This is a genomic window from Paenibacillus sp. MER 180, from assembly GCF_023713665.1.
Classification (GTDB): domain Bacteria; phylum Bacillota; class Bacilli; order Paenibacillales; family Paenibacillaceae; genus Paenibacillus_B; species Paenibacillus_B suaedae.
Window position 1 is genome coordinate 230,687 of the sequence record NZ_JAMAVT010000009.1, and the last position, 80,742, is coordinate 311,428.

Annotated in this window: 98 protein-coding genes and 1 pseudogene (1 of these 99 running past the window's edge); 16 read left to right on the forward strand and 83 right to left on the reverse strand. The window is 46.4% G+C overall.

Going from position 1 to position 80,742, the window contains the following annotated elements; genetic code table 11:
* From rplS to M3661_RS16625, 13 genes are all read right to left on the reverse strand, one after another.
* Positions 1 to 9, reverse strand: the start of a protein-coding gene (gene rplS / locus M3661_RS16565; protein ID WP_005551919.1) for a 50S ribosomal protein L19. The gene continues 333 nt to the left of window position 1, outside the view; 9 of the gene's 342 nt are visible here — the first part of the coding sequence; the start codon lies at positions 7 to 9; its stop codon lies off the left edge, out of view.
* Positions 10 to 149: 140 nt separating this feature from the next.
* Positions 150 to 1,991: a hypothetical protein gene (locus tag M3661_RS16570; RefSeq protein WP_251486763.1), complete on the reverse strand. Its 1,842-nt coding sequence runs from the start codon at positions 1,989 to 1,991 to the stop codon at positions 150 to 152.
* A gap of 173 nt (positions 1,992 to 2,164) precedes the next feature.
* Complete coding sequence (gene thpR / locus M3661_RS16575; RefSeq protein WP_251486766.1) at positions 2,165 to 2,746, reverse strand: RNA 2',3'-cyclic phosphodiesterase; 582 nt, start codon at positions 2,744 to 2,746, stop codon at positions 2,165 to 2,167.
* A gap of 239 nt (positions 2,747 to 2,985) precedes the next feature.
* Positions 2,986 to 3,786, reverse strand: coding sequence for a tRNA (guanosine(37)-N1)-methyltransferase TrmD (gene trmD, locus M3661_RS16580; RefSeq protein ID WP_251486769.1), 801 nt, complete (start codon positions 3,784 to 3,786; stop codon positions 2,986 to 2,988).
* Between the two features lies 1 nt (position 3,787).
* A complete protein-coding gene (gene rimM, locus M3661_RS16585) occupies positions 3,788 to 4,306 on the reverse strand; it encodes a ribosome maturation factor RimM (RefSeq protein WP_251486772.1) in 519 nt (172 codons plus the stop codon).
* Positions 4,307 to 4,460: 154 nt separating this feature from the next.
* The gene (locus M3661_RS16590) at positions 4,461 to 4,691 is read right to left on the reverse strand and encodes a KH domain-containing protein (protein ID WP_005551913.1); all 231 of its coding nucleotides are present in this window, start codon (positions 4,689 to 4,691) and stop codon (positions 4,461 to 4,463) included.
* A 23-nt stretch (positions 4,692 to 4,714) separates the two neighbouring features.
* A complete protein-coding gene (gene rpsP, locus M3661_RS16595; RefSeq protein ID WP_021256578.1) occupies positions 4,715 to 4,987 on the reverse strand; it encodes a 30S ribosomal protein S16 in 273 nt (90 codons plus the stop codon).
* Positions 4,988 to 5,056: 69 nt separating this feature from the next.
* Entirely contained in the window at positions 5,057 to 6,439 is a 1,383-nt protein-coding gene (ffh, locus tag M3661_RS16600; protein WP_021256579.1) for a signal recognition particle protein, read from the reverse strand.
* A gap of 19 nt (positions 6,440 to 6,458) precedes the next feature.
* Positions 6,459 to 6,818, reverse strand: coding sequence for a putative DNA-binding protein (locus M3661_RS16605; RefSeq protein WP_021256580.1), 360 nt, complete (start codon positions 6,816 to 6,818; stop codon positions 6,459 to 6,461).
* A gap of 152 nt (positions 6,819 to 6,970) precedes the next feature.
* Positions 6,971 to 7,606 (reverse strand): PAQR family membrane homeostasis protein TrhA, encoded by a 636-nt coding sequence (trhA, locus tag M3661_RS16610; protein WP_251486775.1) that lies wholly within the window; start codon positions 7,604 to 7,606, stop codon positions 6,971 to 6,973.
* Between the two features lie 561 nt (positions 7,607 to 8,167).
* Positions 8,168 to 9,124: a GNAT family N-acetyltransferase gene (locus tag M3661_RS16615; protein ID WP_094183116.1), complete on the reverse strand. Its 957-nt coding sequence runs from the start codon at positions 9,122 to 9,124 to the stop codon at positions 8,168 to 8,170.
* 111 nt (positions 9,125 to 9,235) lie between these two features.
* The gene (locus tag M3661_RS16620) at positions 9,236 to 10,603 is read right to left on the reverse strand and encodes a (Fe-S)-binding protein (protein ID WP_065290324.1); all 1,368 of its coding nucleotides are present in this window, start codon (positions 10,601 to 10,603) and stop codon (positions 9,236 to 9,238) included.
* Positions 10,600 to 12,015 carry an FAD-binding oxidoreductase gene (locus tag M3661_RS16625; protein ID WP_044353481.1) on the reverse strand — a complete coding sequence of 472 codons (1,416 nt, stop codon included), beginning with the start codon at positions 12,013 to 12,015 and terminating at the stop codon, positions 10,600 to 10,602. The genes M3661_RS16620 and M3661_RS16625 overlap by 4 nt, the downstream gene beginning before the upstream one ends.
* 215 nt (positions 12,016 to 12,230) lie before the next feature.
* Here M3661_RS16625 and M3661_RS16630 point away from each other — a divergent pair, with 215 nt between their 5' ends.
* Positions 12,231 to 12,917: a FadR/GntR family transcriptional regulator gene (locus M3661_RS16630; protein WP_251486778.1), complete on the forward strand. Its 687-nt coding sequence runs from the start codon at positions 12,231 to 12,233 to the stop codon at positions 12,915 to 12,917.
* Positions 12,918 to 13,322: 405 nt separating this feature from the next.
* Entirely contained in the window at positions 13,323 to 14,492 is a 1,170-nt protein-coding gene (locus M3661_RS16635) for an MFS transporter (protein WP_251486781.1), read from the forward strand.
* Between the two features lie 75 nt (positions 14,493 to 14,567).
* On the opposite strand, the gene M3661_RS16640 is transcribed toward M3661_RS16635, so the two are convergent.
* The 4 genes from M3661_RS16640 to M3661_RS16655 all read right to left on the reverse strand — a co-directional run bounded on the left by M3661_RS16640 (position 14,568) and on the right by M3661_RS16655 (position 18,271).
* Positions 14,568 to 15,104: an RNA 2'-phosphotransferase gene (locus M3661_RS16640; RefSeq protein ID WP_251486783.1), complete on the reverse strand. Its 537-nt coding sequence runs from the start codon at positions 15,102 to 15,104 to the stop codon at positions 14,568 to 14,570.
* An 82-nt stretch (positions 15,105 to 15,186) separates the two neighbouring features.
* On the reverse strand, positions 15,187 to 16,191 hold the full coding sequence (locus tag M3661_RS16645) for a FecCD family ABC transporter permease (protein ID WP_251486786.1): 1,005 nt from the start codon (positions 16,189 to 16,191) through the stop codon (positions 15,187 to 15,189).
* Complete coding sequence (locus M3661_RS16650; protein ID WP_251486789.1) at positions 16,184 to 17,197, reverse strand: FecCD family ABC transporter permease; 1,014 nt, start codon at positions 17,195 to 17,197, stop codon at positions 16,184 to 16,186. Before M3661_RS16650 ends, M3661_RS16645 begins: the two co-directional genes overlap by 8 nt.
* A gap of 93 nt (positions 17,198 to 17,290) precedes the next feature.
* Complete coding sequence (locus M3661_RS16655) at positions 17,291 to 18,271, reverse strand: ABC transporter substrate-binding protein (RefSeq protein WP_251486791.1); 981 nt, start codon at positions 18,269 to 18,271, stop codon at positions 17,291 to 17,293.
* 286 nt (positions 18,272 to 18,557) lie between these two features.
* Here M3661_RS16655 and M3661_RS16660 point away from each other — a divergent pair, with 286 nt between their 5' ends.
* Both M3661_RS16660 and M3661_RS16665 read left to right on the forward strand, forming a co-directional pair.
* A complete protein-coding gene (locus M3661_RS16660) occupies positions 18,558 to 18,893 on the forward strand; it encodes an ArsR/SmtB family transcription factor (protein WP_021256592.1) in 336 nt (111 codons plus the stop codon).
* A 156-nt stretch (positions 18,894 to 19,049) separates the two neighbouring features.
* On the forward strand, positions 19,050 to 20,819 hold the full coding sequence (locus M3661_RS16665; protein WP_251486793.1) for a SulP family inorganic anion transporter: 1,770 nt from the start codon (positions 19,050 to 19,052) through the stop codon (positions 20,817 to 20,819).
* Positions 20,820 to 20,958: 139 nt separating this feature from the next.
* Here the strand turns inward: M3661_RS16665 and ftsY are convergent, their stop codons facing one another.
* From ftsY to M3661_RS16725, 12 genes are all read right to left on the reverse strand, one after another.
* Entirely contained in the window at positions 20,959 to 21,975 is a 1,017-nt protein-coding gene (gene ftsY, locus M3661_RS16670) for a signal recognition particle-docking protein FtsY (protein ID WP_065290316.1), read from the reverse strand.
* Between the two features lie 15 nt (positions 21,976 to 21,990).
* Positions 21,991 to 25,563: a chromosome segregation protein SMC gene (smc, locus tag M3661_RS16675; RefSeq protein WP_251486795.1), complete on the reverse strand. Its 3,573-nt coding sequence runs from the start codon at positions 25,561 to 25,563 to the stop codon at positions 21,991 to 21,993.
* Between the two features lie 210 nt (positions 25,564 to 25,773).
* Positions 25,774 to 26,472 carry a ribonuclease III gene (gene rnc / locus M3661_RS16680; RefSeq protein WP_021256596.1) on the reverse strand — a complete coding sequence of 233 codons (699 nt, stop codon included), beginning with the start codon at positions 26,470 to 26,472 and terminating at the stop codon, positions 25,774 to 25,776.
* 12 nt (positions 26,473 to 26,484) lie between these two features.
* Positions 26,485 to 27,723, reverse strand: coding sequence for a beta-ketoacyl-ACP synthase II (gene fabF / locus M3661_RS16685; protein ID WP_251486797.1), 1,239 nt, complete (start codon positions 27,721 to 27,723; stop codon positions 26,485 to 26,487).
* A 122-nt stretch (positions 27,724 to 27,845) separates the two neighbouring features.
* Positions 27,846 to 28,082: an acyl carrier protein gene (gene acpP, locus M3661_RS16690; protein WP_005551886.1), complete on the reverse strand. Its 237-nt coding sequence runs from the start codon at positions 28,080 to 28,082 to the stop codon at positions 27,846 to 27,848.
* A 203-nt stretch (positions 28,083 to 28,285) separates the two neighbouring features.
* A complete protein-coding gene (fabG, locus tag M3661_RS16695) occupies positions 28,286 to 29,032 on the reverse strand; it encodes a 3-oxoacyl-[acyl-carrier-protein] reductase (RefSeq protein WP_142543597.1) in 747 nt (248 codons plus the stop codon).
* Between the two features lie 122 nt (positions 29,033 to 29,154).
* Positions 29,155 to 30,084, reverse strand: a complete 930-nt coding sequence (gene fabD, locus M3661_RS16700; RefSeq protein ID WP_251486799.1) for an ACP S-malonyltransferase — start codon at positions 30,082 to 30,084, stop codon at positions 29,155 to 29,157.
* A gap of 80 nt (positions 30,085 to 30,164) precedes the next feature.
* Positions 30,165 to 31,151, reverse strand: coding sequence for a beta-ketoacyl-ACP synthase III (locus M3661_RS16705; RefSeq protein ID WP_021256600.1), 987 nt, complete (start codon positions 31,149 to 31,151; stop codon positions 30,165 to 30,167).
* A gap of 10 nt (positions 31,152 to 31,161) precedes the next feature.
* Positions 31,162 to 32,160, reverse strand: a complete 999-nt coding sequence (gene plsX / locus M3661_RS16710) for a phosphate acyltransferase PlsX (RefSeq protein ID WP_251486801.1) — start codon at positions 32,158 to 32,160, stop codon at positions 31,162 to 31,164.
* Positions 32,144 to 32,764: a transcription factor FapR gene (fapR, locus tag M3661_RS16715; RefSeq protein WP_028531217.1), complete on the reverse strand. Its 621-nt coding sequence runs from the start codon at positions 32,762 to 32,764 to the stop codon at positions 32,144 to 32,146. Before fapR ends, plsX begins: the two co-directional genes overlap by 17 nt.
* Before the next feature lie 268 nt (positions 32,765 to 33,032).
* Positions 33,033 to 33,206: a 50S ribosomal protein L32 gene (rpmF, locus tag M3661_RS16720; RefSeq protein ID WP_019424932.1), complete on the reverse strand. Its 174-nt coding sequence runs from the start codon at positions 33,204 to 33,206 to the stop codon at positions 33,033 to 33,035.
* A 48-nt stretch (positions 33,207 to 33,254) separates the two neighbouring features.
* A complete protein-coding gene (locus M3661_RS16725) occupies positions 33,255 to 33,770 on the reverse strand; it encodes a YceD family protein (protein WP_065290311.1) in 516 nt (171 codons plus the stop codon).
* A gap of 257 nt (positions 33,771 to 34,027) precedes the next feature.
* On the opposite strand from M3661_RS16725, the gene M3661_RS16730 reads away from it, so the two are divergent.
* Positions 34,028 to 35,296 carry a nucleotidyltransferase gene (locus tag M3661_RS16730; RefSeq protein WP_251486803.1) on the forward strand — a complete coding sequence of 423 codons (1,269 nt, stop codon included), beginning with the start codon at positions 34,028 to 34,030 and terminating at the stop codon, positions 35,294 to 35,296.
* 220 nt (positions 35,297 to 35,516) lie between these two features.
* On the opposite strand, the gene M3661_RS16735 is transcribed toward M3661_RS16730, so the two are convergent.
* Positions 35,517 to 36,671 carry a YlbL family protein gene (locus M3661_RS16735; RefSeq protein WP_251486805.1) on the reverse strand — a complete coding sequence of 385 codons (1,155 nt, stop codon included), beginning with the start codon at positions 36,669 to 36,671 and terminating at the stop codon, positions 35,517 to 35,519.
* Positions 36,672 to 36,717: 46 nt separating this feature from the next.
* On the opposite strand from M3661_RS16735, the gene M3661_RS16740 reads away from it, so the two are divergent.
* Positions 36,718 to 37,986 carry a nucleoside recognition domain-containing protein gene (locus M3661_RS16740; protein WP_065290308.1) on the forward strand — a complete coding sequence of 423 codons (1,269 nt, stop codon included), beginning with the start codon at positions 36,718 to 36,720 and terminating at the stop codon, positions 37,984 to 37,986.
* A 53-nt stretch (positions 37,987 to 38,039) separates the two neighbouring features.
* On the opposite strand, the gene coaD is transcribed toward M3661_RS16740, so the two are convergent.
* The 7 genes from coaD to M3661_RS16770 all read right to left on the reverse strand — a co-directional run bounded on the left by coaD (position 38,040) and on the right by M3661_RS16770 (position 42,133).
* The gene (gene coaD / locus M3661_RS16745) at positions 38,040 to 38,555 is read right to left on the reverse strand and encodes a pantetheine-phosphate adenylyltransferase (RefSeq protein WP_065290307.1); all 516 of its coding nucleotides are present in this window, start codon (positions 38,553 to 38,555) and stop codon (positions 38,040 to 38,042) included.
* Positions 38,556 to 38,628: 73 nt separating this feature from the next.
* Complete coding sequence (gene rsmD / locus M3661_RS16750) at positions 38,629 to 39,219, reverse strand: 16S rRNA (guanine(966)-N(2))-methyltransferase RsmD (RefSeq protein ID WP_251486807.1); 591 nt, start codon at positions 39,217 to 39,219, stop codon at positions 38,629 to 38,631.
* A 238-nt stretch (positions 39,220 to 39,457) separates the two neighbouring features.
* Positions 39,458 to 40,042, reverse strand: coding sequence for an NAD(P)H-dependent oxidoreductase (locus M3661_RS16755; RefSeq protein WP_251486809.1), 585 nt, complete (start codon positions 40,040 to 40,042; stop codon positions 39,458 to 39,460).
* Positions 40,043 to 40,539: 497 nt separating this feature from the next.
* On the reverse strand, positions 40,540 to 40,674 hold the full coding sequence (locus M3661_RS30290) for a hypothetical protein (RefSeq protein WP_260612203.1): 135 nt from the start codon (positions 40,672 to 40,674) through the stop codon (positions 40,540 to 40,542).
* Complete coding sequence (locus tag M3661_RS16760) at positions 40,658 to 41,188, reverse strand: accessory gene regulator ArgB-like protein (protein WP_251486812.1); 531 nt, start codon at positions 41,186 to 41,188, stop codon at positions 40,658 to 40,660. The genes M3661_RS30290 and M3661_RS16760 overlap by 17 nt, the downstream gene beginning before the upstream one ends.
* Entirely contained in the window at positions 41,133 to 41,849 is a 717-nt protein-coding gene (locus M3661_RS16765; RefSeq protein WP_065290304.1) for a hypothetical protein, read from the reverse strand. The genes M3661_RS16760 and M3661_RS16765 overlap by 56 nt, the downstream gene beginning before the upstream one ends.
* 116 nt (positions 41,850 to 41,965) lie before the next feature.
* Complete coding sequence (locus tag M3661_RS16770) at positions 41,966 to 42,133, reverse strand: hypothetical protein (protein WP_175400464.1); 168 nt, start codon at positions 42,131 to 42,133, stop codon at positions 41,966 to 41,968.
* A 197-nt stretch (positions 42,134 to 42,330) separates the two neighbouring features.
* Here M3661_RS16770 and M3661_RS16775 point away from each other — a divergent pair, with 197 nt between their 5' ends.
* A complete protein-coding gene (locus tag M3661_RS16775; protein ID WP_251486817.1) occupies positions 42,331 to 42,669 on the forward strand; it encodes a tyrosine-type recombinase/integrase in 339 nt (112 codons plus the stop codon).
* Between the two features lie 290 nt (positions 42,670 to 42,959).
* Here M3661_RS16775 and M3661_RS16780 read toward each other — a convergent pair whose 3' ends face one another.
* The 14 genes from M3661_RS16780 to M3661_RS16845 all read right to left on the reverse strand — a co-directional run bounded on the left by M3661_RS16780 (position 42,960) and on the right by M3661_RS16845 (position 53,193).
* Positions 42,960 to 43,244 (reverse strand): DUF4183 domain-containing protein, encoded by a 285-nt coding sequence (locus tag M3661_RS16780; RefSeq protein ID WP_065290302.1) that lies wholly within the window; start codon positions 43,242 to 43,244, stop codon positions 42,960 to 42,962.
* A 166-nt stretch (positions 43,245 to 43,410) separates the two neighbouring features.
* Positions 43,411 to 43,695 carry a DUF4183 domain-containing protein gene (locus M3661_RS16785; protein WP_044357822.1) on the reverse strand — a complete coding sequence of 95 codons (285 nt, stop codon included), beginning with the start codon at positions 43,693 to 43,695 and terminating at the stop codon, positions 43,411 to 43,413.
* Between the two features lie 359 nt (positions 43,696 to 44,054).
* Positions 44,055 to 44,495: a DUF4183 domain-containing protein gene (locus tag M3661_RS16790; RefSeq protein WP_065290301.1), complete on the reverse strand. Its 441-nt coding sequence runs from the start codon at positions 44,493 to 44,495 to the stop codon at positions 44,055 to 44,057.
* A gap of 416 nt (positions 44,496 to 44,911) precedes the next feature.
* Positions 44,912 to 45,382, reverse strand: a complete 471-nt coding sequence (locus tag M3661_RS16795) for a phage holin family protein (RefSeq protein ID WP_065290300.1) — start codon at positions 45,380 to 45,382, stop codon at positions 44,912 to 44,914.
* Positions 45,383 to 45,673: 291 nt separating this feature from the next.
* A complete protein-coding gene (locus M3661_RS16800; protein WP_251486977.1) occupies positions 45,674 to 46,603 on the reverse strand; it encodes an endonuclease/exonuclease/phosphatase family protein in 930 nt (309 codons plus the stop codon).
* A 214-nt stretch (positions 46,604 to 46,817) separates the two neighbouring features.
* On the reverse strand, positions 46,818 to 47,060 hold the full coding sequence (locus M3661_RS16805) for a hypothetical protein (protein ID WP_021256618.1): 243 nt from the start codon (positions 47,058 to 47,060) through the stop codon (positions 46,818 to 46,820).
* Positions 47,061 to 47,154: 94 nt separating this feature from the next.
* Entirely contained in the window at positions 47,155 to 48,405 is a 1,251-nt protein-coding gene (locus tag M3661_RS16810) for a cation:proton antiporter (RefSeq protein ID WP_021256619.1), read from the reverse strand.
* A gap of 19 nt (positions 48,406 to 48,424) precedes the next feature.
* Positions 48,425 to 48,910, reverse strand: a complete 486-nt coding sequence (locus M3661_RS16815) for a cation:proton antiporter regulatory subunit (protein WP_065290344.1) — start codon at positions 48,908 to 48,910, stop codon at positions 48,425 to 48,427.
* Between the two features lie 204 nt (positions 48,911 to 49,114).
* Positions 49,115 to 49,474 carry a hypothetical protein gene (locus M3661_RS16820; RefSeq protein WP_065290297.1) on the reverse strand — a complete coding sequence of 120 codons (360 nt, stop codon included), beginning with the start codon at positions 49,472 to 49,474 and terminating at the stop codon, positions 49,115 to 49,117.
* Positions 49,475 to 49,606: 132 nt separating this feature from the next.
* Positions 49,607 to 49,855 carry a DUF3951 domain-containing protein gene (locus tag M3661_RS16825; protein WP_065290296.1) on the reverse strand — a complete coding sequence of 83 codons (249 nt, stop codon included), beginning with the start codon at positions 49,853 to 49,855 and terminating at the stop codon, positions 49,607 to 49,609.
* Positions 49,856 to 49,945: 90 nt separating this feature from the next.
* Positions 49,946 to 50,725, reverse strand: coding sequence for an SDR family oxidoreductase (locus tag M3661_RS16830; protein WP_065290295.1), 780 nt, complete (start codon positions 50,723 to 50,725; stop codon positions 49,946 to 49,948).
* Between the two features lie 418 nt (positions 50,726 to 51,143).
* Positions 51,144 to 51,461 (reverse strand): hypothetical protein, encoded by a 318-nt coding sequence (locus tag M3661_RS16835; protein ID WP_251486820.1) that lies wholly within the window; start codon positions 51,459 to 51,461, stop codon positions 51,144 to 51,146.
* 133 nt (positions 51,462 to 51,594) lie between these two features.
* Complete coding sequence (locus M3661_RS16840) at positions 51,595 to 52,386, reverse strand: hypothetical protein (RefSeq protein WP_021256625.1); 792 nt, start codon at positions 52,384 to 52,386, stop codon at positions 51,595 to 51,597.
* A gap of 165 nt (positions 52,387 to 52,551) precedes the next feature.
* Entirely contained in the window at positions 52,552 to 53,193 is a 642-nt protein-coding gene (locus tag M3661_RS16845; RefSeq protein ID WP_021256626.1) for a YitT family protein, read from the reverse strand.
* 650 nt (positions 53,194 to 53,843) lie between these two features.
* Here M3661_RS16845 and hmpA point away from each other — a divergent pair.
* Positions 53,844 to 55,058 (forward strand): NO-inducible flavohemoprotein, encoded by a 1,215-nt coding sequence (gene hmpA / locus M3661_RS16850; RefSeq protein ID WP_251486823.1) that lies wholly within the window; start codon positions 53,844 to 53,846, stop codon positions 55,056 to 55,058.
* 105 nt (positions 55,059 to 55,163) lie between these two features.
* On the opposite strand, the pseudogene M3661_RS16855 reads toward hmpA, so the two are convergent.
* From M3661_RS16855 to M3661_RS16865, 3 genes and pseudogenes are all read right to left on the reverse strand, one after another.
* Positions 55,164 to 55,556, reverse strand: a pseudogene (locus M3661_RS16855) (manganese catalase family protein); the annotation flags it as partial.
* Positions 55,557 to 55,635: 79 nt separating this feature from the next.
* Positions 55,636 to 55,902: a hypothetical protein gene (locus M3661_RS16860; RefSeq protein ID WP_251486826.1), complete on the reverse strand. Its 267-nt coding sequence runs from the start codon at positions 55,900 to 55,902 to the stop codon at positions 55,636 to 55,638.
* 112 nt (positions 55,903 to 56,014) lie between these two features.
* The gene (locus M3661_RS16865; RefSeq protein ID WP_251486828.1) at positions 56,015 to 56,344 is read right to left on the reverse strand and encodes a hypothetical protein; all 330 of its coding nucleotides are present in this window, start codon (positions 56,342 to 56,344) and stop codon (positions 56,015 to 56,017) included.
* A 172-nt stretch (positions 56,345 to 56,516) separates the two neighbouring features.
* Between M3661_RS16865 and M3661_RS16870 the strand changes: the two genes are divergently transcribed.
* The gene (locus M3661_RS16870; protein ID WP_251486830.1) at positions 56,517 to 56,807 is read left to right on the forward strand and encodes a helix-turn-helix domain-containing protein; all 291 of its coding nucleotides are present in this window, start codon (positions 56,517 to 56,519) and stop codon (positions 56,805 to 56,807) included.
* A 52-nt stretch (positions 56,808 to 56,859) separates the two neighbouring features.
* Here the strand turns inward: M3661_RS16870 and M3661_RS16875 are convergent, their stop codons facing one another.
* Positions 56,860 to 57,078, reverse strand: a complete 219-nt coding sequence (locus M3661_RS16875) for a hypothetical protein (RefSeq protein ID WP_251486834.1) — start codon at positions 57,076 to 57,078, stop codon at positions 56,860 to 56,862.
* 98 nt (positions 57,079 to 57,176) lie between these two features.
* Positions 57,177 to 57,377, reverse strand: a complete 201-nt coding sequence (locus M3661_RS16880) for a hypothetical protein (protein WP_251486851.1) — start codon at positions 57,375 to 57,377, stop codon at positions 57,177 to 57,179.
* A gap of 151 nt (positions 57,378 to 57,528) precedes the next feature.
* Here M3661_RS16880 and M3661_RS16885 point away from each other — a divergent pair, with 151 nt between their 5' ends.
* Entirely contained in the window at positions 57,529 to 58,047 is a 519-nt protein-coding gene (locus M3661_RS16885; RefSeq protein ID WP_251486858.1) for a zinc ribbon domain-containing protein, read from the forward strand.
* Positions 58,048 to 58,067: 20 nt separating this feature from the next.
* On the forward strand, positions 58,068 to 58,271 hold the full coding sequence (locus tag M3661_RS16890; RefSeq protein WP_251486861.1) for a hypothetical protein: 204 nt from the start codon (positions 58,068 to 58,070) through the stop codon (positions 58,269 to 58,271).
* Positions 58,272 to 58,300: 29 nt separating this feature from the next.
* Here the strand turns inward: M3661_RS16890 and M3661_RS16895 are convergent, their stop codons facing one another.
* The gene (locus M3661_RS16895; RefSeq protein WP_251486864.1) at positions 58,301 to 58,630 is read right to left on the reverse strand and encodes a YolD-like family protein; all 330 of its coding nucleotides are present in this window, start codon (positions 58,628 to 58,630) and stop codon (positions 58,301 to 58,303) included.
* 90 nt (positions 58,631 to 58,720) lie between these two features.
* Positions 58,721 to 58,921 (reverse strand): transcriptional regulator, encoded by a 201-nt coding sequence (locus M3661_RS16900; RefSeq protein WP_251486867.1) that lies wholly within the window; start codon positions 58,919 to 58,921, stop codon positions 58,721 to 58,723.
* 120 nt (positions 58,922 to 59,041) lie between these two features.
* On the opposite strand from M3661_RS16900, the gene M3661_RS16905 reads away from it, so the two are divergent.
* The 5 genes from M3661_RS16905 (at position 59,042) to M3661_RS16925 (ending at position 61,558) form a co-directional block, all read left to right on the forward strand.
* Entirely contained in the window at positions 59,042 to 59,230 is a 189-nt protein-coding gene (locus M3661_RS16905) for a hypothetical protein (protein WP_251486870.1), read from the forward strand.
* 231 nt (positions 59,231 to 59,461) lie between these two features.
* Positions 59,462 to 59,656 carry a hypothetical protein gene (locus tag M3661_RS16910; protein WP_251486873.1) on the forward strand — a complete coding sequence of 65 codons (195 nt, stop codon included), beginning with the start codon at positions 59,462 to 59,464 and terminating at the stop codon, positions 59,654 to 59,656.
* Between the two features lie 55 nt (positions 59,657 to 59,711).
* Entirely contained in the window at positions 59,712 to 59,954 is a 243-nt protein-coding gene (locus M3661_RS16915) for a hypothetical protein (protein ID WP_251486876.1), read from the forward strand.
* A gap of 376 nt (positions 59,955 to 60,330) precedes the next feature.
* On the forward strand, positions 60,331 to 60,660 hold the full coding sequence (locus M3661_RS16920; RefSeq protein ID WP_251486878.1) for a hypothetical protein: 330 nt from the start codon (positions 60,331 to 60,333) through the stop codon (positions 60,658 to 60,660).
* Between the two features lies 1 nt (position 60,661).
* Positions 60,662 to 61,558 (forward strand): ComEC/Rec2 family competence protein, encoded by an 897-nt coding sequence (locus tag M3661_RS16925; RefSeq protein ID WP_251486880.1) that lies wholly within the window; start codon positions 60,662 to 60,664, stop codon positions 61,556 to 61,558.
* A gap of 85 nt (positions 61,559 to 61,643) precedes the next feature.
* Here M3661_RS16925 and M3661_RS30295 read toward each other — a convergent pair whose 3' ends face one another.
* The 25 genes from M3661_RS30295 to M3661_RS17050 form a co-directional block, all read right to left on the reverse strand.
* Entirely contained in the window at positions 61,644 to 62,366 is a 723-nt protein-coding gene (locus M3661_RS30295; RefSeq protein WP_285853056.1) for a peptidoglycan DD-metalloendopeptidase family protein, read from the reverse strand.
* The gene (locus tag M3661_RS16935; protein ID WP_251486882.1) at positions 62,359 to 62,616 is read right to left on the reverse strand and encodes a hypothetical protein; all 258 of its coding nucleotides are present in this window, start codon (positions 62,614 to 62,616) and stop codon (positions 62,359 to 62,361) included. Before M3661_RS16935 ends, M3661_RS30295 begins: the two co-directional genes overlap by 8 nt.
* Positions 62,606 to 62,809 carry a BhlA/UviB family holin-like peptide gene (locus M3661_RS16940; RefSeq protein ID WP_251486885.1) on the reverse strand — a complete coding sequence of 68 codons (204 nt, stop codon included), beginning with the start codon at positions 62,807 to 62,809 and terminating at the stop codon, positions 62,606 to 62,608. The genes M3661_RS16935 and M3661_RS16940 overlap by 11 nt, the downstream gene beginning before the upstream one ends.
* Positions 62,810 to 62,882: 73 nt before the next feature.
* Entirely contained in the window at positions 62,883 to 62,984 is a 102-nt protein-coding gene (locus tag M3661_RS16945; protein ID WP_251486888.1) for a CD1375 family protein, read from the reverse strand.
* Between the two features lies 1 nt (position 62,985).
* Positions 62,986 to 63,285 carry a hypothetical protein gene (locus M3661_RS16950; RefSeq protein ID WP_251486890.1) on the reverse strand — a complete coding sequence of 100 codons (300 nt, stop codon included), beginning with the start codon at positions 63,283 to 63,285 and terminating at the stop codon, positions 62,986 to 62,988.
* A gap of 12 nt (positions 63,286 to 63,297) precedes the next feature.
* Positions 63,298 to 64,683: a hypothetical protein gene (locus M3661_RS16955; protein ID WP_251486893.1), complete on the reverse strand. Its 1,386-nt coding sequence runs from the start codon at positions 64,681 to 64,683 to the stop codon at positions 63,298 to 63,300.
* A 4-nt stretch (positions 64,684 to 64,687) separates the two neighbouring features.
* The gene (locus tag M3661_RS16960) at positions 64,688 to 65,773 is read right to left on the reverse strand and encodes a siphovirus ReqiPepy6 Gp37-like family protein (RefSeq protein WP_251486896.1); all 1,086 of its coding nucleotides are present in this window, start codon (positions 65,771 to 65,773) and stop codon (positions 64,688 to 64,690) included.
* A gap of 2 nt (positions 65,774 to 65,775) precedes the next feature.
* Positions 65,776 to 66,633 (reverse strand): distal tail protein Dit, encoded by an 858-nt coding sequence (locus tag M3661_RS16965; RefSeq protein ID WP_251486899.1) that lies wholly within the window; start codon positions 66,631 to 66,633, stop codon positions 65,776 to 65,778.
* Between the two features lie 10 nt (positions 66,634 to 66,643).
* The gene (locus M3661_RS16970) at positions 66,644 to 71,071 is read right to left on the reverse strand and encodes a phage tail tape measure protein (RefSeq protein WP_251486902.1); all 4,428 of its coding nucleotides are present in this window, start codon (positions 71,069 to 71,071) and stop codon (positions 66,644 to 66,646) included.
* 246 nt (positions 71,072 to 71,317) lie between these two features.
* The gene (locus M3661_RS16975) at positions 71,318 to 71,623 is read right to left on the reverse strand and encodes a hypothetical protein (protein WP_251486903.1); all 306 of its coding nucleotides are present in this window, start codon (positions 71,621 to 71,623) and stop codon (positions 71,318 to 71,320) included.
* Positions 71,624 to 71,678: 55 nt separating this feature from the next.
* Positions 71,679 to 72,272: a major tail protein gene (locus tag M3661_RS16980; protein WP_251486905.1), complete on the reverse strand. Its 594-nt coding sequence runs from the start codon at positions 72,270 to 72,272 to the stop codon at positions 71,679 to 71,681.
* A gap of 4 nt (positions 72,273 to 72,276) precedes the next feature.
* Entirely contained in the window at positions 72,277 to 72,648 is a 372-nt protein-coding gene (gene gp17 / locus M3661_RS16985) for a tail completion protein gp17 (RefSeq protein ID WP_251486907.1), read from the reverse strand.
* Entirely contained in the window at positions 72,645 to 73,040 is a 396-nt protein-coding gene (locus M3661_RS16990; RefSeq protein ID WP_251486910.1) for an HK97-gp10 family putative phage morphogenesis protein, read from the reverse strand. Before M3661_RS16990 ends, gp17 begins: the two co-directional genes overlap by 4 nt.
* The gene (locus M3661_RS16995; RefSeq protein ID WP_285853076.1) at positions 73,033 to 73,365 is read right to left on the reverse strand and encodes a phage head closure protein; all 333 of its coding nucleotides are present in this window, start codon (positions 73,363 to 73,365) and stop codon (positions 73,033 to 73,035) included. Before M3661_RS16995 ends, M3661_RS16990 begins: the two co-directional genes overlap by 8 nt.
* Positions 73,366 to 73,378: 13 nt before the next feature.
* The gene (locus tag M3661_RS17000) at positions 73,379 to 73,639 is read right to left on the reverse strand and encodes a hypothetical protein (RefSeq protein ID WP_397376527.1); all 261 of its coding nucleotides are present in this window, start codon (positions 73,637 to 73,639) and stop codon (positions 73,379 to 73,381) included.
* Between the two features lie 53 nt (positions 73,640 to 73,692).
* The gene (locus M3661_RS17005) at positions 73,693 to 73,881 is read right to left on the reverse strand and encodes a termination factor Rho (protein ID WP_251486918.1); all 189 of its coding nucleotides are present in this window, start codon (positions 73,879 to 73,881) and stop codon (positions 73,693 to 73,695) included.
* A 33-nt stretch (positions 73,882 to 73,914) separates the two neighbouring features.
* Positions 73,915 to 75,063, reverse strand: coding sequence for a phage major capsid family protein (locus M3661_RS17010; RefSeq protein ID WP_251486921.1), 1,149 nt, complete (start codon positions 75,061 to 75,063; stop codon positions 73,915 to 73,917).
* Between the two features lie 24 nt (positions 75,064 to 75,087).
* A complete protein-coding gene (locus M3661_RS17015; protein WP_251486924.1) occupies positions 75,088 to 75,852 on the reverse strand; it encodes a head maturation protease, ClpP-related in 765 nt (254 codons plus the stop codon).
* Positions 75,845 to 76,993 carry a phage portal protein gene (locus M3661_RS17020; RefSeq protein WP_251486926.1) on the reverse strand — a complete coding sequence of 383 codons (1,149 nt, stop codon included), beginning with the start codon at positions 76,991 to 76,993 and terminating at the stop codon, positions 75,845 to 75,847. Before M3661_RS17020 ends, M3661_RS17015 begins: the two co-directional genes overlap by 8 nt.
* A gap of 18 nt (positions 76,994 to 77,011) precedes the next feature.
* Positions 77,012 to 78,688, reverse strand: a complete 1,677-nt coding sequence (locus M3661_RS17025; RefSeq protein ID WP_251486930.1) for a terminase TerL endonuclease subunit — start codon at positions 78,686 to 78,688, stop codon at positions 77,012 to 77,014.
* Positions 78,685 to 79,014 carry a P27 family phage terminase small subunit gene (locus M3661_RS17030; RefSeq protein WP_251486933.1) on the reverse strand — a complete coding sequence of 110 codons (330 nt, stop codon included), beginning with the start codon at positions 79,012 to 79,014 and terminating at the stop codon, positions 78,685 to 78,687. The genes M3661_RS17025 and M3661_RS17030 overlap by 4 nt, the downstream gene beginning before the upstream one ends.
* A gap of 154 nt (positions 79,015 to 79,168) precedes the next feature.
* A complete protein-coding gene (locus M3661_RS17035; RefSeq protein WP_251486935.1) occupies positions 79,169 to 79,363 on the reverse strand; it encodes a hypothetical protein in 195 nt (64 codons plus the stop codon).
* Between the two features lie 13 nt (positions 79,364 to 79,376).
* A complete protein-coding gene (locus M3661_RS17040; RefSeq protein ID WP_251486938.1) occupies positions 79,377 to 79,712 on the reverse strand; it encodes an HNH endonuclease in 336 nt (111 codons plus the stop codon).
* Positions 79,709 to 79,921, reverse strand: a complete 213-nt coding sequence (locus M3661_RS17045) for a hypothetical protein (RefSeq protein ID WP_251486940.1) — start codon at positions 79,919 to 79,921, stop codon at positions 79,709 to 79,711. The genes M3661_RS17040 and M3661_RS17045 overlap by 4 nt, the downstream gene beginning before the upstream one ends.
* A gap of 410 nt (positions 79,922 to 80,331) precedes the next feature.
* On the reverse strand, positions 80,332 to 80,505 hold the full coding sequence (locus M3661_RS17050; RefSeq protein WP_251486943.1) for a hypothetical protein: 174 nt from the start codon (positions 80,503 to 80,505) through the stop codon (positions 80,332 to 80,334).
* Positions 80,506 to 80,742 lie beyond the last annotated feature (237 nt).

Sequence of the window (80,742 nt, forward strand, 5' to 3'; positions counted from 1 at the left end):
GATATTCATCTAGGACTCCCTCCTTCCACACAGGTGTTCTTGCATCTCAGCATGCCTAGTGCATTCGCCTCATCGTATGCAGAGGACCACCGTATTCCAAACAACGAAATTAATTGTAGCATATGAACGAATAGAACACAAGCGCCTTTTCAAGGCACGGCTTCTTTCCAATAATCATAGGCATGCACCGCATAACCGGTATAAGAATGGTGATCTGCAAGCATCTCTGGAAGCTTGTCCAACTGCTTCAGCATTTCTTCAGCACCCTTCTCATAAAAAGAAACATGCGCGCCTTCAAAACTCTCCTTCATTTCCACTGCAACTACGAGACGTTTACCTAACCGATCCGCCATCTGCATCTCCTGCTTCACCACAGCAACAATTCCATTGCTGCCCCCAGCCATATTACGGAACGCCATCAATGTCACATGATCCATACGCCCTATCATCCATTCACTAACCGACAGTTCCGACTTCCCCGGAATAAAGGTTCGATCCAACCACACTGCGAGATCGACACTAGTCTCAAGCTGAGAATCAGCCTTGGTCGATTCGACAAAAAACGCCATATTGTCTACCCACTGTACAATGACCTCGTCCTTATCACTGCGCCATTGCGGAAGTACATAAGGCTCTACATCCAAATGAATGCCATAGAAGCGCTCTTCAGGCGCGGCAGCGCGATTGTAGCGTTTGACATAATCAACGAGCTTCGATATCCGCTGCCGATTCTCTGTTAACGCCCATCCAGGGTGTCCACCCATAGCATGCATCTCGATTCCAGCTTCATGCGCCTTCTTCACAAATTCACGGTACGCTTCAAACGGTTGCTGAAGATCCAAGCGAACATACAAAAAGTTGATTCCCTTTTCCTTCGCAAATGCAATGATGTCATCAGGCTGATTTATCGCTAACTCTGCTTGCCATACATAGGTTCCAATGATGGTTCCTGTACGATCAATTGGTGGCGGCATCGGGACTGTAATCTCCCCTGGATCAGGATTCGGATCTGGTTTTGGATCTGGTTTTGGATCTGGTTTTGGATCTGGTTTTGGATCTGGTTTTGGATCTGGGTCAGGCTTTGGCCCTGGGGGATCCCCTGGTTGACCATCTCTCTCCAGCATATGATTCCAGTAACGATAATCATGGATGGCAACTCCTGTGAAGGAGGAATGATGCCGCAGCCGCTCCTGAACCTGATTCAACACCGACTCCATTTCCTGCACACCCGCATCATAGAAGGTAGTGTGAGCTTCCTTCATTGGCTTCGTGTTGACCCCAATCCATATCGGTGTCCCGACACGGTCAGCGATCTCTATTTCATTCTGGACAAGCTCCAAAATTCCGTTCCCGCCTTCTATCTGCTGACGGTACGCCATTAACGTTACATGATCGAAACGGCGAATGATCCATTCCGACAACGATGTCTCTTGTGCATCTGGAACCGTGATCGAGTCAAACCATACCGGCATGTCGACGCTGAGCTCTAAATCGCTGCGGCTCTTGACAGCATTTAGCCAATCGCTCATATTCGCCGTCCAAGAGCGAATGATCGATGGCTGATCATCTTCCCAATCTGGAAGCACGTAGGGCTCAACATCCAAATGCAGCCCCTTGAAACGCTCGTCCGCAGCAGAATGCTGATTATAAGCGCTAACCCACTCTGTCAGCTTCAACATCTTGTCCCGATATTCACGCAAAGCCCATAAGGGATGCCCTGCCAAGCCATGCACTTCAACTCCTGCTTGACCTGCCTGCTTCAGAAAGCGCCGATATGATGCTTCTGGAATCGTCATATCCACATGCAGATACATCACATTAATGCGATTCTTTTTGGCAAAAGCAATCAGTTGTTCCGATTCTGTCTCTATTCTCTCCGCCTGCCATATCCACGTCGCCTTTCGCGTATCCTCTGGCTTTGAAAAACCGACCAAAAGCATGGTCGTAATCAGAAGCAGCAGCGTTCCGATACGCGAAGCATATCTCTCCACGATATCCCTCCATTCACAATTTATATTGCTTTTTCAACCATTTTCGACATGCTCAAAATGGTGACTCCATTATAAATGTGTAAGATTGGAAAATATACGTGAGGATAGACCTGTTTTTCAAGACGTCGTATTAACGAGGCCTGACCCAATGATTGCAGCACATGTACATTAGACTATCCTTGACCCAGAGTAAAAGTATGCAAACGCTCATACATAGGACTTTGATTCATATGTGTCTGGAACAGCACGATCTCTTCACCCGTCCATTGATTCGGAGGAAGTGGTTCGCTGTTCATGGTGAAGGGATGACCTTCCCCTCCGCGATACTTGCGGGCCAGCGTAATATGCGGGCGATAAGGGCGTTCCTCCGGTTCGAATCCTAAAGGCGAAGTAGCGGCTGTAACGCTATGGTGCAATTGTCGCAGTTTGTCGATTGCCCCTCCTAGACCAGCCCATAGAACACGGGGCGCTTCTTTTGTCCCAAAGCTTCCCACGCCATCGAATTGTAGATCAATTGGAGCGGCCCCTCTGGACACCTCTTTCAATACATGTACAATCCGCTCAATAACATGCTCATCTACCGCCCCAAGGAATTGGAGCGTAATATGAAGATCCTGCGGGTGTGCCCATTTCGCAAATTGCCAGCGCTGCTTCCCTGCTGTGCACCACTCTTCCAATACTTGAACAGCAGATTTCGGCAGCGGCATCGCAATAAACAACCGCAATCCATTCTTACGAATCTCACTTTTACTCATAACTTTGCCTCACTTCATTGGAATTCATGATGTCCCATGTTACATGCGACCTATGAACAATATTGTCCCCATTATTTATTTTTTTCGTAAACAACAGTTATGCAAATTGGGCTTATACGCGTAACGAATGAATCCAATAAAAAAAGACTGAGATTTTATGTCCATCGTACATAGAATCTCAGTCATTTATGGTGGAGCAGTCTATTCACCAATCCACTCATTGAACCGGTTAGCTCTCATTAAGCGTTGCTTCGCTCGGCATCACTTTTCAAGCGTTGTACTATTTTCAGGTCGTCCTTACTCAGCTCCACATGCTCCAGCAAATCAGGACGCCGTTCCAGCGTCCGCTTCAGAGCCTGTTCGCGTCTCCATATCTCTATATTGGCATGATGGCCACTGATGAGTACATCAGGAACCTTCCAATCGCGGAACTGTGCTGGACGGGTATAATGCGGATATTCAAGCAGTCCTGTACTGAACGAATCCGTTACCGCAGACATCTTATTGCCCAGCACGCCAGGAAGCAGACGAACAACAGAATCAACCACGGTCATTGCGGGCAATTCACCGCCTGTCAATACATAGTCCCCTATAGATAGTTCATCCGTCACCAAGTGCTCGCGAATGCGCTCATCATATCCTTCATAATGGCCGCACACGAATATTAAATGGGACTCCTGTGAAAGCTCCTCTGCTTTCTTCTGCGTGAAACGCTCTCCTTGCGGGCACATTAAAATAACGCGTGGTTTCGCAGCTTTATCGTGACTACCCATCGGTTCTGCTATTCTTGAAGCCCGCTCTTCGGCTGCCTTCACCATTAAGTCTTCGACCGCCGCAAAGATCGGCTGCGGTTTTAGCACCATACCACCGCCACCGCCATACGGATAATCGTCAACAGTTTGATGCTTATTATCAGAATAATCGCGGAAGTTGACCGTGTTAATAACAACATGTCCATTCTCACGCGCTTTCCCTAATATACTGGATCCGAATACCCCTTCGCACATCTCTGGGAAAAGGGTCAACACATCGATACGCATATTAAATAAGTCCTTCCATAATATGAACCGTTACAACCTTCTCCTGCACATCAACCGTAAGCACAACTTCATCAATGACCGGAATCAAGATTGATTTTCCTTTCGCAGGCTTCACAACCCAGACATCATTCGCGCCTGGAGACAATATCTCGTCAATGATTCCAAGCTCTTCGCCTTCGTCTGTCACGACTTTACAACCAATAATCTCATGGTAGTAATATTCGTCTTCATCGAGCTCATCCAGCTGCTCTTCGCTTACTTTCAGCATCCAACCTTTATATTTCTCAACCTCATTGATATTGTCGAATTGCACAAATTTAATGATGTACATATTTTTATGTAAACGCGACCGCTCAACGGTAACGGATACACTGTTATTGGAGTTCGGTTGCTGCAGAACTAACTCGCTCTTTTGAGCGAAGCGTTCCTCCGGGAAATCTGTTGTCGGGATAATTTTCACTTCACCCCGAATGCCGTGCGTATTGACCAATTTGCCGACATTAAACATTCTTTGAGCCATGACTTATCCTCCTGCCGTTGGTAATCACCATTCATTCAATCTATCGTAAATATTCGGAGGCCCAACCTGCGAATATCTTCTTTCTAGTGTAACACATTCAGCCTCATGCATACGAAAAAGGGCTAGGATTTCATCCTAACCCTCTTGCGTGCAATTATGAAATAATGTCCACGGCAACTCGTTTTGGAACTTTAACAGCTGCCGACGTGACGACCGTGCGAAGCGCCTTAGCGATACGACCTTGCTTCCCGATAACCATTCCGACATCGTCAGGATGAACGTGAAGCTCATACACGATGACATGGTCCTTCTCCACGACGTCCACACGGACCTCCTCCGGATGATCGACCAAAGCGCGTGCAATTACTGACACTAACTCTTCCATTCGCGACCCTCCGAACGGTTAGATTATTTCTGGTGTTTCAGTTCATGGAACTTTTTCATTACGCCAGCTTGGCTGAGCAAGTTGCGAACCGTGTCAGATGCTTGAGCACCAGTTTGCAACCATTTCAAAGCTTTTTCCTCGTCGATGTTAACGACTGCTGGTTGTGCTACCGGATTGTAATGACCGATTTCCTCGATAAAACGACCGTCACGCGGGGAACGGGAATCGGATACAACTACACGATAGAATGGTGCTTTATGAGCACCCATGCGTTTCAAACGGATACGTACTGCCACGAAATTCACCTCCTTAACGGAATTCGAATAATCAATCGAGCGAGTATAAAAACTGCGCTCGTCTATGCATTAACGGAAAGGAAATCTCATTCCTTTACCAGCCTTGCCTGCTTTACTCTTCAAGTTCTTCATCATCTTAGGGCCTTTCGGACCCATCATGTCGGAGAACTGTTTCATCATCCGGCGCATCTCATCAAATTGCTTGATAAGACGGTTCACATCAGCCAACTGAGTTCCGCTGCCCGCTGCAATCCGCTTACGACGGCTGTGATTAATTAGATCTGGATCTTGGCGTTCTTCGTTCGTCATCGAACGGACAATCGCTTCGATTCGACCCATTTGACGCTCATCCACCTTCAGGTTCGCATTTTGCTTCACCTTATTCATCCCTGGAATCATATCCAGAATCTGATCGATAGGACCGAGCTTCTTTACTTGTTGCATCTGCTCAAGGAAATCATCGAATGTGAAAGCTGCGTTGCGCATCTTCATTTCCATTTCCTTGGCTTTCTCTGTGTCGATGTTCATTTGCGCCTTCTCGATCAAGGAGAGCATGTCCCCCATGCCGAGAATCCGTGATGCCATCCGCTCTGGATGGAACGGTTCAAGCGCGTCCATCTTCTCACCGAGTGTAGCGAATTTGATTGGGCAACCCGTAACTGCCTTAACAGACAAGGCTGCACCACCACGTGTATCGCCATCGAGCTTGGTCAGCACAACACCAGTAAGCTCAAGCTGTTGGTTGAAGCTCTCTGCAACGTTGACCGCATCTTGACCAGTCATCGCGTCAACGACGAGCAGCACTTCATCTGGCTTCGCTGTAGCATGAACTTGCTTCAGCTCTTCCATCAATGCTTCATCGATATGCAGGCGACCTGCAGTATCGATAATGACATAATCAAGGTTATTCTCCTTCGCATGCTCCAAACCGCGACGAGCGATTTCTACCGGACTCACTTGGTCACCAAGTGCAAATACCGGAACCTTAATCTGCTCGCCAACCACTTGAAGCTGCTTAATCGCAGCTGGTCGATAAATATCGGCAGCGACAAGAAGCGGCTTATGATTCTGCTTCTGCAGCATCTTCGCAAGCTTGCCTGAAGTAGTCGTCTTACCAGCACCTTGGAGACCGACCATCATAATGACAGTTGGCGGCTTGTTGGCCTTGGCCAGCTTCGCAGCTGTACCACCCATCAATTCCGTCAATTCCTTATTGACGATGTCGATAATGACCATGCCCGGTGTGAAGCTATTCATCACTTCCTGACCAACGGCCTTCTCTTTCACCTTGCCAATGAATTCCTTAACGACCTTGAAGTTAACATCCGCTTCGAGCAGCGCCAGGCGTACCTCGCGCATCGCTTCGTTGACGTCATCTTCACCAACCTTGCCTTTGCCGCGCAGCTTGCTGAATACATTCTGTAATCGGTTCGTTAATCCTTCAAATGCCATATTATCTCACCCCGTTCCCTTAATCCAACGCCTGCAGTTCACGGACAATCGTCTGCAGTTCCGCGCGCTGCGGGTCGGGTATGCTATCCATATCGTCCATTGCACGTTGCAGCGCCATTACGATCTCTGTCCGACGTTCGAACTTCGACAGCAAGCCGAGCTTGCTCTCATAAGATTCGAGCGTCTGCTCCGCCCGCTTAATATGTTCATACACCGCTTGGCGGCTGATACCGAATTCGGCTGCAATCTCGCCTAGTGAAAAATCATCTTGAAAGTAACATTTCAGGAACGTCTGCTGCTTCTCTGTGAGCAGTGGTTCATAGAAGTCGAACAGCATATTAATTCGGTTCGTCTTAGCCAGTACCTGTTCCTCGTTCATACGGGCCACTCCTTTCGTAAAGGAAAAACACTTTACAGCCCATCGACGTTTCTTATCATACCTAAATCACAACTCCATGTCAAGGGTTGAACCTTAACATGGTGTAATTATTTTTTGAGACCCAGATCTCAGTGTTTCTTCCTGCCTTCTAACTAGATTACATAGCGGTAGATACATACAAAGTGCAGGACAGAGCCGGCTAATACGAACAGATGCCAAATTGCATGATGATAAGGAAGCCGGTGCCACACAAAGAATGGGATGCCTGTCGTATAGCATACTCCCCCAATCACCAGCAGCATAACACCTTCAAAAGGGATCGCCTGCACCAAGCTGTCCCATACCGTTATCATCAGCCACCCCATAATTGCATAGGCAATCGTAGAGAACCACATATGACGTCCTGTATAGAATGCTTTGTATATAATTCCTGCAATCGCAGTCCCCCATATTAATCCTAGCAGCTGTTGGCTGAACTCATCATGCAGCACGACGAGCAGGAAGGGAGTGTACGTTCCCGCAATAAATAAGTAGATTGCCATATGATCAAGGATTGTAAATCTGTACTTCGATCTGCCCTCCGGCAAGCCGTGCATAATCGTCGAGGTAGTAAACATCATAATCAACGTAATCCCATATATTGAAGCTCCGATGATATGCGCCGACGTCCCGCGCTGCCACGCGGCACTGATAAGCACGCTTAATGCCCACACACTGAACAATAATCCAACTGCGTGGGTAATTACGCTTGCCCACTCCTCACTGGATATATTACGGCTCCACTTCATAGTCATCCCTCCCCGCGGCATTCCTAGCTGCCTGCTGTGCATACGCCCATATTTCACGGCGGATCACATTATATGCACATCAGATAGTGTCGGTGAGAAGGAAGGACTTAAGCGAGTTTACCTATTTTATTTGCGCTGACTCTTCATAAATCGAATGCTTTTTCTTGTATCATTTAAATACTGAACGGCGGCATCATATTGATTGGACGCCACATAAATGAACAATACGTCAATAATGTGCAGCTGCACAAGCCGCGAAGAAGAAGCTGCCCTGCCTGCTTGGAATTGGCTAGAAATAAAGAGTGAGAAAGGGAGAAGAGCCCGCAAGGATTACGTAATATGTCACATTTATCATCCCATTATAGACAAAAACCCCAGCACGTATGGTTCTGCCGGGGTTCCTTATCGTTGTTCCAAAGACTTACTCAACCTCGTTCTGAGCAAAGTTGATCTAGTGGAGGCTCAAGGATCAAAGATTCTTATCCATATCTTTCAATCCGTCTTCCACGCGTTTCATTGTTCACCGCACTATCGTTCGGTTCGTCGTTTTGAACTCACAATTTACAGGGCCTTGCTCATAAGGTCATAGCTCTTCCACGTATGGAATCCAAGCTTCGCATAGAAGTCGACCAGTTCCGTCCAGTCAATGACTAGCTGGCGCATGCCGCGCTGCTGCAATTCAGCGATTCCCGCCTTGACCAGACCAAGACCGTATCCCTTGCCGCGATACTGATCATCAACACCAAGCGGCCCAATACCGCCAAGCGGCTCTTCGAACAATGGCGCCCAATACGTATTCTGCGCAATCAGCGGAGAATGCTCGTCATTGACCCGGCAGAAGCCGATCATTTCACTGCCTTGGAACAATCCTATGAATTCTCTTCCCTGTCCTCCGCGTTCCCAATAGCATTGTGCCTCATACAGCCATCTGCCCGGAAAGCAGCGACGGAAAAATGTCAACATTTCTTCCTCGTCCTCAGGCGTGAGCAACTTCACGATCGCTCCATCTGCAAATTCTGGAGTCACTATCAGATCGGTCTCATCTGAGGACAGCATGTCGCTAACCTCATAGAGCTGCTTGAATCCTCTCTTCTCTAGCCATTGACGGTGCATTGACAACGCTTTTGGGAGGCCCGGAACATAATGCCACGGATCACGTCCGATGAATACTTGAGACGCGCCAGCTTCACGCAATGCCTCTTCAGCCCGTCCGAGCAATTCAGAACCTATCCCCTTCCCCCTTGCTTCGGAACGAACGACAAGTGCCTGAATCCAGCCTCCTCCTTCTCCTAGCTTCATCTCGCGCTCTGTTTCCTGCCATTTCTTCGCGATGATAAATCCTAGAAGTCTGCCATCTGAATCTTGGGCGATCCAGGAGCCAGGCAAGTAAACGTTTACATCTCGAAAACTATTTTGCACGAACAGCTGTTGTCTCATTGGGAACAGGTCGCCCAGTTCACGGTTCCACAACTCGCACATCGGCTCCGCCCATGCTTCATTAAGTGGAATGACGTTCACATTTAACCCCTCCTACGATGAAGTCAATCGTCCCCGCCAATTGACTACATGGATGTCTGTTAGTATGTTATTAAAATATAATTACAAGATTATTATAGGTAATCTGAAATATTACTTCAACATCTTTTCCGCAAAATAGTCTACGACGTGCATGACCTTCACTTGCTCAGCTACGCCATCCCGTTCTACGCCTACCTTCATTTGCATTAAGCAGCCCGGGTTGCTTGTCAGGATAATCGAAGCCTGTGTCTCGCGAACAGCATCCATCTTCCGATCAACAATCGAGTTAGCCATGTCTGGCTGTACAATGTTGTAAATACCAGCGGATCCACAGCATACATCCGCGCCTTCCAGCTCTTTGTATCGGATGCCAGGAATGCGGCGAATAAGCTGTCTTGGCCCATTGGAAGCCCGCATAACGTTCCGCAAATGGCAGGAATCCTGATAGGTTACCGTTTCAGATGGTTCGGATGATTCAGCAGTCCCACAGTTGCCTTGCGGCATTACCGGAAGATTGCTCCAACGCTGTGAACGCATAAGCAAGTCACTGATATCCTTCACTTGCTTTGCGAATTTCTTAGCCGGCTCCACCCATTCCGACTCTTCTTTCAGCAAATGATCATACTCTACAAGCAACGCTCCACATCCGCCTGCATTAGAGGCAATATAATCAACACCCGCATCACGGAACGCCTCAATATTTTGCTTCGCCAAATCCCTAGCTGTAGCCGTATCACTTCCGCCATGAGCGAACAAAGCTCCACAGCAGCCTTGGGATTCCGGAATGATGACATCATAGCCGGATTCGGTTAGCAATCGGATTGTATTCACATTCGTTTCAGTGAACAAGACGTCCATAATACACCCACGGAATAACCCTACTGTGCCGAGCTTTTCGCCTTTGGCCAGGAAGTGACGGCCACCAGCCCGCTTCACTACACCTTGGCTGTCCGCTTCAGGCAGGATGCGCTCCATCATTTGCATTTGTGGAGGAAGCCAGCGTAGCAAGTTCTTCTTCCGTGCAAAACCCTGCAATCCCGAACGCTGATACGTTTGCAGAAGCTTACTCATCCGCAACAGACGATTGTGCTTCATAAATACAGGGCGCGCGATGCGATTCAATCCCTTAACCGCAACCGGCGGCTTATTGTGCGCATGCATGGCTTCTTTCGTCTGCTCAAGCAGCTGACCGTATTTCACATCCGACGGACATACAGGCTCGCAGGCTCTACAGCCCAAGCACAAGTTCATCTGTTTCTGGAAAGATTCATCCGGTTCCATAATGCCATCTGCTACTGCCTTCATGAGTGCAATTCGTCCACGAGGGGAAGCAGCTTCCAATCCAGTCTCTTGATAAGTCGGGCAAGTCGGCTGACAAAATCCACAGCGCATACAGTTCATCAACTGCTCATAATCGAGCGTCTTCACGAGTTCTTTCTGCAGCGGATTGTTTGTCTTCTCTAGTTGTTGTTGACTCATCGGGAAACCACCAACCTTTTGCGAGCAGCCTTAGCAAATATCTTGCCTGGATTCATAATTCCATTCGGATCGAACACTTGCTTAATGCCTTTCATCACGTCGATGCCTGTAGATCCAACCTTCCATTCAAGATATGGAGCCTTCACCGTTCCAACTCCGTGCTCACCGGTAATCGTGCCGCCCAAGCGAATCGCTTCCTCGAAAATGTCCGCGAACGCTTGCTCAACACGGTGGATCTCATCCTCATTCCGTGCATCTGTCGGGCAGGTTGGATGAAGATTGCCGTCTCCCGCATGACCGAACGTACAAATATTCACCCCATATTGCTCTGCAATACGATTGATGGCCAGTACCATTTCCGCAATCTTCGAGCGCGGTACGGTCGCATCCTCCAAAATTGTCGTTGGGCGAATACGCGCCAATGTGGACAATGCGCTGCGGCGTGCCTTCATCAGCTGTTCAGCCTCAATTTCATCCTTCGCAGTCTGAACGCGATCTGCACCTTCCTCACTGCATATCTTCGCAATCGCTTCCATATCGCGCATGACAACGTTCTCATCTTGACCGTCCTGTTCAATAAGCAGAACTGCCTGCATGTCTGTTGGAAGCCCTATATGATTATACTCCTCAACCACGCGAATCGTCGGCTGATCCATGAATTCAAGTGTGGCTGGGATGATGCCAGCGCCTACAATCCGTGACACGCTGCGGGCAGCAGCATAAATATCTTTATAGGATACGAGCATTGTCTTGCGGATACCTGGTGCGGGCAGCAGCTTAACCGTTGCCTCTGTAATCAACGCAAGCGTTCCTTCGGAGCCTACTAACAGCTTCGTTAAATCGTAGCCTGCTACATCCTTGTACAACTTGCCTCCCGTGCGGATCACTTCGCCATTCGGCAGTACCGCCTCGAGTGCAATCACATAATCCTTCGTCGTTCCGTATTTCAAACCGCGCAGGCCGCCGGCCCCTTCCATGATATTGCCGCCCAAGGTTGAGATGGACATGCTGCTAGGGTCAGGCGGATAGAACAGTCCACGCTTCTCCACTTCCCGATGGAACGTCTTCGTGTTCAAGCCAGGCTGGAAGGTTGCCGTAAGGTTCTCGGTGTCCATTTCAATGAGCTTATTCATACGAGTCATGGCTACGACGATTCCCCCTGCTACAGGGACAGTTCCGCCACACAGGTTGCTTGCAGCGCCCCTAGGAACAATGGGAATACGGTATTCGTTCGCCGTGCGCAAGATCTCCTGCACGTCTGCTGTCGATTCCGGATATACAACAGCATCAGGCAGAGACTGCATCATCGGTGTAGCATCATAAGAATGCGTGACCAAGCTCTCCTTATCATCGCGATACCGCTCTGGCCCAAGCAGCTTGAGCAGTCGCTCGCGTGCTTCAATCGTTATCATGAATGAACTCCTCCTTGGTCTCTTGGATACGAGTCAACATCTGAAGTGAACGATTCAACAGTCTTCTCCACATCTGCTGAATTGTTCAGGTCATCTGATGACTTTTAGCATATTATAACGTATGATTGAGACAAATGTCACTCGATTTCGAAAAATAATTTTATAATATTTATTATTTTTGATTTAATATTTCAGAGAGAGGGGTTCACAGCAACATGACCGAATTTCGATTAAAAAAGGGCTCGGAGCTCATTCAAGAACATTTACTAGAGCAGCTGCGTGGAGGAATTTATATGCCCGGCGACAAGCTGCCTTCTGTCGAAGCACTTGCTCAACAATATGCAGTAGGTCGTTCTACCATACGCGAGGCCCTTAGCGCACTTAAGGCGATGGGTTGGCTTGATATCCGTCACGGTGGCGGAACCTTTGTACGTAAGTATGAGCAAACACCATCTGAACAGCTGCAAGGATGGCTTACCGATGTGGAGTCTGTGAAGTCACTGATAGAGGTTCGTAAGATGATAGAGGTTGGATCAGCTGGACTCGCAGCCAAAAGACGTACATCCGCTGATTTGCAGGCTATGGCTACGTGTCTGCATCGTATGGAGAAGCATCTGGAGGATGAAGAAGCTAGTCAGCATGATGACTTCCTGTTCCATGTTCTGCTGGCTGAGGCCAGTCACAATGAAGTGCTTATTCCGATGCTGCAAATGTTCCATCAGAAATGTGCTGAGCATATGGGCGAGACTAGACGCATGTGGTTGTTCGGAGAGCGTTCCTCCACCACTCAGCTTCTGGAAGAGCATCGGCGAATCTACGAGGCAATTGACGCGCAGGATGACAAACTCGCGTCTCACCGCATGCTCGAGCATTTATCCAAAATCGAAGCACGACTGGATTGAAGGCAAGAGGGCGGTATAATCATATTGCCATACGCAATCAGCTACACAGCCATGCTAGTGAACAGTAAGCGATGAAGCACATTACATATTCAGTGATGGGCGCATTCGAGTTTAACAAGGAGCGTTTAGCAAAGTAAAGGTATTTGGCATTTTGAAAGCATCGAAGGACATCAAGATGTTATTGAAAGCGACCTTCCATCATAAGAGAAACAAAGCGGAATGATGAGAGCTTCAATTCATCCAGTCTAGTATTATTATTTTTTTAAAATAGTTATTAAAAAGAAAGATCATCCATGCTATAATGTTAAAATTATGAAATTGCATAGGATGTGAGACGCATTGAATCGTTCGTTCTACTCGCTTCTATCCAGCAGATCCTTCGCTAATCTCGCAGGGGCTCTGTACATGATGACATTGATTGCAGCAGTCTACCAAATGACGGATTCAGCTGCCTTTGCCGGAGCCGTGTCCTTTGTCCGTTCAATGGCGATACTGGCGAGCAGCTTCATGCTGCCAATCTGGTACCGCCGCATGAGTATCGCTCATGTTACGCGATTGTTTTTGCTTTTGCAATTCGCATTATCAGCCGTTGTCGCATTCTCTATATCGCCACTTGCATCAATGTTATCGACAACACAGTTTCTCGCCTATTCTTTCTGTGCCATAGTTGGTATCGGATACGTAGAAGGCTGTGCTTCTGCAGCGGCAAACGCCTTATATCCCCGCCTAGTTGAAGAGGATAAGAGAGTTCACGCCAATAGCCTTGTTTCGACCAGTATGCAAATGCTGTCTCTGCTTGGATGGACTATGGGGGGAATTCTCGTCGCTAAGCTTGGACATTCCCTTGTTCTTCAATTGTCTGCAGGCCTTCTCTTTCTTGGTTGTCTCTGTATCTTGCGATTGTCGCACAATCAAGAATCAAGTGTAGGCGCAGATAAGAAATCTCATTCCATTATGGCCGGCTGGACGTACCTGTTCACACATCCGAAGCTGCGCGTTATTACGTGGATGGACATCTTGGAGGGAGTTGCAGGCGGAATATGGATTGGCGGTGTGACACTCGTCTTTGCGCAAGAGGTGCTTCATAAGGATGAAGCCTGGTGGGGATATATTAATGCTGCCTATTACGCGGGAACGATTCTCGGCGGACTCCTTACACTGAAACTGTCTGCACGCATTCATAAACATCTAGTCGGCACAATTCTGATCGGATCATTTGGAGTTAGCTTACTCGTATACGGATATGCATGGAATACGCAAGCATTTGTCGCTTTAGCTATCGTAGTTCTGATGGGTCCATTTTATCAGCTGCGAGATATTGCCCAGCGTACCTATGTGCAGCACATCACCCCACTTGATGAGCAGCCGCATGTATTTGCCGCTCAGAGCACCATCTCATACATATTGTTCGGAGTTTCCGTACTGTTCGCCGGAACAATCTCCGATATTTGGGGAGCACAGGCCGTATATATCGTTGGCGGCACGATGTATCTGCTGTCTTCCGTTACAGGATTTTTATTGCGTCGCAAGCAAGGAGCTTCAATCTCGGAGGACAATCCCCCTTACTCCACCTGACTCGCAAAAAAATGCTGTCAATAATGAAGAAGACGGAGAGCCACTTCAGGTTCCCCGTCTTTGCGTCGTCCACATTTATTCACTTATATATTGCGGTGCAATGAAATCAGCTAACCAGATCGTATGATTGCCGTGATAGAATAAAGTTCCTTCATGCGCGGCTCTCGCCGCATCAATGACAAGTATTACAGGGCTACTGTCCTTTCGTCTTCCTACAACCATGGCCGTCTCTTGATCCGCAGACAGGTGAACATACTGTCTCGCCATGGGGTGCAGTCCTTCTCTGCGTATTTGGTCTACGATGCGCCGAGACGTTCCGTGATACAGCATGTCTGGCGGATGAGCAGCGCTTTTCTTTATTTTGTGCGGTATCGAATGGCCATACAATGCTCGAATCCTTCCATCCAGCACCTCGAACCTTTTCTTGTCTGACCGCTCAATCATTCTTACAAAGTCTGTCTCTAGCAAACTTCGCCCTGGATGGCTGAAGTGAAGTGCATGGGAAAGTTGTTCAACCCCCACCCAGCCCTCTTCATCCATCTCCAACTCATACTCCCATGGCGCATGACGAAGCGCGTAAGAAACCTCCTTACTTAATCTCGCGTATTCCACAGGCTCACCATCCTATATTGGAATGATATGCTTACTATTATATCATTAGATTCAACATTCACCTATGAGAGTTGGGCGCGAGCTAGGAACGAATCTTACGTTCTCTGCGCAATAAGTAGAGGAAATACGGAGCCCCGATTACGGCTGTCACTAACCCCGCCGGGAATTCGATTGGCGGAACGATAGCGCGTCCAAGCGTGTCGGCCATCAACACCAAGATGGCGCCTAATAAGCCCGATACGGGCAGGAGAATACCATGCTTGGCGCCAACAAGCCGGCGCGCCATATGCGGAGCGATCAAGCCTACGAAGCCAATCGCGCCGACAACCGCTACCGATACGCCTGCTAAGCCTACCGAAACAGCTACCAGCGCAAGACGAAGATGCTTCACCCGTTCTCCCAAGCCTGTCGCTACATCATCGCCCAAGCTCAGCACATCCAGCCTCGAAGCCAGCAGCAGCACAAGCGGGATTAGTCCCAGCATCCACGGCAGCACACCCATCACCTCGTCCCAGCCTCTGCCCCAAATGCTTCCGGTAAGCCAAATAAGTGCTGCATTGACGCTGACCGGATATTTGAACATGAAGTACTGGATGCCTGCATCGCACATCGCTCCAAGCGCTATGCCCGTCAGTGCCAGCGTCGTGGGACGAGCTCCGCACCTGTATACGAATGCAAATAGAAGCAAGGCTACCAAAGCCGCTCCTGCAAACGCGGATAAAGGCAGTGCGACTGCCGATGACCCGGGAAATAAAATAATGGTTGCACAAGCCGCCAGGCCTGCCCCCTTCGTAATTCCGATCACATCCGGAGAGGCCAGCGGATTCCGCAATACGCCCTGCAGGACAGCTCCTGATATAGCAAGTCCGGCACCCACAAGAACGGACAAGACGATTCTGGGCGAACGGTATTTGCCAAGGATGAACGCATGTTCCTTGCTATGCCCCAACATCGTCTCGATCACTTGGTTCGGCGTTATATAGACCGCCCCCACTCCAAGGCTGATCAGACCCATGATGAGAAGCAGCGCAACTATCGCGAGCACGACGAGCCGATGGCGGCGCACCATATTAGCAGATCTATTCATTGTGCTTCCCTCCTGCATATGCCAAGTACAAAAAGAATGGTGTTCCCAGCACCGCAGTGATAATCCCAATTGGCGCCTCATACGGATACGATATATAGCGTGAAGCAATATCCGCATACACCAGCAGAACCGATCCATACAGGGCGGAGCAAGGCAGTACATAACGCAGATCCACGCCGACCATCAGCCGGACGATATGCGGTACTAGCAAACCCACGAAACCAATCGGGCCGGCAACGGACACCGATCCTCCTGCCAAAATAATGACGAGCAGACCGCCGGCAAACCGCGTTGCCTCGATTCTTGCCCCAAGCCCCCTTGCTACATCATCCCCCATGCTCAGCATCGTTAACGGCTTCGCCAGAGCCATAGCACCCAGCAAGCCGATGCTTGCCCATGGAAGAAGCACACCAACATGATGCCAATTCCGATTACCTATCGCACCGACGAGCCAATAGAGAATGCTGTCCGTCGTGTTCTCATGAAACAAGATCAATCCTTGCGTGATCGACGAGAGAAAAAAATGGACGGTCATTCCAGCAATGGCAAGTCGGGCTGGCTTCAGATCTCCCCCTGCGCTGATGAAATATACGATAAAGCCGCCCAGGGCCGCTCCCGCAAATGCGGAATAAACAAGCTGCTGCTGGGTCAGCTCCGGCAGAAATACCGTTGATGCTACCACTATGAGCGAAGCGCCCGCATTGACGCCGAACACCTGCGGATTAGCAAGCGGGTTGCGTGTCATCACCTGCATGATCGTACCTGCGACTGCCAAGCTGGCACCGATTAGAATCGCGATCAGCGCACGGGGCAATCGAATCTCCTGAACGATAAGCATCTCCTTCGTTCTGTCCACGAAGAACAAAGCTTTCAACAAAGTAGGAAATGAAATCGAGGAGGAACCCAGCGACACATTGATCATGACCCCTGCCGATAATAATGCGAAGCCAAGCAGCAGTGACAGGCCGAACGCCTTGCTCCTTCCGCCGCGATGTAATCCCGTCATGCGTTACAATGCCTCCTTCTTTCTCGTTCCTAAGCAGACAAAAAGTAGGCGTTAACAAGTAACGCCTACCTCGCCCGCTTCCTGTTGCACAAATTATCTCGCCGCTTCCCCGCTGCCGTACAGTTTCGAAATTGCTTCTTCCATCATTAATTCCCCGGCAACGATGCCGCGCCAGCGTGTCCATAAATTGCGATCCACTTCAATGACCTTTTTGTTCTTCACGGCCTTCAGTTCTTGCCACAACGGATTTACGGACCACTCGTCCACGATCGTTTGCTCTCCGTCTGTCTTCATCAGGAACAAAATATCAGGATTGATATTCAGCAATTGCTCCAATGTCAGCTCCGCATAGGGTTCCTTCGGATCCTGTATCGCATTCATCAGACTGACCTTTTCCAATACAGCGCCGTCATAAGAGGATGAGGTATGCGCCTTGAAGCTTTCTTTGCGCAGGGCAGCCGACATGACGGTCTGCTTCTCGTCTGATGGTGACACTTTAGCCTTCAAGGCATTGATTTTATCTTTATGCTGCTCCAACCGCTTTTTCCCTTCCTCACTCATGTTCAAGGCATCCGCTATCGTCTGGAAGGAAGCCAAATTGTCTTCATAGCTAGCTTCTAGACTCTTCAGCACGATTGTAGGAGCAATTTGCTTCAAGTCTTCATAAATCGCTTTATGACGTTTCCAATCCGCGATAATCAAGTCCGGCTGCAGGGAGCTTATTACTTCCAGGCTTGGCTGCTTACGAGTCCCAACTGACGTATAATCTCCAATCTTATCCGCCAGACTCTTCAAAATTCGATCTTTATTTCCGTCATCGGCAATGCCGACAGGCTTCAAATTAAGTGATGCAAGTGCATCAACAAAGGAATATTCGAGCACAACGACCCGCTTGGGCGATCCTTTCACTTCTGTTGTACCAAGCTCATGCTTAATTTCTCGCACGGCTTCTGTTTCCTTAGCGGCTGGTTGATTTCCGCCGGCTTGGCCGCCCTCACTTGCTTGAGAGCCGCATCCCGCAATAAGAAGTACTGTGAATAAAATCGCTAGTATTGCTTGATATTTCTTTTTCAAAAGTTACTACCCCCTGGTGTCCAACATAAAGCTAAATACACTTACATCATTACTGAGAATCATTATCACCTGTACATCATATTGAGATTTGATCTAACTGTCAATATAATCTGAAAATGTAAATTATAGTATTTTATGGTAGTATTAATCCTGCTTATATTTCTATCTTCAATACATCTTCATTCGAACTTGATTTTGCAATCCCTTTTTCACGAACGTTCGTTTTGTGGTAAACTAACACTAACCTATTTTGAATCTTTTATTGTGAATAAGGGAGAAAGCCATCATGTATCCGGATATTCAGCATTTTAAGGCGGAGTTTTTCAAAGCTTTAGCGCATCCTCTTCGAATTAAGATACTTGAGATCTTATGTGAAGGGGATAAAACGGTTAACGAGATACAAGCCATACTTGGCACGGAAGGATCTTCTGTATCGCAGCAGTTGGCTGTTCTGCGCAATAAAAACGTGGTGTACGGCGTTAAGGATGGAACCTCTGTCATTTATTCCTTGCGTGACCCAATGATCAAGGATTTACTTGAAGTCGCGAAGCAAATATTCAACAATCACTTAGTCAATTCCATATCCATGTTGAAAAACATGAAAAACCAAGAATCATCCTAAAAAAGAGAGGAATATGAGTCCGTGACTCCTGTTTCCTCTCTTTTTTGTATAAAAGCATGCCACACCCCTTCCTATACCCTTTGACAGGTATGCAAAACACCTTTATCATTTTAAATATTCAAATAATCAAATATTTAGAAATGGTGGGTATTATACATGAAACCGTTGTGGTGCGGACGCTATGCCAACTACAGCTTCCAATCATTCAAGAAAGATATGATTGCAGGCTTAATTGTCGGTGTGGTTGCCATCCCATTAGGCATGGCATTTGCCATAGCCTCCGGCGTCAAGCCTGAATATGGCTTATATACGACGATTATCGCCGGATTTTTTATTTCGTTCCTTGGTGGATCCAAGTTTCAAATCGGAGGCCCTACAGGCGCATTTATTCCGATTTTGTTCGCCATTGTCATGCAATATGGATTTGAGAACCTGCTAATCGCTGGCTTCCTTGCAGGTATTATGCTTGTATTGATGGGATTGCTGCGCTTAGGAGCCGTGATACGTTTCATCCCGCGGCCTGTAACCATCGGTTTTACCTCAGGGATTGCCGTCATTATTTTTACAGGTCAAATTGCCGATTTTTTAGGGCTTCACTTAGAGAAGCAGGACAGCTTCATCGCCAATATGCGCGAGCTGATCATTCATATCCCAGCGTTCAACATCTACAGTGTTCTGACATCCTGTATTTGTCTTGCTGCCCTCCTTCTCGTGCCGAAGTATATGCCGAAGATTCCGGCTTCTCTAGTCGGTCTACTCTTAGCCAGCTTGGCAGCAGCCTGGTTGTATCCTGATCAGGTTGCTACGATTGGAACGACGTTCGGAACGATACCTAGCGGCATTCCAGCTTTCCACTGGCCAGCGCTAAGCTGGGATCGTATCATTCTGCTGCTTCAGCCAGCATTCGTCATTGCACTGCTCGGCGGAGTGGAATCTCTGTTATCCGCGCTTGTTGCCGACAGCATGACAGGTGAAAGACACAACAGCAATCGCGAACTGATCGGGCAAGGCATTGCGAATATGATCGCACCATTATTCGGGGGAATTCCTGCAACCGGTGCAATTGCTCGTACGGCTACCAATATACGCAGCGGAGCTGCTTCTCCGATTTCCGGGATGGTGCATGCCATCGTCGTACTGCTCGTGCTGCTATTTCTTGCTCCTTATGCTTCGGCAATCCCACTCGCTGCAATGGCACCGATATTGATGATGGTTGCCTGGAACATGAGCGAGCGTAAAACATTTGCGAAGATTGCACGTACCAAAACGGCAGATTCACTTATTTTATGTATTACCTTTTTGCTCACTGTGTTCACGAACCTGACAGTCGCCGTTCAAGCAGGTCTCGCGGTGTCCATTATTTTGTTCATCAAACGAATGAGTGAAGAAGTGAAGGTGAATAAAGTTCTGCCCGATCCGCAGGATCACAAAGCCAAAGTATCTGCGAGAGTCGTAAATGATGGACGAAAATGCCCGCAAATTAGTATCGTAAGCATCGAAGGAACGCTGTTTTTCGGTGCTGCTCATATGCTGGAGCAATCACTCGCATCACAATTCGAGGAAACTCCTCGTGTACTAATCTTGCGAATGGGGCGCGTGCCATATATGGATACAACAGCCGCTGCGCATCTATCTGCATTCGTTAGTCGCATCCGCCAGCATGGAGGCATCGTACTGATAACCGGCATTGCTCCCCAACCTGAAGGGATCATGAACAAAACGGGTCTGGCAACGATGATCGGGACTGAACATTTCTTCCAACGTACTGGAACTGCCATAGATTATGCACTGACTCGCATTGTTAACGTTCAATGCCAGGGCTGTACGCATTTTGCTTTTCGGGAATGCAGGCAATTATCAAATGTTCAGACTATGCCTGAACTGTCAAATCAGCCGCTTTCGCAGCGCAGCACTCTACAAATTTGATTTCGCCATACACAAGCTCATATTCAAAATACCTGTGATAACAAGAGGTAAGAGAAACCATTCCTTTTTCTCAACCAGCATCATCTTGCAAAAAAGGCGTCCCTAAGTGGGACGCCTTCTATCCGTATTCAGATTCGATTTAAGCTTGCTGATCATCCGCTTGCTCATCTTCTGCTTGCTCTGCTTCTGCAATCAATCCTGCGAACAAGGCATGGACGAACTGCTCGGAATCGAATTCCTGCAAATCCCCCATCTTCTCGCCGAGTCCGACCAGCTTCACAGGCAAGTTCAATTCTTGACGGATTGCTATGACGATACCGCCCTTCGCTGTGCCATCAAGCTTCGTGAGCACCAAACCAGTAACTCCACTCTTCTCGCCGAACAGCTTCGCTTGATTGAGAGCATTCTGCCCTGTGGTTGCATCAAGCACCATCAACACCTCATGTGGAGCGTCAGGTACTTCACGCTGAATGACACGGAAGATCTTGTTCAGTTCTTCCATCAGGTTCGACTTGTTCTGCAAGCGACCGGCCGTATCGCAGAGCAGCACATCAACATTGCGCTGCTTCGCAGCCTGCACCGCATCGAACATCACCGCAGCAGGATCAGAGCCTGCCTGTTGCTTAATGACATCGACTCCTGCACGCTGGCCCCATACTTCCAATTGCTCAATTGCCCCGGCACGGAATGTGTCTCCGGCAGCGAGAAGGACAGATTTACCTTCCTGCTTGAACCGATGTGCCAATTTTCCGATCGTAGTCGTCTTGCCGACACCGTTGACACCAACGAACAAAATAACCGTCATGCCATTCGGATTCATATTCAGCTTGCTTGTATCATCGCCACGCAGAAGCCCGACAAGCTTCTCGGACAATACCGGCTGCAGCTCAGCTGCTTCCTCGATTTTACGCTTCTTCACCTCAGCGCGAAGCTCATCAATCAAGTTCATAACCGTTGTCACACCAACATCGGCACCGATTAAGATTTCTTCAAGTTCTTCATAGAAAGCTTCATCAATCTTTTTGCGCCGCGTAATAAGCTCCGTTACTTTCTCCACGAGCCCTTTGCGAGTTTTCTCCAAGCCTTCCTTGAAAATATTCGTTACGGACTCGGTCTTTGCCGCGATGCTTTCCTTCAGCTTCTTAAAAAAACTCATGTCCTTCCCCGCCCCTTATGCAATGATTGCTTCGTCATCTTCCAACTTCACGGATACGAGCTTCGATACGCCGCCCTCTTCCATCGTGACACCGTACAGTACATCAGCTTCTTCCATCGTCCCTTTGCGATGCGTGACGACGATAAACTGAGTCTGCTCGGAGAATTCACGCAAATATTGGGCGAAGCGTGTAACGTTTGCTTCATCGAGTGCCGCTTCAACCTCATCAAGCACGCAGAACGGCACTGGCTTCACATGCAATATCGCAAATAGCAGCGCCATTGCTGTCAATGCACGCTCACCGCCGGACAACAGCTGTAAATTTTGCAGCTTCTTGCCTGGTGGCTGCGCCACAATGTCAATCCCCGTTTCCAGTATATGTTCCGGATCAATCAGAACGAGATCAGCCCGTCCACCGCCGAACAGCTTGGAGAACACGACTACGAACTGTTTGCGGATCGCATCGAATGTTGCTTTGAACCGCTTCGACATCTCGTCATCCATCTCGCGGATAACTTGATAGAGCGTCGTCTTCGCTTCAATCAGATCATTTTTCTGTTCACTGAGGAACTGATAGCGCTCATTCACACGTTCAAACTCATCGATCGCACCAAGGTTTACTTCGCCAAGTGCTGCAATCTGTTTCTTCAGATCGCGCACTTCCAGCTTCGCTTCCTCAATGTTCTCAGGTACTACGTATCGATGCTTCGCCAGTTCAAAGCTAATCTCGTACTCTTCACTGAGTTTGCGCAGCAAGTTATCCAGTTCAACATCAAGGCGATTCGCTTGAATCTCCGTCTGACGCATCGACTCCTCCACTTGCTTCAGCTCCGTACGCTGCTCCTTCGTATCGCTTTCTGCAAGCTCCAGTCTTGCCACACATTGCGCACGATCCGCACGTTTGAACTCAATCTGCTTGCCCGTTTCTTGTTTCTTCACATGGAAATGGTTCAAGTCTTCAGTCTGCTTCATCGTCTCACGCTCAGCGGTCTCCAGATCAATCTGTACCTGAATCAACCCTTGCGTCAACTGCGTATACTCTTGTTCGTACGCCTTGGCTTCCTGCTCAGAGCGTGTCAACTGCTCCTGCAGCGAGAAAGATTCCTGATCGAGCTTCCCTTGACGAACCTTCAAGTCCGTAAGCTGCGATTGCAGCACTTCCTTCTCTGACTCGTTCGCCTTGCGTGCAGATTCAGCAGTCTCTATCGAGACATGCAGACGATCCTCATCAATCTTCAGCTCGTCAAGCCGAGCCTCCGCGGTACGACGCCCAGCGTCCAGCGTGGACATCTCCTCCGCAGCGTGTGTAAGCTCCTGCTGCTCCACCTCGAGCGCTTCTGCCAACTGGCGTTCTTCCTTCTCCAACTGCGCAATCTCGCTCGCCAGCTGCTGCTCATTGATGCGCTTCGTCTCGCCTTGCTCGCGGAGGTCATCGAGCCGCTTCAGTCCTGTCGTTGTGCGCTGCTTCAGCTCCGTATACGTCTCCGTCAGCTTGGCAAGCTGCTTATCAGCTTCCTTAATATCTGCTTCCAGCTGTTCCAATTGACGCTGGCGTCCGAGCAGGTTCGCGCTCTTCTTATTCAAGCTTCCGCCTGTCATTGAGCCGCCGGCATTGACAACATCGCCTTCAAGCGTCACCACACGATAACGGTACTGCAGCTTCGCCGCAATTCGGTTCGCATCTTCCAGCGATTTCGCAATGACCACATTGCCGAGCAAGCTGCCGACAATACTTGCATACATGTCGTCCGACTTTACCAAATCCGCCGCTACACCTACAAAGCCTTCCGTACCATTCACAATACGACGATCTGTCTCATGTAAGGTGCGTGGTCGAATAACATCCAGCGGCAAGAATGTCGCACGTCCTAATTGACGCTGCTTCAGGAACATGATGGCATTCCGCGATACCGTCTCATTCTCCATAACGATATGCTGTAAGGCTGCGCCAAGTGCAGTCTCAATCGCCGTCTCCAATTGCTCTGGCACACGGATCAATTCCGCAACCGCACCATGTACGCCCTGCAATCCATTCGGTCGACGTGCAACCTTAAGCACTTCCCGTACGCCGAGCATGAATCCGTCAAAGTCATTTTGCAGCTCCTGCATCGTATCACGACGAGACACCATTGCATCGGCTTTTTGCTGCCATTTGCGCACAGCCTGCTCCGTCTCGGAGAGAAGCGACTCATCCTGCTTCAACTGCTCACTCTCTGTAAGATAACGATTACGAATGTACGCCAAATCTCCTGTTAGCGTTTCACTGCGGCGCTTGGCATCTTCGACCTTCTTCTGAAGATCCTTCTGCTCCTGCTCGCGCTTGTTGCGTGCTGTATTCATTTTATCGAGACGCTTTTGCAGGGATTCCTTCTGCTGGTCATAGTAGCGAATATCATTGCGCTGCTGCGCCATTTGATTCATTACTTCGAGCAGCTGACCCTTCAAGCTCTCTTCCGCGTCTGAGCTTGTCCCGCCAGCTACGCCAGCAAGCCGTGTCTCTTCGGCAACGATAAGTCCGCGAATTTCAGCCAGTTCAGTCTGCAAGGCCAACAGCTTCTCGCGAACAGATTGCACTTCCAACTGCTTCGCACGCATTCGTTCCGAAGTCGTCGTCAGCGTTGTCTTCATCTGCTGCTCATTGGACGTCAGATTCCGCTTGCGCTCCCTCAGAACCTCGCCTTGTCCTTCGCACTTCTCATACTCCTCACTGTAATGAAGAAGCGTTGCCTGGAGCTTCTCGAGCTCCTCTTCCAGCTTGCGAAGCTCAATGCGGTGCACTTCCAGCTTGGCATCATGCTCGCTTACTACCGTTGACAAGGACAATTCACGTTCCTTCAACTGTCCTAGCTTCTCGTTCGCCTGTTGCCAAGTGATGTGAAGCTCCTCAATTTGATGAACGTAAACTGCAATTTCTTTGTTCTTCAACCATTCACGAAGCTGCTTATAGTGTCTAGCCTTCTCAGACTGCTCCTTAAGCGGCCCGATCTGATCCTCTAATTCCACCACAAGATCGTGAATGCGGAGCAAGTTCTGCTCGGTCTCATCCAGCTTCTTCTTCGCGTCTCGCTTCCGAGACTTGTATTTCACAATCCCAGACGCCTCTTCGAATATCCCACGACGATCTTCTGAACGAGTACTGAGGATTTCTTCAATTCGGCCTTGTCCGATAATGGAATATGCTTCTTTCCCGATTCCTGTGTCCATGAACAGTTCGGTGATATCCTTCAATCGACAAGCTTGCTTATTAATAAAATATTCACTGTCGCCGCTTCGATGCACACGACGTGTCACCGTCACTTCATTGAAATCAAGCGGAAGTGTCTCATCGCTGTTATCGAGCGTTAAGGACACTTCTCCATAGTTCACTGCTTTGCGCGCATCACTGCCTGCAAAGATAATGTCTTCCATCTTGCCGCCGCGAAGTGACTTGGCGCTCTGTTCCCCGAGCACCCAACGGATTGCGTCAGAGATATTACTCTTTCCGCTGCCGTTTGGGCCGACAACGCCGGTGATTCCCTGGACGAACTCTAATTCCGTCCGATCCGCGAACGATTTAAAGCCCGCCAGTTCTAACCTTTTTAAGAACATCGTTCTACGATCACCTCAACGATTATTGTACCATATCGCGAATCCGAATCGTCGCATGGACATGCTGTCAAATTTCCGCGCGGTAACGTAGCTTCGGACAAAGAAAGAGCAAAAACCAGCCTGTAAGCAGCTCCAATTCCGCTCGCTTCGCGCGCTGTTCTTTGCTCTTTCTGCGAAACTGGCCGACGCACGCGCCGGCCTTACAGTACGTTATGATTTCGGAATGACTAATTGCTCGAGCGCCTGTGCCGCGGCTTGTTGTTCCGCTTCTTTCTTCGAGCGGCCAACTCCGCGACCTAAACATTCGTCACCCATACATACTTCAGATACGAATTCACGTTCATGTGCTGGGCCGCGCTCTTCGATAATTCGATATTCGAGCGAACCCAAATTGTGATGCTGCGTCAATTCCTGCAGCTGTGTCTTGTAATCATTCGTCTGCAGCTTGCCGTCAAGCGTGATTTGCGGGAAAATATGCTCGCGCAGAAAATCCCGCACCACCTCTAAGCCTTGATCCAAATAGAGCGCGCCGATGAACGATTCAAAAACATCCGCCAACAATGCGGGACGCGTACGTCCTCCCGTCAGCTCCTCTCCCTTGCCTAACAGAACATACTTGCCGAAACCAAGCTGGTTAGCAAATTTGACAAGAGATGGCTCACAGACGATGGAAGCACGCATCTTGGTCAACTCCCCTTCGGGCCGTGTCGGACATCGGTGATACAAAAATTCTGACACCGTCAGCTCCAACACAGCATCGCCCAAAAATTCAAGGCGTTCGTTGTCTTGGTGCTGGCCGAAGCGGTGTTCGTTCACATAGGAAGCATGGGTGAACGCTTGTTTCAACAGCTGTCTGTTCCGAAAATGAATGTTCAGTTTCTGTTGTAACTGCTTCAATTCTACACTCAACTGTCTGACTCCTTATGCTTCGTATTTCTTCAAGACAATTGTAGCGTTATGTCCGCCGAAGCCAAATGAGTTGGACATCGCTACTTGTACATCAGCTTTACGAGCTACGTTCGGAACGTAATCGAGGTCACATTCCGGATCCTGATTTTCCAGGTTGATCGTCGGCGGAATCATGCCATGCTGCAGTACCAAGCTGCAAATGACTGCCTCTACGCCGCCTGCTGCACCGAGAAGATGCCCTGTCATGGATTTCGTTGAACTCACTGCTGTCTTATAAGCATGGTCGCCTAGCGCTGACTTGATCGCTTTCGTCTCCGAACGATCTCCTACTGGAGTCGAGGTACCATGTGCGTTGATGTAATCAATCTGCTCTGGTGCCAATTCGCCATCCGCCAGCGCACGAGTCATGCACAATGCTGCTCCTGTTGGGTCAGGCTCTGTCATATGGTGAGCGTCACCGCTCATCCCATAGCCAGCCACTTCCCCATAGATACGAGCGCCGCGTGCTAGAGCATGCTCCAGCGACTCCAGAACAAGTACGCCTGCTCCTTCGCCCATAACGAAACCGTCACGGTCTACATCGAATGGGCGGCTAGCGCGCTCTGGCTCATCGTTGCGAGTCGACATCGCACGCATCGCGCAGAAGCCTGCCATACCGATCGGACGGATCGTCGCTTCTGCTCCGCCACAGATCATTACATCCGCGTCGCCGCGCTGAATAATCTTGTATGCGTCGCCAATGGAATGCGTCCCCGTCGCACATGCGGATACAGCTGCTGTATTCGGTCCGCGAGCTCCAACAGTGATGGAGACTTGGCCAGATGCCATGTTCGCAATCATCATCGGAATGAAGAATGGACTAACGCGCTTAACGCCTTTTTCCATCAATACCGTATGCTGATCTTCCCATGTGCCAAGACCACCAATACCGGATCCGACGATAACGCCAACACGATCTGGATTCGTCTGTTCTCTTACGTCCAGCTTCGCGTCTTCCAAGGCGTTCTTACTTGCAGCTACTGCGAATTGAACAAATCGATCCATACGCCTTGTTTCTTTTTTATCCATGAAATCTTCTGGATTGAAATCCTTCACGGAAGCGGCAATTTGCGTCGGATAATCGGTAACATCAAACGCTTCTATGTGAGATACTCCAGACTTCCCTTCCAACAGGTTATTCCAGAATGTCTCAATATCCGAGCCGAGAGCGGTCACGACACCCATGCCGGTCACTACAACCCTGTGCTTCAATCAGAATCACCTCTACTTCTGCAGTTCAAGCTTCTATATGATGGAGAATGCGGCATACCGCCGCATTCAGATATTGCAATAATGAGGAGAAGTCCCGTTAACGAAGAACGGGACTCAGTAACTTAGGTATGAGATTGTATGTAATTCACTACTTCTCCAACCGAAGTAATTTTCTCCGCGTCTTCATCAGAGATTTCCATATCAAACTCATCTTCCAATTCCATCACCAATTCCACAACATCGAGGGAATCAGCGCCAAGATCCTCCTTGAAAGATGCTTCAAGCGTTACTTCTGCCTCATCAACGCCAAGGCGTTCAACGATGATGCGCTTTACACGCTCCAACACTTCTGCTGACATCCGGTTCACCTCCTCTTTGGTATTATACGAAAAAACATTGTAAATTGCCATATCAAAACGGCTTGCTGGTAGAAACGACCCGATCTCTCACAGTCGTTTCCACTTATTAGGGAAAAGATGCTTTATTGCTGATCGCTCAACACTTATGCACACCCACCCATTATATCGCTTAACGTTCATGCTGCCATGAACGGAGAAGCCTCCTACATGTACATGCCGCCATCCACATGGATCGTCTGGCCTGTCATATATTCCGCATCATCAGATGCCAAGAAGCGAACTGCCTTCGCAATATGCTCTGGCTGACCTAGACGATTAAGCGGGATCTGACTAAGCAGCTGCCCCTTCATCTCTTCAGACAGTGCATCCGTCATATCTGTCTCAATAAAGCCTGGCGCCACACAGTTGACGGTAATGCCACGGGATGCAAGCTCGCGCGCAGACGCCTTAGTAAGGCCGATTACACCAGCTTTAGCTGCTACATAGTTGGCTTGACCCGGATTGCCAATTACACCTACGACGGACGAGATATTAATAATGCGGCCAGAGCGCTGTTTCATCATCGGACGAGTCACTGCCTTTACGCAATTGAATACACCCTTCAAATTCGTCTCAATGACTTGATCAAACTCTTCTTCCTTCATCCGCATAATTAAATTATCTCTTGTAATTCCGGCATTATTCACCAATATGTCAATACGGCCAAATTGATCCAACGCTGTCTTTACAAGAAGATCCGCCTCTTCTGTCTTGCCCACATTTGCTTGAACGGTGATGGCTCTGCGTCCCATTGCCTCGATCGCAGCTGCAGTATCCTTAGCTGCCGCTTCGCTGCCTGCATAGTTCACAACAACATCTGCACCAGCCTCAGCCAGACTTAGTGCAATTGCTCGTCCTATGCCGCGAGAAGCGCCTGTGACAACCGCCACTTTGCCTTCAAAGCTCGACATGGTCATGTTCCTCCCTTATACTTGCCCGGGCGTATTCCGCAGCGGGTTACGCCCAGCATCACTAGAATGATAATTGCAGACATAAGATAGATATAGAATATCGATTGTATGAATAACTGCAATTATTCTGCAAGGTACGCTTCTATGGCTGCTAGGCTATTGATCGATACAATCTTCACCGAACGGTCTATCTTCTTAATCAGTCCAGCAAGAACGGAGCCTGAACCCAGCTCAATGAATGTATCAACGCCCTGCTCGATCATATAGCGCACACTGTCTTCCCACAATACTGGCGAGAACACTTGCTCTACGAGCAGCTCACGAAGTAGCTCGCCCGCTTCCTCTGGACGTGCAGATACATTGGCCACAACCGGTACAGAAGCATCTTGGAAGGCAACGGTCTTCAAGACTTCGCCCAGTCGTTCTGCTGCTGGCTTCATTAACAGCGAATGGAATGGCCCGCTAACCTCTAGTTGTTTTACACGTTTAGCGCCAGCCTCTTTCCCACGTTCGGCAACCGCCGCTACACCCTCCGCTGTACCTGATACAACGATTTGGCCAGGACAGTTTACGTTCGCCATCTCTACTGAACCTGTTGTTCGGCTAATATCATCACACAGCGCTCCCAACTGCTCGCGCTCTGCACCTAATACAGCCGCCATGGCACCTTGTCCATGCGGAACAGCCTGCTCCATGAATTGTCCGCGCTGCCGCACAATTGCGACTGCATCCTCGAAGGATAGTACCCCCGCTACAACAAGCGCACTATATTCACCCAAGCTGTGTCCTGCGACGAAGTCTGGACGAACACCAGACGCTTCAAACGCGCGATACAGTGCATAGCTCGTAGCAAGAAGCGCTGGCTGCGTGTTTGCTGTCTGCTTCAAGTCTTCCTCTGGCCCATTGAATACGAGCTCCTTCAGAGGGAATCCAAGTACCTGCTCTGCTGTATCGAAAGCCTCCTGTGCAGCAGGAACGGCCTCATAGACGTCCTTGCCCATACCAACCGCTTGAGCACCTTGTCCAGGAAAAACGAATGCAATTTTACCCAAGATTGTCCACTCCTTAATTTATCCATGAATGAGTATAAATCAGAACTGTGTTTTCCTTAATCACGGAGAAGGACATCCCTCTACCAAACGATAACCGAAGCTCCCCATGTCAAGCCGCCGCCGAAGCCAACGAGCAGGATCGTGTCTCCCTCTTGAATGCGGCCTTGCTCTGCAGCCTCTGCAAGTGCAAGCGGGATAGAAGCTGCCGACGTATTCGCATAGTAAGGCAAATTAATAACGCATTTGTCCTCCGACAGGTTCAGCCGCTCCAGAGCTGCATGGATAATCCGCGTATTCGCCTGGTGTGGAACCATCAAGCTAACATCTTCCTTTTTCTTCCCTGCCTTCTCAAGCGCTTCTTCTGCCGCATTTCCCATAATGCGAACAGCGAACTTGAATACTTCGCGACCGTTCATATAAAGATAATGGCGCTTGTTTTCAACCGTCTCCGCCGACGCAGGCATACGCGAACCACCGGCTTCAATTTTCAGAAGTTCACCGCCATTGCCGTCCGCGCCAAGCACGAAGGATTGGAATCCTCGGCCTTCCGGTACTGGACCAAGCACCGCTGCACCCGCACCATCTCCGAACAGGATGCAAGTATTGCGATCCGTGTAATCCGTAATGCGCGACAAGCATTCTGCACCGATTACAAGTGCGTACTTGTATGTGCCCATTGCAATAAAGTTGCTTGCGTTAGCAAGTCCATATACAAATCCAGAGCATGCTGCTGACAAATCAAATGCTGCCGCTTTCGTCGCTCCAAGCCGCTTCTGAACAAGACAAGCGGTGGACGGGAATGACATATCTGGTGTAACAGTAGCTACGACAATCAAGTCCAATTCTTCTGCTGAGATGCCCGCCGCTTCCAGTGCCTTCTCCGCTGCATAAAAAGCCAAGTCAGAGGTTGCCTCATGCTCTGCCGCGATCCGACGCTCTTTAATTCCCGTTCGTGATACAATCCACTCATCGTTTGTATCGACCATTTTCTCCATGTCCGCATTTGTCAACACACGTTCGGGTACGTACTTACCTGTCCCAATGATTCCTACTGACCGTAAGCTCATCACGCATCACTCACTTCCCACTGTTAGTTCCGCCGACTCCCATAGAAATCGTCTCAATCAAATCATTTTGCAGCGCTAAACGTGCTTGCCGAACCGCATTATGAACGGCTCGCGCATCTGAAGAGCCGTGCGCCTTAATTACAAGTCCGTTCAAGCCTAACAGCGGAGCTCCGCCATGTTCCTTGTAATCCATCGTCTTGCGCAAGCCCTTAAGTGCTGGCATCAACATCGCTGCCGCAAGCTTCGTATACCATGTACGCGTGAACTCCCGCTTCAACACGCCAAATAATGAGCTTGCCGTTCCTTCCAGCGATTTCAACATGACATTGCCAGCAAATCCATCGCACACGAGTACGTCACAAGTACTCTCCAATACGTCTCTGGCTTCGACATTGCCTACGAATTGAATCGGCAGCTCCGCGAGCAGCGGATAGACCTGCTTCGTCAATTCATTGCCCTTCATCGCCTCTGTACCTACGTTCAGCAGTCCGACGCGCGGCTTCGACATGCCATGTACCTTCTCGCGATAAATACTGCCCATCAAGGCATACTGCGCAAGATGCTCAGGCTTGGCATCCATGTTCGCACCCAAGTCCAGCGCTAGCACGCCTCTGCCATCCATCGTCGGGATCATTGGAGCCAGTGCAGGCCGCTCCACACCATTCATACGGCCTACAATGAGAAGCCCTGTCGTCATCAACGCTCCCGTATTGCCTGCCGATATCATACAATCCGCTTCACCTTCACGAACCATACGTCCCGCAACAACCATCGAGGCTTCCTTCTTGCGACGAACTGCCTTAACCGGTTCGTCATCCGCTTCAATTGTATCTGGCGCATGAATGATGCGCACATTCGATGGGGAAGTGGTCATATACGGAGTGAGCTTTGCTTCGTCTCCCACAAGCAGCAGTTCAACATCCGACCATTCCTTGGCTGCCGCCAATGCACCTTCTACATTGCTCTTCGGTGCATGATCTCCACCCATCGCATCAATGGCGATTCTCATGCAGTTCTCCTCCTTCGCTGCTAATCACCGTTCCTGCCGAACGATAAATGACAAAGTTCCCTTGGAACACCATTTCTTCTCCCACATAACTAAACACTTCCACCTTCGCCTTGCTTCGCTCGCCTGAAATTGAGCGTACATACGCTTTCGCGATACACTTCTCTCCCAGCTTCACGGAACGAAGAAAGCGAATATCCGCTGATGACGTTAATGCAATCTCGTCATTAATGACCGCAACCGCAAGCGAGTTCGCTTGCGCGAACAGATGATGACCGCGTGCGATATGTGTTCTTGAGAAGACGTGTTCATCACGGATTTCAAATATCGATATCCCGCTGCGATCCAGCTGCAGGTCAACAATATCACCAATAACTTCATGTAGCGGCAAGGATCTTACTTGATCGTAGGATTGCTCTGCCATTAGCTTCAATCGTTCCCTTAATTCAGGAATCCCGAGCTCCATCCGGTCAAGCCGAATCGTCTGGATACTCACCTTCAACTTGCGGGTTAATTCCTGATCAGTCACGAATGGATTCTCTTCAATGATTGCGGCCAGCTGCTGCTGACGCTGTCTCTTAGGTAAACGCTCGATGTCCCGCACCACCTTTGCTCTTTGCCCAATATGCTAAAGGCTTGGCTTGCCGCATAACTGCTGACTGTCCAACCCTTATGTATATCATAGATCATTTTCATCGATTTGAAAAAAGGTATTTAGAACCTGGTACTAAGAGTAGTATATATAAAAATGGGTCTAAAGGAAAGTACCAGTTTTTATACCCCTCTTTTCCTCCTAATATTATCCAGGGTAAGAGAACAAAAAAAGTAGCACCCGTGAGATCACGAAGTACTACTTTTCCTGCATAGATATCCGATTATTGTTTGATAATCTCTCTAGCTTTGTATGTTCCGCACACTTTGCATACATGGTGCGCCAATTTCAACTCACCGCATTGTTCGCATTTTACCATGCCCGGCACGGACAATTTGAAGTGCGTACGGCGCTTGTCACGACGTGTTTTCGACGTTCTTCTTTGAGGTACTGCCATGTTTACACCTCCTTACCCAAGTTACGTGTTATTTCTACTGTCAGCTTTCTATTTCTTAAAGAAATCTTGTAACCCCGCCAGTCTCGGGTCGATTCGCTCAGTCGAGCATCCGCATGGATGTTCGTTGCGGTTCGTGCCGCAAGTCGGGCACAAACCCTTGCACGTCTCGTCGCATAGCGGCGCATACGGCAAGTTCATTAAGAGCGCCTCTTCCACGTAAGGCTTCAAGTTGACAAGGTCGTCCGCCACCGTAATGACGTCCTCCTCATCCCCTTCAGCGGGAAGATCAGTAGAGTCCTTCAGCTTGAACTGCTCATCAAACGGAATAACGTACGTCTCGGTAAACGATGTTAAACAACGCGAGCATTGCAGTTCCATCTTAGCGGTCAGCTTGCCATGAGCTCGAGCGAACCCATCACCTTCCGCCTTTACCGACAGTTCGACATGAACCGGTTCAGAAATGGTAACATCAGAGCGCTCACGCGCTACCTCGTCGGCACGAAATGCCGTATTAATCTGCGTTTCCCCTCTACCAGCAGTTATGTCTCGAAATCGAAATTCCATACTATCACTCCAAACAAACAAAATTAATTATAGCGATTAACGTCATGCTTTGTCAACCAAATTCGTTTGACAGTTTGCCAGAGCCGGAGCGCGATTCCCCTTCCTATGGAAAACCATTCAATCATGGTATGATTTGATTATCAACACCCGTGGATTGTCTGGGAAAGAGATCCGTCAATAAGCATTCAATGCATCTACTTTAGATACTATTGAGATACCATATTACCGCATTCAGCGCCTGAAAGGAAGAGACGTGAATGAGAACGCTCGGAATCGTCGTTGAATACAATCCGATGCATAACGGTCATGTATATCATCTCCAGCAATCGAAAAAAGTTTCAAATTGCGACGCAGTGGTCGCTGTCATGAGCGGACATTTCCTACAGCGTGGCGAACCAGCCTTGACCGATAAATGGTCGCGAACGGATATGGCACTTGCAAATGGCGTCGACCTTGTCCTCGAATTGCCTGTTGCCTACGCTGTTCAGCCTGCGGAATGGTTCGCCTACGGCGCTGTTGCCACCCTGCAAGCGACAGGCGTAGTTGACGCTCTCTGCTTCGGCAGCGAGCTTGGTGATGTTGAACCGTTCTTACGTGCAGCAGATATCCTCGTTAACGAGCCTTCGGGCTTCACAGATCAGCTGCAGGAGCATCTGAAGGCAGGTTTAACCTACCCTGCTGCTTATGCCGCAGCAGCGGGACAAGCAATGACGGCAAGCCGCACCAGCCCTTCTTCATCCGAGGCTGCAGACTGGATGGCGCAGCCCAACAATTCCCTTGGCCTGCACTATGTAATGGCGCTCCGCCGATTGAATAGCGCAATCAAACCGCACACGATTGCTCGCACACAGGCCGGCTACCATGATACGGAAGCACCAGAAGGCTCAATCGCGAGCGCAACCGCCATTAGACGATTATGGACGGAAGAAGGCACTCTCGAGACATGTGCACAATATTTGCCGCCAAGCACACTGCGTATTCTTGAGCAGGAGCATCGCTTCGGCAGAGCACCAATGAGCTGGGATTGTTATACGCGTGAGCTGATATATCGGCTACATCAGTTGTCCCCTGAATCCATTGCGCGTCATCTAGAGGTTACGGAAGGGCTCGAGTACCGGGTGAAACAGGCACTCGGCCAAATGACAGCACAACGCGTGGAATCCCTGCTTGAGCAGCTCAAGACGAAGCGCTATACCCGAACGAAGCTGCAGCGGATGCTCGCGCATATTTTGCTTCACCATGACAAATTCCATTTTGGATCCGATGGCTTGAAGAAAGGGCCCTGGTACATTAGAGTTCTTGGGTTCACGGACACAGGACGCGCCCTGCTGAAGCGAATGAAGCAAAGCGCAGAACTGCCGATTGTGTTAAGCGTGAATCGCGATAACTTCAATCTCGGAGGTTATTGCGGCCTGGAAGCTGATATCCGAGCAACATCGCTGTATGCGAACGCCTTTGGGCGTTGGAATGCTCGTGATGCTTATCGGGACTATTACGAGTCACCTCGGCGACATCAATCAAACTGAGGGAAGAATAAGCACAAAAGATCGAGCATGGGAGCATCTCGCCCTCACCTCGATCTTTTGTCCATCTAGCCCTTATTTCATATTAAGAAGGTATATCAGCCTGTATTCCCTCATATCTGCATCACGATAGTTGCCCACTCCATGATCAGACAAGCTGTGCTTCATGCTATTAAAGCTCGCCGCTACTTATTCCACGAGCCCTTCGCTTTACTCTATACGTTTACTGAGCAGCCTTCTGCTCGGCGCCAAACTTCTGAATTGCGTTCAGTGCATCGCCCACTGTACGTACCGATACCAGCTTCATTTTCGTATTCATCGTTTCGAGCTTCGCCTTCGCTTCCGCATAATTGCCTTCTGGAGCAAGGAACAGCGCCGCCTTCTCACGATCAGCAGCCACAACCTTAAATTGAATGCCACCAATCACGCCTACATTCCCGCCAGGTTCAATCGTTCCTGTTCCTGCTATCCGATAGCCTTCAGTTAAGTCCCCTGGGGTTAAGCGGTTTATCAGCTCCAAGGTAAACATAAGCCCAGCGGATGGACCGCCAATGTCACTGTCTTTGAAGGTTATGGTTTTTCCTTTATCCTCAGGTATAGCTTCCTTGCGTTGTCCGTACCGAAGACCAAAGCCAACTCGCTTCTCCTCTTTCTTATTCGGATCCGTCAGTTCCACCAATGTCGCCTTTACAAGTTTCTCTTTCTTGTCACGCTCAACCTTGACCTGCACCGTTTCTCCAGCTTTGCGGCCCTTCATAACTGCTTGTAATGCTTCGAAATCATTAACCGGCTTACCATCGACTTCGATGATCCGATCATTGGTCTCGAACTCATTGTGCGCAAGGTTCGGGTAGTTGTAAATAACATACACGCCTTCGGATTTCAATTGGTACGGGATCTTCAACTGGTTATAGGCAGCCAGTACCGCGCCTAGCTGGGAATCACTCATGTTGAACAATTGCTCAGTCACATATTCCTGTTCGCTTCTTCCTTGTAGGGAATCCGCCTTCTTGCCAAACTCGGCATGCGGGTCAAATGATTTCCATAATAGCAATGCAAGGTTCGCATATGTGCGGCGCACCGTGGTAAGCATAAATGTCCCTTCTTCTGTGTCGTCTCCAGCTTGGACACTTACCATTGGCTTCACCTGCTCGGCACTGCCCGGCGTATATATCACATATGGTGTTGGCATATACACCATCACATACAAGAACAAGAGTGCTGCAAAGAACCATTTCCAACTGCCTAATCGCCAACGCTTCGAGCCTTGGCTGTCACGTACTGCTTCTTCTTCCATTATTGCATTCCCTCCTGCTGCTTCCGCTCGCCCCTGCTTCGTTGTACAAACTGGTCTAAAGCCTGTCTTTGGTACGTACATATGTGGAAGTACCCTACTTCCAATACTGTTGCAAGAGGTGAACATCATGTTTTCATTTCGAACGCCGCTATCCCAACACCCGTTAACGACGCTGTTGATGGGAAGTATGGCAGTTCTTCTCGTTATTTGCATTGTATCGTATCCGGATCAAGCATTCCAAGCATCACTTCAAGGCTTGAAAATATGGTGGAACATTATATTCCCGGCATTGCTGCCGTTCTTAGTATTGTCTGAAATGCTCTATGCTTATGGATTCGTCCATGGACTTGGTTCCTTGTTGGACCCCCTTATGCGTTTGTTGTTCCGTCTGCCTGGAGTTGGCGGCTGGGCGTGGGCGGTCGGCTGGACGGCCGGCTATCCAGCAGGAGCCAAGGCTGTTGCCCAACTGCGCAATCAACAGGTTCTATCTCGTCAGGAAGCTGAGCGGCTGCTCTGTCTGTCCCATACGAGCAGTCCCCTTTTTATTATAGCAGTCGTAGGTGTTGGGTTTATGCAGAAGCCTGAGCTTGGGCTAATCATCGCAATTATTCACTGGGCTTCCTCTATCCTAACTACACTTCTAATGCGGTTCATTCACCGCATGCGCCCTGAGTCGCAACCATTACGCACATCTGCTTCACTATCGAAATCTCACCAGAAATTCTACCAACGGATCATTGGGCAGATGGAGGGCGCCCATCGTCAGGATGGCCGTCCCTTCGGCAGAATGCTGGGCGAGTCCGTTACTTCAGCTGTCCAAACCTTAATGATGGTCGGCGGCTATATGATGATATTCTCCGTTATCATTCAAGTGCTGCGCATCGCAATTCCGCAGGAGCTTGGCAAATATATCTTGAACGGATTGCTTGAAGTAAATTTAGCGGCGTATACGCTCGGTTCAGCAGCATTCTCATCTCCTGTATTTCAAGCAGCGCTGCTCAGTTCCGTTATTGCCTGGAGCGGCATCAGTGCTCTTCTTCAAGTTCACAGCATTGTGAAGACGACGGATCTTCGCTTCGGCCATTTTATACTATCCCGTCTGCTTCATGCCTTATGTGCATTTCTGCTCACTTATATGCTATGGTCGCCACTTCATTCCCTGCTCCAATCATCAGATTCAGCAATGTCAGCATTATGTACGCTAGCAACCAACACATCCAATGCCTATGATGCGCCTGTAATCGCGGAATCAAGCAGCCTGCTTCCGTTATTGACTTTCATTAGTCATTTGCCAATATGGGCTCAAGCTTCCATGCTCATTCCCGTAGCCTGTCTATTCCTATTCACTTTATTCGTACTGGCACAAACCGTTGGACGGCTGTTCACCCGAGGCTAAACAAAAAAGTCCATATCGACCGTTGATTCATACTGGCGACATGGACCTGCTGCTTACTTTGAATCTTTGTATTTATCACGCAGTGCCAATTCTACTTCAGGTGCCACCAATTCGCTGACGTCACCATTGAATTTCGCAATTTCCTTGACCATGCTTGAGCTTAGATAGGAATATTTCGGATTCGTCATCATAAAGATCGTCTCTACTCGTGGGTTAAGCTTCTGATTCGTGGAAGCCATCTGCAGCTCATATTCGAAGTCTGTGACAGAGCGAATGCCGCGCACGATCACATGGCCCTGCTTCTGCTCCATATAATTGACCAGCAAATCACGGAAACTGTCAATTTCCACATTCGGGATATGCTGAGTAATCTGCCCAAGAAGCTCCTTCCGTTCCTCAACACTGAACATTGGCTGCTTCGACAAATTGTTCAACACCGCTACGATGAGCTTATCAAATTGCTTAGCCGCTCGTTGTATAATATCAAGATGCCCAAGTGTAACCGGATCGAAGCTTCCCGGATACACCGCAATGCGCGGCTCATGCACTTGCTCTGTATGTTCCGTCATGACAATGGATCCTCCTTATGCCCTACAGCAGATTATTCTTCTGCACGTTTCATTTCCTCATATGGTTATAAGCTTATGCGTTCTGTTCAAGCTCAGCTTCCTTCTCTGTCTGTTCCTTGACCCGATATACCGTAATTCCAATTTCTCCGTACTCTGTTTTCTTCCATACGTAGAGAGGACCGATCTCTTCGGGATATTCATGCTTCGAGTCATGCTCAACGACAATCGTCGCATCCTTCGAGATTAACCCGTCATTCCACATGCCTTCCAGCAGTTCGTCCGCATCCTTCAATCGATATGGCGGATCAAGAAAAATAAGTTCAAAAGAAATATCACGCTTCGTTAATGCCTTAATCGCCCGCTTGGCATCATTGCGGTATACTTCACTCTGCTCCGCGACCCCTGCCGCCTGAACGTTGTGCTTCACAACTTCGACAGCCTTGGGATCCTTGTCCACGAATATCGCTTGTTCCGCACCACGGCTAAGTGCCTCGATGCCAAGTCCGCCTGTTCCTGCGAACAGATCCAGCACACAGCCGCCGTCAAAATACGGCCCGATCATGCTGAACAAGGCTTCCTTGACTTTATCTGTCGTCGGCCGCGTCCCCATGCCGGGTACCGGCTTCAACGAGCGACCTCTTGCTGTTCCTGAAATAACTCTCAATTCACTCCACCCATTCTTATGCGCCTCAGCGCAGCTTATCCGTATAATCATGATGGTATGTAACGGTAAACTTCTTGTATTTCGACGTTTATCGTACCACATTTTCTCCTAATTTGAAAAAGGAAAACGTGTCCTCATTCAGACTTAGCTTCTTCATCACACAATCCCTCTATAAAAAGAAAAGCTCCTTATCCGGAAATAGGGTTCCCGATAAGAAGCCTTATCTATCAACATCAACTTATCGATGCAGCTGCTGCAGCAGTTCCTTCACACTAACAAGCATCTGCTTGCGCGCTTCATCGTCAATTGTCGTCACGGATGCAAAGAACCGATGTACAAGCACTTTCATGCCGACAAATTCAAAAATGCCGCTGTCTGTCGTCTTCTGCATGGCCTCATACATGCCGCTCTGCTCATATTGCTCATGTGTGTTGCCATGTGTGGACAAGAGCAGCGCCGACTTCCCTAACAGCAGCTTCTCTATGCCGTCAGCACCATATTTGTAGGCGAAGCCATACGAAAACACACGGTCGATGTATCCTTTCATAATGGCAGGCATGCTTGCCCACCAGATTGGATAAATCATGATGATATGATCTGCCCACATAATATGACCCTGCTCCTCCTCAATATCAGGGGGCAGTTCATGCTGTCTGAACAATTCGAAGTCTTTGGCCGACAGCACCGGATTGAACTCCATTTCATACAAGTTGCGAACCAATGCGGCATGTCCCTGATCCTCCAATTCAGCTTGTACCATTTCCATAATGGCGTGATTGAAGCTGTTCGGATTGGGATGTGCGTATATAATCAGATGCCTCAACTCGATCTCCTCCTACATATATGACCATCACCCCTGCTTATACAGCTGGGCAAGTTCATTTTGGTTATAGGATGTGAGAAAGCGGCATCATTTATCGAGCCCTACAAATTTTTTTCGACATGTATATTTCTGCCCAATCGGGCAATCATTAAAGTATCGACATCATCGAATGTCGTAGACAACCGCGGAGAAGACTTACGTTTCCCCATAAGCTCTTCGTCCGGTTTCTCCTCTCCCATGAGGGTGTCCTAGCAATAGGGCACCCGTTTTAATTTACTCCAAACCCTTATACATAAGATTTCAAACGTTCTTTAGATGTTGTTTTATTCAGCGAGATTATCTTGGTGAGGACTTAATGGGGACTTAGCCAAAAACAGGATACTCTGTCCAAGCAATATCCAACTATGCTCTACACCGTTCACTAATTTCACTGAAGTGATGATACGGTTGCTAAAGCATTATATTGCCGGATATGATGAACTTTTCAAAGTACCATTTTAATTCTCATGCTTTACGTTCTTCAAAGCTGTTGGGAGTTTCTTAGCACCGAAAACGATCTTTGCTTTTTTCGCTTCTTTTTCAGCACTTTTCTCCAATCGTTTCATGAGAAACATTTCAATGTTCTTTTTCATCCTTGACACCTCCTTTCGGTAGTAATGTTAAGGCTTGTACAAAGAGAACAATCGCTATAACACTAGATTGCAGGATTAAGTTACCACTTGCTATCAACATTGCTATGTACTTATACAGTATATCATTTTTGTGGACAGTAAGTTCCTCAAACCAATTTGGGGCTCGAAAATAATAGATACAAACGGATACCAAAGTCAAAACAACAGCAGTCGTTTTCGATAGGAGTATCATAGGCGTTATCACACAAAATAATGAAGATATGATCATACACGCAGTTAGTGAAGAAAAATGTGCCCCTCCAGAAAACCTTCTAATAGCAGCTAATGCCACTAATGCTAGTATAGATTCATATAGATGTCCGAAGATAGTCCCTAAAGTTACTGTAATCAAGATTACTCCATATTTATTTAATTTCATTGCAATTCCATATTCTAAAACCTCTACATCAACATCGCTCTCAGGGTTGTTCTTCTTCAATTTTATTGCAATGTTTCTCGATATCGCTTCTAACACTTTCGTAATCTCCCCGATCCGAGTAATAGTAAGCAATGCCAAAGCTTGCTAATGAAAGTATCATGAGCAATATGTAATTCTGAGACAGGATTATTAATAAAGTCAGGAATATCGTTACTGCCGATATTATTCCCGAAATAACAACAATTCGATGACTATACTCTGAATACTTAATTCTGAATGTATCATGAGGCGGCACGATGATGAATGAAAATCCTCTTCCCGTCATCCATAGGAATAAGGCAATGGCCGCACCAACAACAATAGAACATAATTGAATAGCGTTGACAGGGAACCCCGTATAAACAAATATTACTGATTTATCAGCTATCCCTATGGTGGCCAAACAGTAGTATACAATCATTTGGATCGATATGTATGCCGATAATCCTGATCCGATAATAAATGCTGCATAATGCAGCCTGTATTCCAACACGGAATAGTAAAACATTACAAATATGATATATTGCAAGGGCAAATCCAAAGCAGGTAAATTAATTACAGTCCTCATTAAAAATGAACATATTACTAATGCTACGGATAATACAAGTATTTTATACTTGTACCTTAATAAAGGCTGCTTATATATCTTTAGGATCAAAGCATTAACAACTGCAGCATCGAGGGTACTAAATAATATGTAAGTTAAAGACTGACTCACTTTGCACCACCCTTTATAGTTATATAAGATTATTATAAGACAGTACCTGAGAGTATGGTAATGTTAATTGACATTATGAACTAACAAAAAAAGCCCTAGATGACCTAGAGCTTAGATCAATCATTTGAAAATGCCAATCCATAAAACTCCCCAAACGCTGTGTAAAACACCGCAATTCCTTTTTCATTCTCCTTTATCATATACACATCTTTTACATCGAGTTCGACATAAGGATCATTCTCGCCGGTCTTTACACCATCTACTGGAATCCCAAGCACCTTCATTTGACCACCCTTCCTTTTTATCCAGTATACCCAATGAAAAACCTACATGAAAGGAATTCGACTAGCTTGGGGATTCACCTAAGTTATTGAACATTTAAAATGTCGTCCACACTCTTGTTGATGTCTTTTTATACTATCTTTATGTCAGGTAGTATGTGGTAGATAGATTAACATTATGCAAAGCAGAATGGGACAATATGAAAAATGATAATGCTGATATTTGGGAAGGAACTTATGGGGATTTCTTATTTTGCAATAAAATCGGGATCCCGTTCCGTCCCAAATCGCTTACAGAAAAATGGAAGGATTTCAACGCTACAATTCCTAAACTGAAGTTCATACGGTTCCATGACTTCCGTCATACGTCGGCTTCCATATTAATCGGAGAAGGTGCTCATGCTAAAACGATATCTAATCGATTGGGCCATTCTAAAATAGGAACAACCATGGACGTCTATGGGCATATTATCGAATCAGTGGATCGAAAGACAGCTTCCATTTTTGATGATGTATTATTCAGTGGCGATGGGGACTAAACTTGAAATTTGGGGACTAATTGTATTAATCATTACATTTTTTCGTCTTTTTTAATCCATTACCAACAGTGCGTTTCCCTTATTCTATAAGTGTTTATCCTTCATGACCGTTTAATACCGTTTATCCATTTCCACATCTCCCACGAAGGTGTCCTAGCAATAGGCACCCGTTTTAATTTGTCAGAAACCCTTATGTATGGAACTTATGATGCGTCTTGAAAAAAAGTTGATCCAAGGCTTGCCTTGGATCAACTTGATATTTAAACACACACACTATTTATATATCGGCATTACGTTACGACAAATTCGACGAGGATTGGGGTAGCAGGGTCAAGCGCATCTCCTCCAGGAATCGTTATCGTTGTTGTCGTTACTGTCGACGTATCTGCTGTCTGGATGGTGCCATTAATATAGAGAATATAATAAGCGAATAAACCTGGGAATGCTGTTGCTGCAGCACCAGCGTCATTCGTAAAAGCTGTTGCGGCAACCGCGAATGTGGCGCCAGTTCCAGTCCCGACTCCAATCGTAGCTGCAAATTTCCGACTTGCTATAAATGGTTGAGTAATAGCCATTATTTTCTCCTCCTTTTCTTAAGGGATACTATATTAGATGCATGTGGGACAAGTATTGAACCTTGCAGTTGTCTTGAAGAAAAAACACATTTAAAAGCCAACAAAAAACTGCTCTGGAATATAACCAGAACAGTCTATGATCAGCATATGAAACAATCGTTCTTGGTTAATTCACAATAAACTCAACGATGAGCGGCGTGGCAGGATCAAGCGCATCTCCTCCAGGGATTGTTATTGATGTTGTCGTAACTATAGACGTATCTCCCATTTGGAGAACCCCATTGATATAAAGGTCATAGTAGGCAAATGAGGCTGGAAATGAAGTTGCTGCAGCACCAGTATCATTTGTAAATGCTGTGGCTGCAATCGTAAACGCAGCACCTGTTCCCGTGCCTGCTCCGATGGTCGAACTGAATTTCCTGCCTGCCAGAAACGGTTTAATAATTGCCATTTATTTCACTCCTCTTTTGGGATACCTTATTTAATGCTGATCCTAGAGGTACTGATTGTGTACATGACATGGTGAACGCTCAGGTTACAACTTAAATCTTTTCCAAAAAAATTAGCATACTTGCAAAATTTTCGTGTTTGCTTTCCTCCAACAATCTTGGAGAAAGAGAAAGTATACCTTCTTTGGTTAAAGGTCTTTCTCGACTTAAGCTTAAGGTAATATCTATGTATCCTATTTTTTCACCTCCTGTTGTAAGATTGCGGATCGAAATTATATCCCACATACAGGAAACAAGCGACTAATTGGCCCCTCATGATCTGTTCCCCGCTTTCTTAAGTTTGTTCGATCCCTAATCCGAATCATCCCATTTCCGCATGAAAAATTCGTATGAACTGAAGCGTTATAGGAACGCCGTCCACTGGCACCTCATCAATGGTTAATGCCCCAGCCGACACCTTGTATACAATAAGCGGCTGAAGAACGCCGTTGATGAACAAGTTCGTGTAGGAAACAGTTGCCGGATCCAGTATGTCCGAGCTTCCGTATTGCGGCAGCGCATTCTCATTCGTGTACGTGGATTTTACCCCGTCGCTTCTTGTAATGAATTGGAACGTTTCTACCTTCAGCACCTTGCCCGTCTCCGGTGGAGCCGGCGGTACCGGTGGAACAGGAAATATTAGCGCGCACCCAGGGGGTGGCCATATGCTTCCAGACGTCAGCCCGCTCGCCTGGGCATATTCGAATTTCAGCTTACTACTCCAAGGTTTCGACGTTATGCGAATCACATTATCACCGTTCATATATCCACCTGTCCCCTTACCCAAATTTATGTCGTGCTTTGATAATGCTTATGATATTCATATCCTTTTAGCCTGCTTAGGGCATATATACATTCCATAATCAAATCTGCAAAAAGAGGCTGCACAAGAGCCAATTAACAATGCTCTGAAACAGCCCTTCGTCATCGTGTTCCGCAATATTCAGCCGAAAAACAAGCAACTTGATAACCATCATCCGGTCTCTGACCGACCTTACCTGAAATTTATGTAGGAGCAACATATTTTCCACAAAGACAGCCTTCCTTCGAGATCATTCACGTTCACGGATAGAATAAGGAGTGCCTCTCATTCCAGCATCAAACATACTAGCTGTCCAAGGCCACTCCTTCCTTCCACCGCCGCATCGCGTTCAAGGCTCGTCCTTTTTGAACAACAGCTTAGATTTGAGGGGAGTTGTCATCTTTCTCCTGCTGGTTGTCTCGCTTATCCCCCTTCTGACTGTCGTCTCCATCGTTACTTTTATCCTTCAATACAAAAATCGCCTTTTTGATTACATTTGGGACCGGTACACCGAGTCGGCCTCCATTCTCAACAATCGACAACACCTCATTAGCCATATAAAAGTATGTTGTCGCATCTCGAATCAGATCTTTGCTATTAAACGTAATATCGATCTGATGAGCGAGCGCAATAATGAAGAAAATGAATACTTTGCGTGCTATCCCGACAAGACCGACCCGACTCAGCAGTTTTCCTTCCACAGCGGAAGCTAACATCCCTGTCACATAATCTAATATTACCATCGTTAACAGAACCTGAACTAACGCAGGCCATCCTCCAAATACAAACGAAAACGTCCCTCCAACAGCTGCAGCACCCGTTTTGAGTAGAAGATTGAATCGGTCCATGCTTGCCCTCCTCTGCAGTCGTATACACTTCGGCCTGTATCTAGCACTTTCAATGCCTCTGCTAGAGTATTGACGAAGCACTCGCAGACCCTGACTATATGATATGCAGCATGCTCGTTGCCCGACAAAGGCAAGCCTCCTAACTCGCTTTCATTGCAACAATGGTCAGGATGATTTTGATTTACTAGATTGAAAGATTTGCACTCAGTCAAACAATGGCCTAACCTTCCCTTCCCTGGCAATTGATCAACAGCAAAATACGGCACCCCACGGAGTACCGTATCCGTATCCCTATTCCTTATTCAATATTCCGGCTCGCTCAATTGTCCCTTTACCTTGGACTATCCGTTCATGGCTCACTTGAATGGATGCTCCAATGTCTATCGGAATCCTTGCAGGAATGAGTTCGAAGGTAGAGACAACTGCCCGATGATCAGACGGCCATGGCGTAATCGTAATATCAGTATAGGGACCTCTCTCGCCTACAATACGGCTGTCAATCGTTACTGCAGCTCCTCCTACATACACAAAATCAATGCGATCATGCACCTCATCCAGCGCGATTCGTCCATTTTCCCCAGCTGTCCAGGTTGCAGCAGGCCTCACGAATGGATCAGGGTAAGCATCTCGATAGGAATCTCGCAACTGTAGCTGCTCCAATCGTATGGACACCGGCCATTCGACAGCTACGCCAAAGTGCATGCTCTTCGCTTCATCTGTCCAATCCAGATGGGAAGGAACATTGAAATCGCCTGTGAGAAACACAGGAACGCCTTGACTTGCCAATTGTCCGAGCAGATGGAACCGACTGTTCATCTCCTGCATATGAATTCGGTTCTCGTTCTCCACCACAACTGCAGCATCCAGCCCATCCCGTATGTCATAGGGCCCATACGGCTCGTGGCACAAGTGAACATTGCTCATGGCAGCCACCTCGTCCGGCGCAACCTCTATCCATATGAACTCCTTATGCGCCGATTGATGAAGTGGATACCGGCTCAAAATACTGTGCCCCTCATCATAGTAATAGTTCAGCTTGTGAGCGAGTGCAGGAAGCTGTCCATCTGCTTCTTGTATGCCGATCACATCCGCTTCTGCGGTTCGAATGGCTTCCGAAACCTGAACAATCGAAGTACTGCCTCTCCAGATATTGAATGTCATTACCTTTAGGTTACGTCCGCTCTCCATTCCTTGAACAAACGAATCCCGCTTGTTCCTCATCACATTACTCCCTCCCCAGCCCAGTAACACAGGTTACGAACTTTCCTAACGTGTAGTTATATGAACCGCTACGGATGAACATGACAAGATGTATCGTTCTATCACTGACATTCTCCATAACGCTCGATTCCCCTTCTTGTCCTCTAAGAGAAAAACAAAAGCCGCTGAATGCTCAGCGGCTCAAATTCGTAACCATCATAGATGGAATGTTCCATTACGCATAGGGTTCTGCTAGACAGTACTCGTCCTCCATATGGCGAATCCATTCTTCCAGCTCATCCAGCTGTTCGAAGGTTCGTACCGCAATAGGAGCACGGTTAGGTACGTCTCGCTGCAGAATGACAGTATCGCCCGCCATCATGCGTTCCCTTGCATGTCTATAGATTGTATCCACCCGTTTCCAATCCTTGTGTTCATAAGCGCTCCCAATCTGCGTGAGATCGATAGTGATATTCATACGCTATCCCTCCCTTGAATGGGTATGCCTTACAATATATAATATAACCTATTTTTCTCAAAACGTACCCAATCTTTAAAGATGAGCCATCCAATTATACACCATCTGAGTTCGTGCTCTGTTCCTTGCCACGAACTCGCTTCTTCCCGAATAGCGATTTACTCCCTTGAATCCCCTTATCGACCAGGTTGTATATGCGCTTGGACTCCTTCGTTAAGAGCGGACCTAAGATCGCCAGCAACAATACATATAGCACGGCAAAAGATTGGACAACCGGTAGCAGCCCTCCAGCCTTTCCGATATTCGCCATAATAATGGAGAACTCTCCTCTTGAGGCCAATGTGAAACCAATGTTAATGGAAGCACGGCTCGATAAGCCTGCTGCGCGACCTGCCAGCATCCCTGCGATGACATTCCCGATTATTGTCAAGATCACGGCGACAATCGCCATACCAACTGCTCCGCCTAATGTCATTGGGTCAATTGTTAAGCCGAAGCTGAAGAAGAACACAGCCCCAAAGAAATCACGGAAGTTAATCACATAATGTTCAATCCGCTTTACATGCTGGGAATCAGCAAGTACAAGTCCTACTAATAGAGCTCCTATCGCCTCTGCCACATGCAGTGTTTCCGAAAATCCAGCTACGAGGAACAGCGTTGCCATCACCAAAATAAGGAACAGTTCTGATGATTTCCCGTTCAAGATTCGATCAATGAACGGCATCGCCTTGCGGCCCAAAATAATGAATAACAAAATGAATACAAGTGCAGATCCCGTTGTCATCAGTACCGTTCCGAGGGATGCGCCCCCGCTAAGTACAAGACCGGATAAAATGGACATATGAATAGCGATGAATAAATCGTCAAACATAATCATGCCCATAATCACTTCAGTTTCCGGATTCGCCGTCCGTTTTAAATCGACCAATACTTTCGCTACTATCGCGGTTGATGAACTTGTCATAATCCCGCAAATGACTAGTGTCTCCGCAAGTGGCATTCCCATCAGCCAACCTATCAACAAGCCGGAGACGAAGTTAATCGCAATATAGGAAATTCCTCCAACCACGATGGATTTCCCTGATTTGAGCAAGCGTCCTACGGAGAATTCCAGCCCCAAGTAGAACAACAGGAACAGTACCCCAATACGCCCCATAAAATCAATAAAGACTGAACTCTCAATGAAACGGAAGTCAAATATCCAAAAGTGCGGCGCGTGCGGCCCTACCGCCATCCCGATCAGAATATAGAAAGGAATGACAGAGAAGCGAAGCTTCGTTGCAATAACGCCCACTAGTCCAATTAAAGCAATAGCTAATCCAACCTCGAAAATAATCGTATCCATAGTTCACCCCGTTTTCTGCTTATTCGCTTCCACTTAACAGCCAAGGCTTAAGCAGCTTAATATGTTGTCTTTCCCCTGCAACGACAAGCGTTGTATGAGCAGATAACACGACATCAGGTCCTGGATTGATTATTTTCTTGTCCTTTTCAAGAATCGCTATAATCGTTGCCCCTGTCGTTTCGCGTACTTTAATTTCTCCGATGCTCTTGCCAACGCAGGCTGCATGAGGCTCCACCTTGTACCATTCAATCATGAGGTCATCCAAGGCAACATTGACCGTCTCGAGTGCCTTCGGCTTATAGATAAGCCCACCAACGATAGCAGCAACTGCGCGCGCCTCATCATCATCCAATGTCACCATCGAAATACTCTCTTCTTGATCCTGCTGATCAAAATGATACATCTCCCGACGTCCATCATCATGTACTATGATGACCAATTGATCTCCATTGCGAGCTTCCAACTGATATTTACGACCGATTCCTGGCAATTCTGTTTCTTTCATATTCAAATGAAATCCCTCCAACCGTCCATAGGTTTATTTTTCCTCACATTGTGAAATAAGGAACTTTATATACATGTCAAACACATCTCTTATGCAGCACAAAATAATCCATGTAGATAGCGATTTTTAATGCCATAGAGAACATCTTGCACTGCTATTCCTTATTCAATTTCAAGTACAGTCTTGTGAATGAATGTAAGAGATTTACACTACGAACGTAGAGGTGAATTTGATAGGCATGAGAAATAAACGCTTCCGTATAACGAAGAAACAGCTGTGGAGAAACCTAATAACAGGGGGCATACTAAAGGTGAATTCCTTGAAGAAGAGAATAAACATCACTACAATCTTCTTCACAAATAGCTGCTTCATGGCAGAGGCATGCCGTGAAACTGGTATAAACTGCTGCTCATGGAAGGACTTCGCCAGCTTGGAGGGATTGTTCCAGTTGACGCGATCTTCCTCGACCATAAACGTGGAAAATACCGAACACAAAAGCAGGAGGGCAACACACACAACACCAAGTATGCTGTTTTTCTCCCACTGCACACTCAATCTTGTCATATCGCACCCCCTGTCGTTAGTTAATCGTACATTTTTTTATTAGAAATAAGGTTATCATGCAGATCAGTAGCAAGCAAGAAAGATCGAACATCCATTCTCTGGATGAACGCGATTCCGCTCAACTGCAATGGTTCACTTCGACTCTCCAGTTGACATTGCGCCAGATGATTGTGGATCCTTATCATCACCATGACCGGCCTGTTCCTCATGATCTTCCTTCTCTTCATGAAATTCCACGCTCGATTGCGCTGTAATATAATCGAAGGGCGTATAATGAACCTCGACCGGCTCCCGCCTCACGAATTGCTTGTAACCAACCCATCCTACGATCATCATCAGAAATAAACTAAACATGCCAATCATGACTGTGAAATAGATCATTGCATCCTCCTCAGTCGCAGAAATGAGCGTTACTAGATACTACGTAGTACAAGTGGAAACGTTTCATTTTTTTCAGAATCATTCATTCGTCTAATTACGGAAGCCCCCATCTGAATGGATAATTTGCCCCGTAATCCATTCTGCTTCGTCACTCACCAGGAATGACACTAAGCGCGCTGCATCCTCTGGCGTACCAATGCGCCCTGTTGGGAACTTCGGTCTTAAGAAGTCCTGCACGAACGCTTCCATCCCGGAATCGGTCGGACCAGGATCGATCGCATTCACCGTAATTCGATGAGAGGCCAGTTCAGCAGCTAACGAAGTAGTGAAGGCAGATATTGCCCCCTTCGAAGCAGCGTAGGCCAAGTTGCCAGGCTGCGGTTCCTTGTCCTGCCCGGACACGAAGTTCACGATTCTGCCGCCTACTTCCGCAGCCTCAAGCCGCTTCGCGAATTCCACTGATAACATCATCGTTCCTCTTACGTTCACGATACAATGATGATCGATAATCTGTGCCGTCACATGGTGACGGTCGACCTCTACACAATGTGTAGCATTGTTAATGAGGATCGTCGGTCTGCCTAGGCGATTCTCGACTTCATCCAGCAGCCGAACAGCAGCATTGGCATCGAAGTAATCGAGCTCCATATGCCCCACCCGAACCCCGTACTCCCTAAGCTCCTGTGCAAATTGCTCTGGCCAGCCGCCGTTCGCGTCCTCATAGCCGGTCGCCTTATCGTAGTGGCACAAGTGTGTAAAGAGCACATCGACGCCTTTCGCTGCAAGCTCTCTGCAAATAGCTGCACCAATTCCTTTGGAGCGGCTTGCTCCAGTTACAATTGCAATATTACGTCTATTCTCGTTGTACATATTTATCGTCTCCTTATGGGTAAGGAACGGCAATCGCAAGCTTATCGGAGATGCCAATGTACCAAAAAAAGCAGACACCCATGGCGTCTGCTTGGTCAGTTCATAACACTTAACCTTGCGTTCCTTGTAATGGGTATAAATAGACACACCTATCCCGTCATCGAATCTCGTTCGGAATGGTACGATCTATTCAGTTACGGCTCCATTACAAAGTCCACATTTTAAATATGAATCCCCTCTCATACATCTCCTATGCTATTGTATCCCTACATTCGTAATATATCAAGGTTTTCTCGCCATCACCCTCCGCGGGCTGCACGTACCATGCTTGGGATCAACACTGTCTAAAAAAGAAGCCCGGCAGTATGCCGAGCTCCCTTCTCGTGCTTTGTGTCATTACATCCTGCGCCATTTTCAACTAGCGAACCAATCGCAGCCATACAATATCTCTTCCTTCATTGACCCCAATGCGCACGTTTACTCCAGGATGAATACTCCGGAACTCCTCACCTTGAAGATCAGTGGATCCAGTCAAGCGGAATACTTCCTCACGATCCCCCGAATGAATCGTAAGCCGCTCTGCCTCTATTGCCTTGACACTGCCTTCATATTCTTGCACGACTACAGCCGCCTTGCCTGGCTCGATCATCGTGGAATTCACGAAGCCAATCGTAAATGCAGCGGTTCCACCAATAAGTACGATTACAGTTAGGACAATCCACATCCATTTTTTCATACGCAATTCCCCTTCTGACTGACTCGATGCACATAACCGCCTTTGCTCCATCAGCGTTTGCCTTCATTATAACATAGGCACCCATGTACCTCACCTTATCAATGACAATGGTGCTTATACTGAGTTCCCAATGTTATCCTTGGGCAGAGTCAATCTGAGCAGGTTCGCCAAGCTCTAATACCGCCTGCTGCTCGGCAAGAATTCCTGTCATAATCGCTGCATACAATTCACCGATGACCGCACTGGATTCATTGAACGGCTCCAAGCCATCCATCGTCAATACACCGTACGTTCCAAGTGAAATGCAAATCAATGAGCGGTAGGGACTCTTCGATTCTTGATTGCGTTCCCAATCCTCGTCTTTCAGTACATCTGCACATTGGACAGTAACCTGCTTACGGAAGGAACGTCCCGCTACAGAGCGATCAATATGAAGATGGCGCTGTCCAACATAATGGTTCGGGAAGCCAACCGAAGCAAGCTGTAGAATTAGTATTGGCTCCTCATACTTCCAAATGCCGCAGCGATGATGACCGCCTGGAGCGCACTTCATATCTACAGCGAGCATATCCAACATCCGCTGCAGCAGGAAGTTCGATTCGTGAAGAACAGCATACGGGTCTGCCATTCCCCGCAACCCATTAAGCGCATCAGCGAACGGCTTCATATTGCGCAGCGCGGACAGCATTTGAGAAGATGCGTGCTCCGTGAGGCCTCCTGTCACTTGCAAATTGTCCACTTTATCCTGCAGCAGCTTCATTCGATCCTCCCGATTGAGCACCTCATGAATAACTTCGGTAAACTTCTTGTTAATATAGAGTGTCTTAATGAAATAAAACACCAATCCTGCCGCAATCACAACAGCAAAGAGCTGATATGACCATGCCGGCAGCTTGTCAAGCATCGCTTTAATGATCGCTTCCATATCGTCCCTCCTTTCTTACCTGTCCTTGGATCAAGAATATGACGGGAAATGAGCGAACATGCATTCTGCCTTTGATTTTTTTCGAATATAACAAGAAAGAACCGTTCAGTCCTCCCTGATCAGGAAGCAACCGAACGGTTCTCTGTATCCCAAACTCGTGCTTGATTATCCATGTTGATGCCCAACTGCTGGTCGTACCGGGATGGAACGACTGCGTGTCGTGCCAATCTGTACCGTCCACGTAATTACCTTGCCTGCTATGCTGACAGCTAGTATCGTATACAGCGTGTCGACAAGCGGCAGGAAGAATAAGGACAGCAGCAATACCGCTATATCAAAAATAATAAATACTGTACCTATGCTTAAGTTCATCTTACGGCTCATAAATAATGCCAGAATGTCATCACCGCCTGAAGCGCCTCCATGACGCAGCACGAGACCTGCTCCAAGTCCTGTCAACAATCCAGATAGAACAGCTGCAAGCACCATATTACCGCCTAGATTCATATTCCATGGCGAAAAGCGCTCGCACATCTCGTACGTTAACGAGAACACTCCTGTTGCAATTGCCGTATTCATAATGAATGTCCGCCCTTTCAAAAACCAGGCAGCAATAAATACCGGAACATCCATGCATAACACGGTCAGCGCCGGCGACCAATTAAACGTATACTTGCCAAGCAGCGCTAAACCAACAAACCCGCCTTCAGCCAAATGATTCTGAAAATTAATGTGATAATAACTGAAAGCCAACAACATTGATCCTACCATCATCCAAAAAATCTTACGTAATTGTTCGTTCCCCATCTTCGTAACCTCTCGTTTCGTAATGTAGCCCTTCGACTTACCGAGAGGAGACGGATAGGGGTTCCTATCCTTCGAACCATCATAATTCACGCATCCTTCTCGTGTCAGTCTCCGTCATAGCGACAATTGACAAATCAACGAGAAGAAGCTAGATGTAAGAAAGATCATAACGTTTCCAGACTGTCCTTTGGGGTTTCATCCTTCGGGGACGCATTGGTATCCTGATCCTTTCTTGTTTTGTCTTTTGTATTGCTTTACTGATTGTATTATACCATAATGTATATTCCCTCTAAACCAATCCCATTCTGCAAATATCGCTGTCGTTCGGATTTATTTGCAATGAACTGCTCCGAGCTTGGCATAGTCCTAGTTAAGATCGATATCCTCCCTGATTTCCTCCGAATTACTCACAAATTGGACACTTTTACATTTCATTTTTCAATTTTGTCCTATTCGTTGTTGCGTTCCTCTTCTGTTACTCCTCTATTTTTTCATCATGTTCATAAAGCTATCATATTTAGTGTGCGCGAGATCACATTGTGACGAATATCACATCTATAAAATAGCAGCATAAACACTGTGATGCCGCATTCATTCGTTCATAATCTACTGCGCATCATATGATCGTCATTAATAAGGAGGAAACTCTTATGTTACAACCTCGCACGATTGAAATTGTGAAATCTACAGTTCCTGTATTAGCTGAACACGGTCCTCAAATTACAACACGCTTCTATCAGCTCATGTTCAGCAATCATCCAGAGCTGCTTAATGTATTCAACCATGCCAATCAACGACATGGCAAACAGCAGATGGCGCTTGCCAATGCGGTCTATGCCGCTGCAGCGAATATTGACCGCTTGGAGACAATCTTGCCCGTCGTACGCCAAATTGCCCAGAAGCACCGGGCACTTAACATCAAGCCAGAGCACTATCCAATTGTCGGCAAGCATCTCCTGCTTGCTATCAAGGATGTACTAGGCGAAGCTGCTACTGATGACATTATTGAAGCCTGGGCAGAAGCATATGGCGTTATTGCCGTCGTATTTATTCAGGTAGAGGCAGAAATGTACCAGGAAGCCGAACAGCAAATCGGCGGCTGGTCAGATGTGCGACGCTTCCTCGTTGTCCGCAAAGTGGAGGAAAGCGACATGATCACCTCCTTCTACTTGAAGCCTGAGGATGGACAGCCAATCTCCTCCTTCCTTCCTGGCCAATATTTAACGGTTCGGGTTCAGCCGGAGGGACATGAAAATACCCATTATCGCCATTACAGCTTGTCCCAAGCCCCTCAATCCGATACTTACCGCATTAGCGTAAAGCGCGAGAGCGGCGGCGAACATGCACCTGCCGGCATCGTCTCCACCTATCTGCATGACGAGGTGCAAGTAGGTGATGTCATCGAAGCGACTGCACCTGCTGGCGATTTCACGTTGAAGCCAGGTACGGCCCCAGTTGTGCTGATTGGCGGCGGTGTTGGGCAGACACCTCTTCTCAGCATGCTGCACACGCTGGCGGCAGCAGAACCGAAGCGGGATGTCTATTCGATTCATGCTTCGCGCAATCAAGCGGCGCATGCTTTTGGTCAAGAAATGAATGATCTAGCCGCTCAGCACAGCCATATCCACACTTTCTTCTGTTATGAGAAGGGCAGCGAGGCAGAAGCTTCTGTTCACACCGGATTCGTGGACGCGCAGTGGCTTAGCTCCATCGTTCCCGCTTCCGTATGGGAGGATGCGGACATTTACTTCTGCGGCCCAGAACCATTCATGAAGGCCATCTACCGAGCAGTGAAGCAGCTTGGGGTTTCTCCTGAGCGTATTCACTACGAATACTTTGGCCCTGCAGGTTCCTTAGAAGTTTAGACCGCAATGACGACAGAAGGGACACTTCTTGCGCTCAGCAAGGGTGTCCCTTCTTCATGTTCGTTATCCGAATCTCTCAACATTCTCTATATACAACTGCGGGAATTAGAATACTTTTTTCAGTTCCCGCTCTTCCTTCAAAATCTCGACAGCCTCCCGGAAGCGCAACGAGTGTACGACTTCCCTCTCACGCAGGAACTTCAATCCATCCTGCAAGTCGACATCATCCGTCATGTCAATTAACCATTGATACGTAGCACGCGCCTTCTCTTCTGCCGCAATATCCTCATACAGATCCGCGATCGGGTCGCCCTTGGCCTGTATGTAGGTCGCCGTCCATGGATCACCAGCCGCATTGCTGTAGAACAGCGCTTTCTCATGCGCTACAAAATGTGGCCCCAGCCCTGCATCCTCCAGTTGCCGCGGTGTTGCATCCTTCGTCATCTTATATACCATCGTGGCGATCATTTCGAGGTGAGCAAATTCTTTAGCTCCAATATGTTATCAGTGATTGAAATATTTAAAATACGCCCCTGCCACCATACCAGATCCATCTAACAGGGGCGGTATCATCTCATCATTTACATAACTGACTATGTTCTAAGTGTTCCCATTCAAAACCATCTTTAAAAGCGGTTTTATACACAATCTCCACAAAATCTAAGAGTTCATTGAGCTTTTCTTCAATCTCCAACATACACGAGCCCACATCTTTGTTTATATGGTCAAATTCTTGATAAGAAATCGTCAATTGCGTATGGAATTCTTTATTATCCTTATAGAGTTTGTCTTGTAATTCTTGAACTCTTAGTTTCATGAATGCTTCCAAACGTTTTGACGTCATTATATATCATCCTCCCGTCAGTGATGTGACCTTAATTTATCACAAAACAATTCACAGGTATACGACCGTGTTTGTATACAAATACGGTCGTATATTTTCATATGTATGGATGTTAAAATATATAGTTATGCTTCTTTTGTAATCTCCTCAATTCCCTCCTTGCTTGCCTAGTTAAATGTACGTCCATTCCATTGGTCATAAACGCCCTATTCCCTTCGATCTTCCTTATGCACCTTGAGTTAATTAAATAACTCTCGCTTCGTACATATTCCGCTGCCTGCATTACCATGCTCAGATCATGGAGAGTAACAATGTTCTTTTTATATCCATTCATAGTGTGGTACCAAAATCTTCTTCCTTTTGGCTTGTATTCAATAAGCACTACCTCATGCATCAAATCTAATGTCCCAACTTCACCAAAAGCTACTGCGTGTGTGTACATAATTAATCCCCTTTTTGCTCAATCGTTTATTTTAGTATGTCCGCATGATACTCGACAAAATCGAAATACTCCATCTCGTTTCGCATCAAATAATATATTTTAACCCTTATCGCATCAATCATTCTTTCCTGTTTTTACCCTAGTTATACTGGTGTTTGAAAGGGTGAAATATATGTTTCGGGAAAGATTAAAAACGCTTCGGCGGATATCCAATAAAAACCAAAACGAAGTGGCCGATGAACTTGGCATCAACCGTTCTACATATGGAGGATATGAGAGCGGTCAACGTGAGCCGGACTTCGAGACATTGAAGAAAATTGCTGAATATTTTAAGGTGACAACGGATTACTTACTTGGGTTTTCTGTTTCCCCTCCATACATAATGACTACATTAACTGAAGATGAAGCAACTTTCATTAAGGGCGCACTCTCTGTATATAGAGAAGCAAAAAGAAAAATATAAATAACGAAAAAAAGCCCTGGGAGGTGAGCAACCAGGGCTTTTCACATATAGATTAATTCAATAACTTTTCTGTCGTAGACGGAAACTCGGCTTTCACAATGTGGTACGCATCATATATCTCTTTAATCATTTCAATCGTTTCCGCTTCTTTCCCTTCTTTTGCATCCGTAACAATCCCATCAATCAAACCAAGAGTGTAAGCCATCAATGAGATTGGCTTGTCCTTATAGTGCTCTCTCATCCTTTGTGCAATTGCTTCTACAGTCGTCAAGTTATCACCTCGTAATCGTAATAAGTATATTATTACATACCAGGCGGTAAGTGTGTTACTAAATAAGCCCCGGATTATTCGAGGCTTTACTTATGCAATCAGTTTAAAGTTTTGTCTGCCTGCTGCGATATCTTAGCCGTGACAATATGGTACGTATCATATATGTTCCTGATCGCCTCAATAACTCTGTAGGCATTACCTTCGTTTGCAGCAGTAACCATGCCCTCAATTAATCCAAGCGTGTACATTTGCAACTCTGACTTAGGTAGAGATTGCATGTTTCTTTTTATTTCGTCCATACAGCACCCCCAATAGATGCTGTATTCCCTTTTAGTAATGTGGTTATACAGACAAAAAAAGCCCAGGACTTTTCTCCCTAAAATGAAGGATAAAAATTAACGACTGTCGAATATTCCAGAATAATGAAATCACAACATGGGGGTAATTTTTTTGAAAAAGTGTCCTTATTGCGCTGAAGAAATACAAGATGAAGCGATTAAGTGTAAGCACTGCGGGAGCATGCTGTCAGAAGGCGAAATGCATATTGAACATGTAACAGGCATTCAAAAAAAACCTGTAAAAAGTAAATCTAAACTTATATCGTACACAATTTTTAGTTTGTTAGGCGTATTGATTATCTGTGCTGCACTAATATTTATGATGATTGATTCTTCAGGACCTGGAGACATTGCTAGGGACTTCGTGATTAAAGTTAAGGACGGAAAATATTCTGAAGCCCAAAAACACATGACGGCAGATGCAAAAGGTGAGTATTCAATTCCGTATTTGCAAAAGTTACACGATCAGTTCATTGATGGTCAAACATACACTGGAACAGAGAGACTGACTATGACAGGAGACAAAGCAATTCAAATCATTGAAATTACTGGATTTAAAGCTAAAGTAATTTCTAAACCAATTTACTTGGAGAAGACTTTCTGGGGTTGGAAAATCGTTGATATTAATTAAACGTCTTGGAGACATTACAAATGAAATTCGGAGTTCGCAAGCCAAGTCTAAGGAAAAGCATAGCGGCAAGAACAAGCGTAAAAAGGCAGATCGTACATAGAGCAGGACTAAAGATGCCAAGAGGCTATGGATGGATGCGCAGCCCTAAGAAGGCCGCATACAACAAGGTGTATAATCGGACAACGTTTTCTATAGTTTGTTTACTAAAGAAACTATTCAAATAAAGAAGCCTCGGAGCAATCCGGGGCTTTACTTATCCATATACTTCAATAACATCCTCAAGCTTAACCCATTGCCATTCTTCATCCTGCAGCAATTTGAAACGCCGTCCATACATATCTATGTCCACCACTACTCCAGTCACTTCAATCTGTTCAAACGGATCAAATAACAGCACTGTGATCGTTGTACGCTCTTGCATAGATTCCTGTAGCCGGTTTCCGATCTGTTCCCACTCCTGTTCATCGATCACGGGACGCTGAATCCGTTGTCGCTCTCTGTTGTGTCTCAACATCGCCTCCCTGTGCTCGGGAATGATGAGACGTGACCCTTCAAAAATGCCGTTGCCATCGATTTTACTCATACTCATCCATCTCCATAGAACGTTTGTTCTTATTATATGCGAATGTTTGTTCGTTATTCAATAACAAAAATAACCTGCCACTATGACAGGTTACTCTAATCCTTCACGTTGTATTTTTTCTTCTATAGCAGCAACGATAAATTCATTCAAACTCCCCGCGCCACTGGCCTTGGCTGCGGCTTCATATACTGCCTTCCTACCCTTGGGTACATACGGATACAGCCGTTCATAATTAGCTGCATTGTATTTTTGCTTGGCTCTAGTTGCGGCGTTTCCGCGAACTTCTTCCATGCTATCACTTCCTTTCATTCATCATACAAAAATAAATATACTACCGCAAGTATAAAAACGCTTGATTATATACTAGCGTTAGTATATAATTAGAAATGTAGAGAGGAGGTGAACACAAACATGAGTAAGAAAAACCAACATAAAAAGAAAAATCCGGATCCTCCACCACCGGAACCGGAACAACAAGAACCACCAAACGAAAAAGACGACCGAGCCTCGACAAAAGAGTTGATCCAGCTAGCCACTGCGATAACTCAACTCATTGTCGCCCTCACAACGCTGATTATCATTATCCTCAAAGGTAAATGATCAGCAAGCTACTCGCCCCCGCAAGGGGGTGGGTAGTGGTTCGGTCGTCAAGAATAGTATAACACATGTCGGACTTCGCTATAAGGAGGTTCATGACTTGGATAAACATGATGTAAGAGAAATGACACTGATATTCCAATTTATTAATGTGTTGCTCAGTACAGTTACACTGTTAGTTCTTCTCAGCAAATAACATCAAGGGGGCTTCTGCCCCCAATAAGGAGAACATATATGATCACAAAGACGGGCGCATTCAGAGACACAGAATGCACTTGTGAGTGCGGGAATAAGCATGAATTGTATGGTGGCATCGGATACCGAACAGTACGATGCGATGCACATAGTGATCGTAACGGCGGTGGGTATTACATCCATGTCGTCAGATGCAAACAATGCGATGCGTTAAGCGAATTCGTTGATAAGTGAGGGGTGGCTTCTGCCCCTCTATACATAACAAGCTTTTCAATTGGAGGGGTGTGCAATGAATTCATGGTCACTTGAAATCACTCGGCCAGATGGGAAAATATATCGTACTAATCTCGAACATCATGCTAATTGTAATACTAATGATATGCAAAGCCATTTCCGTGTTTTGGTCAACAACATATATAACAAAATCGGCTTCATGCCCGTTATCTGGGGCGAAGCCAAAAGAGTACGCCTCTTCCGCGATGGTGTTCCGATATACCGCATCTCTAAGTCTGGAGTTGTTTACGAGCCTTAATGCGTATGAGTTGAGTATGTGGCACAATGGAGCAATCAGGCATGCTTTGGATTTATGACGACGAAACCGTTGAGGCTGCAGCAATGTTTTACTGCGAGTGTGATTATTGAAAGAGAGGTGAAAGACCTATGTACTACGTAATGGAAAGCGATAATGACGTTATAATCTCTGCGCCTGAACAGGTTCAGAGCAATGAGGGTGCTGGATTTAAAGTTGTCGGTACGAGAAAGACCCTGCCAGCTGCCGAGAGACTCGCCGAAAAACGAACCGCCTGAAGATGGCCTGATGGATACAGGCCGAAACCTAGCCCTTCGGGGCGATGGTCGCGGATATCCGCTGTTATGATATACTTTGTTTAAATCAAAGGAGGGTTAATATGATAAAGTCAAGTATCCTCACGCCATCAATGAAACAGGCCACCTATGCCTATGCGGTACAATTAATCACCCAAAACAAAATCACCATGAATTTTACACAACCACAACTGGAAGCACTTTTGGATGACATTGATAGAATGGCTGCGATCCTGAATGTTTCTAAACCTGAATGCATCAAAACACTTCGTGAGATTTCGAACGAATCGAAGAGGCTTGGAGTGTTGATGGCAGTAGTCAATTGTGAAGATGTGCTCGAATTGGTTGATACTCATTCCATATATGAGTACAACATTGAGCTCCGGAGTGAAAAAGAGGAAGTAGAAGAATAACATGAAGAAGAGAATATACATATACGGTCTTATATTGTCCTTACTGATTGTTGTCGGCTGCTCCCCTGCTTCTGAAACCATTCAGGTAAGCACTAAAGAAACGGTAACTCCCCAAGCTCATAAACATCAGCTGGCTGGCAGCACTCTACAGGTCTACTATCTTGACGTAGGTCAAGGAGATTCCACGTTAATCAAAACGCCTAAAGGGCAGCATGTACTAATCGATGGCGGTCAAAATGGACAAGGCGAGAACGTCGTGAGCTACTTGAAGCAATACGGTGTAAAAGAACTGGATGCAGTCATAGCCACACACCCTGACGCCGATCATATCGGTGGACTGGATACGGTGATCGATGCAATACCAGTTAAGTCCGTATATGCGCCTAGAGTGTCGCACACAACAAAGACGTATAAAGATTTCTTGATGGCTGTAAAAAATCGCGGGCTGAAAATCAAGGCGGCGAAGGCAGGGCTTGAGCTGCCACTAGATGGAGTTGCGGCTGAGTTCCTTGCTCCAGTCGGAGACTACGGGAAGGACTTGAATGCATGGAGCGCGGTTCTTAAGGTAACATACAAAAATACATCCTTCATTTTTAGCGGCGATGCAGAGAAGAAAAGCGAAACCGACATGGTCAACAGCGGGGCGAATTTGAAAGCAGATGTATACAAGGTCGGCCACCATGGGTCGGATACGTCTACGTCAGCTGAATTTCTAAAAGCAATTCATCCAACGTATGCGGTAATCAGCGTTGGCAAGGATAACAAATACGGACATCCGAAAGATGTCGTTTTGGATCGATTGAGAAAGTCTGGAGTCAAAGTGTTCCGAACCGATGAGCAAGGCACGATCATTTCTATCAGTGATGGTAAGACGATAAAATTCGAAACAGAAAAGTAAAAGCAAAAGAGCAGCAGGGATGCTTCCCCATACTGCTCTTGTTTTGTGTTCGGCTATCGCCTACACGTTTCCAATATACACCATATTATCGCTTTTGAATAGATACTTTTCTGGTTAGACCATCCCAAGCAGTAACTTTACCACCAGCTGCCTCAACTACTTCCCGGACTGGCGCGACGGCTCGATCATTAACAACCTGTACCCCAACAATCTTCTTGCCGTTCACAGTTGCGTTCTTCGTAGCATGATCCCATACGAGTTTAGCCCCAAGAGCGTCGGCTATATCACGGATCAGCACTGTGACAAGTCCATTCTTAAATGTACCATCACAAATCTTTTTACCGTTGAGTTCAACGGAAGCCTTTTCTGGCTCCTTCACTGCATGTTTCTCTAGATATTCCCCTGGATTAGTGTGAGCACCAAATCCGTAAGATGGAGTTGATTTTGTACGGACTTCATAATGAAGGTGGGATCCAGTGCTACGTCCTGTCGTGCCTTGCTTACCAACTTCTTGACCAGCCTTGACTGGCTGCCCGACTTTTACACTACAGCTGTCCAAATGGGCATAGCAATGTAACGCGCCTCGCTCATCTTTGATTGCTACCACAACCCCAAATCCACCGAATCCGGTTCCTGCTTGTCCTTCTCGCGCATGTACCACTTCACCGGATGCAAACGCAAAAATTGGTGCTTTATGCGCCTTTACCAAGTCGATACCAGTATGAAAAGTAGCATTGCCTGTAAATGGATCATTACGATATCCATATGGGCTTGTGATACGAAATCCGAATGCGCTCCAATCAAACATCCTTTTCGCCGCCTTTGAATGTATTTTTAGTTCCGGAGTGAATCCCGATTGCACCGACTGCTTCGATGAAAGCCAAGCGGAATGCTTCCAGGTAGTCGCCATGGAACAACATTGCGTTGACCAAATTAAAAGCGACCGCCAGTGTGACGATCGCTAGAGGAATCATGTTATTCGGGAACCAATTCACTGTCTTCAGCCACGCTCCAACCGACATTGCTATAGCAATTACTAATCCAATTTCAATCATCATTTTTCTCAACCTTCCTCTCTAAATTATCAATTCGATCAATGATAACGTCGTATTTATCTGTTACCTTGTCTATCACTTCATATAATTGCTTTTCTCGCTCTTGGCTCTCCTTGCGAGACGACACAAATAGGTATACAAATAGAACCGCGAACGGCCCCTGTGTCAAAAAGTATTTGAGCATATCAATTTCCATCCCATCACCCACCCTCTTAGCCCCCACAGTGTGAGGGCATAAAAATAGCGCTGACCGTCTATGCGGTAGCGCCTTATGCTTCAATCATTTTTTGTACATCATCCCGCCATGTGAGCGGTACTTGCTCAATACTTCGTAATCCGAGCTTTATCAAGTCGCAATATATCTTTGCCATGCTATTTCCCACCTCCTGCAACCATCTCAGCAAGCTCGGCTAGAGCTAGTTTCAATTCGGTATTCTCCTTTTGTAACTCTTGAACACGACTTGCAATAGTATCCGGTCTTTCATAGTCGAAATAAAGCTGCTTCATTTCAACGTCCACCTTTAACACTGGAACCATCCCAGCAACGGCGTTCGGTGTCGGAAATCCGCTGTCGATCTCGACCCCTGACGTTTTCATTTGTTCAGGTGTCGGATTCATATAAACCGTTGTTACAACCATCCCTTGTTGTGTCTCTAGATAAACTGCAAACATGCAATCACTCCTTTATGATGCAAAAATGTTACCTTTCATACTCCAATTTTGCCACCCACCGTTGGTGGACAACTCACCATATAACTCCCAAACACCTGCACTATCTAGGACAGCTCCGTTAGAAATGTAACTCATAATAGACCCGAAAGCCCTGTTAGAGTCGTAATTGTATGTTTGAATGTCGTAAGATATCACCTTACCTGTGTTTCGTGTATACACAAAACTTGTTACACCCACATCTATTAGACTTGGAAATGTTTGCCGTCTGTGCAACTCGACTACAGTTCCGTTTTTATCCATTATAAAGAACCGTATATATGATTCTTTATTTTCCTCTCTTACAGCAGAAAAAAAATGTGTATCACTTCTATGATCTGTTGCAGATGAAAAGAAAGATAAAGTGTTTGTATTCGCAGGGATAGTTGCTATATGCTTTTTCTTAACAACCCCAATAGATTCTCCGTTTGATACACTTTCAGCAACATCAACGTATATAACATTAGAAACTTTACCTTGTCCTACCTTAGCGTTTAATGAAGCCCAATCTTCATTTATGGACGCGGATATCCCTACGGCGTTAAGCGCGTCCACCAAGCCTTGCTTGGCACTAACGCCAGATTGCTTTACCGAATCGAGTTCGGAAGTGATATTTCGACCCGCGACTGTAAGTATATTGGTCACGGCAAGATTACCGTTAATCGTCCCACCAGATCGCGGAACACTTGCATTCTTTGCATTACTCTCTGCCTGTTCTGCCTTCTGATCTACATATTGAGTCGTAGCAAACCCTTTATCTTGGATGTCTTTAATGAAGTCATCCCATTGTTTCTGATATTCGGCTGTCTTTGTTTTGAGCCATGACTGAAATTCATTAAATATTGCAGTTGTGTCGGCTTGCTGAATCACTCCTGTAACGATCCCACATACTTGGTTATTCAACCGCTCATCCGTTACTTGGTACGGTTGTATTGTGCTTGTGTTAGCTTTAACAACCACCTGAGCAATTGATAAGTCGAAAATGTCGCCTGTACGTACAATAGCTGGTGCCTGTGGCGTTGTGGCTGGGTTGCCTTGAAGAACTATTGCCTTAACCGCGCGTACCGGCGTGCTGACATCCAATCGCAGAATTATCCTATCGATCCTATCTTGAGTTGTAGCTTGCTGTATAGGCAGCACTAACGGTGTATCAAACACGCTGTACATGTATCCGTTTATCCAGCCGTATCCAAGATTGATCGATACGTTCATGTCCTTTCCAGTGGCGGTTACTTTCAGCTTCTCGCCGCCACCGAATACCCCGTTTCCGACGAAGCGAGCAAAGTACTCGGCGAATTCACGGGATGGATACTCGCGCGGATCGTCTGCCGTGGTATCAAAAAATCCACTCTTCTGAGGCATTCAATCATCTCCTTTTCACATTACTTCTGAGCTGCTTCACGAATTTTGTAATCGTCGGGATCTCGTTTCCAAGCGCGATTTCAATCTTGCTAGCCGGTTCGTAAATTTCTTTCACTTCAGTTATCCGGCTATCCATCGTCAGGCCCCAGCGTTTATTCTGGAGCGTAACAATATCGCCCATATCCCAGTCCTTTTCATAAACAAAACTACCCGTGTTTAACACCATGCCATTGTACGTCTGGATATGCTTATGTTCAGTCAACTTCTGTTCACCCATGTCCGTTAGCTCGATTACATTTTCAGCCGATGAGCAGTCAAGGAATACTTCCCGTCGGTTGAGCCCTGAACCACCACCGACCATCTGTATAAGTCTTTCTTCTTCTTCACCCTTACCACCAGCATAAGCGACATTTTTGTATTGCAGCATCGAGTCTACATACTGCTGTGATTGTATATTGTCATACTCGTGACTGAATATAACGGGCGGTAATAAACGTTGTCCTGTTGTAAGGTTCCGGCCTTCTAGCACTTCGAAAACCCATTTCTTCGAAGCGAAGTCCAATCGAACCAACCAACCTATATCACACCATTCAGCTATTTCCTGAACTACCTTATCAAGAGGATCAAATCTCGACTGCCAAGGTGTATACTTCCCGCGCTTCCGGTCAGGCGCACAAACAAAAAACGGCACCTTCCTCTCGGGATAGATACCGTCTACTATATGGCGTTGTACGTAGTGCTTCATGACAGATTCGGCTTCGCCTTTGATACGATCATAATTGTCGGTTACCGTAATTCTCCTGTCTAATACTCCGCCTAGTGTCTGTCCTCTTACAACCAGAGTTTCTATACCTTTGTCATCCTGTACTATTTCTCGATGCATTATAATACCTGACTTATGCGGCTGATTGTTAATACATAGTACTCGGTCGTGCAATAACTGGTCTGTATGCTGTTTCCCCAGCTGTATATGCATCTCAAAATCACCAGCTCGGTAAAAACGGCGTGTGAGCTGCAGGCTCTCGTAGTTGTCGATCTCTCCAAGCAAATTAAAACTGGTATCCAATATCCTAACTGACGGCGCTGCCATACTCATCCCCCCAAGTACCGATTGTGCCAGTAGATAGTGACCGTTGCAGCCTGCCTGTCTGATTCCTTGTCACTGCTATATTTCAATACATTCTTACCTGGTACCAACTGAAAGAACGAACTCCCAAGATCGATCCAGTGAAAGACGTTCTTACGGCTGCCGTCAGCTTGCAGCACTTCCACTCGCTTATTTCCGAATGCTGTGTTAATGATAAGCGTATCGTGTTCAGTGAGTTCATAATTAACCTTTATAAATTCGCCTGTCGTCTCGCTCTCAACTATTGGATTCGTAGCTGGCCCTCTATACCGGATTTCAACCGGTGATTCCACGTCTCCACTATTTGTGAATGTGCCCCGATATGCTGAAAAAGCAAACTGTGTTGGTGTTCGAAGTGGAAAGGTTAAGCCGCCAGATTCGAAGCGTAACCCTTTAACCGTCTGATTTTCATCTCTCCAGTATGGATCGTTTGCAATGAAACTGAGCCTGAATAGCTGATGAGTGACATGCCGTTCACTAAAGACTGGACTCTCGTCCGAAATTGCATCAATGGCATAGCTTCGGGCGTCATTAGAATACACCAACTTACCAGGCCCCAACTTCGGATTAAGTATGCGAGCCAACTCGCGGCGGCGCTCATACATAATTTGTTGAGTGGTTGCAATTATCGCACCTGCAATGGAGATGCTTCTATCTGACAGTTGAACATCAACAAAACTGCTGCCATCCTGATACGGTGACTTGGTAGACTTTATATCTGCCGGTACGCCGCCTGTTCCTTCGATTGTGGTCAAGATAAACGAACCAGAGGCGCCGAACACGACAGACTCACCTCTGGCATTTACAAATGTAACTTTCTGCATTCGGCACCTCCTATACTCCCCACGCAAGCCGCTGAGCTGCCGTTGTTGATGCTCGACTTACATCGGATGGCGACGTCACCGGACTATTGAACGTGTTATTTACAACAATCCCTTTAATCGGGCCTGAATCTGATTTATTGCTAGATGAAGATCCACTACTGTTCGATGAGTTACCAGAAGATACAGAGTTCAATGCTGATACCGCAGCACTACGAGCGGAATCGATTTGCCGGTTAATGTTAGATATCAGTTCTTGAATTTTGTTTACTTCCTTTGCAAAGCCTTGATACATTTTTTCGCCAAGCGTCTGACCGGTGATGTTGTAGCTATCCCCGAATCCCTTTAGCAGCTCGATGATGTCTTCCTGTTGATTTTGAACAATCATCTTTTCTGCTTCAGCTTGAAGGTTTTTCGCACTTAATAGCTGATTGTAATGTTCCTGGGTTGCAGCCAGTTGCTGGTCAAGTGCCACCTTCTGCGCTTCAGCAATTTGGTTGATTCTTTCAAGCTCAGCATCACGATCCAGCTGCATTATTTCTTTTTTTTCTGCAAGCTGCTGCTTAATTAGGTCTGTTTCCTCTTTAAGCTTATCGCGGATAGTCTTTTCCTGCTCTTTCAGTGCATCTTTCTTATCTACGAGTTGCTCTTGCTGATGACGCTTGTCACGTTCAGCAATGGTTTTATTGATTTCCTTCTGCAATTGGATTTTGTTGAACTCATCGTGTTCATAATCCAATTTACCTTGCAGCCGATCAAGCTTTTTTTGGTCATCTGCATCCAACTCAGCACGAGACTTCTGTTTCTCTGCTTCCTCTAACGCTGCTAGCTCATCCTGAATTGCTTGAATCTGGGCATTCAGGACACTTTCTATCGCAGCGATTTCGGCAGCAGCCGATTTCTCCGCTTCCTTTACTCGGCTGTCATAGAGTGATTTGACGAGTTCAAGCTGATTCTTTTTCCAAGCCTCATTTGCGGCTATAGAATCCCGGATACGGTCTTCTTCAGCTTTCTTTTCAGTTTGGTACTTTTCCCTGAGAGCTGCTTGAAGACCTTGGGACAGCTTGTTTACGTCCTCAATACGCTGTTTTTGTGACTCCTGAGCTTCCTTACGTACATCCTCCTGGTATTTGCGTTCGAGCAGCAAACGTTCATTTGTAGCTTTTCTGATTTCCTCTGTAACTTGCCGTTCAATATCTCGTTTTTCCGCTGCCGTGTATCTAGAGTCAGCCTTTACCTTTTCCAAATAGCTGCGGTTGACATAGATCTGATCGTTTAACAGACGATCTTGAAGCTTCTTCTGTTCTTCTGCTGATAGGTTTTCACGGGCAATACGATCTTCATAGGCCACCTGTAGCTGCTGCTTAGCATATTCTGTTGCATCAGTTATGAGTTTCTTTTCTGCCTCGATCTTTCGTTGTGTTGCTTCGAAGATCATATCATCGAGGCGTTCACGTTCTTCGGCAGAATCAGCGTATTTCTTCTTGATGCTTTGTAAACGCAGGATTTCGTCGTTTTCTGTTAACTTATTAAGAGCCTTGGATCTTTCATAGTCCTTCATGGCTGCATCAAGTGACGCATCACCAAGAGCTTTCTTAACTTCATGGATTCTCTCTTCGATATCCATTCGTTCCTCAGCTGTCTTGATGTGCTTAGCTTTGATGGTTTCGAGCGTTTTCAACTCACTCTCTAAAGTCATTTGATCCATGCGTTTTTTATGCTCAAGCTGCTTATAGGCAGCGTCTAATGCTTTATTCTCATATGTCTCTTTCTTTTCTTTCTTCTTTTTCTTCTTTTCATCATCATCGCCCGTAGGAACCTTCGGAATCGGAGGGATAACGATAGGAGGAAGCTTGATATCATCAGGTTTTATATTTACAAGCTCTTGCAGGCTAGCAGCCTCGCCGCGAAGACGAGTGAGTTGATCATTCATAGCCTTGATTGCTTTTTCGGCAAGCCCGGAAGATCCCGCTATTTTTGTTATCGATTCAGCAATAGCAATAGCAGCCTCTTGCTTTGCTATTGCCGTTTGCTTTTCCTGCAAGGCTTCCCTAGCCTTGACCTGGATACTTTGCCACTCAGTTTCTATTTCTTGCTTTTTCACGAGTAGTAGACCCTCTACTGCTTTCTCGTTCAATCCGGTAGCAGTATTAAGCTGAGGAAACATACGAGCAAGTTCGTTCTGTGCCCCTGTCCATTCCTGTGTGCCTTTTTTGGCACTCTTGTATGTCTTGATGACATTTTCAATGCTAGTAATCTCTTGTTTTCTCCGAGCAATCCCTTCTGCCTTTTGGTGCAGTTCTGCTGTGGTTTCCTTTTGGGCGTCCCTGACGGCCTTTGAATATATATTTAAGGAATCTTTCAAACTGTTCATTGATTTAGCCGTAAGTTTCCCGCTGTCATCGACGTATTCCAGTGATATACCAAATGATCTAGCAGTATCTTCGAGGTTGTTTAGATCTACATCTAATTCCCGCGCCGCCGTATGCAAAGCTCCACCTGGGCTGAAGAAGTCCCCTTTCTTCGCCTCACGTGTATTTGAAGCAACGTCAATGAGCTTTTGGTAAGTTTCCATTAACTCATTTAGTTTCTTAATTTTTTCCTCAGTCGCCGCAACTTCTTCTCGGGTAATACCGTTATTTTGAATCCATTGCAATTCATCTTGGGCCTGTGCTAACTGTCTAGTTGCTTCCTCCGCCTGATTCATACTATTTCTATATGATAGGAATACACCAGCTGCTACAGCGACACCGGTTATTATCATCCCGATAGGGTTGGTCATCAGCCAAATCATTGACGCGCCTAACGCCTTGATCACTGGTATTAAACTTGAAATTGCGAAAGCTAGTTGACCTAATACAATCAATGCTGGCCCCAACGCCGCCGCAAACGCTGCCCATCCTAGGATCTGTGTCTGAGTACCGGTGTCAAGCTGTGCGAACCACTGGGTTGTTTCTGCTAACTTATCAATAAGCGGCTGCAACGATTCGAACACCGCGAGCAACGCTGGAACAAGTGCATCACCAAGCGTGATTGCACTATCGTTAACCTTGTTCTTCAAGATTTGTATTTTCGAAGCAGTCGTCTCGTATCGCGTTTCCGCCTCTTTTGTAAGGGCAACGTTCTGTTCCCATGCCTTTGTTCCAGTTTCAAGTGAGTTTCTAAACAGGTCGCCAGCACCTGACGCGCGAAGCAGAGAATCTCGGACACGAATCTCGCTCAAGCCTAACTTGTCCAACATAAGGAACGTGTTCTCACCTGCAGCCGACATGCGTCCAAGTCCTTCGATGAATGCAATCAGTGCCTGTGATGCATCACGTTGGAACGCTTCTTTAAACTGTGTTCCAGTCATACCAGCTACTAAAGCAAAATTATCAAGCGATTCTCCTCCGACTTGTGTAGCCATTGCCATGTCAATCATGACACGGCTGAAGGCTGAACCGCCCGCCTCAGCTTCGATACCGACTGAGGAAAGAGAGCCAGCGAAAGATAGTATTTGTGCTTCAGTCATTCCAATTTGATGCCCAGCACCAGCTAGTCGCAAAGCCATCGAAACAATCTCTGATTCTGTCGTAGCTAAGTTGTTACCCAAGTCAACGATTGTCGCGCCCAATCTATCAAATTGGCTTTGTGGCATCTGTGTAATGTTAGCAAGGCGAGCAAGAGCTGTTGCCGCCTCTTCAGAACTCATGTTTGTTGCGACACCCAAGTCTGTCATGGTACGTGTAAAACCCATGATCGCTTCGTTTTTAATGCCCAGTTGTCCTGCTGCTTCTGCAACACCAGCAATAGCCGTAGCTGCTGCCGGTATCTCTTTTGACATGTTTCTGATGCCTTCGCTAAACTTGGCAAGTTCCTGATCTGTTGCATCTACAGTCTTTTTTACTCCTGCAAATGCTGTTTCATAATCAATTGAAGCCTTCAATGCCGCCCCGCCAGCAGCAGCGAGCGGTGCTGTAATAAGCATAGTTAGGCTTGCACCTGCTTTTGTCATTGCCGCTGCAACTGACTCCAATTTTTTAGCAGCGGTATCAAGCGTACTGGATAACTGTTTCCACGCATCTGCTTGCTTCTTTATCTCAACATTCGTGGACTGCAGCTCAGTGTGCATTTTGTTGTACACAGTAACCGCTTTGTTCAACTTGTTCTCTAAGTTTTGCGTTTCCCGTGCGTCTGCGCCCTTAGATTGCACCAACTCGTCATGCTTCCGCTTAAGCTGGACTATACGTTGCGCTTGAATGTCCATTTGCTTCGTAAGAGAGTCGGCTTTGATCTTCAAGCCCTCTTGCGAGTTTGCGTGCTCACCCAGGCTAGAGGAGGCCGCTTGGAACTCGCTCTGTACCATTTTCATCTGTCTTGTCAACGATGCCATTGACTGTTCAACACCAGAGTCATCCATAGTCAATCGCGTGACTAGGTTGGCTACTTCCATATCTGACATTCTCGTCTCACCTCCTGTCAGGTCAGATGAATTGATCTATATAGCCTGCAGGCGCTACTGCCTGCGCAGGTGTTTTGCTATCAAGCCCATTCACCTTCTTGTGAACTTCCCATGATGCGAATAAACTTCGCGGTGTCGTGCGCCAAAAGTCATTTTCGCCTTTTTTGAGCAAGACTGTGCCCATGTAATGCAACCAAGCCCAGTCCCAGCCTTCTTGCTCATTTATGGCGGCTGTGGACTGGGAATCTAGTTTTTTGCTTCAGGTAGGCTCCCTGACGCTGCGAGAAGGAGTTGCTCCGCAATCTCCTGAATGTTCTGAGCTGATATCATGCTGCCAACTTGCTTCTCGGTCAGTGATTCATCTTCGTGGATCAAACCTGCCCAGAGGAACGCACGAACCGCCTTCAATGAACCAGTTGCTAACGCCTCAACCGCCTTTTTTTCTGATCCGAACTTTTCCTCAAGCGCACAAAAGGCGTTCAGGTCAAACACGATAGAGCGTTCTCTATCGAGCGTGATTGGTATTTTCGTAATTCGCATTGGGTTTGACATCAATGCCCCTCCTTAGTAGAAAAGAGAGGGCTTACGCCCCCTCCTGGAATAGTTGTTATGGTTTTGGTGTACCTGCAGGCCCGGAATACACTTCTTTGAACCAGTTTGCAATAACCTCTGGTTTGACTCCCGTAGAACCACTGTCTACACGGAACCTCCAGTTGCCATCAAAAATTCGCTTAAGGAACACAGCGCTAATTGTTGGCGTCTGAAACTCTGGTGTGCCAGCTGCTGTCTTAGCTTCTTCATTTGGCAATTTGAATCGCCCTTTCAGAAGCCATGTGAAACGTGATGTTCCTGCCTCAGTGTTCCGTTCAAAGCCAAGCGCCACTTCTGGGGCTTGATCTTCTGCGTTATCTACTAATACACCATCGCTGTTCACGGTCATTCCCAGGAGTTCTGCTTGGATATCGAACGGAATATCTGCAACTCCAATTTCCACCGTGATTTCACCCAAGGCATTAGCCGTAATCAAAGGGCCATTCTCTGCAAAGAGCGTTGCCGAGTTTACACTTGGTGTAATGTTAGCTGTAATAGCAGGCGCAAGGCGTTTCGGCGTGTCGTATGTGACTCCTGATTCGTCATCCTTGATCAACTTAGCGTAGTAAATATTCTTTAGACCAACTGGTACAGTAATCTTGTCTGCCATATTTTCATCTCCTAACAATTGTTTTGTATCTTAAAATCTTGCGGTAAAGTTTTGCTTCAGTGTCATATCGATCATTGGCGCCGGTTCTGACGAACCCCAATGCCTCCATCGTCTTGTTTACCTCAATTGTGCTCGGCCCTGTATCTGATGGGCTCCACACATCAACCTGATAGTGGATTTCACTAGAAACGGCAAGATCATCGGCATAATCCTTATCGAAGTTCGTTAGCTCCATGAAAGTTACATATGGCGCCGTAACCGGCTTCTTTGGATCTTCTGGAACTACTTCAGGCCACACTTTAGCTCCACCTAAAAAAGAAACAAGCGCTGCATTCCCTCGCAGCGCTTGCAATATTTTGGGCTTTAGGTCAATCATCCGTCCCTCACCCCCATTTGAAATTCTCGGGCCATATGACTTTCAACGGCTGCCTTTTTTTCGTGAAAAGCAGGATAAATGAAGGGCTGTGCTGGTGTCTTCTTTGTTCCGAATTCTAGGAAGTGGGCACGCCATCCAGTTTCCTTGCCGGGGCCAATCAGGACAAACTTCACACCGTCCTCCCGTCGCACCCTTGATACCTTTATGTCGTCACGCATATGAAGACTTGCTTTATCGGACACGGAAACCTTCTCCCGTTGTGCGTCTGCTATGATCTCGCCGCCTTCATAAAGCGCCTTGTTTTCCAGTCGTGCAGCACCAGCCCCGAGCTTCGAGCGCAACGCCTGAATCATTACATCGATGCCCACTAACTCTACGCTTCCATTAGCCATTGTCCTTCTCCTTGGTCATTAAATGTGTTTCGGTGCGATCACCTTTCACATCATCAAGGACAGCGTAAATTTCGTAGATCCGATCTTTCTCTACTACTCGCATGCCTGCTTTGATATCTTCGCGGTGCCTGATCTTGAAACGTATTGTTTTCTCATGCTGCACAGCTGCCGCCGCAAAGAATTCTCGTCCTCTTAACGGTTCTCGTGAAGCCCATACGGTTGCGACTTCTTCCCATTGTGGATTTGGCAACGGGTATCCTGATTCATTCTCTGATGATTCTATTTGTTGGATGACGATTCGCCTATTGAGTCTTCCAGCGTTCATTCCAGGTCTATATTTAAATGGTTGCAGTCGAATCACCTTCTATCTTGATTGATTCGAGCGCTTTGCCTAGATTCAAGTTTGTGATCTGCGTCTGGAAATTGTTGTGGAAGTATTCAAGCGCATCGTTATATACATAACGAGCGCGTTCGAATACAAGTTCTTTGAACCTTTCATCTGTCAAAATGTCATACTCACCGCAAATCTCAATTAAGTCATCGCATGACGCTTTAAGCATTCGCATTAAGTTATCATCTTCGCCATCGTCCAGGCGCATGCGTTCCTTAAATTCTTGCAGAATCTTTTGTGTAATTATTTCAGCCAAACTCATCACTCCTTGTCATCAGGAGCTTTATCAACTTCCTTAATAAATACTTCTTGATATTTGTTCTTTGTTGTTGATAGTTCTTCAAGGCGGGCTTTAGTCGCTTTAGTCCCTTCCTTTGGATAAACGTCACCAACTTCATATACATGACCATCGTGTTTCAATTCTTTAAATCTACTGACTGTCTTATACACCTTAATCCCTCCTTCGACAAAGCGAAGACCCCATTACGGGGTCGGTGTGCCAAATTTAATATCAAGGTCATACAGCAATGCCGCTTTGTTGTCTTTTGGTTTGCCGTTAGCAAATTGCTTGAGCGTGTACAACATCGCATCTTCGATAGCTAGTGTTTGATCAAATTTATTTGCCTTGTATCCGCCTGCGAGAGCAGCGAGGTATTCGCCTTGGACAAAGAACAATGCTTTCCCTACAGGAATTTCTTCCGATTCAATCGGCTTGATGTTGTAAGGCAGCGCCGTCACCCATTGTCCGTTAGACGTTTGGATAGTGTTGCGGAATTGTACGCTGATAGCATCCACGGGATTTACGACCATGACCACCTTGTTCATAACCTTGCGCGGCTTGTCCTTGGCATCCGTAGATAATGCTTTAATTACATCATGCAATTCACCAGCTACCACTTCACCGAATTGAGAAGGTGCAAATGTAAGTTTTCCAGACGATGTTTTGGTTGTCACTGCTCCAGTATCACCAACATTCATCATCAATCCAATAGGTTCGCTCTTAGTAGGTCCACGGCCGTTTACTAGACCATACTCAAGACCTACAGAGTAGCTTTCAACCAAGAGAGTACGAACATAGCGTTCAACCCACTCTGGACCAAGTTCGAGCATATCCTTTGGAATGACTGCAAATGCCGTAAGTTTCAATTGCCCAATCTGCTCTTCACGGAACGCTGCTCCAACTTGACCTTTGATCTCACCGAACAGATTGCCCCACGCGTACGTTTTAGTTGGATCAGCGTAAATGAAACGCGTAACCGCCCCTAGGTCTTGCAGACCAATTGCCTCCAACAGTGGATGAGTTGCAACCAAGTCTTCGAATACACGCTCTTGTGTTGTAATTGGAAGGATTGAATCTTCAGCGAATCCGCCAAAATCAACAACCGCATTAAAGAATTTGCGTTCTTCGGAAGTCAGAACATTTTGACCTCGGGAAGAGAGGATTTGGCTATCGACGTTATCATTACGGACCTGAGTTGTGATTTTTTCGGTCAAATCACCAACGAGAGCATCTTGCATCTCATTCCATGCAGAAGCTTGCTTTTCTGCATCAGCGCCTTCCCTAACAAGGTTCATATAAGCTTCTTTCTTCGCTTCAAAGTTCTCCATCTTGCCTTTCAGCTTCATTGTCATTATCAATGACCTCCATAATTTGAATTAAAAAAAGAACCGCGTTCCCGCTGTAGCTGCAGGCTTCGGATCTTCGTTTTTCGATTTATTTTTCAATTGGTGCAACTCACTCTGCATCGAAATCATTTGTGCTTTGAGCTGCGTAATTTCATCGTCTTTATTGCCGGTTGCTGCATTTGCGGAAGATGTTGCAAAACCAATATCAATTGCTTTTTGAGCGCTAAACCAAGTTTCGTTATCGACCATATTGCGGATTTCCTCACGACTAACATTTGCTTTTGTCATGTAAATGTCGATAATCCCTTCTTCAAGCTGTTCCAGCAAATCCGCTTCTTTCCTCATGTCTCGCTTAGTTCCCCAAGTGAAAGAACTTGCTTCATGAATCATTAGCATTGATCCTAGGCCCATTACAACCTCATCGGCGGCAAAAGGGAAAAGAGAAGCAGCAGAGCAAGCCCAACCATCCACGCGAACAGTAACTTTGGAATTATGTTTCTTTTTGTAATCGACTAATCGGTTATAGATCGTGACACCATCGGCTGCATCGCCACCAGGGGAATTCAGGTAGATAAGAATATCGCCTGTAGCATTTTTCAGGGCCTCATCAACATCCGAGGCTGATATGGAGTCTTGCCAATATGAATTGCCGATCACCCCGTAAATCGTTAATTCGGTTGTGTTTGTTTCTTCGTTGTTCCGAGCTTCAAATCTACGTTCAATTTTTTCGAGTTGATTCACGTAAGTCTGATTTTTAAATGTTTTGAAGTAGTCCTGCTTTGTAATTCTACGCATTATTCGTTTCACCCCCTTTCTCGGATGTGTCAGCAGATTCATAGTTTTTCGTCAGTACGTACTCTTCCAAAACCGGATTATCCACCGGTTCATCCCCTAACTTGATTCTAATTTCATTGCCGTTATAGGTTCCACTTGCACGCAATTTGTCCACTGCATTAGCCACTTCGAGAGGGTTCATTTCTGTAACTCCATATATTTCAATTTTCATTCCTCTCATGTAGTCCGCTTTGTCAATGATCTTCGCAATTAACTCATCACGGATCTTCTTTATAATTGGACGTATGCAAAATTTGATATAAGCCTTAATCGCAGTTTCATACTCCGACATATCACCATGAATGAGAGAGTTAGGTATGCCGAGAATATTAGCGACATCATTTGTTAAATCGCGTTTTAGCTTTGCAAGTTCTTCAACAGACCTTCCGTTGTTATCTCCTTTGTTGGTCTCGGTATAATCAAATCCTTTTAGTTTCGGGACAAGTGCTATCGCGCTCTTTTTGAAGGATGTAAATAATCGATCAATAAATTTTTGCAGTTTAGTCTGTTGTTCTTCATCAAGTGATTGTTGTGCGTCAATAGACACGATACCCCTTATCTGATTGCTCAGTTTTTGGGTTTCGAGCATTCGGGCAAACAAGTCTGAATAATCTTCAAACATCCCATCCATGAACTGAGATAGCTTTTCGTTGTTATACGTCATATAAATGACTTCATCCATTCGGAATGACCGCTTAAAGGAGTAATCTTTTACGGTTACATTCCGGAATATATCAGGATAAACAGCGTATTCGTCACGATCAAAGCTATCGGCAATTAAAAGTTGATTTTCATCGGACATGATAACCAATACTTCATTATCGTAAATTAAGCGATAAATGAACTGCTGCCAAAACTCAGCCGCGGATTGATCCGTATTTGGGCGAACATTGAGCAAGTAATCCCATTCATTACGAATCCGCTTCTTATCCTTGATTATCCTAAATTCACACTGACTTATTGTTCTGCCAATAAAATTAATACATGTTTCAAGAGCCAGCTTCTTTAGGTATGATCGAGTTGAAGAGTCATATAGTAAATCAAGATCGAATAACGATTCTAATTCGCTATTGCGTTTAAACACACTATCCAGAAACCCCATTCCTTGTCTCACCCCCTTCTAAAAGTTTAAGGAATCTAGTATATCCAGCGAATTAGATACATTACTCTCACTCAACTCTTCGAATCGGTATAATCCGCACACCAACGCTTGGAATCCGTCTGTTTTCCTTCGGATCGGCTCTTTTTTTCCGTATACCTTGTTCCCATCTTTTTTTATCGATACGAGTACATTGTTTGTATACCATCGCATGAGTGGGTTATCCCCCCATATAAACATGCGTTTAGAGAAATACATCTCAATGCGCGGCGCTAATAGACCATGAATTGCTTCTGGCCTACGGATCACTTCGACTTCGAACCCTACCGCCTCTAGCATTGGCTTGAGCATTTCCATGCGGTAGTTATCTCCTATGATCTTTTTAATGCTATATTTCATTCTCGCTGTCACAAACCAATTCACGATGTGTTCCAGATTAATCATTTCCTCATTCAATACTGTTAGTAGTCCCTTGCTTTCCCATTCCTTAATAGGAGCGAATTTTTGTTTCGTCTCTACCTCTCTCATAGAGTAACCGTAGTATTTATCTACAAATTCCTTACGAGTGAATGAGTGTGTTATGAATGGAACCTTACCATCGTGCTTGAAGACAAGCCCCACGGAAGCGAAGTCCCGTATCTGCGCAAAATCTAAGCAGCCGATACATTCATTGCCTTCGAGATCAGGCATTGCTTGGTTCGTGGCTTCGATCTCTTTCCACTTGGCTACGGAACGTTCAAGGTCTGTCAGAGGTAAGTTCATGCGCTTCGTGAAGAATTCTTCTCTATTCGATGGATCGTCAGCCAAGTCTTCATATTCTTCCTTGATGGTGTCGAATAACCCCTGTGAGTACTCATTTCTAGGCTCACTTAACATTGGATTGGCAAGTTCCCATAATTCCGGATTATCTACTTCTTTTTCATCATTCAGCTTGCAGATAAAAGGGAATATCGAATTCACCCTTGCTTCGCCTTTGAGTACCTTCAGCGCTTTTTCCTTAAGCTTGTCTAGGAAACCATCTCGTACATAACCATCTGTACCAATGTAAAATTCGCGTGGATTCTTCTTCTTACCTAATCCAGATATGTGTACTCGAACATCGACATTGGTTTCAAAATAGTGAATCTCGTCAAAAACAACAGCCCCGTCACGTAATCCATCTTTTGTGTTCCCGTTGCTAGTACGAAACTTAAAAATGCTATCCGTCTTTTTGGATAGCACTTGCATAGCCGTTGGTTTAAAGTGTTTTAGCAGCGTAGGTTCTCGTTTTATCGTCTTTGCCGCTTCTTCGACTGACGTTTTAGCCTGTTCTTCTGAATTGGCTATAACAGATATGTTGTACTCCCTGATACCATGTAACTCACTAATCAAAAAATGACATACAACTGTGATCAGTCCGTTCTTACCACCACCGCGCCCCATCATCCATAGGAACTTTCGGTAAAAGACTCTGTCACTGTCTTTGAAAAATAAAAAAACGAAAGCAATCAAGAACTTTTGGAATGGCTGAAGTGGAAAATACCACTTTTGAGCAAACCGAATGCAGTTCTCGATCATTTCGTTATCGAAGTATAAATCCGTGCGCGATAAAACATCCCGCTCCAGATATTCAATCAATAGTTCCCGCTCTTCGTTAAACTTAATCTTTCCAGCTCGGTAAAGAGCTATATATTCATCAACATATTTTTGAGAAATCATACTAAATCACTTTTCGATGTCTTCCCAGAAGTGTTGGGTTCCGCTTTTGGCACGTTCAAATTTAATGCATCCAGTATTTTAATCATTCGATCATTGGTCTTGTGTAAATCATTGATCGCCGGGTTCGATTTTGGCCCATGCATTCCAGAAACCTTGATTCCATTCGCTTTGATATCGTCCAGTAATTCGTTTTTTAAATCCCACAATGACATATAGTCGCTCACCATGTCCTTATGATAATTGACAGTTGTGCCGTTTGCTTTCAACTGTTTTTTCAGATCATTCTCAATTCTTTTTCTTAAGGCGTTCCTGTCGACATCAGCCAACCAAATCTCCCCCTTTCATCATAATTTACAATTGCTCCCAATTCTTTATATTCACGCGAAAAGCGAAAAAACTCGACAAAACACTCCCATCTCCGGTGCCCAAGGCTAGATATTTCGTGAAACCTTTTGACCGGGGGGCCTGCTTAAAAATAAATTACTTAATTACATCAACTCGCGAACCATCATTCAGAAAGCTTTCAAGTTGTTTCTTCTCTTCCACTAGTAATGATATCCGTCTATCTTCTTCCTTCAGTTCATTCAGCAAATGATTAATGTTCGCCTTGATTGCCGCTTCATCACTACGTAGTTTATTCAGTCTTGATTCTACAGCCTTTCTTACATGATGCATGGTGTTACCTCCTTCACCATCGTTCATCTGCTTGCCATTTGTTCACTTTCATTTCGCATGCACGTCCATGCTCTTTGTTATGGCAAGCCACACACACCGTCTCTAGGTTGTCTATATCAAGAGCTAACTCTGGATGATGTTCTAGTTCCTTTATGTGATGCACTACTAGCTGTATCTTCTTTCGCTTTGCGCTCTCGCTGTATTCGTTTGTATTAATAGTGACTAGACCATTACGTTTGCACTCCTGGCATTCGTAGTTGTCGCGTCTCTTCACTTCTTCACGTAAATGCTTCCAGTCTTTACTGTCGTAGAATTTACGCTTCTGTTCTATGGTTCTGTATTCTTTCATGTCCTTGCTCTCTTCTTGTTTCCTGCCATCCCCATCCCTAACCATATCGGCCACAAAGGAGTTGCAATCACTACCAATATCAATGTGCCTAATAGCAATGCAGCCACTGGATAATTCTTTTCTTCCGCCATCTCCTGCGCTACCAGTGTTACCGCGTACCCGCAATATATCAAGCCTATTACCATGTACAGCATGATCCAGATGATCATTGGCCTTCCATCCTTTCTACGCATGATAAAAAGCCGCTACTCAGCGGCCATTCCTACAAATGCTTTATGGAGATGATTCCTTACTGATTGCTCATAGTCCGGTATTCCGTTAACACACACTATCTCACCACGAGATAAATTAAATTTACATTCGATTTCCGTTCCGTTGGATATTACATTAGCTACCACATCGCACGAATCTAGAAGAGTACCAAGCAATTCAGTGTCACCGTATAACTTTGTATAGTTGCATTCAATTGCTGTTATTACTATGTTCATGTCTTACCTCCATTCGATATGTAATATAGTACAAATTTATTGGATATAATCCCGTGCTTTTATTTAATAACCGTATATTTAAGTGCAAATAAAAAAAGCCACTCATTAGAGAGTGACTTAATGTTGATTAATTATTGCTCTTGCTTCCTGATTCTCTCAACTGCTTCAAACGCTACAGTCAAAGCAGTATCTTCATCGAGACACTTTTCCAAGAATACCTCTTTGTTGTCTTCTTTCCTGATTACTCGTGCAAACCATTCATAATTTCTAAACACAGCACCAGGATCATATGTATGCTTACCCATCTGTATGCACCTCCCTATCTACCATCTTACATTAGGAAATAATTATCATCAATGCAAGAGTGCCGCCCCCTAAGGAGCGGCTATAGAGGAAGGTTATAAATAACAAGTTAAGTAGACGCTGCGCGGTTTCCACCGGAAGTGTACGGTATATCGCTACATTTCGCGTCCGTACCCGGAGTTGTTCGCCGCGCTTTTTATCGTCTTATATATAGGTGGCTTTCGTATGGGGTTATTTTT

What these genes read in the sequence shown, in the direction of transcription:
- thpR (WP_251486766.1), bottom strand. Translation starts at nt 2,746, where the DNA reads ATGAGTAAAAGTGAGATTCGTAAGAATGGATTGCGGTTGTTTATTGCG.
- trmD (WP_251486769.1), bottom strand. Translation starts at nt 3,786, where the DNA reads ATGCGTATCGATGTGTTGACCCTTTTCCCAGAGATGTGCGAAGGGGTA.
- rimM (WP_251486772.1), bottom strand. Translation starts at nt 4,306, where the DNA reads ATGGCTCAAAGAATGTTTAATGTCGGCAAATTGGTCAATACGCACGGC.
- M3661_RS16590 (WP_005551913.1), bottom strand. Translation starts at nt 4,691, where the DNA reads ATGGAAGAGTTAGTGTCAGTAATTGCACGCGCTTTGGTCGATCATCCG.
- ffh (WP_021256579.1), bottom strand. Translation starts at nt 6,439, where the DNA reads ATGGCATTTGAAGGATTAACGAACCGATTACAGAATGTATTCAGCAAG.
- M3661_RS16605 (WP_021256580.1), bottom strand. Translation starts at nt 6,818, where the DNA reads ATGAACGAGGAACAGGTACTGGCTAAGACGAACCGAATTAATATGCTG.
- trhA (WP_251486775.1), bottom strand. Translation starts at nt 7,606, where the DNA reads ATGAAGTGGAGCCGTAATATATCCAGTGAGGAGTGGGCAAGCGTAATT.
- M3661_RS16620 (WP_065290324.1), bottom strand. Translation starts at nt 10,603, where the DNA reads ATGAGTCAACAACAACTAGAGAAGACAAACAATCCGCTGCAGAAAGAA.
- M3661_RS16625 (WP_044353481.1), bottom strand. Translation starts at nt 12,015, where the DNA reads ATGATAACGATTGAAGCACGCGAGCGACTGCTCAAGCTGCTTGGGCCA.
- M3661_RS16630 (WP_251486778.1), top strand. Translation starts at nt 12,231, where the DNA reads ATGACCGAATTTCGATTAAAAAAGGGCTCGGAGCTCATTCAAGAACAT.
- M3661_RS16635 (WP_251486781.1), top strand. Translation starts at nt 13,323, where the DNA reads ATGATGACATTGATTGCAGCAGTCTACCAAATGACGGATTCAGCTGCC.
- M3661_RS16645 (WP_251486786.1), bottom strand. Translation starts at nt 16,191, where the DNA reads ATGAATAGATCTGCTAATATGGTGCGCCGCCATCGGCTCGTCGTGCTC.
- M3661_RS16650 (WP_251486789.1), bottom strand. Translation starts at nt 17,197, where the DNA reads ATGACGGGATTACATCGCGGCGGAAGGAGCAAGGCGTTCGGCCTGTCA.
- M3661_RS16660 (WP_021256592.1), top strand. Translation starts at nt 18,558, where the DNA reads ATGTATCCGGATATTCAGCATTTTAAGGCGGAGTTTTTCAAAGCTTTA.
- M3661_RS16665 (WP_251486793.1), top strand. Translation starts at nt 19,050, where the DNA reads ATGAAACCGTTGTGGTGCGGACGCTATGCCAACTACAGCTTCCAATCA.
- ftsY (WP_065290316.1), bottom strand. Translation starts at nt 21,975, where the DNA reads ATGAGTTTTTTTAAGAAGCTGAAGGAAAGCATCGCGGCAAAGACCGAG.
- smc (WP_251486795.1), bottom strand. Translation starts at nt 25,563, where the DNA reads ATGTTCTTAAAAAGGTTAGAACTGGCGGGCTTTAAATCGTTCGCGGAT.
- acpP (WP_005551886.1), bottom strand. Translation starts at nt 28,082, where the DNA reads ATGTCAGCAGAAGTGTTGGAGCGTGTAAAGCGCATCATCGTTGAACGC.
- fabG (WP_142543597.1), bottom strand. Translation starts at nt 29,032, where the DNA reads ATGTCGAGCTTTGAAGGCAAAGTGGCGGTTGTCACAGGCGCTTCTCGC.
- M3661_RS16705 (WP_021256600.1), bottom strand. Translation starts at nt 31,151, where the DNA reads ATGAGCTTACGGTCAGTAGGAATCATTGGGACAGGTAAGTACGTACCC.
- plsX (WP_251486801.1), bottom strand. Translation starts at nt 32,160, where the DNA reads ATGAGAATCGCCATTGATGCGATGGGTGGAGATCATGCACCGAAGAGC.
- rpmF (WP_019424932.1), bottom strand. Translation starts at nt 33,206, where the DNA reads ATGGCAGTACCTCAAAGAAGAACGTCGAAAACACGTCGTGACAAGCGC.
- M3661_RS16725 (WP_065290311.1), bottom strand. Translation starts at nt 33,770, where the DNA reads ATGGAATTTCGATTTCGAGACATAACTGCTGGTAGAGGGGAAACGCAG.
- M3661_RS16730 (WP_251486803.1), top strand. Translation starts at nt 34,028, where the DNA reads ATGAGAACGCTCGGAATCGTCGTTGAATACAATCCGATGCATAACGGT.
- M3661_RS16735 (WP_251486805.1), bottom strand. Translation starts at nt 36,671, where the DNA reads ATGTACGTACCAAAGACAGGCTTTAGACCAGTTTGTACAACGAAGCAG.
- M3661_RS16740 (WP_065290308.1), top strand. Translation starts at nt 36,718, where the DNA reads ATGTTTTCATTTCGAACGCCGCTATCCCAACACCCGTTAACGACGCTG.
- coaD (WP_065290307.1), bottom strand. Translation starts at nt 38,555, where the DNA reads ATGACGGAACATACAGAGCAAGTGCATGAGCCGCGCATTGCGGTGTAT.
- M3661_RS30290 (WP_260612203.1), bottom strand. Translation starts at nt 40,674, where the DNA reads ATGAAAAAGAACATTGAAATGTTTCTCATGAAACGATTGGAGAAAAGT.
- M3661_RS16770 (WP_175400464.1), bottom strand. Translation starts at nt 42,133, where the DNA reads ATGAAGGTGCTTGGGATTCCAGTAGATGGTGTAAAGACCGGCGAGAAT.
- M3661_RS16775 (WP_251486817.1), top strand. Translation starts at nt 42,331, where the DNA reads ATGAAAAATGATAATGCTGATATTTGGGAAGGAACTTATGGGGATTTC.
- M3661_RS16780 (WP_065290302.1), bottom strand. Translation starts at nt 43,244, where the DNA reads ATGGCTATTACTCAACCATTTATAGCAAGTCGGAAATTTGCAGCTACG.
- M3661_RS16785 (WP_044357822.1), bottom strand. Translation starts at nt 43,695, where the DNA reads ATGGCAATTATTAAACCGTTTCTGGCAGGCAGGAAATTCAGTTCGACC.
- M3661_RS16790 (WP_065290301.1), bottom strand. Translation starts at nt 44,495, where the DNA reads ATGAACGGTGATAATGTGATTCGCATAACGTCGAAACCTTGGAGTAGT.
- M3661_RS16795 (WP_065290300.1), bottom strand. Translation starts at nt 45,382, where the DNA reads ATGGACCGATTCAATCTTCTACTCAAAACGGGTGCTGCAGCTGTTGGA.
- M3661_RS16800 (WP_251486977.1), bottom strand. Translation starts at nt 46,603, where the DNA reads ATGAGGAACAAGCGGGATTCGTTTGTTCAAGGAATGGAGAGCGGACGT.
- M3661_RS16805 (WP_021256618.1), bottom strand. Translation starts at nt 47,060, where the DNA reads ATGAATATCACTATCGATCTCACGCAGATTGGGAGCGCTTATGAACAC.
- M3661_RS16810 (WP_021256619.1), bottom strand. Translation starts at nt 48,405, where the DNA reads ATGGATACGATTATTTTCGAGGTTGGATTAGCTATTGCTTTAATTGGA.
- M3661_RS16815 (WP_065290344.1), bottom strand. Translation starts at nt 48,910, where the DNA reads ATGAAAGAAACAGAATTGCCAGGAATCGGTCGTAAATATCAGTTGGAA.
- M3661_RS16820 (WP_065290297.1), bottom strand. Translation starts at nt 49,474, where the DNA reads ATGACAAGATTGAGTGTGCAGTGGGAGAAAAACAGCATACTTGGTGTT.
- M3661_RS16825 (WP_065290296.1), bottom strand. Translation starts at nt 49,855, where the DNA reads ATGATCTATTTCACAGTCATGATTGGCATGTTTAGTTTATTTCTGATG.
- M3661_RS16830 (WP_065290295.1), bottom strand. Translation starts at nt 50,725, where the DNA reads ATGTACAACGAGAATAGACGTAATATTGCAATTGTAACTGGAGCAAGC.
- M3661_RS16835 (WP_251486820.1), bottom strand. Translation starts at nt 51,461, where the DNA reads ATGAAAAAATGGATGTGGATTGTCCTAACTGTAATCGTACTTATTGGT.
- M3661_RS16840 (WP_021256625.1), bottom strand. Translation starts at nt 52,386, where the DNA reads ATGGAAGCGATCATTAAAGCGATGCTTGACAAGCTGCCGGCATGGTCA.
- M3661_RS16845 (WP_021256626.1), bottom strand. Translation starts at nt 53,193, where the DNA reads ATGGGGAACGAACAATTACGTAAGATTTTTTGGATGATGGTAGGATCA.
- hmpA (WP_251486823.1), top strand. Translation starts at nt 53,844, where the DNA reads ATGTTACAACCTCGCACGATTGAAATTGTGAAATCTACAGTTCCTGTA.
- M3661_RS16860 (WP_251486826.1), bottom strand. Translation starts at nt 55,902, where the DNA reads ATGACGTCAAAACGTTTGGAAGCATTCATGAAACTAAGAGTTCAAGAA.
- M3661_RS16865 (WP_251486828.1), bottom strand. Translation starts at nt 56,344, where the DNA reads ATGTACACACACGCAGTAGCTTTTGGTGAAGTTGGGACATTAGATTTG.
- M3661_RS16870 (WP_251486830.1), top strand. Translation starts at nt 56,517, where the DNA reads ATGTTTCGGGAAAGATTAAAAACGCTTCGGCGGATATCCAATAAAAAC.
- M3661_RS16880 (WP_251486851.1), bottom strand. Translation starts at nt 57,377, where the DNA reads ATGGACGAAATAAAAAGAAACATGCAATCTCTACCTAAGTCAGAGTTG.
- M3661_RS16890 (WP_251486861.1), top strand. Translation starts at nt 58,068, where the DNA reads ATGAAATTCGGAGTTCGCAAGCCAAGTCTAAGGAAAAGCATAGCGGCA.
- M3661_RS16895 (WP_251486864.1), bottom strand. Translation starts at nt 58,630, where the DNA reads ATGAGTAAAATCGATGGCAACGGCATTTTTGAAGGGTCACGTCTCATC.
- M3661_RS16900 (WP_251486867.1), bottom strand. Translation starts at nt 58,921, where the DNA reads ATGGAAGAAGTTCGCGGAAACGCCGCAACTAGAGCCAAGCAAAAATAC.
- M3661_RS16905 (WP_251486870.1), top strand. Translation starts at nt 59,042, where the DNA reads ATGAGTAAGAAAAACCAACATAAAAAGAAAAATCCGGATCCTCCACCA.
- M3661_RS16910 (WP_251486873.1), top strand. Translation starts at nt 59,462, where the DNA reads ATGATCACAAAGACGGGCGCATTCAGAGACACAGAATGCACTTGTGAG.
- M3661_RS16915 (WP_251486876.1), top strand. Translation starts at nt 59,712, where the DNA reads ATGAATTCATGGTCACTTGAAATCACTCGGCCAGATGGGAAAATATAT.
- M3661_RS16920 (WP_251486878.1), top strand. Translation starts at nt 60,331, where the DNA reads ATGATAAAGTCAAGTATCCTCACGCCATCAATGAAACAGGCCACCTAT.
- M3661_RS16925 (WP_251486880.1), top strand. Translation starts at nt 60,662, where the DNA reads ATGAAGAAGAGAATATACATATACGGTCTTATATTGTCCTTACTGATT.
- M3661_RS30295 (WP_285853056.1), bottom strand. Translation starts at nt 62,366, where the DNA reads ATGTTTGATTGGAGCGCATTCGGATTTCGTATCACAAGCCCATATGGA.
- M3661_RS16935 (WP_251486882.1), bottom strand. Translation starts at nt 62,616, where the DNA reads ATGATGATTGAAATTGGATTAGTAATTGCTATAGCAATGTCGGTTGGA.
- M3661_RS16940 (WP_251486885.1), bottom strand. Translation starts at nt 62,809, where the DNA reads ATGGAAATTGATATGCTCAAATACTTTTTGACACAGGGGCCGTTCGCG.
- M3661_RS16945 (WP_251486888.1), bottom strand. Translation starts at nt 62,984, where the DNA reads ATGGCAAAGATATATTGCGACTTGATAAAGCTCGGATTACGAAGTATT.
- M3661_RS16950 (WP_251486890.1), bottom strand. Translation starts at nt 63,285, where the DNA reads ATGTTTGCAGTTTATCTAGAGACACAACAAGGGATGGTTGTAACAACG.
- M3661_RS16955 (WP_251486893.1), bottom strand. Translation starts at nt 64,683, where the DNA reads ATGCCTCAGAAGAGTGGATTTTTTGATACCACGGCAGACGATCCGCGC.
- M3661_RS16960 (WP_251486896.1), bottom strand. Translation starts at nt 65,773, where the DNA reads ATGGCAGCGCCGTCAGTTAGGATATTGGATACCAGTTTTAATTTGCTT.
- M3661_RS16965 (WP_251486899.1), bottom strand. Translation starts at nt 66,633, where the DNA reads ATGCAGAAAGTTACATTTGTAAATGCCAGAGGTGAGTCTGTCGTGTTC.
- M3661_RS16970 (WP_251486902.1), bottom strand. Translation starts at nt 71,071, where the DNA reads ATGTCAGATATGGAAGTAGCCAACCTAGTCACGCGATTGACTATGGAT.
- M3661_RS16975 (WP_251486903.1), bottom strand. Translation starts at nt 71,623, where the DNA reads ATGTCAAACCCAATGCGAATTACGAAAATACCAATCACGCTCGATAGA.
- M3661_RS16980 (WP_251486905.1), bottom strand. Translation starts at nt 72,272, where the DNA reads ATGGCAGACAAGATTACTGTACCAGTTGGTCTAAAGAATATTTACTAC.
- gp17 (WP_251486907.1), bottom strand. Translation starts at nt 72,648, where the DNA reads ATGATTGACCTAAAGCCCAAAATATTGCAAGCGCTGCGAGGGAATGCA.
- M3661_RS16990 (WP_251486910.1), bottom strand. Translation starts at nt 73,040, where the DNA reads ATGGCTAATGGAAGCGTAGAGTTAGTGGGCATCGATGTAATGATTCAG.
- M3661_RS16995 (WP_285853076.1), bottom strand. Translation starts at nt 73,365, where the DNA reads ATGAACGCTGGAAGACTCAATAGGCGAATCGTCATCCAACAAATAGAA.
- M3661_RS17000 (WP_397376527.1), bottom strand. Translation starts at nt 73,639, where the DNA reads ATGCGCCTGGACGATGGCGAAGATGATAACTTAATGCGAATGCTTAAA.
- M3661_RS17010 (WP_251486921.1), bottom strand. Translation starts at nt 75,063, where the DNA reads ATGACAATGAAGCTGAAAGGCAAGATGGAGAACTTTGAAGCGAAGAAA.
- M3661_RS17015 (WP_251486924.1), bottom strand. Translation starts at nt 75,852, where the DNA reads ATGCGTAGAATTACAAAGCAGGACTACTTCAAAACATTTAAAAATCAG.
- M3661_RS17020 (WP_251486926.1), bottom strand. Translation starts at nt 76,993, where the DNA reads ATGGGGTTTCTGGATAGTGTGTTTAAACGCAATAGCGAATTAGAATCG.
- M3661_RS17025 (WP_251486930.1), bottom strand. Translation starts at nt 78,688, where the DNA reads ATGATTTCTCAAAAATATGTTGATGAATATATAGCTCTTTACCGAGCT.
- M3661_RS17035 (WP_251486935.1), bottom strand. Translation starts at nt 79,363, where the DNA reads ATGCATCATGTAAGAAAGGCTGTAGAATCAAGACTGAATAAACTACGT.
- M3661_RS17040 (WP_251486938.1), bottom strand. Translation starts at nt 79,712, where the DNA reads ATGAAAGAATACAGAACCATAGAACAGAAGCGTAAATTCTACGACAGT.
- M3661_RS17045 (WP_251486940.1), bottom strand. Translation starts at nt 79,921, where the DNA reads ATGATCATCTGGATCATGCTGTACATGGTAATAGGCTTGATATATTGC.
- M3661_RS17050 (WP_251486943.1), bottom strand. Translation starts at nt 80,505, where the DNA reads ATGGGTAAGCATACATATGATCCTGGTGCTGTGTTTAGAAATTATGAA.